Origin of the sequence: Stutzerimonas sp. VN223-3, from assembly GCF_045999685.1 — a bacterium.
In the GTDB taxonomy this organism is placed as follows: Bacteria; Pseudomonadota; Gammaproteobacteria; order Pseudomonadales; family Pseudomonadaceae; genus Stutzerimonas; species Stutzerimonas stutzeri_AR.
Map to the genome: position 1 here is coordinate 794,837 of NZ_RBEC01000001.1, position 113,165 is coordinate 908,001.

The 113,165-nt window shown below is 57.6% G+C and carries 108 protein-coding genes, 3 tRNA genes, 1 other RNA gene and 1 pseudogene (2 of these 113 running past the window's edge); 88 read left to right on the top strand and 25 right to left on the bottom strand.

Annotated elements, in window-relative coordinates; all coding sequences use genetic code 11:
* The 9 genes from D7241_RS03670 to flhB all read left to right on the top strand — a co-directional run.
* Positions 1-624 carry the 3' end of a flagellar hook-length control protein FliK gene (locus D7241_RS03670; RefSeq protein ID WP_408100353.1) on the top strand. Its footprint begins 624 nt before the window's first position, so 624 of the gene's 1,248 nt are visible here — the last part of the coding sequence; its start codon lies off the left edge, out of view; its stop codon occupies positions 622-624.
* Between the two features lie 197 nt (positions 625-821).
* A complete protein-coding gene (gene fliL, locus D7241_RS03675) occupies positions 822-1,355 on the top strand; it encodes a flagellar basal body-associated protein FliL (RefSeq protein WP_408100354.1) in 534 nt (177 codons plus the stop codon).
* Positions 1,356-1,367: 12 nt separating this feature from the next.
* On the top strand, positions 1,368-2,339 hold the full coding sequence (gene fliM, locus D7241_RS03680) for a flagellar motor switch protein FliM (RefSeq protein WP_255980394.1): 972 nt from the start codon (positions 1,368-1,370) through the stop codon (positions 2,337-2,339).
* A gap of 40 nt (positions 2,340-2,379) precedes the next feature.
* The gene (gene fliN / locus D7241_RS03685; RefSeq protein WP_408100355.1) at positions 2,380-2,850 is read left to right on the top strand and encodes a flagellar motor switch protein FliN; all 471 of its coding nucleotides are present in this window, start codon (positions 2,380-2,382) and stop codon (positions 2,848-2,850) included.
* A gap of 1 nt (position 2,851) precedes the next feature.
* Entirely contained in the window at positions 2,852-3,271 is a 420-nt protein-coding gene (gene fliO, locus D7241_RS03690) for a flagellar biosynthetic protein FliO (RefSeq protein ID WP_255980390.1), read from the top strand.
* The gene (gene fliP, locus D7241_RS03695; RefSeq protein ID WP_408100356.1) at positions 3,271-4,047 is read left to right on the top strand and encodes a flagellar type III secretion system pore protein FliP; all 777 of its coding nucleotides are present in this window, start codon (positions 3,271-3,273) and stop codon (positions 4,045-4,047) included. The genes fliO and fliP overlap by 1 nt, the downstream gene beginning before the upstream one ends.
* A gap of 18 nt (positions 4,048-4,065) precedes the next feature.
* Positions 4,066-4,335, top strand: coding sequence for a flagellar biosynthesis protein FliQ (gene fliQ / locus D7241_RS03700; protein ID WP_408100357.1), 270 nt, complete (start codon positions 4,066-4,068; stop codon positions 4,333-4,335).
* Complete coding sequence (gene fliR, locus D7241_RS03705; protein WP_255980384.1) at positions 4,335-5,114, top strand: flagellar biosynthetic protein FliR; 780 nt, start codon at positions 4,335-4,337, stop codon at positions 5,112-5,114. The genes fliQ and fliR overlap by 1 nt, the downstream gene beginning before the upstream one ends.
* Before the next feature lie 42 nt (positions 5,115-5,156).
* The gene (gene flhB / locus D7241_RS03710) at positions 5,157-6,293 is read left to right on the top strand and encodes a flagellar biosynthesis protein FlhB (protein ID WP_408100358.1); all 1,137 of its coding nucleotides are present in this window, start codon (positions 5,157-5,159) and stop codon (positions 6,291-6,293) included.
* 243 nt (positions 6,294-6,536) lie between these two features.
* On the opposite strand, the gene sodC is transcribed toward flhB, so the two are convergent.
* On the bottom strand, positions 6,537-7,058 hold the full coding sequence (sodC, locus tag D7241_RS03715) for a superoxide dismutase [Cu-Zn] SodC (protein ID WP_255980380.1): 522 nt from the start codon (positions 7,056-7,058) through the stop codon (positions 6,537-6,539).
* 269 nt (positions 7,059-7,327) lie between these two features.
* Between sodC and flhA the strand changes: the two genes are divergently transcribed.
* The 15 genes from flhA (at position 7,328) to D7241_RS03790 (ending at position 22,141) form a co-directional block, all read left to right on the top strand.
* Positions 7,328-9,448: a flagellar biosynthesis protein FlhA gene (flhA, locus tag D7241_RS03720; RefSeq protein WP_408100359.1), complete on the top strand. Its 2,121-nt coding sequence runs from the start codon at positions 7,328-7,330 to the stop codon at positions 9,446-9,448.
* 15 nt (positions 9,449-9,463) lie between these two features.
* The gene (flhF, locus tag D7241_RS03725) at positions 9,464-10,750 is read left to right on the top strand and encodes a flagellar biosynthesis protein FlhF (protein WP_408100360.1); all 1,287 of its coding nucleotides are present in this window, start codon (positions 9,464-9,466) and stop codon (positions 10,748-10,750) included.
* A 91-nt stretch (positions 10,751-10,841) separates the two neighbouring features.
* Positions 10,842-11,669: a flagellar synthesis regulator FleN gene (gene fleN / locus D7241_RS03730; protein WP_255980374.1), complete on the top strand. Its 828-nt coding sequence runs from the start codon at positions 10,842-10,844 to the stop codon at positions 11,667-11,669.
* Positions 11,670-11,686: 17 nt separating this feature from the next.
* Complete coding sequence (fliA, locus tag D7241_RS03735) at positions 11,687-12,412, top strand: RNA polymerase sigma factor FliA (RefSeq protein WP_408100361.1); 726 nt, start codon at positions 11,687-11,689, stop codon at positions 12,410-12,412.
* Between the two features lie 118 nt (positions 12,413-12,530).
* Positions 12,531-12,905, top strand: coding sequence for a chemotaxis response regulator CheY (locus tag D7241_RS03740; RefSeq protein ID WP_243604701.1), 375 nt, complete (start codon positions 12,531-12,533; stop codon positions 12,903-12,905).
* Between the two features lie 20 nt (positions 12,906-12,925).
* Entirely contained in the window at positions 12,926-13,720 is a 795-nt protein-coding gene (locus tag D7241_RS03745) for a protein phosphatase CheZ (RefSeq protein WP_408100362.1), read from the top strand.
* A gap of 12 nt (positions 13,721-13,732) precedes the next feature.
* Entirely contained in the window at positions 13,733-15,898 is a 2,166-nt protein-coding gene (locus D7241_RS03750) for a chemotaxis protein CheA (protein WP_408100363.1), read from the top strand.
* A gap of 48 nt (positions 15,899-15,946) precedes the next feature.
* Positions 15,947-17,047 carry a chemotaxis response regulator protein-glutamate methylesterase gene (locus D7241_RS03755; protein ID WP_255980364.1) on the top strand — a complete coding sequence of 367 codons (1,101 nt, stop codon included), beginning with the start codon at positions 15,947-15,949 and terminating at the stop codon, positions 17,045-17,047.
* Positions 17,047-17,787, top strand: coding sequence for a flagellar motor protein (locus D7241_RS03760; protein ID WP_255981045.1), 741 nt, complete (start codon positions 17,047-17,049; stop codon positions 17,785-17,787). Before D7241_RS03755 ends, D7241_RS03760 begins: the two co-directional genes overlap by 1 nt.
* Positions 17,788-17,938: 151 nt before the next feature.
* On the top strand, positions 17,939-18,745 hold the full coding sequence (gene motD, locus D7241_RS03765; RefSeq protein WP_408100364.1) for a flagellar motor protein MotD: 807 nt from the start codon (positions 17,939-17,941) through the stop codon (positions 18,743-18,745).
* A 112-nt stretch (positions 18,746-18,857) separates the two neighbouring features.
* Entirely contained in the window at positions 18,858-19,646 is a 789-nt protein-coding gene (locus D7241_RS03770) for a ParA family protein (RefSeq protein ID WP_255980360.1), read from the top strand.
* An 86-nt stretch (positions 19,647-19,732) separates the two neighbouring features.
* Positions 19,733-20,560, top strand: a complete 828-nt coding sequence (locus tag D7241_RS03775; RefSeq protein ID WP_408100365.1) for a CheW domain-containing protein — start codon at positions 19,733-19,735, stop codon at positions 20,558-20,560.
* Between the two features lie 85 nt (positions 20,561-20,645).
* Positions 20,646-21,125 (top strand): chemotaxis protein CheW, encoded by a 480-nt coding sequence (locus D7241_RS03780; protein WP_255980356.1) that lies wholly within the window; start codon positions 20,646-20,648, stop codon positions 21,123-21,125.
* A gap of 3 nt (positions 21,126-21,128) precedes the next feature.
* Positions 21,129-21,542, top strand: coding sequence for a DUF2802 domain-containing protein (locus D7241_RS03785; protein WP_408100366.1), 414 nt, complete (start codon positions 21,129-21,131; stop codon positions 21,540-21,542).
* A gap of 158 nt (positions 21,543-21,700) precedes the next feature.
* Positions 21,701-22,141 carry a rhodanese-like domain-containing protein gene (locus D7241_RS03790; RefSeq protein ID WP_255980352.1) on the top strand — a complete coding sequence of 147 codons (441 nt, stop codon included), beginning with the start codon at positions 21,701-21,703 and terminating at the stop codon, positions 22,139-22,141.
* On the opposite strand, the gene D7241_RS03795 is transcribed toward D7241_RS03790, so the two are convergent.
* The gene (locus D7241_RS03795; protein ID WP_255980350.1) at positions 22,113-22,445 is read right to left on the bottom strand and encodes an EscU/YscU/HrcU family type III secretion system export apparatus switch protein; all 333 of its coding nucleotides are present in this window, start codon (positions 22,443-22,445) and stop codon (positions 22,113-22,115) included. The two genes, D7241_RS03790 and D7241_RS03795, sit on opposite strands and share 29 nt — an antisense overlap.
* Entirely contained in the window at positions 22,442-23,962 is a 1,521-nt protein-coding gene (locus D7241_RS03800; RefSeq protein WP_408100367.1) for a flagellar hook-length control protein FliK, read from the bottom strand. The genes D7241_RS03795 and D7241_RS03800 overlap by 4 nt, the downstream gene beginning before the upstream one ends.
* A gap of 132 nt (positions 23,963-24,094) precedes the next feature.
* Between D7241_RS03800 and ccmA the strand changes: the two genes are divergently transcribed.
* The 15 genes from ccmA (at position 24,095) to D7241_RS03875 (ending at position 37,344) form a co-directional block, all read left to right on the top strand.
* The gene (gene ccmA, locus D7241_RS03805; protein ID WP_408100368.1) at positions 24,095-24,730 is read left to right on the top strand and encodes a cytochrome c biogenesis heme-transporting ATPase CcmA; all 636 of its coding nucleotides are present in this window, start codon (positions 24,095-24,097) and stop codon (positions 24,728-24,730) included.
* The gene (gene ccmB, locus D7241_RS03810; RefSeq protein WP_408100369.1) at positions 24,727-25,398 is read left to right on the top strand and encodes a heme exporter protein CcmB; all 672 of its coding nucleotides are present in this window, start codon (positions 24,727-24,729) and stop codon (positions 25,396-25,398) included. Before ccmA ends, ccmB begins: the two co-directional genes overlap by 4 nt.
* A 61-nt stretch (positions 25,399-25,459) precedes the next feature.
* Positions 25,460-26,215 (top strand): heme ABC transporter permease, encoded by a 756-nt coding sequence (locus D7241_RS03815; protein ID WP_255980344.1) that lies wholly within the window; start codon positions 25,460-25,462, stop codon positions 26,213-26,215.
* Positions 26,212-26,388: a heme exporter protein CcmD gene (gene ccmD, locus D7241_RS03820; protein WP_255980342.1), complete on the top strand. Its 177-nt coding sequence runs from the start codon at positions 26,212-26,214 to the stop codon at positions 26,386-26,388. Before D7241_RS03815 ends, ccmD begins: the two co-directional genes overlap by 4 nt.
* Complete coding sequence (gene ccmE, locus D7241_RS03825; RefSeq protein ID WP_408100370.1) at positions 26,385-26,852, top strand: cytochrome c maturation protein CcmE; 468 nt, start codon at positions 26,385-26,387, stop codon at positions 26,850-26,852. Before ccmD ends, ccmE begins: the two co-directional genes overlap by 4 nt.
* Positions 26,849-28,822 (top strand): heme lyase CcmF/NrfE family subunit, encoded by a 1,974-nt coding sequence (locus D7241_RS03830; protein ID WP_408100371.1) that lies wholly within the window; start codon positions 26,849-26,851, stop codon positions 28,820-28,822. Before ccmE ends, D7241_RS03830 begins: the two co-directional genes overlap by 4 nt.
* Before the next feature lies 1 nt (position 28,823).
* Positions 28,824-29,354, top strand: a complete 531-nt coding sequence (locus D7241_RS03835) for a DsbE family thiol:disulfide interchange protein (RefSeq protein ID WP_408100372.1) — start codon at positions 28,824-28,826, stop codon at positions 29,352-29,354.
* Positions 29,351-29,824, top strand: coding sequence for a cytochrome c-type biogenesis protein (locus D7241_RS03840; RefSeq protein WP_408100373.1), 474 nt, complete (start codon positions 29,351-29,353; stop codon positions 29,822-29,824). Before D7241_RS03835 ends, D7241_RS03840 begins: the two co-directional genes overlap by 4 nt.
* Complete coding sequence (gene ccmI / locus D7241_RS03845; RefSeq protein WP_408100374.1) at positions 29,821-31,035, top strand: c-type cytochrome biogenesis protein CcmI; 1,215 nt, start codon at positions 29,821-29,823, stop codon at positions 31,033-31,035. The genes D7241_RS03840 and ccmI overlap by 4 nt, the downstream gene beginning before the upstream one ends.
* A 32-nt stretch (positions 31,036-31,067) precedes the next feature.
* Positions 31,068-31,493, top strand: a complete 426-nt coding sequence (locus tag D7241_RS03850; protein ID WP_408101183.1) for a hypothetical protein — start codon at positions 31,068-31,070, stop codon at positions 31,491-31,493.
* A gap of 134 nt (positions 31,494-31,627) precedes the next feature.
* Complete coding sequence (gene fliT / locus D7241_RS03855; protein WP_255980330.1) at positions 31,628-31,924, top strand: flagellar protein FliT; 297 nt, start codon at positions 31,628-31,630, stop codon at positions 31,922-31,924.
* 467 nt (positions 31,925-32,391) lie between these two features.
* Positions 32,392-33,861 (top strand): sigma-54 dependent transcriptional regulator, encoded by a 1,470-nt coding sequence (locus tag D7241_RS03860; RefSeq protein ID WP_255980328.1) that lies wholly within the window; start codon positions 32,392-32,394, stop codon positions 33,859-33,861.
* A gap of 226 nt (positions 33,862-34,087) precedes the next feature.
* A complete protein-coding gene (locus tag D7241_RS03865) occupies positions 34,088-35,194 on the top strand; it encodes a sensor histidine kinase (RefSeq protein WP_408100375.1) in 1,107 nt (368 codons plus the stop codon).
* A gap of 5 nt (positions 35,195-35,199) precedes the next feature.
* Complete coding sequence (locus D7241_RS03870; protein ID WP_255980324.1) at positions 35,200-36,603, top strand: sigma-54 dependent transcriptional regulator; 1,404 nt, start codon at positions 35,200-35,202, stop codon at positions 36,601-36,603.
* Positions 36,604-36,684: 81 nt separating this feature from the next.
* Positions 36,685-37,344 carry a thiopurine S-methyltransferase gene (locus tag D7241_RS03875; RefSeq protein ID WP_408100376.1) on the top strand — a complete coding sequence of 220 codons (660 nt, stop codon included), beginning with the start codon at positions 36,685-36,687 and terminating at the stop codon, positions 37,342-37,344.
* Between the two features lie 172 nt (positions 37,345-37,516).
* Here the strand turns inward: D7241_RS03875 and htpX are convergent, their stop codons facing one another.
* The 3 genes from htpX to D7241_RS03890 all read right to left on the bottom strand — a co-directional run bounded on the left by htpX (position 37,517) and on the right by D7241_RS03890 (position 40,165).
* Positions 37,517-38,389, bottom strand: a complete 873-nt coding sequence (gene htpX, locus D7241_RS03880; RefSeq protein WP_255980320.1) for a protease HtpX — start codon at positions 38,387-38,389, stop codon at positions 37,517-37,519.
* Between the two features lie 83 nt (positions 38,390-38,472).
* Positions 38,473-38,946 (bottom strand): hypothetical protein, encoded by a 474-nt coding sequence (locus D7241_RS03885; protein ID WP_408100377.1) that lies wholly within the window; start codon positions 38,944-38,946, stop codon positions 38,473-38,475.
* A gap of 7 nt (positions 38,947-38,953) precedes the next feature.
* On the bottom strand, positions 38,954-40,165 hold the full coding sequence (locus tag D7241_RS03890) for a pyridoxal phosphate-dependent aminotransferase (RefSeq protein WP_408100378.1): 1,212 nt from the start codon (positions 40,163-40,165) through the stop codon (positions 38,954-38,956).
* 191 nt (positions 40,166-40,356) lie between these two features.
* Between D7241_RS03890 and msrB the strand changes: the two genes are divergently transcribed.
* The 3 genes from msrB to D7241_RS03905 are packed head-to-tail and all read left to right on the top strand — an operon-like array spanning position 40,357 to position 42,204.
* Positions 40,357-40,755: a peptide-methionine (R)-S-oxide reductase MsrB gene (gene msrB, locus D7241_RS03895; RefSeq protein WP_408100379.1), complete on the top strand. Its 399-nt coding sequence runs from the start codon at positions 40,357-40,359 to the stop codon at positions 40,753-40,755.
* A gap of 35 nt (positions 40,756-40,790) precedes the next feature.
* Entirely contained in the window at positions 40,791-41,273 is a 483-nt protein-coding gene (locus D7241_RS03900) for a glutathione peroxidase (RefSeq protein WP_255980312.1), read from the top strand.
* A gap of 52 nt (positions 41,274-41,325) precedes the next feature.
* Positions 41,326-42,204, top strand: coding sequence for an ATP-binding protein (locus D7241_RS03905; protein WP_255980310.1), 879 nt, complete (start codon positions 41,326-41,328; stop codon positions 42,202-42,204).
* 46 nt (positions 42,205-42,250) lie between these two features.
* Here the strand turns inward: D7241_RS03905 and D7241_RS03910 are convergent, their stop codons facing one another.
* Together D7241_RS03910 and D7241_RS03915 are read right to left on the bottom strand one after the other, a co-directional pair.
* A complete protein-coding gene (locus D7241_RS03910; protein WP_255980308.1) occupies positions 42,251-42,934 on the bottom strand; it encodes a glutathione S-transferase family protein in 684 nt (227 codons plus the stop codon).
* Between the two features lie 114 nt (positions 42,935-43,048).
* The gene (locus D7241_RS03915; protein ID WP_408100380.1) at positions 43,049-43,816 is read right to left on the bottom strand and encodes a hypothetical protein; all 768 of its coding nucleotides are present in this window, start codon (positions 43,814-43,816) and stop codon (positions 43,049-43,051) included.
* A 213-nt stretch (positions 43,817-44,029) separates the two neighbouring features.
* On the opposite strand from D7241_RS03915, the gene D7241_RS03920 reads away from it, so the two are divergent.
* The 3 genes from D7241_RS03920 (at position 44,030) to D7241_RS03930 (ending at position 45,453) form a co-directional block, all read left to right on the top strand.
* Positions 44,030-44,105 (top strand) — tRNA-Glu (locus tag D7241_RS03920).
* A gap of 14 nt (positions 44,106-44,119) precedes the next feature.
* Positions 44,120-44,195, top strand: a tRNA-Gly gene (locus D7241_RS03925).
* A gap of 328 nt (positions 44,196-44,523) precedes the next feature.
* Positions 44,524-45,453, top strand: coding sequence for a ZIP family metal transporter (locus D7241_RS03930; protein ID WP_408100381.1), 930 nt, complete (start codon positions 44,524-44,526; stop codon positions 45,451-45,453).
* 51 nt (positions 45,454-45,504) lie between these two features.
* On the opposite strand, the gene D7241_RS03935 is transcribed toward D7241_RS03930, so the two are convergent.
* Positions 45,505-46,491 carry an NAD(P)/FAD-dependent oxidoreductase gene (locus tag D7241_RS03935; RefSeq protein ID WP_408100382.1) on the bottom strand — a complete coding sequence of 329 codons (987 nt, stop codon included), beginning with the start codon at positions 46,489-46,491 and terminating at the stop codon, positions 45,505-45,507.
* 355 nt (positions 46,492-46,846) lie between these two features.
* Between D7241_RS03935 and ffs the strand changes: the two genes are divergently transcribed.
* The 3 genes from ffs (at position 46,847) to efp (ending at position 48,999) form a co-directional block, all read left to right on the top strand.
* Positions 46,847-46,943, top strand: an RNA gene (gene ffs / locus D7241_RS03940) — signal recognition particle sRNA small type.
* Positions 46,944-47,249: 306 nt separating this feature from the next.
* Positions 47,250-48,389 (top strand): elongation factor P maturation arginine rhamnosyltransferase EarP, encoded by a 1,140-nt coding sequence (earP, locus tag D7241_RS03945; RefSeq protein ID WP_408100383.1) that lies wholly within the window; start codon positions 47,250-47,252, stop codon positions 48,387-48,389.
* 43 nt (positions 48,390-48,432) lie between these two features.
* Positions 48,433-48,999 carry an elongation factor P gene (efp, locus tag D7241_RS03950; RefSeq protein WP_255980298.1) on the top strand — a complete coding sequence of 189 codons (567 nt, stop codon included), beginning with the start codon at positions 48,433-48,435 and terminating at the stop codon, positions 48,997-48,999.
* Positions 49,000-49,216: 217 nt separating this feature from the next.
* Here efp and D7241_RS03955 read toward each other — a convergent pair whose 3' ends face one another.
* Positions 49,217-50,665, bottom strand: coding sequence for an SLC13 family permease (locus tag D7241_RS03955; RefSeq protein WP_408100384.1), 1,449 nt, complete (start codon positions 50,663-50,665; stop codon positions 49,217-49,219).
* 323 nt (positions 50,666-50,988) lie between these two features.
* Entirely contained in the window at positions 50,989-52,338 is a 1,350-nt protein-coding gene (locus D7241_RS03960) for a class II 3-deoxy-7-phosphoheptulonate synthase (protein ID WP_408100385.1), read from the bottom strand.
* Positions 52,339-52,455: 117 nt separating this feature from the next.
* Here D7241_RS03960 and D7241_RS03965 point away from each other — a divergent pair, with 117 nt between their 5' ends.
* The 25 genes from D7241_RS03965 (at position 52,456) to D7241_RS04085 (ending at position 83,129) form a co-directional block, all read left to right on the top strand.
* The gene (locus D7241_RS03965) at positions 52,456-53,205 is read left to right on the top strand and encodes a spermidine synthase (protein WP_255980292.1); all 750 of its coding nucleotides are present in this window, start codon (positions 52,456-52,458) and stop codon (positions 53,203-53,205) included.
* A 435-nt stretch (positions 53,206-53,640) separates the two neighbouring features.
* Positions 53,641-55,302 carry a DEAD/DEAH box helicase gene (locus tag D7241_RS03970; protein WP_408100386.1) on the top strand — a complete coding sequence of 554 codons (1,662 nt, stop codon included), beginning with the start codon at positions 53,641-53,643 and terminating at the stop codon, positions 55,300-55,302.
* 434 nt (positions 55,303-55,736) lie between these two features.
* Positions 55,737-56,021 carry an integration host factor subunit beta gene (ihfB, locus tag D7241_RS03975; RefSeq protein ID WP_408100387.1) on the top strand — a complete coding sequence of 95 codons (285 nt, stop codon included), beginning with the start codon at positions 55,737-55,739 and terminating at the stop codon, positions 56,019-56,021.
* 187 nt (positions 56,022-56,208) lie between these two features.
* Positions 56,209-57,678, top strand: a complete 1,470-nt coding sequence (locus D7241_RS03980) for an MBL fold metallo-hydrolase RNA specificity domain-containing protein (RefSeq protein ID WP_408100388.1) — start codon at positions 56,209-56,211, stop codon at positions 57,676-57,678.
* 36 nt (positions 57,679-57,714) lie between these two features.
* Positions 57,715-58,848, top strand: a complete 1,134-nt coding sequence (gene wecB / locus D7241_RS03985) for a non-hydrolyzing UDP-N-acetylglucosamine 2-epimerase (RefSeq protein ID WP_408100389.1) — start codon at positions 57,715-57,717, stop codon at positions 58,846-58,848.
* On the top strand, positions 58,849-60,117 hold the full coding sequence (gene wecC / locus D7241_RS03990) for a UDP-N-acetyl-D-mannosamine dehydrogenase (RefSeq protein ID WP_408100390.1): 1,269 nt from the start codon (positions 58,849-58,851) through the stop codon (positions 60,115-60,117).
* Between the two features lie 43 nt (positions 60,118-60,160).
* Positions 60,161-61,465, top strand: coding sequence for a nucleotide sugar dehydrogenase (locus D7241_RS03995; RefSeq protein ID WP_408100391.1), 1,305 nt, complete (start codon positions 60,161-60,163; stop codon positions 61,463-61,465).
* A 13-nt stretch (positions 61,466-61,478) separates the two neighbouring features.
* Positions 61,479-62,477, top strand: coding sequence for a UDP-N-acetylglucosamine 4,6-dehydratase (inverting) (gene pseB, locus D7241_RS04000; RefSeq protein ID WP_408101184.1), 999 nt, complete (start codon positions 61,479-61,481; stop codon positions 62,475-62,477).
* Between the two features lie 3 nt (positions 62,478-62,480).
* Positions 62,481-63,641, top strand: coding sequence for a UDP-4-amino-4,6-dideoxy-N-acetyl-beta-L-altrosamine transaminase (pseC, locus tag D7241_RS04005; RefSeq protein WP_408100392.1), 1,161 nt, complete (start codon positions 62,481-62,483; stop codon positions 63,639-63,641).
* Complete coding sequence (pseF, locus tag D7241_RS04010) at positions 63,638-64,333, top strand: pseudaminic acid cytidylyltransferase (RefSeq protein ID WP_408100393.1); 696 nt, start codon at positions 63,638-63,640, stop codon at positions 64,331-64,333. Before pseC ends, pseF begins: the two co-directional genes overlap by 4 nt.
* Complete coding sequence (gene pseG / locus D7241_RS04015) at positions 64,334-65,422, top strand: UDP-2,4-diacetamido-2,4,6-trideoxy-beta-L-altropyranose hydrolase (RefSeq protein ID WP_408100394.1); 1,089 nt, start codon at positions 64,334-64,336, stop codon at positions 65,420-65,422.
* Positions 65,419-65,928: a UDP-4-amino-4,6-dideoxy-N-acetyl-beta-L-altrosamine N-acetyltransferase gene (gene pseH / locus D7241_RS04020; protein ID WP_408100395.1), complete on the top strand. Its 510-nt coding sequence runs from the start codon at positions 65,419-65,421 to the stop codon at positions 65,926-65,928. Before pseG ends, pseH begins: the two co-directional genes overlap by 4 nt.
* Positions 65,929-65,952: 24 nt before the next feature.
* Positions 65,953-66,636, top strand: coding sequence for a hypothetical protein (locus D7241_RS04025; RefSeq protein ID WP_408100396.1), 684 nt, complete (start codon positions 65,953-65,955; stop codon positions 66,634-66,636).
* 6 nt (positions 66,637-66,642) lie between these two features.
* Positions 66,643-67,689 carry a pseudaminic acid synthase gene (gene pseI, locus D7241_RS04030; protein WP_408100397.1) on the top strand — a complete coding sequence of 349 codons (1,047 nt, stop codon included), beginning with the start codon at positions 66,643-66,645 and terminating at the stop codon, positions 67,687-67,689.
* Entirely contained in the window at positions 67,682-68,353 is a 672-nt protein-coding gene (locus tag D7241_RS04035) for a PIG-L deacetylase family protein (protein WP_408100398.1), read from the top strand. The genes pseI and D7241_RS04035 overlap by 8 nt, the downstream gene beginning before the upstream one ends.
* A gap of 172 nt (positions 68,354-68,525) precedes the next feature.
* Positions 68,526-70,445 carry an acyltransferase family protein gene (locus tag D7241_RS04040; RefSeq protein WP_408100399.1) on the top strand — a complete coding sequence of 640 codons (1,920 nt, stop codon included), beginning with the start codon at positions 68,526-68,528 and terminating at the stop codon, positions 70,443-70,445.
* A 41-nt stretch (positions 70,446-70,486) separates the two neighbouring features.
* The gene (locus tag D7241_RS04045) at positions 70,487-72,046 is read left to right on the top strand and encodes a hypothetical protein (RefSeq protein ID WP_408100400.1); all 1,560 of its coding nucleotides are present in this window, start codon (positions 70,487-70,489) and stop codon (positions 72,044-72,046) included.
* Positions 72,047-72,054: 8 nt separating this feature from the next.
* Positions 72,055-73,335, top strand: coding sequence for a hypothetical protein (locus D7241_RS04050; RefSeq protein ID WP_408100401.1), 1,281 nt, complete (start codon positions 72,055-72,057; stop codon positions 73,333-73,335).
* Complete coding sequence (locus D7241_RS04055) at positions 73,332-74,447, top strand: glycosyltransferase (protein ID WP_408100402.1); 1,116 nt, start codon at positions 73,332-73,334, stop codon at positions 74,445-74,447. Before D7241_RS04050 ends, D7241_RS04055 begins: the two co-directional genes overlap by 4 nt.
* 30 nt (positions 74,448-74,477) lie before the next feature.
* Entirely contained in the window at positions 74,478-76,196 is a 1,719-nt protein-coding gene (locus D7241_RS04060) for a hypothetical protein (protein ID WP_408100403.1), read from the top strand.
* Positions 76,197-76,301: 105 nt separating this feature from the next.
* Complete coding sequence (locus tag D7241_RS04065; protein ID WP_408101185.1) at positions 76,302-77,498, top strand: glycosyltransferase family 4 protein; 1,197 nt, start codon at positions 76,302-76,304, stop codon at positions 77,496-77,498.
* 13 nt (positions 77,499-77,511) lie between these two features.
* Positions 77,512-78,714, top strand: coding sequence for a glycosyltransferase family 4 protein (locus tag D7241_RS04070; RefSeq protein ID WP_408100404.1), 1,203 nt, complete (start codon positions 77,512-77,514; stop codon positions 78,712-78,714).
* Positions 78,714-79,715 (top strand): UDP-glucose 4-epimerase family protein, encoded by a 1,002-nt coding sequence (locus tag D7241_RS04075; RefSeq protein ID WP_408100405.1) that lies wholly within the window; start codon positions 78,714-78,716, stop codon positions 79,713-79,715. The genes D7241_RS04070 and D7241_RS04075 overlap by 1 nt, the downstream gene beginning before the upstream one ends.
* Before the next feature lie 299 nt (positions 79,716-80,014).
* Positions 80,015-81,049, top strand: a complete 1,035-nt coding sequence (locus D7241_RS04080; RefSeq protein WP_408100406.1) for an MraY family glycosyltransferase — start codon at positions 80,015-80,017, stop codon at positions 81,047-81,049.
* 67 nt (positions 81,050-81,116) lie between these two features.
* A complete protein-coding gene (locus tag D7241_RS04085; RefSeq protein WP_408100407.1) occupies positions 81,117-83,129 on the top strand; it encodes a polysaccharide biosynthesis protein in 2,013 nt (670 codons plus the stop codon).
* A 202-nt stretch (positions 83,130-83,331) separates the two neighbouring features.
* Here the strand turns inward: D7241_RS04085 and D7241_RS04090 are convergent, their stop codons facing one another.
* The 4 genes and pseudogenes from D7241_RS04090 to D7241_RS04105 all read right to left on the bottom strand — a co-directional run bounded on the left by D7241_RS04090 (position 83,332) and on the right by D7241_RS04105 (position 86,496).
* The gene (locus D7241_RS04090) at positions 83,332-83,559 is read right to left on the bottom strand and encodes a nucleotidyltransferase domain-containing protein (RefSeq protein WP_408100408.1); all 228 of its coding nucleotides are present in this window, start codon (positions 83,557-83,559) and stop codon (positions 83,332-83,334) included.
* Positions 83,556-83,902: pseudogene (locus tag D7241_RS04095) on the bottom strand (nucleotidyltransferase substrate binding protein). Before D7241_RS04095 ends, D7241_RS04090 begins: the two are co-directional and overlap by 4 nt.
* Positions 83,903-84,016: 114 nt before the next feature.
* Complete coding sequence (locus D7241_RS04100; protein WP_408100409.1) at positions 84,017-84,973, bottom strand: hydroxymethylglutaryl-CoA lyase; 957 nt, start codon at positions 84,971-84,973, stop codon at positions 84,017-84,019.
* A gap of 320 nt (positions 84,974-85,293) precedes the next feature.
* Positions 85,294-86,496, bottom strand: a complete 1,203-nt coding sequence (locus D7241_RS04105) for a CaiB/BaiF CoA transferase family protein (RefSeq protein WP_408100410.1) — start codon at positions 86,494-86,496, stop codon at positions 85,294-85,296.
* 174 nt (positions 86,497-86,670) lie between these two features.
* Here D7241_RS04105 and D7241_RS04110 point away from each other — a divergent pair, with 174 nt between their 5' ends.
* Both D7241_RS04110 and D7241_RS04115 read left to right on the top strand, forming a co-directional pair.
* Complete coding sequence (locus D7241_RS04110; RefSeq protein WP_408100411.1) at positions 86,671-87,570, top strand: LysR family transcriptional regulator; 900 nt, start codon at positions 86,671-86,673, stop codon at positions 87,568-87,570.
* Positions 87,571-87,716: 146 nt separating this feature from the next.
* A complete protein-coding gene (locus tag D7241_RS04115) occupies positions 87,717-88,730 on the top strand; it encodes a TRAP transporter substrate-binding protein (protein WP_408100412.1) in 1,014 nt (337 codons plus the stop codon).
* An 89-nt stretch (positions 88,731-88,819) separates the two neighbouring features.
* Here the strand turns inward: D7241_RS04115 and D7241_RS04120 are convergent, their stop codons facing one another.
* Complete coding sequence (locus D7241_RS04120) at positions 88,820-89,938, bottom strand: DUF2254 domain-containing protein (RefSeq protein ID WP_408100413.1); 1,119 nt, start codon at positions 89,936-89,938, stop codon at positions 88,820-88,822.
* Between the two features lie 23 nt (positions 89,939-89,961).
* Positions 89,962-90,171 carry a hypothetical protein gene (locus D7241_RS04125; protein WP_408100414.1) on the bottom strand — a complete coding sequence of 70 codons (210 nt, stop codon included), beginning with the start codon at positions 90,169-90,171 and terminating at the stop codon, positions 89,962-89,964.
* A gap of 249 nt (positions 90,172-90,420) precedes the next feature.
* Between D7241_RS04125 and acs the strand changes: the two genes are divergently transcribed.
* Positions 90,421-92,376 carry an acetate--CoA ligase gene (gene acs, locus D7241_RS04130; RefSeq protein ID WP_408100415.1) on the top strand — a complete coding sequence of 652 codons (1,956 nt, stop codon included), beginning with the start codon at positions 90,421-90,423 and terminating at the stop codon, positions 92,374-92,376.
* 49 nt (positions 92,377-92,425) lie between these two features.
* Here the strand turns inward: acs and D7241_RS04135 are convergent, their stop codons facing one another.
* Both D7241_RS04135 and D7241_RS04140 read right to left on the bottom strand, forming a co-directional pair.
* Positions 92,426-93,547: a mechanosensitive ion channel family protein gene (locus D7241_RS04135; RefSeq protein WP_408100416.1), complete on the bottom strand. Its 1,122-nt coding sequence runs from the start codon at positions 93,545-93,547 to the stop codon at positions 92,426-92,428.
* Between the two features lie 142 nt (positions 93,548-93,689).
* Complete coding sequence (locus D7241_RS04140) at positions 93,690-94,043, bottom strand: rhodanese-like domain-containing protein (protein ID WP_408100417.1); 354 nt, start codon at positions 94,041-94,043, stop codon at positions 93,690-93,692.
* Positions 94,044-94,517: 474 nt separating this feature from the next.
* On the opposite strand from D7241_RS04140, the gene D7241_RS04145 reads away from it, so the two are divergent.
* Positions 94,518-95,066: a hypothetical protein gene (locus D7241_RS04145; protein ID WP_408100418.1), complete on the top strand. Its 549-nt coding sequence runs from the start codon at positions 94,518-94,520 to the stop codon at positions 95,064-95,066.
* A gap of 170 nt (positions 95,067-95,236) precedes the next feature.
* Here D7241_RS04145 and D7241_RS04150 read toward each other — a convergent pair.
* A tRNA-Ser gene (locus D7241_RS04150) sits at positions 95,237-95,326 on the bottom strand.
* 231 nt (positions 95,327-95,557) lie between these two features.
* On the opposite strand from D7241_RS04150, the gene D7241_RS04155 reads away from it, so the two are divergent.
* The 5 genes from D7241_RS04155 to D7241_RS04175 all read left to right on the top strand — a co-directional run bounded on the left by D7241_RS04155 (position 95,558) and on the right by D7241_RS04175 (position 100,380).
* Positions 95,558-96,862, top strand: coding sequence for an HD-GYP domain-containing protein (locus D7241_RS04155; RefSeq protein ID WP_408100419.1), 1,305 nt, complete (start codon positions 95,558-95,560; stop codon positions 96,860-96,862).
* A 130-nt stretch (positions 96,863-96,992) separates the two neighbouring features.
* A complete protein-coding gene (locus D7241_RS04160) occupies positions 96,993-97,688 on the top strand; it encodes a crotonase/enoyl-CoA hydratase family protein (protein WP_408100420.1) in 696 nt (231 codons plus the stop codon).
* A 117-nt stretch (positions 97,689-97,805) separates the two neighbouring features.
* Positions 97,806-99,026, top strand: coding sequence for an aspartate aminotransferase family protein (locus D7241_RS04165; protein ID WP_408100421.1), 1,221 nt, complete (start codon positions 97,806-97,808; stop codon positions 99,024-99,026).
* 69 nt (positions 99,027-99,095) lie between these two features.
* Positions 99,096-99,383: a topoisomerase II gene (locus D7241_RS04170; protein WP_019340650.1), complete on the top strand. Its 288-nt coding sequence runs from the start codon at positions 99,096-99,098 to the stop codon at positions 99,381-99,383.
* A 10-nt stretch (positions 99,384-99,393) separates the two neighbouring features.
* On the top strand, positions 99,394-100,380 hold the full coding sequence (locus D7241_RS04175) for a succinylglutamate desuccinylase (RefSeq protein ID WP_408101186.1): 987 nt from the start codon (positions 99,394-99,396) through the stop codon (positions 100,378-100,380).
* Positions 100,381-100,536: 156 nt separating this feature from the next.
* Here the strand turns inward: D7241_RS04175 and D7241_RS04180 are convergent, their stop codons facing one another.
* Both D7241_RS04180 and D7241_RS04185 read right to left on the bottom strand, forming a co-directional pair.
* Entirely contained in the window at positions 100,537-100,899 is a 363-nt protein-coding gene (locus D7241_RS04180; RefSeq protein WP_408100422.1) for a YgaP-like transmembrane domain, read from the bottom strand.
* A 128-nt stretch (positions 100,900-101,027) separates the two neighbouring features.
* Complete coding sequence (locus D7241_RS04185; protein WP_408100423.1) at positions 101,028-103,061, bottom strand: S9 family peptidase; 2,034 nt, start codon at positions 103,059-103,061, stop codon at positions 101,028-101,030.
* Positions 103,062-103,517: 456 nt separating this feature from the next.
* On the opposite strand from D7241_RS04185, the gene fadB reads away from it, so the two are divergent.
* The 5 genes from fadB to D7241_RS04210 all read left to right on the top strand — a co-directional run bounded on the left by fadB (position 103,518) and on the right by D7241_RS04210 (position 110,742).
* Positions 103,518-105,665 (top strand): fatty acid oxidation complex subunit alpha FadB, encoded by a 2,148-nt coding sequence (gene fadB / locus D7241_RS04190; RefSeq protein WP_408100424.1) that lies wholly within the window; start codon positions 103,518-103,520, stop codon positions 105,663-105,665.
* Between the two features lie 17 nt (positions 105,666-105,682).
* The gene (gene fadA / locus D7241_RS04195; protein ID WP_408100425.1) at positions 105,683-106,858 is read left to right on the top strand and encodes an acetyl-CoA C-acyltransferase FadA; all 1,176 of its coding nucleotides are present in this window, start codon (positions 105,683-105,685) and stop codon (positions 106,856-106,858) included.
* Between the two features lie 79 nt (positions 106,859-106,937).
* Positions 106,938-107,165: a DUF1653 domain-containing protein gene (locus D7241_RS04200; RefSeq protein ID WP_408100426.1), complete on the top strand. Its 228-nt coding sequence runs from the start codon at positions 106,938-106,940 to the stop codon at positions 107,163-107,165.
* A 311-nt stretch (positions 107,166-107,476) separates the two neighbouring features.
* Positions 107,477-110,086 carry a type I DNA topoisomerase gene (topA, locus tag D7241_RS04205; RefSeq protein WP_408100427.1) on the top strand — a complete coding sequence of 870 codons (2,610 nt, stop codon included), beginning with the start codon at positions 107,477-107,479 and terminating at the stop codon, positions 110,084-110,086.
* A 140-nt stretch (positions 110,087-110,226) separates the two neighbouring features.
* Complete coding sequence (locus D7241_RS04210) at positions 110,227-110,742, top strand: DUF6586 family protein (protein WP_408100428.1); 516 nt, start codon at positions 110,227-110,229, stop codon at positions 110,740-110,742.
* Between the two features lie 24 nt (positions 110,743-110,766).
* Here D7241_RS04210 and D7241_RS04215 read toward each other — a convergent pair whose 3' ends face one another.
* Entirely contained in the window at positions 110,767-111,621 is an 855-nt protein-coding gene (locus tag D7241_RS04215; RefSeq protein ID WP_408100429.1) for a DMT family transporter, read from the bottom strand.
* A 179-nt stretch (positions 111,622-111,800) separates the two neighbouring features.
* Here D7241_RS04215 and D7241_RS04220 point away from each other — a divergent pair, with 179 nt between their 5' ends.
* A complete protein-coding gene (locus D7241_RS04220) occupies positions 111,801-112,034 on the top strand; it encodes a hypothetical protein (protein ID WP_255982084.1) in 234 nt (77 codons plus the stop codon).
* A 74-nt stretch (positions 112,035-112,108) separates the two neighbouring features.
* Here D7241_RS04220 and sulA read toward each other — a convergent pair whose 3' ends face one another.
* Together sulA and lexA are read right to left on the bottom strand one after the other, a co-directional pair.
* Entirely contained in the window at positions 112,109-112,591 is a 483-nt protein-coding gene (gene sulA, locus D7241_RS04225; RefSeq protein WP_408100430.1) for an SOS-induced cell division inhibitor SulA, read from the bottom strand.
* A gap of 10 nt (positions 112,592-112,601) precedes the next feature.
* Positions 112,602-113,165 carry the 3' portion of a transcriptional repressor LexA gene (lexA, locus tag D7241_RS04230; protein WP_408100431.1) on the bottom strand. Its footprint extends 45 nt past the window's final position, so the window shows 564 of its 609 coding nt (coding positions 46-609); its start codon lies beyond the right edge, outside the window; it ends in the stop codon at positions 112,602-112,604.

A 113,165-nucleotide genomic window follows, 5' to 3' on the forward strand; every position in this document is an offset into this window, starting at 1 on the left:
GAAGATCTCGACAAGCTCTCGCTGGAAGAGGGTTTCGGTGAGTTGCTCGACAAGCTGGACGCGCCGAAGGAGAGCCGCACAAGCGCAGCCGATGCCGCAGCCAACCGGCTCAATCCGCTGACCCAGGCGATCACCCAGCAGAACCAGGCCCAGCAGGCACAGCGGTCGACGCTCGTACCCGGACAGCCAGTGCAAATTCAGCAATCGGGCTGGACCGAGGCGGTGGTCGATCGGGTGATGTGGTTGTCGAGTCAGAACCTCAAATCCGCCGAGATACAGCTCGACCCGGCCGAATTGGGCCGCATGGAAGTTCGCATCGACATGAACAAGGACCAGACCCAGGTGACTTTCCTCAGCCCTCATGCGGGTGTCCGCGATGCGCTGGAAGGACAGATGCAGCGATTGCGCGACATGTTCGCGCAACAGGGAATGACCATGGACGTGAACGTTTCGGACCAGTCCCTCTCGCGCGGTTGGCAGGGTGAAGGGGGCGGCGAGTCGCGCGGCAAGAGTGCTGCGACCGGCGGGCTGGCTGGCGGGGACGATGAATTCACTCACGGCACCATGGAGATCAGCAGCAGCCGTATCAGCGGTGATCGCGGGCTCGTGGATTACTACGCCTGACAATCGTTTTTGCCGACAACCGAAAACCGGGCTAGACGCCCGGTTTTCTTGTTTTCGTCGACTGACTATTCGTCAGAAATCAGCCGGGGCGTCCGGCAATCGTTTACGGCGCCCCTTGCCTGGTCGATACTTTGGCACAGCAGTTGCTCGTAACGCTTTGATGCGAGTGAAATCACGCGTGATGACGGATATTTGGCATGGCTAAGAAACAGGGACCTCCAGATGTAGCGAATCCTGGCGCTGCAGCTCCGGATGGCAAAGGCAAGCTCAAGCTGATTATCCTGATCGTGCTTGGCCTGTTGCTGGCGGTCGGGGTGTCGGTGGGCAGTACCATTTACTTCATGAGCCGGGGCGACACTGAACAACAATCGGACGAGTCCGCTGATACTCAGGCGGCACCACAGCACCAGGCGGCGATCTATGAAGTATTGGCGCCGGCGTTCATCGTCAACTTCAGTAATACCGGTGGCCGGCAGCGTTACATGCAGGTCAGCGTGGCGCTGATGTCCCGCGATCAGGCGGCGCTCGATGCGCTGAAGGAACACATGCCGCTGTTGCGCAATCAACTGGTCATGCTGTTTTCCAGTCAGGAGTTCGCCACCCTGGCCACGCCGGTAGGACAGGAGATGCTGCGGCAGAAGGCCACTGCCAGCGTTCAGGAGCTGGCGCAGAAGGAAATCGGCAAGCTTGCCATCGAGCAAGTGCTGTTCACCAACTTCGTATTGCAATAGGGGTCGCTGTAGATGGCTGTTCAAGACCTGCTCTCGCAAGACGAGATCGATGCGCTTTTGCACGGTGTGGACGATGGTCTGGTCGATACCGAGAGCGATGCCGAACCGGGCAGCATCAAAAGTTACGACCTGACCAGCCAGGACCGCATCGTCCGTGGGCGCATGCCTACGCTGGAAATGGTCAATGAGCGTTTCGCCCGTTACACCCGCATCAGCATGTTCAATCTGCTACGTCGCTCGGCAGATGTGTCGGTGGGTGGCGTGCAGGTAATGAAATTCGGCGAGTACGTGCATTCGCTGTATGTGCCGACCAGCCTCAATCTGGTGAAAATCAAGCCACTGCGCGGAACGTCGCTGTTTATCCTCGACGCCAAGCTGGTGTTCAAGCTCGTTGACAACTTCTTCGGTGGCGACGGTCGGCACGCCAAGATCGAGGGGCGCGAGTTCACGCCGACCGAACTGCGCGTCGTGCGTATGGTGCTGGACCAGGCCTTCGTCGATCTGAAGGAAGCCTGGCACGCGGTGCTCGACGTCAACTTCGAGTACGTGCACTCGGAAGTGAATCCGGCATTGGCCAACATCGTCAGCCCCAGCGAAGTGGTGGTGGTTTCGACCTTCCATATCGAACTCGACAGTGGCGGTGGCGACTTTCACGTGACCATGCCGTACTCGATGATCGAGCCGATCCGCGAAATGCTCGACGCCGGGTTCCAATCGGATGTCAGCGACCAGGACGAACGCTGGGTCAACGCCCTGCGCGAGGACATCCTCGACGTGAATGTGCCGCTCAGTGCGACGGTTGTGCGGCGCCAACTCAAATTGCGCGACATTCTCAACATGCAACCGGGCGACGTGATACCGGTGGAAATGCCCGAAGACATGATCATGCGCGCCAACGGCATGCCGTCCTTCAAGGTCAAGCTAGGTGCGCACAAGGGCAACCTGGCCCTGCAGGTGCTGGAATCCGTATTGCGACCACGTTGATCCAGCCCCAATTCAATTACCAGCCGATCGAGGACTAGCGATGGCAGACGAACACGAAAACACTTCCGCCGAAGAGCAGGCGCTTGCCGATGAATGGGCTTCGGCGTTGGCAGAGGCGGGAGACGCCAACCAGGACGATATCGACGCGCTGTTGAATCAGGGGCCGGCAGCGGCGCCGGCACCGCCGCGCGCTCCGCTGGAAGAATTCGGCAGCAGCCCGAAGCCGGCGGCCGTACCGGCCGGGCTTGAGGGTCCGAACCTGGATGTGATACTCGATATTCCGGTGTCGATATCCATGGAGGTCGGCAGCACCGAAATCAGCATTCGCAACCTGCTGCAGCTCAACCAGGGCTCGGTCGTAGAACTCGACCGGCTGGCAGGCGAGCCGCTGGATGTCCTGGTCAACGGCACCTTGATTGCTCACGGCGAAGTGGTGGTGGTAAACGAGAAGTTCGGCATCCGTCTCACCGACGTGATCAGCCCGAGCGAACGCATCAAGAAGTTGCGCTGACATGCGAATCCTGGCCTTCCTTCCGCTATTGCTGACCTTGCCGGCGATGGCAGCCGAGCCATCGGCGAGCATGAACAGCAGCGGCATGGGCACGCAGATGACCAAGCTGCTGTTCGGGCTGCTGTTGGTGATCGGATTGATTTTTCTGCTTGCCTGGCTCCTGCGTCGAATGCAACAGCTCAATCCGCGCGGCAACCAGGCCATCAAGCTGATTTCCAGCCATGCGCTGGGCCCGCGTGAGCGGCTGGTGCTGGTGCAGGTCGGCAGCGAACAGGTTTTGCTCGGCCTGAGTGCTGGCCGCATCACGCCTCTGCATGTGCTTGAAGAACCCGTCCATTTGCCGGACGCCGAGCCGGCCAACCCGGAGTTTGCCCAGCGCCTCATGGAGCTGCTTGGCAGGGATCAGAAGGACAAGCCCTGATGTTTCGATTGTTGTTGGCGGTCCTGCTGGTGCTGGCCGCTCCGCTCGCCTTGGGTCAGGATGCCGGAGGCTTGATCGCCCAGGGCGATAATCCATTGTCGATCCCAGCGATTACCTTGAGCACCGATGCTGAAGGCCAGCAGGAATATTCGGTCAGCCTGCAAATTCTGCTGATCATGACGGCGCTGAGTTTCATTCCGGCGTTCGTCATGCTGATGACCAGCTTCACCCGGATCATTATCGTCTTCTCCATCCTGCGCCAAGCCCTGGGCCTGCAACAGACGCCTTCGAATCAGATCCTCGTCGGCCTGACGATTTTCCTCACGCTGTTCATCATGGCGCCGGTGTTCGAGCGGATAAATAACGAAGCGGTGCAGCCTTATTTGAATGAGCAGCTGTCGGCTCCCGACGCGATCGCCCGTGCTGAAGTCCCGCTCAAGAACTTCATGCTGGCGCAGACCCGTGAGAGTGATTTGGAACTGTTCGTGCGGCTGTCCAGGCGTACCGATATCCAGACGCCGGACGCGGCTCCCTTGACCATACTCGTACCGGCATTCGTGACGTCAGAGCTGAAGACGGCCTTCCAGATCGGCTTCATGATTTTTATCCCGTTTCTGATCATCGACATGGTGGTAGCCAGCGTGCTGATGGCGATGGGCATGATGATGCTTTCGCCACTGATCATTTCGTTACCGTTCAAGATCATGCTGTTCGTGCTGGTCGATGGTTGGGGCCTGATCATCGGCACGCTCGCCAGCAGTTTCGGCACGTTATAAGCCCATCGGAGTTTCGTCATGACACCCGAAGTCGCGGTTGACCTGTTTCGTGAAGCACTGTGGATGACCGCCATGCTCGTCGGTGTGCTGGTGGTCCCGAGCCTGCTGGTCGGTCTGGTGGTGGCGATGTTTCAGGCAGCCACGCAGATCAACGAACAAACCCTGAGCTTCCTGCCGCGCCTGCTGGTCATGCTGTTGACGCTGATCTGGGCAGGACCTTGGCTGGTCCGTGAGTTGATGGAATACACCCAGGGCCTTATCCAGAACATCCCGCTGATAATCGGCTGATGCTGGAGCTGAGCGACGCGCAGATCGGCGCGTGGGTGGGGCAGTTTCTGCTGCCGCTGTTTCGCATCGCGGCGCTGCTGATGAGCATGCCGATCATCGGAACCCAGTTGGTGCCGATGCGCATACGGCTGTATCTGGCGGTCGCCATCGCCGTCGTGCTGGTACCGGGGTTGCCGCCAGTGCCAGTGGTCGAGGCGCTGAGTGCACAGGCAATGATGTTGATTGCCGAGCAGATTCTAATCGGCGTGATGCTCGGGTTCGTGCTGCAGTTGTTCTTTCAGGTATTCATCGTGTCCGGGCAGTTGCTTGCCATGCAGATGGGTTTGGGCTTCGCGTCGATGGTCGATCCAGCCAACGGTGTCTCGGTGCCGGTGATCGGCCAGTTCTTCAATATGCTGGTGATCCTGCTATTCCTGACCATGAACGGTCACTTGGTGGTGCTGGAAATCCTCACCGAAAGCTTCACTACTTTGCCGATCGGCGGTTGGTTGGTCGGCACCAATCACTTATGGGAAGTGGCCGGAAAGCTCGGCTGGGTCTTGGGCGCGGGGTTGCTGTTGGTCTTGCCGGCGATCACCGCGCTGTTGGTGGTCAACCTGGCCTTCGGCCTGATGACGCGTGCGGCGCCGCAGCTGAACATCTTCTCGATCGGCTTCCCGCTGACACTGGTGCTCGGTCTGGTCATCGTCTGGATCGGTATGGCCGACATCCTGGCGCAATACCAGACCTTCGTCAGCGAGGCGCTGGGCATGCTTCGTGAACTGATCGGGCTGCGCTAATGCACTCGCCTTTGCCTTCTTTACAGCTTCGGGAGGCCTCGCATGGCTGAGAGCGAAAGCGGTGCCGATAAAAGCGAAGAACCCACGGAGAAACGTCTTCGTGAGTCTCGCGAGAAAGGTCAGCTTGCCCGTTCCCGCGAGCTGAATACCGTAGCGGTCACCCTGGGTGGGATCGGCGCTCTGCTGGCCTCCGGCGGCAGCCTGGCGGGCAGCCTGATGGCAATGATGCAGGGCAGTTTCGAACTCAGCCGGGAAACGCTGCTGGACGAAAATGCCATGGTGCGGCTGCTCATGAGCAGCGGCATGATCGCGCTCGAGGCCATCATGCCCTTGCTGATCGCGCTGCTGATCGTGTCCATCATCGGTCCGATTTCGCTCGGCGGCTGGCTGTTTTCGGGCAAGTCAATGGCGCCCAAGTTCAGCCGGATGAACCCCGGTTCCGGGTTGAAGCGGATGTTTTCTACCCATGCGCTGGTCGAGCTGCTGAAGGCGTTGGCCAAATTCATAGTGGTACTGCTGGTGGCGCTGGCGGTGCTGGGCGCTTATGAGGACGATTTGCTGTCGATCGCTAAGCAACCGCTGGATTTGGCGATCATGCACAGCGCTGAGGTCGTGGGCTGGTGCGCATTGTGGATGGCCTGCGGGCTTATTCTGATCGCGGCGGTGGATGTGCCGTTCCAGCTTTGGGACAACAAGCAGAAGCTGATGATGACCAAGCAGGAAGTGCGCGACGAATACAAGGACAGCGAGGGCAAACCCGAGGTTAAATCGCGGATTCGCCAGATGCAGCGCGAAATGGCCGAGCGCCGGATGATGCAGGCCGTGCCGGATGCCGATGTGGTCATTACCAACCCGACGCACTTTGCTGTGGCGCTGAAGTATGACGGTGACAAGGGTGGGGCGCCAATGCTGGTGGCCAAGGGTGGCGACTTCCTCGCGTTGAAGATTCGCGAGATCGCGCAGGAGCATCAGGTGACGGTTCTCGAATCACCTGCGCTGGCGCGGGCGGTTTACTACTCCACCGAGCTCGAGCAGGAAATTCCGGCGGGTCTTTACCTCGCGGTGGCGCAGGTACTGGCATATGTCTACCAGCTACGCCAGTACCGTTCTGGCAAGGGCAAGCGGCCTGATCCGCTGAGCAATCTGCCTATTCCGCCGGACTTGCGCCGGGATGAATAGCGAAAAACCGACAAAAAAAGTAGTAGCGTGGGCCGCGCGGCACTCCGCTTCAACCGCCGTGGCGGTATGCGAGCGTGATTTGGTGGGCTAAAGCCCACCCTACGTGGTCCGGAGCATGCCGCGAAACCGCCGCCGCGGCACGCCCTATAGTGTGGATTGGGCGGCGCTCCGCTGCTTTTTTGTAGGGTGGGCCTCGGCCCACCGTGGCCTGGACTATAGCCCTCGTCCAGCCTCCAGCCGCTCTTATTCGATGACCCCACACGCAACCCTTGCGCCTCCACCACCGAGCGGCTGTGGATGGTCGGAATGGTTGTCGCCGCCCTTGTGGACCATCAATGCCAGGCCCTTGATGTCGCCAAGACTTTTCAGGCGGGGCGCGAGGACCGGTTGGTTGGCCTTGCCTTCGTCGTCGACCATCAGTGCTGGGAGATCGCCCATATGGCCTTCGCCCCAGGGCTCGCCGTGTTTGCCGGTGTTCTTCGGGTCCCAGTGGCCTCCGGCGGCGCCCGCTGCGACGGCTTCGCCGTCTTTGTCTGCCGGTTCACAACTGCCTTTGGCATGAATGTGGAAACCATGAGCGCCGGAGTCCAGGCCGGACAGCGCGGGTCGGAATACCAGCCCGTACTGGCTGCTTTCGATCTTGACAGTGCCGACGGACTCGCCGATGCCTTGAGCTGTCACGGCCTTGACCGGCACGCTGAGGGTTTCGGCTTGTAAGCCCATGGCCGTGCAGCTGGCGAGTGCCGCAATGATCCACTGTTTCATGGCAAAACTCCTGTGAAGTGAAAAGAAGCGGAAATGCCGCTGGTAGCTGGCGCCGTCTCGGCCTCTGTGACCTCGGGCGGCGCTGCTAGGGGTGAGACTGTTCAGTCCCCGGTCGGTTCGAATACCGCTGGCCAGTGCAGCATCCATCTGGGCGGCAGGCGCTATCCAAGCCCCTCGCAGCAGTCTGGAACAAGTTGGACTCCTTCTTGCTATAGCCCCGGCAGGGCGCGCTTTGCGTCAATTCTTTGTTCTGCTTGCCGGGGTCTCCATTGGATCGCACGCAACTCATCAATATCCGCAATGGTCTGGCGGGCGCTGGCCGCGGCAATCTCGGCGTGCCGCTGCTGCTGCTCGTAATGCTGGGCATGATGATGCTGCCCGTGCCGGCATTCCTGCTGGACGTGCTGTTCACCTTCAACATCGCGTTGTCCATTGTCGTTCTGCTGGTTAGCGTTTACGCGTTGCGCCCGCTCGACTTCGCAGTGTTCCCGACGATTCTGCTCGTTGCGACGCTGATGCGTCTGGCGCTGAACGTTGCGTCCACTCGTGTGGTGCTGATTCATGGCCATGAAGGAGGTTCGGCAGCCGGTCATGTGATCGAAGCGTTCGGCAACGTAGTGATCGGCGGTAACTATGTAGTCGGCGTGGTGGTCTTTGCGATCTTGATGATCATCAACTTTGTGGTGGTCACCAAGGGTGCTGGGCGAATTTCCGAGGTCAGCGCCCGCTTCACCTTGGATGCCATGCCTGGCAAGCAGATGGCCATCGACGCCGATCTCAACGCTGGCTTGATCGACCAGAACGAAGCTAAAAAGCGTCGCGTCGAAGTTGCCTCTGAGGCTGATTTCTACGGTTCTATGGACGGTGCCAGCAAGTTCGTGCGTGGCGACGCCATCGCCGGTCTGCTGATTCTGTTCATCAATCTGCTCGGTGGTATGGGCATCGGTATGGCACAGCACGGCCTGAGCTTTGCCGAGGCAGCAGAGATCTACGCGTTGTTGACCATCGGTGACGGCTTGGTGGCTCAGATCCCCTCGCTGCTGCTGTCTACCGCGGCGGCGATCATGGTTACCCGTGTTACCAGCTCCGAGGACATGGGCCAGCAGGTCAACCGGCAGATGTTCGCCTCGCCCAAGGCGCTGGCCGTGTCAGCCGCAATCATGATCGCCATGGGCCTGGTGCCTGGCATGCCGCATATGTCGTTTCTCGGCCTGGGTGCGGTCGCTGCGGGCGGCGCCTACTGGATCTGGCATCGGCAGAAACAGGTCAAGCAACAGGCCGAGCAGGAAGTTCAAAAACAACAGGAAATGCTGCCAGCGCAGCGTGCGACAGAAACCAAGGAGCTTGGCTGGGATGATGTGACCCCGGTAGATATGGTCGGGCTTGAGGTGGGCTATCGGCTGATTCCACTGGTCGATCGCAACCAGGGTGGTCAGTTGCTGGCGCGGATCAAGGGCGTGCGCAAGAAGCTCTCGCAGGATCTTGGTTTCCTGATGCCCTCAGTGCATATCCGCGACAACCTCGACCTGCTGCCTAACGCCTACCGCTTGACGCTGATGGGTGTGAGTCTGGCCGAAGCCGAGGTCTATCCGGATCGCGAGTTGGCGATCAATCCGGGCCAGGTATTCGGCCCGCTCAACGGAATCGCCGCCAAGGACCCGGCATTCGGGCTGGAAGCGGTGTGGATCGAGGCCAGCCAGCGCGATCAGGCACAGTCGCTCGGCTACACCGTCGTCGATGCCAGTACTGTAGTCGCGACTCACCTGAACCAGGTGCTGCACAAACATGCTCACGAGTTGCTGGGGCATGAAGAGGTCCAGCAACTTATGCAACTGCTGGCCAAGAGTTCGCCGAAGCTTGCCGAAGAGCTGGTGCCTGGAATGATTTCGTTGTCGACGCTACTCAAGGTGTTGCAGGCGTTGCTGCAGGAACAGGTTCCGGTTCGCGATATCCGCACCATCGCCGAGGCTATCGCTAACGTCGCCGCAAAGAGTCAAGATCCCGCCATGATGGTGGCTGCGGTGCGGGTCGCGCTCTCGCGTGCAATCGTGCAAAACGTTGTGGGGCTTGAGCCGCAGCTACCTGTCATCACGCTTGAGCCAAGGTTGGAACAGATATTGCTCAATAGTCTACAGAAGGCTGGTCAAGGTTCCGAAGATGGCATTCTTCTGGAGCCGGGAATGGCCGAAAAGTTGCAACGTTCCCTGGTAGAGGCGGCACAGCGTCAAGAAATGTTGGGTAAGCCGGCGATTCTGCTGGTGGCAGGTCCGGTCCGCGCGATGCTGTCGCGGTTCGCCCGGCTGGCAGTACCGAACATTCACGTCCTGGCCTATCAGGAAATACCGGACAACAAGCAAGTCACCATCGTTTCAACGGTGGGTCAGAATTAACCGAGGGTACAGGCCATGCAGGTCAAACGTTTCTTCGCAGCCGACATGCGTATCGCCATGAAGATGATTCGTGACGAGCTGGGCGCTGATGCCGTGATCACGGGTAATCGTCGTGTCGCTGGCGGCGTCGAGTTGACCGCTGTGCTTGATTACCCGATGGAGTCGGCAGCGCCCAAGCAGCCGAATCCGGCGCTCGAGGCGGAACTGCGCAAAACGCAGGCGCGCATCGCCAATGCTCACGCTGAGCTGAGCTCGCCTTCACGCACTCAGGCGGGTAAAGACCGTCAACTGCTTGACGAGAAGCCAGAGGCTGCCGTTCAGCCGGCACCGATTTCCAGCGCCGCGGCTGCGTCGTTAGATTCGCGTGCGGTCGAAGCCATGCATTCGGAGCTGCAAGGTCTGCGTGAACTGATCGAAGTGCAGCTTGGCTCGATTGCCTGGGGACATGAGCAGAGTCGCCGTCCGCAACAGGCCAGTCTCTGGCGCCGCCTGCAACGGATCGGCCTGCCGGCCGAACTGTCGCGCGCGTTGCTGGAGAAGGTTGCTACCGTGTCCGAGCCACGCCAGGCCTGGCGCATGTTGCTGGCGTACCTGGCGCAGGCGATCAAGGTCAGCAAGGTCGAGCCGCTGGAAGAGGGCGGCATCATCGCGCTGGTTGGCCCGGCTGGCGCCGGCAAGACCACCACGCTGGCAAAGCTCGCCGCGCGCTACGTGCTCAAACACGGCGCGCAGAGCATTGCCCTGGCGAGCATGGACAACTACCGCATCGGTGCACAGGAGCAGTTGAAGACCCTTGGTCGCATCCTCGATGTACCGGTCATTCAGATAGACCCCAGCCAGCCGCTGAGCAAGACGCTGGAGCCGTTGGCCCGCAAGCGCCTGATTCTCGTCGATACCGCCGGTTTGCCTGCGGGCGACCCGATGATGCGTATGCAGCTCGAAGCGCTGGCTGATCGTGGTATCAAATCGAAGAATTATCTGGTGCTGCCGGCAACCAGTCAGAGCCAGGTGCTCAAAGCGACATGGCATAACTATCGCCGCTGTGGGCTGGCTGGCTGCATTCTGACTAAACTGGATGAGGCGGGAAGCCTGGGTGATGTGCTTGGTCTCACGATCAGCCAGCATTTGCCCATCGCGTACCTCGCCGATGGGCCGCGCATCCCAGATGATCTGCATCTGCCGCGCAGCCATCAGCTGGTCAGCCGTGCGGTAAGCCTGCAGTCCGAAGAGACTCCCAGCGAAGAGACCATGGCCGATATGTTCTCCGGGCTGTACAACGGTTCTTCACGGAAGGTCGGATGAACGCTTTGCTCCGTGACACAGACAAAGAAGACGCGTTCGGGCTGAACGCATCGATGGCCTCAGGGCCCCAGCAAGATATAGGCGTTTGAAAATGGGTATTCATCCCGTACAGGTTATTGCCGTGACTGGCGGCAAGGGTGGCGTCGGCAAGACCAATGTGTCGGTCAATCTGGCGCTGGCGCTGGCCGACCTCGGTCGCCGGGTGGTGTTGCTTGATGCCGACCTTGGGCTGGCCAATGTCGACGTGCTGCTAGGGTTGGCTACCAAGCGCACGTTGGCCGACGTCATTGCTGGCGAATGCGATCTGCGTGATGTGCTGATTCAGGGGCCGGGCGGCATTCGCATAGTGCCCGCGGCTTCGGGAACCCAGAGCATGGTGCAGCTATCCACGTTGCAGCACTCCGGGCTGATACAGGCGTTTAGCGACATTGGTCACGATATCGACGTGCTGATTATCGACACCGCAGCGGGTATTGGCGATGGCGTCGTGAGTTTCGTTCGCGCCGCGCAGGAAGTGCTGCTAGTCGTGACTGACGAGCCGACGTCCATTACCGATGCCTATGCGTTGATCAAGCTGCTCAATCGCGACTACGGCATCAGTCGCTTTCGTGTGCTGGCTAACATGGCACACGCTCCGCAGGAAGGCCGGAACCTGTTCGCCAAGCTGACCAAAGTGACCGAGCGGTTCCTCGACGTGGCGCTGCAGTACGTCGGCGCGATTCCTTACGACGAGGCGGTGCGCAAGGCAGTACAGAAACAACGTGCCGTCTACGAGGCCTATCCGCGAGCTAAGTGTTCGCTGGCGTTCAAGGCCATCGCGCAGAAGATCGATACCTGGCCGCTGCCGGCAACGCCGCGGGGCCATCTGGAGTTCTTTGTGGAGCGCCTTGTCAGGCCCGCCACAGAGCCTAACGACTGACAGTGGCTGGACTCGGTATGTATTACAACAAAGCTCAGGCAAAAGACTCGCAGTATCAGCTCATCGATCAATACGCACCGTTAGTCAAACGCATCGCTTATCACCTCCTGGCGCGTTTGCCGGCGAGTGTGCAGGTGGATGACCTGATGCAGGCGGGCATGATCGGTCTACTGGAGGCGTCAAAAAAATACGATTCCGGCAAAGGCGCGAGCTTCGAGACTTACGCTGGAATTCGCATTCGTGGCGCGATGCTCGACGAGGTCCGTAAGGGCGACTGGGCACCGCGTTCGGTTCACCGTAACTCGCGCATGGTCAGCGAAGCGATTCGGGCAATTGAAGCCAAAACAGGCCGCGACGCTAAAGATCAAGAAGTTGCGGCCGAACTTAAATTGAGTCTCGATGAGTACTACGGCATTCTGGGCGACACCTTGGGTAGTCGCTTGTTCAGCTTCGATGATTTACTTCAGGAAGGCGAACATGGGGAATTTGGGGAGGATGCCGCCAGTGCGCATCCGGAGCCGTCCCGGGATCTTGAAGACGAGCGTTTTCAACAGGCGCTGGCCGAGGCCATCGGAAACCTGCCCGAACGTGAAAAGCTGGTGCTTTCGTTGTATTACGACGAAGAGTTGAATCTGAAGGAGATCGGCCAGGTGTTGGGCGTCAGCGAATCACGGGTGAGCCAGTTGCATAGTCAGTGCGCGGCGCGCCTGCGTGCTCGCCTTGGTGAGTGGCGCGCCCGTTAACGGCCGGTTCGCAAAAAAAGCATTAGAGGCCCTTACGAGCTTCATTCATGAGGCCCGCAACAGACCGTGAGCAGGTTCTGGGGATTTCGGGATTACGGAGGTGTACTTGGACAAGAACATGAAAATTCTCATCGTCGATGACTTCTCGACCATGAGACGGATCATTAAGAATCTGCTGCGCGATCTGGGCTTCACCAATACCGCTGAGGCGGATGACGGCACGACCGCGCTGCCCATGTTAAAGAGCGGGAGTTTCGACTTCCTCGTCACCGATTGGAACATGCCCGGGATGAGCGGCATCGATCTGCTTCGAGCTGTGCGCGCCGACGATCGCCTGAAGCACCTTCCGGTGTTGATGGTCACCGCCGAAGCGAAGCGCGACCAGATTATCGAGGCCGCGCAGGCAGGCGTAAACGGTTATGTGGTCAAGCCATTCACGGCTCAAGTGCTCAAAGAAAAGATTGAAAAAATCTTCGAGCGCGTCAACGGCTGAAGTAACGCCGCGAGGGCACTATGACGCAAGCAGAACAAAGCCTGGCAGAGTTCGAAGCGACTCTGAGGGCTCATGCACCTCAGCTGATCGAAAGTCTGCAGCAGGGCCGCTTCGATGAAGCGGCGCAGATGTTCAATGAGCTCAACCAGGCCCGTAGTCACGGGCTCTATCAGGAAGTCGGCAAGCTCACCCGCGAGCTGCATAACGCCATCGTAAAGCTGGAGATGGATACGTGCGCCACTGGCGGTGACCCGTCACCGATCACTGACGCTACCGACCGGCTTTCGTATGTCGTGGAAATGACCGAGAAAGCGGCCAATCGCACTATGGATCTGGTCGAAGAGTCAGCGCCTTTAGTGAACTACGTAAGCTATGAAGCCCAGAGCCTGACCGCTGATTGGCAGCGCTTCATGCGCCGTGACATGAATGCCGAGCAGTTCCGCGATCTGGTCAAGCGCATCGATCAATTCCTCCAGCGCACCATGAACGATGGCAGTCAGCTGTCGCAAAATCTCAGCGAAATAATGCTGGCCCAGGATTTTCAGGACCTGACAGGCCAGGTGATCAAGCGGGTAACCCGTCTGATCAGTGAACTCGAAAGCAGCCTGCTCAATCTCGTGCTGATGGCTGGCCAGGTTGATCGTGTGGCCGGCATTCAACATGACCGCGAAGCCATGCGTGCCGAGCAAGAAAAGAAAAAACAAGAAAAAGAGCCTTCCAACGGTGAAGGTCCGCAGATGCATGCCGATATACGTGAGGATGTCGTATCCGGGCAGGACGATGTCGACGATCTGCTTTCGAGCCTGGGCTTTTAGGGGAAGGTGAATATGAGCTTCGACGCCGATGAAGAAATCCTCCAGGACTTCCTGGTAGAGGCCGGCGAGATTCTCGAACTATTGTCAGAGCAGTTGGTGGAGCTGGAAAGCAGCCCCGATGACACCGCGCTGCTCAATGCGATTTTTCGCGGTTTCCATACGGTAAAAGGTGGTGCGGGCTTCCTCCAACTGCATGAGCTGGTTGAGTGCTGCCACATTGCCGAAAACGTCTTCGACATCCTGCGCAAGGGTGAGCGTCGCGTCGACTCGGAATTGATGGACGTCGTGCTGCAGGCACTGGACGCCGTCAACGAAATGTTTACCCAAGTGCGTGAGCGCACCGAGGTCACGCCAGCCACCCCCGAGCTGCTCGCCGCGCTGTCGCGTCTGGCTGAACCTGCCGGAGCGGAAGTTCCGGTTGCCGAGCCCGCTGCGGTTGAACCGGAGCCGGAAACCTCGACGGCAGATAACGAATTCGAGCAATTTCTCGGCGCTCTGGATGATTCCACTGGCGCTCTGCCCGCGAGTGCCGGTGACGAAATCACTGACGAAGAATTCGAATCGCTGCTGGATCAGCTTCATGGTGTCGGCCAGTTCGCAGCAGAGCCCAGTGCCGTACCGGCCGCTCAGACGCCTGTCGCACCCGCCAGTGACGAGATTACCGACGACGAATTTGAAGCGTTGCTGGATCAGTTACACGGCAAGGGTCAGTTCGTCGAGCCGGCTGCAGCAGCGCCTGTCGCTGATGCCTCGCCTGCCACGGTGGGTGGCAATGAAATTACCGATGATGAATTCGAAGCGCTGCTGGATCAGCTTCACGGTAAAGGCAAGTTCGAGCCGGAAGCGGCGACTTCAGCCGTAGCAGCAGCGCCTGTTGCCACGCCGGTCGCCAAGAAAGATGCTCCAGCAAAGCCGGCGGCGGCACCCGCGCCGAGCAAGATCGCTGCGGCACCAGCGAAGACGGAGGTTGCGCCAAAAGCCGCCGCTGTGTCCGAGAAGCCGGCGAGCGAAGCTGAAACAACCGTGCGGGTCGATACTGCGCGGCTCGATGAAATCATGAACATGGTCGGCGAGCTGGTGCTGGTGCGTAACCGTCTGGTGCGCCTGGGCTCCAATAGCGGCGACGAAGCGATGGCCAAAGCCGTATCCAACCTGGATGTGGTGACGGCCGATCTGCAGAGCGCCGTAATGAAGACGCGCATGCAGCCAATCAAGAAGGTCTTCGGCCGTTTCCCGCGGTTGGTTCGCGATTTGGCGCGTAGCCTGAAGAAAGAGATCAATCTTGAGCTGGTCGGCGAAGAAACCGATCTGGACAAGAATCTCGTGGAAGCGCTGGCCGACCCGCTGGTGCACTTGGTGCGCAACGCCGTCGATCACGGTATCGAGACGCCGGAAGAACGCGAAGCAGCAGGCAAGCCTCGGACGGGCCGCGTGGTGTTGTCGGCTGAGCAGGAGGGTGACCATATCCTCTTGATGATCACCGACGACGGCAAGGGTATGGACGCGGAAATTTTGCGTGCCAAGGCGGTAGAAAAGGGTCTGCTGGACAAGGATGCTGCCGATCGCTTGAGCGATCTGGAAAGCTACAACCTTATTTTCGCGCCGGGTTTCTCCACCAAATCGGAGATTTCCGATGTGTCCGGCCGCGGCGTCGGCATGGACGTGGTCAAGACCAAGATTTCCCAGCTCAACGGCACGGTCAATGTATTCTCGAACAAAGGCCAGGGCTCGCGAGTAGTGATCAAGGTACCGCTGACGCTGGCGATCATGCCGACTCTGATGGTGATGCTCGGCAACCAGGCGTTCGCTTTCCCGCTGGTGAGCGTCAACGAAATATTCCACCTCGACTTGTCCCGCACCAACGTGGTCGATGGTCAGGAAGTAGTGATCGTGCGCGACAAGGCGCTGCCGTTGTTCTATCTCAAGCGCTGGCTGGTGCGAGGCGCGGAACACGAAGAACAGCGCGAGGGGCACGTGGTGATTCTGAGCGTTGGCAACCAGAGCATCGGCTTCGTCGTCGATCAACTGGTGGGACAGGAGGAGGTGGTGATCAAGCCGCTGGGCAAGATGCTGCAGGGCACTCCCGGCATGTCTGGCGCGACAATCACTGGCGATGGTCGTATCGCCCTGATCCTCGATGTTCCGAGCATGCTCAAGCGTTACGCGCGCCGGATCTGATCCGCTGGCAGTGGTCCTGATCGGACCGCTGCTGCTAGGAGTTGTTTTATGGCAGTCAAGGTCTTGGTGGTGGACGATTCCGGCTTTTTCCGCCGCCGAGTATCGGAAATCCTCTCTTCAGATCCGAACATCCAGGTGATCGGCACTGCCACCAATGGGCGTGAGGCGATCGATCAGGCGCTGGCGTTGAAGCCCGACGTCATTACCATGGATTACGAGATGCCGATGATGGACGGCATCACCGCCGTACGGCAGATCATGCAGCGTTGCCCAACTCCCGTTCTGATGTTTTCTTCGCTTACCCACGAAGGCGCGCGAGTGACGCTCGATGCGTTGGATGCCGGGGCTGTGGACTTTCTGCCGAAGAACTTCGAGGATATTTCTCGCAATCCGAACAAGGTCAAACAACTGCTATGCGAGAAGATCAACACGATTTCGCGTAGCAATCGTCGTTTCAGTGCTTATTCCAGCGTTCCGGCTGCCGTAGCTCCAGCAGCTCGTCAAGCAGCCGCTCCGGCGGGGTTGGCATCAACGGCGCCACGCGCTGCGGTGCCGACGCCAACACACGCATCACCGCCGCGCCGCAAATCGTATCGGCTGGTTGCTATCGGCACATCCACGGGAGGTCCGGTGGCGCTTCAGCGCGTGCTGACCCAACTTCCCGCCAGCTTTTCGACACCTATCGTTCTGATTCAGCACATGCCTGCAGCGTTCACCAAGGCGTTCGCCGAGCGGCTGGACAAGCTCTGCAATATCCGCGTCAAGGAAGCCGAAGATGGCGACCTGCTGCGCCCTGGTCTTGCGTTGTTGGCGCCCGGCGGCAAGCAGATGATGATCGACGGGCGCGGCGCGGTGCGCATTCTGCCAGGTGACGAGCGACTCAATTACCGGCCTTGTGTGGACGTCACGTTCGGCTCCGCTGCCAAGGCATTCAATGACAAGGTACTGGCGGTCGTGCTGACCGGCATGGGTGCCGATGGCCGCGAAGGCGCGCGCATGCTCAAGCAATGCGGCAGTCAGGTATGGGCGCAGGATGAGGCCAGCTGTGTCATCTACGGCATGCCGATGGCGGTGGTGAAGGCCAACCTCAGCGACGCGATCTATGGCCTTGACGAGATCGGTCATCACCTGAGCGAGGCGTGCATCTGATGGATGTGCTCAGCCTCATCGGGCTGGTTCTCGCGTTCGTCGCTATCGTCGGGGGTAATTTTCTCGAGGGCGGTCACGTCTCGGCGTTGGTTAACGGGCCAGCCGCCTTGATCGTGCTAGGCGGTACGCTCGGCGCCGTGTTGTTGCAGACGCCGATGCCGGTGTTCATGCGTGCAATGTCGATCATCGGCTGGATCTTTTTTCCGCCGCGCGTGGATATGGCCCGTGGCATCAGCCTGGTCACTGGCTGGAGCGCCACGGCGCGCAAGGAGGGACTGCTGGGTCTCGAGCCGATCGCTGAAGCCGAGCCTGATCCCTACGCTCGCAAAGGCTTGCAGCTGCTGGTCGATGGTGCTGAGCCAGAGGTGATCCGCAGTATTCTCGAGGTGGATCTGTATACCCAGGAAACCCGCGATATCCGTGCGGCAAAAGTGTTCGAAAGCATGGGTGGCTACTCGCCTACGGTGGGCATCATCGGTGCTGTGATGGGGTTGATTCACGTGATGGGCAACCTTGCCGATCCCAGCCAGCTGGGCAATGGCATCGCCGTTGCGTTCGTCGCGACCATTTACGGCGTGGCCTTCGCCAACCTGCTGGTATTGCCGATCGGCAACAAACTCAAGAGCGTGGTGCAGAAGCAGACCGCCTACCGCGAGATGCTGCTCGAAGGCGTCCTGTCGATAGCCGAAGGGGAAAACCCCCGTTCGATCGAAATGAAGCTGCAAGGCTTCATGGATTGAGAGGCCGAAGGCCGACAGCGAATCCTTGCGCTGCGGACACGGGAAACGAACATGGCATCCACTGAAATAATCATCATCCGCCAAAACGTCGCCGCCTCGCGTGGGTGTCATGTGGTGACTGATCGCTCGCTCGCGCCGGGAGTTATCTAATATGCCTCGGCGCAGATCCCATGAAGAGCCCGAGAACCACGAACGCTGGCTGGTTTCCTACGCAGATTTCATCACGCTGCTGTTCGCTTTCTTCGTCGTGATGTATTCGATCTCCTCGCTCAACGAGGGCAAGTACAAGATTCTTTCCGATTCGCTGGTGGGCGTCTTCAATCAACCAGATCGCGCGGTCAAGCCAATCCCCATCGGTGAAGAGCGGCCGCATACAACGCAACCGGACGTATCTCAGATCGACGAGCCGTTGCAGTCGTCGCAGAACTCGGTCGATCCGCTGGAAAGCATCATGCAAAGCATGCGTGAGGCCTTTGCCGATTTGATCGACTCGAACCAACTCACCGTACGGGGCAACGAGCTCTGGGTCGAGATCGAGTTGAACTCGAGTCTGCTGTTTCCAAGTGGTGATGCCTTGCCCAACGATCGCGCGTTCGATTTGCTGGAAAAGGTCGCCAGGATTCTGGCACCGTTCGGTAACCCGATTCATGTGGAAGGCTTTACTGACAACCTGCCGATCAGCACGGACAAATTCCCGACCAACTGGGAGCTTTCCGCTGCCCGTGCCGGCAGTGTCGTGCGGATGCTGGCTGCCGGTGGGGTGGATCCGTCGCGATTGGCCGCGGTCGGTTACGGTGAGTTTCAGCCTATCGCGGACAACTCGACCGCAGAGGGCCGGGCGCGCAACCGCCGGGTTATTCTGGTCATCTCGCGTAATCTGGATGTGCGCCGTAGCGTAAGCGGTGTTGGAAGCGGCAATGCTCGCGCTGCTGAAGTCGCGCCACAGTCTGGCACATAAAGTGCAATCGCTTCCGATCGTTAGGTGCCGTTAGCGGTGTCGTCAATTCCCCGTCGTCGGCCGAGCTGACGCGGCAGTTCCCGGTCTGGTTCGATCCGGATGGATGAGAGTTATGAGAGTCTGGGCTGTAGCCAATCAAAAAGGCGGAGTGGGTAAGACCACCACCTCCATCGCGCTTGCCGGACTGCTGGCCGATTCTGGCAAGCGGGTTGTGACACTGGATCTCGATCCCCATGGGTCGATGACAAGCTATTTCGGTCATGATCCGGATAACCTCGATCGCAGCGTCTTCGACCTATTCCAACATCAGGGATCCGTTCCTGAGGGCTTGCCCTGGCAACTGTTGCTGCCAACGAGCCACGAGCGTATTTCGCTGCTGCCGTCGAGCACCGTGCTGGCAACTCTGGAGCGCCAGTCGCCTGGGCAGAACGGCCTCGGCCTGGTAATCGCCAAGAGCCTGTCGCAACTGTGGCAGGATTTCGATTACGCCATTATCGACAGCCCGCCGCTGCTGGGTGTGCTCATGGTCAACGCGCTGGCGGCCAGTCAGCAGTTGGTCATTCCGGTCCAAACCGAATTTCTGGCTTTGAAAGGGCTGGAACGAATGGTCAGCACGCTTGGCATGATCAACCGGTCGCGCAGGCAGGCATTGCCTTACACCATTGTGCCGACCATGTTCGACAGGCGCACCCAGGCATCGATGAATACCTTGAAGGTTCTGCGTAACGGGTATCAGGCGAATCTCTGGCAGGCCTTCATTCCCATCGACACGCGCTTGCGCGATGCCAGTCTCGCCGGCGTCACGCCTTCGCAGCATGACCCAAACAGCCGCGCGGTACTTGCCTATCGCGCGCTGCTCAAGGCGCTACTGGCTGCACAAACATCCCCACAGGTCGCCTGAATGTCGACATACGGGCTCGATTGCGGTTCAAGTTCACCGCGGTTGCGGCCGATAGCCTATCCAGTTGGTTCGCACGAGTTGGTTTCATGAGCCGTACCGTTCTTAAAGAAAGCCGATCGCAACAAACGCTGCAGTCCTATCTCGACGCGCTCTTGCAGGATGCGGTCATGGAGTTGACCGAATCGGTAAGTCACGACGAATTCCAGGCGGCGGTGCTCGAAGAGCAACAGCGGGACGTCCAGCGGGTGGTTCCGCTGCGGCAGGTCAAGCCAGAGCCTGAAACCTTGAGGGTAGTGGTGCCGCTGGCTGCCGAGCCGGAAATGTTGCTCGAATTGGAGCCCGAATTTCCCGCACCGATGGCCCCGGTATTGGTCGAGCCAGTCGCGAATTTGGAGCAACAGGTTCAGCTGCCCGGTGGGCCGTCGAAGCCTCAGAGCGGTCAGCCTCAATGGGGCGAGGAACCGTTCGAATGTCTGTTATTCGATGTCGCCGGCCTGACCCTGGCGGTGCCGTTGGTCAGCCTTGGCTCGATCTATCCGCTTGCCGGGCAGGATCTGACGCCGCTGTTCGGCCAGCCCGATTGGTTTCTCGGCATATTGCCGAGCCAGGCCGGGAACCTGAAGGTGCTGGATACGGCGCGCTGGGTAATGGCTGATCGATATCGCGAAGATTTTCGCGAGGGACTGCAATACGTGATATCGGTGCAGGGCTATGAATGGGGGCTGGCGGTGCATCAGGTCAGCCGCTCGATTCGCCTGGATCCGCGGGAAGTCAAATGGCGCTCGCAGCGCATCCAGCGGCCTTGGCTGGCCGGGACGGTGATCGATCATATGTGTGCGTTGGTGGACGTGGCTGCACTTGCCGAGCTGATCGCCAGTGGGGCGACCCGCCATCTCAAGGGCGTCCCGTCGTAAATGAACTACAAACCAAGGGTGCGCGCAAGCGGCCCGAGTAATCGATAGAATCGACCGCCACAGCGGTATTTGAAGAGGTGGGGCTATGAAAATGACTTCCGCACAGGGCTCCGAAGATCCGGTCCTGCAATGGGTAACCTTCCGTCTGGATAATGAGACCTACGGCATCAATGTGATGCAGGTTCAGGAAGTGTTGCGCTATACCGAAATTGCACCGGTGCCGGGCGCGCCGAGCTATGTACTCGGCATCATCAACCTGCGCGGCAATGTGGTCACCGTGATCGATACGCGCCAGCGCTTCGGTCTTGAAGCGGCGCCGGTGTCGGACAACACGCGGATCGTGATCATCGAGGCGGATCGCCAGGTGATCGGGATTCTGGTCGACAGCGTCGCGGAGGTGGTCTACCTGCGCCAGTCGGAGATCGAAACCGCGCCCAATGTTGGTAACGACGAGTCGGCGAAGTTTATCCAGGGCGTTTGCAACAAGAACAATGAGCTGCTGATTCTGGTCGAACTGGACAAGATGATGAGCGAAGAAGAATGGGCGGAACTTGAGAGCATCTGATACATGATCGCGTCGCTGGTTGCGGCGGTCGTCGCGCTTGCCTTGTGCTGCCTGGCATTGCTGGGCTGTTGCATCTGGCTATTCCGGCGTCAGCGGCGCCAGGCCGAGTTGCAAGCGCACCAGGATGAAATCCGTGACAAGCGGATCAAGGAACTAGGTGCCCGTCTGGACACCTACCTTGAAGGCAGCGTGCGGATGGGCAAGAACTTGCACGAGCTGTCACGCATCGTTGCCCCGCTGCCAGAAAAGCTCAGTCAGCTTGAACAGCGAGATCCGAACAACTTCTCCTTCTCCCAAGCCGCCAAGCTGGTCGGAATGGGTGCCAGTATCGATGATCTGACGCAGTCCTGCGGTCTTTCCCAGTCTGAAGCCGAATTGATGAGCAAACTGCATCAGGCACGGCGCAACCCTGGTTAGTTGCGCGTTTGTTTCATCACCTCTAGTCGAATTTGTGACGCATGCCTGGCCGGTTGGCTGCGCCATGGAACGTTGTAATCATTGCTCCCTCCAATGCGTACAAGGCTTCGCCCGAGTCCGGTGCAGGCCTGTGCCCGGCTTCGGGCGAGGAGGGAGTAATGCTGCGCATTCTGACGTTGCTTCTGCTGGCGAGCCCGGCATGGCTTTATGCGGCCGAAGCGCCGACTGAAGTCGAAGGTGCAATGACTGTTAACGTTTACCAGGCTAAACAGCTCCATGATCTCGGCGCGGTTTTCGTTGATGTGCGCCCTCGTCGAGAGTGGGGCTGGGGCCACGTTGACGGTGCGGTGCATCTGGATCTGGCGCGGGAGTTTTTCGGGTTGTCGCACCTCGACTGGCCGAGAACGGTGCCGTTGGTGGTCTATTGCGATAGCGAAGTCTGTCCTGCCAGCGCAGAGGCGGTTCGCCTTGCCGTCGCCTGGGGCTATGAGCAGGTCTTCTATTTTCGACAGGGCTACTTCGCCTGGATGTTGCAAGACTTTCCACAGGAAAAGGGCAGGTTCAGTGGTGTCACGACCCTGAACGCTCAGGCCCACTGAGTCGGGGAAGTGGCGACGAGGCCTGTTGCTCGGTGAATCCTTGCGGGCATTTCCCCTTCAGATACCACGCAAAGGCGATGATTTCGGCGATCGTGCGATAAAGCGCCTCGGGTATCGCATCGCCGAGTTCCAGTCGCGCCAGCAGTTTTACCAGTTCGGCATTTTCATAGATCGGCACTTCATGTTCGCGGGCGATCGCCAATATCGCTTCGGCCAACTCATCGTCGCCCTTGGCTGAGAGGGTCGGGGTGCTTACTCCGTCGTAAGTGAGCGCGATGGCCTGACGTGGTGTGTTGACGGTCATGCGGTTTCATCCACGAAACGTTGATCCAGAGCGGTGCGAGGCCCCTGCGGTGGCATTCCCTGGCGGCAGGCGAGTTCTCCGACGTTCAATCCGGCCGTGACCAGTCGCTGGCGCAAATGGTCGAGTTCCGCCGAGATCAGGTTGGCGGTGCCGCTGTTCTCTGCCCATATCTGACTCGACAGGCTGCCGTGCGCCAGCTGTGCCTGTACCTGCAGCGGGCCCAGGGGTGCGACGTCAAATGCGAGTTCGACTTTCCAGAGGGTTTCTGGTTTTTCCTTGCGATTATGCTGAGATTCTTCTTCGCGTTGCAGTTTCACCTGCAGTGGGACGATGTCGTGCTGATCACGCATCGGCACCTCGATCTGCCAGGTCGTGACCTGAGTCCCGTCCGGGCTGGTCTGGGTTTGTGCGAGGCTGGACAGCTGGTGCGTCTGCAATCGTGAAACAGCCGCAGCCGCAAGTTTCAGCAACATCTCCAGGTCGGCTTCGCCGTCGGCATCCAGCGACAATCGGCTCGGTAGTGGAAAGCTTTGCGCCAGTTGGCGAGCGTTCGGTTGTCCCAGCGCACCCAGAGCGTTGCGGGCAAAGGCCGGCAGTGCCTGGCCCAGGGTCGCGCCCGCCTGGGCGGTAGTCAGCGGTCCACCGGGTAGTCCTGGCAATTGCGCGACCAGACGGAGCAGGGCTGCTTTCATATCTGCCGTCAGGTTGCCCGTCTGACCGCTCAGCAGGCTCCCTTCGAGAAAGACACCGCTCCGGGCCAATGCCTGTGCCAGTGTCTTGGCATCACCCAACTGTTGCATGTCCGGGACCAAACCGAGTAATCGCTCGGCCGCGCCGCGCAACTGCTCGGGTAATGTGGCGCTGGATGTAAGTGCGCCAAGCAACCCTTCGATCGAGCCTTGACGATTACTTTGTGCAGTCAGTTGCTGGCCCAGCACCAACTGATCGAGACGACCGCTCAGCGGCATGAACGCCAGCGATTGATCGCCTTGGACGCGGGCCGTGATCAGGCTGCCCGGCGCGAGCGGTACGGCTGATTCGATGTTCAGCTTCTGGCCGACAAGCGGCGAGTTGAGCAGACTGATCACTGCTTTGAATACGGTTTGTCCAGCCTGCTGGATCTGTTGGCTGGCCGTCACCTTGCCCTGTATCACCGTGCCGACCGGTAGCTGGTCGAGATCGATGCTGCTTTGGGGCTGTCGGTTGCCTGGCTGTAGCGTGGCTAAAAGACGAGTGTCGGAAACCGCGGTGACGAGCATGGCCGCTCCAGGCGCGGCTGCTTTGGGGCTGCCGGCCTCAACCGTGGCTTGCCGCCCGTTGTTCAGAGTCAGGCGCAGCGTCATTTGAAAGGTCTGCAACGCTTCCTTGATGCTAATGACCTCGGCCTCGGCGCTTTCCCCTGCGGCTAGCAACCCCTGCATTGGCTGCAGCAGTTTCAACGCCACGTCGGCCGCCGTGGTAATCGGCCGGGACGGGCCGGAAGCGGGGATCGCCTGGGTGCTTTTGATCTCGGTCATTTTACTTAAATGCTCTTACAACCTTTCGCCTTTGTGGCCTTTGGTGCCGAGGCTCGCCATGTATAATTCCGGCCGCCCGGCTTGCCGTCCAGTGTAGCGGCCGCGCTCCTTTCATCTTGAGGTATCCATAGCGTGTCCAGTCCCTTTCTAGAAGCTGTGGCGCTTTCCTGCGAGCGGGATTGGCGCCTCTTGTTCGAGAGGTTAGACCTGCGGATTACCAAAGGGGAAATGTTGCAGATCGCCGGGCCCAACGGTAGCGGGAAAACCAGCCTGCTGCGGTTGCTCTCAGGTCTGATGCAACCGACCGCGGGTGAGGTGCTGCTTAACGGCCATGGCCTCGAAACCCAGCGCGGGGAATTGGCCCGCAATCTATTGTGGATTGGCCATGCAGCGGGTATCAAAGGGCTGCTGACTGCCGAGGAAAACCTCACATGGTTATGCGCGCTGCATCAGCCTGCGGCCCGTGACGCCATCTGGCAAGCGCTCGACGCGGTGGGGCTACGTGGCTTCGAAGATGTTCCCTGTCATACGCTTTCCGCTGGCCAGCAACGCCGTGTCGGTCTGGCCCGTCTGTATCTGTCGCCGCCGCCCTTGTGGATTCTCGATGAGCCTTTCACCGCGCTGGACAAGCATGGCGTGGCTCAACTCGAACGCCATCTGGCGGCCCACTGCGAGCAGGGCGGTATGGTTGTGCTGACTACACATCACTCGCTTACCTGTAAACCGGTGGGCTTCCGCGAGATCGAACTGGGGCAGCGGGCCGCATGAGTAATGTCTTCACCCTGTTGTTGGTCCGCGAAGGTCGTCTTCTATTTCGCCGCCCGGCCGAACTGGCAAACCCGCTGGTGTTCTTCGCCATTGTCATCGCCTTGTTTCCTTTGGCGGTCGGCCCGGAGTCGCAGTTATTACAGACGATTTCGCCAGGGCTGGTCTGGGTGGCCGCCCTGTTGGCCGTGTTGCTTTCGCTGGATGGGCTGTTCCGTAGCGATTTCGAAGACGGCTCGCTCGAGCAGTGGGTCGTTTCGCCGCACCCCTTGGCACTTCTGGTGCTTGCCAAGGTACTGGCACACTGGGCTTTTTCAGGCTTGGCGCTGGTGCTGCTGGCGCCACTGCTGGGACTCATGCTGGGAATGCCGTTGAGTGCGCTGCCGGTGCTGCTGATGTCGCTGCTGCTGGGCACTCCGGTGCTCAGTCTGCTGGGCGCGGTTGGTGCGGCATTGACCGTTGGTCTCAAGCGTGGCGGCTTATTGCTGGCGCTGCTCATCCTTCCTCTCTACATCCCCGTGCTGATTCTGGGCAGCGGGGCGTTGCAGGCAGCGTTGCAGGGCCTGCCTGCTGCCGGTCACCTATTATGGCTTTCCAGCCTGACTGCTCTGGCGGTTACCCTGACACCCTTTGCGATAGCGGCCGGCCTGAAGATTAGTGTCGGCGAATGATGGAATGCACGATGGCTCTACCCGATAGCGGAACGCGCGTTGCCACTGCGAGGCAAGCTCTATGAACTGGACATGGTTCCACAAGCTGGGTTCGCCCAAATGGTTCTACGAAATCAGCAGCCGCTGGATGCCTTGGCTGGCCTGGGCGTCGCTCGTACTAATCAGTGTGGGGGTGGTCTGGGGGCTGGCGTTTGCGCCGCAGGATTACCAGCAGGGCAATAGCTTCCGCATCATCTATATCCACGTGCCTGCTGCATTTCTCGCTCAGTCGATCTACGTAATGCTGGCAGTTGCGGGTGTGGTCGGCCTGGTATGGAAAATGAAGCTGGCTGACGTCGCGTTGCAGCAAGCCGCACCCATCGGCGCGTGGATGACCTTTATCGCTTTGCTCACCGGTGCGGTATGGGGCAAGCCGACCTGGGGCGCCTGGTGGGTGTGGGATGCACGCCTGACATCGATGCTGATTCTCCTGTTCTTGTACTTCGGCATCATTGCGCTCGGTCAGGCTATCAGCAATCGCGACAGCGCGGCGAAGGCCTGCGCGGTGCTGTCCATCGTCGGGGTGGTGAATATCCCGATCATCAAATACTCGGTGGAGTGGTGGAACACCCTTCATCAGCCCGCCACGTTCACCGTCACGGAAAAACCCGCCATGCCTGCGGAGATGTGGTTGCCGCTGTTAGTGATGGTGTTGGGCTTCTACTGCTTCTTCACGTTGGTGCTGCTGATGCGCATGCGTCTCGAAGTGCTGCGCCGTGAATCCCGGAGCAACTGGGTGAAGGCTGAAGTGAAAGCGTTGGTGGGCAAAGCCGCATGAATTTCTCATCGTTTTCCGAGTTCATCGCCATGGGTAACCATGGCCTGTATGTCTGGACGGCCTACGGCATTAGTCTGGCCGTCCTGATTCTGAACGTTGCGCTGCCGATGATGGCGCGTCGGCGTTACCTGCAAGACGAGGCGCGTCGTTTGCGCCGGGAGGAAATGAAGTGAATCCTGTGCGCAAGAAGCGTCTGTTTATCGTGCTGGCCATCCTGGCCGGCGTGGGTATTGCCGTGACGCTGGCATTGTCTGCTTTGCAAGAGAACATCAACCTCTTCTATACCCCAACTCAGATTGCTGCGGGCGAAGCACCGGAAGGCACACGCATCCGTGCCGGCGGCATGGTCGAAGAGGGCTCGGTACAACGCAGCAACGATTCGTTGACGGTGTCCTTTCGTGTCACCGACTACGCCGAAGCAGTCACCATCCAATACCAGGGGATTCTTCCTGACCTGTTCCGTGAAGGGCAGGGGATTGTCGCGCTGGGGCGAGTGAATTCGGACGGGGTGCTGGTCGCTGATGAAGTGCTGGCCAAGCATGACGAAAATTACATGCCACCTGAAGTCACCGCAGCGCTGGAGAAAAGCGGTAAGAGCAAACCCTACGGCGGCAGCGAGCAGGAGTACGCGAAATGATTCCGGAGCTCGGCCATCTGGCGATGATTCTGGCGCTGTGCCTGGCAATTGTGCAGGGCACGCTTCCGCTGATCGGTGCCTGGCGCGGTGATCGCCAATGGATGGGCTTGGCTCAGCCCGCGGCGTGGGGGCAGTTTTCCTTCCTGGCGTTTTCCTTCGCGTGCCTCACGTACGCGTTCATGGTGGATGATTTCTCTGTCGCTTATGTCGCGCAGAACTCCAACAGCGCTTTGCCCTGGTATTACAAATTCAGCGCCGTATGGGGCGCGCATGAAGGGTCGCTGTTGCTCTGGGCCTTCATTCTTGCGGGCTGGACTTTTGCGGTATCGATTTTTTCCCGCCAACTGCCGGAAGACATGTTGGCCCGGGTACTGGGTGTGATGGGCTTGATCAGCATCGGGTTCCTGCTGTTTCTGATCCTCACCTCCAATCCCTTCGAGCGACTGCTGCCGCAAGCGCCGATGGATGGGCGTGATCTCAATCCGCTACTTCAGGACTTCGGCTTGATCGTACACCCGCCGATGCTCTACATGGGCTATGTCGGTTTCTCGGTGGCCTTTGCGTTCGCCATCGCCGCGCTGCTTGGCGGTCGTCTGGATGCCGCCTGGGCACGTTGGTCGCGTCCCTGGACGCTGATCGCCTGGGCGTTTCTCGGCACTGGTATTGCGCTGGGCTCCTGGTGGGCCTATTACGAGTTGGGCTGGGGCGGCTGGTGGTTCTGGGACCCGGTGGAGAATGCGTCCTTCATGCCCTGGCTGGTGGGCACGGCGCTAATTCATTCGTTGGCAGTGACGGAAAAACGTGGCGTCTTCAAGAGCTGGACGGTGCTGCTGGCGATTGCGGCATTCTCGCTCAGCCTGCTGGGTACCTTCCTGGTTCGCTCCGGCGTGCTGACCTCGGTTCACGCCTTTGCCACCGATCCGGAGCGCGGTGTCTTCATCCTGGCGTTTCTGCTGTTGGTGGTAGGCGGTTCGCTGACCCTGTTCGCCTTGCGCGCACCGGTAGTCAAGAGCCAGATCGGCTTTGGCCTGTGGTCGCGGGAAACGCTGCTGCTGGTCAACAACCTGCTGCTGGTGGTTGCAACCGCAATGATTCTGCTGGGCACGTTGTATCCGCTGTTGCTCGATGCTTTGTCCGACACGAAACTCTCGGTCGGGCCGCCATATTTCAATGCCATGTTCCTGCCGCTCGTTGGTGCGCTGATGCTCGCGCTCGGCGTGGGGATTCTGGTGCGCTGGAAAGACACTCCAGTGAAGTGGCTGATTGGCATGCTGACCCCGGTACTGATTACCAGCGCTGTCCTTGGCGGGCTGGGTTCGATGGTCTTCGGCGACTTCCATTGGGCTGTGCTGGCTGTCTGCCTGCTTGCGGCCTGGGTGGTAACAGCGGGGATTCGCGACATACTCGACAAGACGCGCCACAAAGGTCTGGTGAAAGGCATTCGTAGCCTGGCGCCGAGCTACTGGGGCATGCAGCTGGCGCATTTCGGGCTGGTGGTGTGTGCGCTGGGCGTGGTGCTGACAAGCCAGCAGAGCGACGAGCGTGATCTGCGCCTGGCACCGGGGGAGTCGTTGCAGTTGGGCGGCTACAGCTTCGTCTTTGATGGCGCCAAGCATTTCGAGGGGCCCAACTTTACCTCCGACAAAGGCACGATTCGCGTCTTCGATGGCGATGAGCAGGTCGCGACACTGCATCCGGAAAAACGCCTCTACACCGTGCAGCAGATGCCGCTGACCGAAGCAGGCATTGATGCCGGTTTCACCCGTGACCTCTATGTGGCGTTGGGCGAGCCTCTAGAAGACGGCGCCTGGGCGGTGCGGGTGCATATCAAGCCGTTTGTGCGCTGGATCTGGCTGGGCGCGTTGCTGATGTCGCTGGGCGGTGTTCTCTCGGTGAGCGACAAACGCTACCGGGTCAAAGTCAGGACCCGCGTCCGCGAGACACTGGGTCTGGCCCAGCAAGGAGCCTGAGATGAAAAGATTGTTGATGTTGCTGCCGCTGGCACTCTTTCTAATCGTCGCCGTGTTTCTTTATCGCGGCTTGTTCCTGGACCCGACGGAGCTTCCGTCGGCGCTGATCGGCAAGCCGCTTCCTTCGTTCTCTCTGCCCTCGGTCGAGGATCCGCAACGGCTGATAAGCGCTCAGGACATCAAAGGCAAACCGGCGCTCGTCAACGTCTGGGCGACTTGGTGCGTGGCCTGCAAGGTCGAACATCCGGTGCTCAACAAGCTTGCAGCGCAGGGCGTGAATATTTATGGAGTCAACTACAAGGACGACAACGCCGCTGCCCAGAAATGGCTCCGGGATTTCCATGATCCCTATCAGCTGAACATTCGCGACGAGCAAGGCAGCCTTGGGCTGGATCTGGGTGTGTACGGCGCTCCGGAAACCTTCATCGTCGACAAGCAGGGCATCATTCGTCACAAGTACGTCGGCGTGATCGACGAGCGCGTCTGGCGCGAGAAGCTTGCCGCGCTTTATCAGGAACTGGTGGACGAATGAGACAGTTGATCCGGGGCGTACTGCTGGCGCTGTGTCTGGTCGGCAGCGCGCACGCGGCGATCGATACGTACGAGTTCAAGAGCGGCGCTGAACGAGAGCGCTACCGCACATTGGTCGAAGAACTGCGTTGCCCTAAATGCCAGAACCAGAACATTGCCGATTCCAACGCGCCCATTGCCATGGACTTGCGGCGTGAAATCTACCGCATGTTGGAAGAAGGGCAGAGCAACGAGCAAATAGTCGATTATCTCGTCGCGCGCTATGGCGACTTCGTGCGCTACAAGCCACCTGTCAACGCCAAGACAGTCCTGCTTTGGTACGGCCCGATAGCCTTGCTGGTGCTTGGCTTTGGCGTACTGGCGTTCATCCTGATACGCCGCCGTCGTGGGGCAGGCATCAACGCGTCGAACACACTTTCCGAGGCCGATCGAGCGCGCCTCGCCACGTTGCTGGATAAAAAACAACCATGATCGATTTCTGGATAGGTGCCGGCCTGCTGTTGTTGGCTGCCCTGGCGTTCCTGCTGCTTCCCTTGCTGCGGGGGCGTCGAATGCAGGCGGAGGAGGACAGGACTGCCCTGAACGTCGCGCTGTATGGAGAGCGGCTTGATGAACTGGCCGTACAGCAGTCAGCTGGAATCCTTACGCCGGAGCAGTTCGAGGCAGGCCGCGCCGATGCGGCGCGCGAACTGCTCGACGACACCGAGGGCGGCGATACGCGGCGCAGTAGCAGTCTGGGTCGTGCCATTCCGCTGATCGCCGCGATTCTGGTGCCGCTGCTTGGCTATGGTCTGTACATGCACTGGGGTGCGAGCGACAAGCTGGAGCTGGCACGCGAGTTTGCTGTGCAACCTAAAACCATGGAAGAAGCGACTGCAAGGCTGGAACGCGCGGTGAAGGCGCAACCCGAATCCACCGAAGCGTGGTATTTCCTTGCCCGGACGTATATGAGTCAGGGGCGTGCCGCCGATGCCGCCGCAGCCTATGCGCAGCTCATCGAGCTGGCAGGTCGTCAGCCGGAACTGCTCGGGCAGTGGGCTCAGGCGTTGTATTTTGCTGAGGATCGTCAGTGGTCGGAGCAAATGCAGCAACTCACCAACGAGGCGCTGAGGAACGACCCCCATGAGGTTACCAGCCTGGGCTTGCTGGGCATCGCTGCGTTTGAAAATGAACGCTTCGAGGAAGCCATAGGTTTTTGGGAGCGTTTGGTTGCCATATTGCCGGCACAAGACCCTTCGCGTCAGGCTATTGAGTCCGGTATCGCGCGGGCTCGCAAGCAACTCGGCGAACCTGCTTCCGACGGTGCGGAACCTGCTGGTGAGACAGCCGCGGTGGCCAGCTCCAGCCTGACAGTCGATGTTCGCCTGGACGCTACTCTGGCGGATGACGTGCAGCCCACCGATACGGTGTTCGTGTTCGCTCGTGCGGTTTCCGGGCCGCCGATGCCGTTGGCGGTGAAACGTCTCACTGTCGCTGATCTGCCTGCTACGGTCAGTTTGAGCGATGCCGATGCAATGACTCCGCAGCTCCGGTTGTCCAACTTCGAACAGGTCAGGCTGTTTGCCCGCATTTCTCGCAGCGGTGATGCCACTCGAGGCGAGTGGAAAGGCAGCAGTACGCCGCTGGCGTTGGGCAACAACGGCACGGTCAAGCTGACAATCGACCAACCTGAAATGCCCTGACCGCAGGCAGGGCGGCTACGAGGCGACTGATGATGACAATGGTTTCCACACGGCATGCATGGCGTTTGCTCAGGGCTTCTGGCGTGATGGCACTGGCGCTGTTGCTCGGCGCATGCGCGGGTAACCCGTATCAGGCATCAAAGCCGACTCCCACGCCTACTCCGCCTGTGTCAGAGCCCCAGGAGCCGGTCGCAAGCCCACCGCCAGTGCGCACGCCGCCGGCGCCACGTCCACCGGCTACACAAAAGAGCCATCCGCGCTACGCGCCGCCGCCTCATGCCGCTGCGCATTGGGACAACCGTCTGGGCGTGTATGTCGTGGAAGGCCGGAACATGTTCTATCGTGAACGGCTTTATTACCGCTGGGATGGCGACTGGTATTGCGCCGGCCGTCCAGATGGTCCATGGGAACCGGTCGCGCTCCCGAGCGTCCCAACGGGTCTTCGCAGTTTGCACTGATCACCAATGGCATTCGGTCCTCTTCCCGTGGCGCACTAAAGCCGAATCGAAAAGTGCCGATAAGGAGTCAGGTCCAGCAATATATTGCCGGGCAGCGGGCTCAGCCTTGTAACCCAGTTCATCCGGAGCAGATCATGAGTGCATCAGTCAAACGTCTTGAAGAAACCGGCAGCGCGCTACGCGATGCGATGGTGCAACAGGACTGGACAGCGATTAGCGTCCTTGATCTGCAGTGCCGTCAGGTCGTCGAAGCTGCAATGAATGAGCCTCGTCAGGATGAGCCTGCGATTCGCCAGCGCCTGCAGGAGCTGGTCAATCTTTATCGTGAACTGGTGACTACGTGCCAAGCGGAGCAACGGCGTGTAGCTGATGAATTGATTCAGCTCAACCAGTCCCAGCAGGGCGCGAAGCTTTACAAGTTGTTCGGCTGATTCTTCGAAGCGTTTTCGTGCTCCGCCACCTACCATTCGTCACCTTAATTTCTGACGTTAAGTACGGTCGGGATTGCTGGCCAGGCTCTCTATATCGCGAGACCGCAGCGACATGGTCGGTATGATTTCGTGGCTGGCTTGTATCCGCGTTCCGCCTGCATGTTCAGCTGAATCACCAGCTAACGTCGTCGAAAAATGCCGCGCATCGTAAATTTCAGATAGTCCCGCTAGATAGGCGTCACCTACCTGACGAAGGCATTTGAACGCGATTGTTGTGGTTATCCTCTTTCTCCTAGCGTCAACAAACCGGATGCTTTCTTAGCATCTTCCGTGTCTAATTCACGTCATAAATTTGACTCGAATCGTTTTTTTTAATTAACTGGTGGCTATCTGCCGGCGGGCGCAATCGTGTTGTTCCAGATACGAGCGCAGGCCTTCTTTTCCAGCCTCTAGAGCCTATAAACAAGATGTGGCGTGAAACCAAGATTTTGTTGATAGACGACGACAAGGATCGTCGCCGCGATTTGGCGGTCATCCTCAACTTTCTGAGTGAAGATCATCTGGCCTGTTCCAGTAGCGACTGGCGCAATGAGGTCGACTCGCTCGAATCTAGCCGCAGTGTGCTCGGCGTTTTGCTCGGCGACGTTTCAGCTAAAGGCGGTGCGGTAGAACTGCTCAAGCAACTCAGTAAATGGGACGAGAATCTGCCTTTGATGCTGATTGGCGAGCCCGTTCCGGCGGACTGGCCGGATGAGATCCGCCGCCGTGTGCTGGCCAGCCTCGAAATGCCCCCGAGCTACAACAAACTGCTCGATTCGCTTCACCGCGCTCAGGTCTACCGTGAGATGTACGACCAAGCCAAGGCGCGCGGGCGTCAGCGCGAACCTAACCTGTTTCGCAGCCTGGTTGGCACCAGCCGTGCCGTACAGCATGTGCGGCAGATGATGCAGCAAGTAGCCGACACCGAGGCGAGCGTGCTTATCCTCGGCGAGTCCGGAACTGGCAAGGAAGTCGTCGCGCGTAACTTGCACTACCATTCCAAGCGCCGCGGCGGGCCTTTCGTTCCAGTCAACTGCGGCGCGATTCCAGCCGAGCTGCTGGAAAGCGAGCTGTTCGGTCACGAGAAGGGCGCCTTTACCGGCGCGATCAGCTCGCGTGCCGGCCGTTTCGAACTGGCCGAAGGCGGGACGCTGTTTCTCGACGAAATCGGTGATATGCCGTTGCCGATGCAGGTCAAATTGCTGCGAGTCCTACAGGAACGCACCTTCGAACGCGTGGGTAGCAACCGTACGCAGAACGCCGATGTACGAATAATCGCGGCGACCCACAAAGATCTGGAGAAGATGATCGTAGACGGCAGCTTCCGTGAGGATCTGTATTACCGTCTCAATGTTTTCCCCATCGAAATGGCTCCGCTACGCGAGCGTATCGAGGACATTCCGCTGCTGATGAACGAGCTCATCTCGCGCATGGAGCATGAGAAGCGCGGCTCGATTCGCTTCAACTCCGCTGCGATCATGTCGTTATGCCGTCACGATTGGCCGGGCAACGTGCGCGAACTGGCGAACCTCGTCGAGCGAATGGCAATCATGCATCCGTACGGCGTAATCGGGGTGATGGAGCTGCCGAAGAAGTTCCGCCATGTCGATGATGACGACGAGCAATATGCAGCCAATATGCATGACGAGATGGAGGAGAGGGCCGCGATCAACGCGCCCATCGTCGTATCCGACGCGCACGCAATGCTTCCCCTTGAAGGCCTCGATCTGAAAGACTACCTGGGCAATCTGGAGCAGGGGCTTATTCAGCAGGCCCTCGAAGATGCCGGCGGCGTCGTTGCCCGCGCTGCTGAACGTCTTCGTATTCGTCGAACGACCCTCGTCGAGAAGATGCGCAAATACGGCATGAATCGTCGCGACGACGATCTCGACGAGTGAGTACCCGCCACGCCGCTGGCCCGGCGGCGTGGCTTCCTTTATCTCATCTCTATACGCACGCCCATGCGCTAGGCATGATCCTTGCTGCCTGACATTCGACCGACCATCTTTTTGACGGATACGAGTGCCAGTGACTTCAGCGTTCTCTTCATTAGCTGTTACCCAGCATTCTGCCAAGGCAGCAGCAAACGCCGAGCTTGAACAATCACTCGAGTTGTTCACTCGCATGTCCGGTCGGTTAGGCGAATCCCAGCAGCTGTTACAGGTCCACGTAGCCGAGCTGAAAGATCAACTCGCCGAAACCAGCGCACTGCGTCTGCGTGAATTCGACGAGAAGGAGCGCCTGGCCAATCGCCTGCAGAGTCTGTTGGACCTCTTGCCTGGCGGTGTCATCGTCATAGACGGCCAAGGTGTAGTCCGCGAAGCCAATCCGGTTGCTCTGGAGCTTCTGGGCGAGCCGCTCGAAGGCCAGCTCTGGCGTGAGGTGATCGCGCGCAGCTTTGCCCCCCGCAAGGACGATGGTCATGAGGTTTCTTTGAGGGACGGACGCCGTGTCTCGATCGCCACCCGCTCGCTGAATGGCGAACCCGGGCAGCTCGTATTGCTTACCGATCTGACCGAGACGCGAAGATTGCAGGAGCAATTGGCGCGTCATGAGCGTTTGTCGTCGCTGGGTCGGATGGTCGCTTCGCTGGCCCATCAGATTCGCACACCGTTATCGACAGCATTGTTGTACGCCAGTCACTTGGAGCAAGGTGGGCTGTCCGACGAGCATCAGCAACGTTTTGCCGGTCGACTGAAGGACCGTTTGAACGAGCTGGAACACCAAGTCCGCGACATGCTGCTCTTCGCTCGCGGCGATCTGCCGCTGGAGGATCAGCTGGCGCCCGCCGAGCTGCTGACGGCGTTGCGCTCTGCGGCCGAAGCGCGCGTGCAGGGCATCGCCATTCGTTGGCAATGCGACGTGCGGAACGGTGGCTTGCGATGCAACCGTGACACACTGGTGGGTGCGTTGCTCAATCTGATCGAGAACGCGCTTCAGGCCGTCAGCAACCATCCGCGGCTTAAGGTGCATCTCTACATTCGAGGTTCGGTATTGCGGATCAGCATCAGCGACAACGGTGCGGGAATCGATGCCGCGACTCTGGCGCGGCTCGGCGAGCCGTTTTTCACCACCAAGGCGACAGGAACCGGGCTGGGTCTGGCCGTGGTCAAGTCGGTTGCGCGTGCCCATTCAGGTGCGCTTGAGTTGCGCTCTCGGCCGGGTCGAGGGACCTGCGCCATTTTGCAGCTGCCGCTGCTTCCGGTGTGCGCGCCGGCAATTTCGGAGTGAAGACGATGGCTGCCAAAATTCTCTTGGTCGAGGACGACCGCGCACTGCGAGAGGCGCTGAGCGATACCCTGGTCCTCGGTGGTTATTCGCACCGGGCGGTTGATTGCGCCGAGGCCGCGTTGCTTGCTCTGCAAGAGGAAGGCTTCGGCCTGGTGGTCAGCGATGTGAACATGCCCGGCATGGATGGTCATGCGTTGCAGGTACTCGTGCGCCAGCGGTATCCGCAGGTGCCGGTATTGCTAATGACCGCTTACGGCGCCGTCGAGCGAGCCGTCGAGGCGATGCGTCAGGGTGCCGTGGACTACCTAGTCAAGCCGTTTGAACCGAAGGTCTTACTCGGTCTTGTCGCTCGACATGCCTGCGGCCAAATTGGCGAGGCCGATCCACAAGGGCCAGTCGCGGTCGAGCCTGCGAGTCAGCAACTGCTGGCATTGGCGGCCCGCGTCGCGCAGAGCGATTCGACCGTGCTTGTCTCCGGCGAGTCCGGTACCGGCAAAGAAGTGTTGGCCCGCTACATCCATCAGCAGTCACAGCGCGCAGGCAAACCTTTCATCGCGATCAACTGCGCTGCGATACCGGACAACATGCTCGAGGCGACGCTGTTCGGTCACGAGAAGGGCGCCTTCACTGGCGCAATCGCGACTCAGCCGGGCAAATTCGAGCTGGCCGAAGGCGGCACGCTACTGCTCGACGAAATCTCTGAGATGCCGTTGGCGCTGCAAGCCAAGTTGCTACGCGTATTGCAGGAGCGCGAGGTCGAGCGCGTCGGCGCCCGCAAACCGATAGCGCTGGATATCCGAGTCGTCGCCACGACCAACCGTGATTTGGCGGAGGAAGTCCGAAGCGGGCGCTTCCGTGAAGATCTGTTTTATCGGCTTTCGGTATTCCCGCTCGCCTGGCCCGCCTTGCGTGACCGACCTGCGGATATCGTTCCGCTTGCCGAGCGCCTGCTGACAAGTCATGCGCTGAAGATGCGCCAGCCTACCGCCAAGCTCACGTCCGAGGCGCGCCAGTGCCTGCTCGGCCATCCCTGGCCCGGCAATGTCCGCGAGCTGGATAACGCCATCCAGCGCGCTCTGATACTGCAACAAGGCGGTTTGATCCGCCCGGAGGATCTCTGCCTGACCGTGACGGCTGGTTTCGCTTCGCTAGCGCGAGGAGCAGCTGACACTACGCCATTGGACCCAGTACGCGCCGTTCCACCCGCCTCGGCAGAAGCGGGCAACGCGTTGGGCGAAGACCTGCGGCGTCGTGAATTCGAGTTGATCCTCGACACCCTGCGAGCCGAGCGTGGCCGACGCAAGGAGACCGCCGACCGGTTGGGCATCAGTGCGCGCACGCTGCGCTACAAGCTTGCGCAGATGCGTGACGCCGGTATGGATCCGGAAGCCGCCTTGTACGCCAGCTAAACGTGAACCTGAAAGGTCCCTCGAGGATCGGCGCGGGCGGCTCTGATAAGCTTCGTCGATCATGACTACGAGGGTCTGAAGGTGGACGAAGCATTCTGGCAACGGCGCTGGGCGCGCAATGAAATCGGCTTTCACCTGAGCGAGGTCAACCCTTATTTGCTCCGCCACTGGCCGAGTTTGCGATTAGCCAGAGGGTCCAGGGTCCTGGTGCCGCTGTGCGGAAAAAGCCTCGATATGGCATGGCTGGCCGAGCAGGGCTTCGCCGTGCTCGGCGTGGAGCTGAGCGAACGCGCAGTCGAAGACTTCTTTGCTGGCCAGGGGGTGGCCGCGGATGTGAGCCGCCAGGGCGTGTTCAAGGTCTACCGTGCAGGTTCGCTGGAAATCCGATGTGGCGATTTCTTCGCCCTGAGCCGCAGCGACGTCGCGGATTGCCAGGGACTCTACGATCGAGCCGCGCTAATCGCACTGCCTGCGGCGATGCGTCAGCGTTACGTCGGGCATCTAACGAGCGTTCTCGCGCCGGGCTGTCAGGGCTTGCTGGTGTCCCTGAACTACGAGCAAGAGCAGATGCCCGGACCGCCATTTTCCGTCAGTGATGCCGAAGTTCGGCAATCGCTGAGCGCCCATTGGGACATCGAGTTGCTGGAGCAGGCGGATGTGCTGGAAGGCAACTGGAAGTTCCTCCAACGCGGGCTGACGCGCCTGGAAGAAAACTGCTATCGGCTCAGAAGGATGGAATAGGCGTTTGCTCCCATTGCGGAGCGATGATGCAACAAGGGTCGCGACTAGGTGTTTGAGGATTACACCCAAGCTGCGATTGCGAACGTTCGATGGAAGGCAGCGCGTTGCGCGCCGCCAACCAGTTCGCTGAAACCATCTGCATCATTTATTGCGGGAGCTGATGTCCGTTCGTTCAGCCGCGCTGACGCAGCGCTTCGATACGATCTTCCAAAGACGGGTGCGTCATCAACAGTCCGGCCAGGCCATTACGCAAGGCGCCGTTGATGCTGAAGGCTTTGAGGCTGTCCGGCATATCCACCGGTACGCCCTGTTCGGTACGTAGCCGCTGTAGCGCGCCGATCATCGCGGTGGTGCCAGCCAACTGCGCCCCTGCTTCATCAGCGCGAAACTCGCGTTTACGCGAGAACCACATGACCACGATGCTGGCGAGAATGCCCAGCACCAGCTCAGCGAAGATTGTCGCGACGAAGTAGCCGATGCCATGACCGTCTTCGTTCTTCAGGATCACCCGATCGACGAAGCTGCCGAAGATCCGCGCGAAGAACATGACAAAGGTATTCACCACCCCCTGAATCAGGGCAAGGGTCACCATATCGCCGTTCGCGACGTGGCCGATCTCGTGAGCCAATACAGCTTTGACTTCATCTGGAGAAAAGCGCTCGAGCAGGCCCTGGCTGACAGCGACCAGCGCGTCGTTCTTGTTCCAGCCGGTTGCGAAGGCGTTGGCTTCGTAGGCGGGGAAAATACCCACTTCCGGCATCTTGATACCAGCTTCGCGAGAGAGCTGCTCGACGGTCTGCAGCAGCCATTGTTCGTGACGAGTACGAGGCTGGCTGATGATTTCGGTACGGGTGCTCATTTTCGCCATCCACTTGGAGATGAACAGCGAAACCAGTGCACCGGCGAAGCCGAAGACGGCGCAGAAAATCAGCAGACTGCCGTAGTTCTGACCCGTGTAGCGATCCACCCCAAGCAGCTTCAGGGTGATGCTGGCAACGACCAGTACAGCCAGGTTGGTGGCCAGGAACAAGAAAATGCGCATCATGTTGCGGCAGACTCCAAGGGGAACAGTAAAGAACGATAGGCTATATAAGGTGCGGCTCGGCGCTATTCAACCGGGCGACTATTTCAAGCTATGTCGCCCGTGGCGCGGGCGCGCTCGGTGTTGGCTGTTGGCGTGCTGCCTAACAGTTGACGGGTCAGCTGCGCAAGCTGTTCGCTGTGGCCGTCGCGTAGCGCCTGACGAAGTTGATGGGCGAGGCTGGAATGAACCCGACGCACGCTCGGAGGTAGCGATTCGTTACTGGTCACTGCTTCAGGCACGCTGCTCGATAAGCGCAGAAATGCCTTCTCGGTGAGAACGGTCTGGTCGATTGCTTGATGTTGGATAATGCTCTCGAATCGCAGATAACCTTCATCGGCCAGCCACAGGAGCGCTCCCAGACAGCTCTGATGCCGCTTGCTGGGCAGGCCGAACTCGTCTGGTTCTTCCAGACCGATCAGGTCTTCGACGTATAGCGTGACTTTCCGAGGGAACGCCTGATAGAGCAACAGCAGACCGGCGGCGGCGTCCCGGTAGAAATCGTCGATCTGCAAATCCATGGAGTCGCTACTGGCTGTAGGTCTTGAGGAAGTTACCGATGCGGCCGATTGCCTGTTCGAGATCGTCCACCCGCGGCAGCGTGACCACACGGAAGTGATCCGGCCATGGCCAGTTGAACGCGGTGCCCTGAACGATCAGCAGCTTTTCGGACAGCAACAGGTCGAGTACGAACTTCTCGTCGTTATGGATTGGGCATATCTTCGGATCGATTCGGGGGAAGGCGTAGAGCGCGCCCATCGGCTTGACGCAACTGATGCCGGGAATGTCATTGAGCAGTTCCCAAGTGCGGTTGCGCTGCTCCAGCAGACGGCCTGGCGGCAGGACCAGATCGTTGATGCTCTGATACCCGCCGAGTGCGGTCTGAATCGCGTGTTGTGACGGCACGTTGGCACACAGGCGCATATTGGCCAGTATGTCGATGCCCTCGATATAGCTCTGCGCCTTGTGCTTGGGTCCCGAAATCACCACCCAGCCGGAGCGAAAGCCGGCGACCCGATAGGATTTGGACAGGCCGTTGAAGGTCAGGCAAAGGACGTCCGGCGCCAGCGATGCGGTGCAGGTATGCACCGCGTCGTCATAGAGAATCTTGTCGTAGATTTCGTCGGAAAACAGTACCAGTTTGTGCTGACGCGCCAGCTCGACCATGCCTTCCAGCACTTCGCGCGGGTAAACCGCACCGGTCGGGTTGTTCGGATTGATCAGCACCAGCGCCTTGGTATTGGGTGTGATCTTGGCCTTGATATCAGCTAGATCCGGCCACCAGTTGGCCTGCTCATCACAGAGGTAGTGCACCGGCTTGCCGCCTGCCAAACTCACTGCGGCAGTCCACAATGGATAATCTGGGGCGGGGATCAGTACCTCGTCGCCGTTGTTGAGCAACGCCTGCATGGACATCACGATCAGCTCGGATACACCGTTGCCGAGGTAGATATCCTCGATGGTCACGCCTTCTACCTGCTTCTGCTGGTAGTACTGCATGATGGCCTTGCGCGCGCTGAAGAGGCCTTTGGAATCGCTATAGCCTTGCGCGGTCGGCAGGTTGCGGATCACGTCCTGAAGGATTTCTTCAGGGGCTTCGAAACCGAACGGCGCCGGATTGCCAATGTTCAGCTTGAGGATGCGATGACCTTCCTCTTCCAGGCGTTTGGCGTGCTTGAGCACTGGCCCGCGGATGTCGTAGCAGACATTGGCGAGCTTGTTCGATTTGCTTACCTGCATGATCCTGAGTGTCCCGAAGTGGAGACGTGCCATGCGCTTGAAAGGCTGGCAACGTTTGGCATGAACCCGGGCGCCTTGGCAGTCGGAAACCCCGCTGCCAGACTAGGCGTCTAAGAGCAACGCATCATACGTGCGGCCCGACTACCGGAAAAGGTACAGATCGGCCTTTTTTCAGATGACGAGGTGTACCGATGGAAAAGCTAGAAAAACCGCTCGACACCTGGCGTGAAGAGCTTTCCGACGAGCAGTTTCAGGTTTGTCGCCTGGGTGCGACCGAGCGTCCGTTTAGCGGCAAGTACAATGACGCGAAAACCCCCGGTATCTATCATTGCGCCTGCTGCGACGCACCGTTGTTCGACTCGGATGCCAAGTTCGACTCCGGTTGTGGCTGGCCCAGCTACTTCCAGCCCGTCAGCGATACGGCTATCTCAAGCGTCGACGACTTTAGCCACGGTATGCATCGTATCGAGGTCAAATGCTCGCGCTGCGATGCGCATCTCGGCCATGTCTTTCCGGACGGCCCGGCTCCGACCGGCCTGCGCTATTGCATCAATTCAGCGTCTCTCAACCACAAGCCGCGTGAAGCCTGATCGGCATCCGAAACGCAGCCATCGGGACACCAATCATGCGCGATCCGCTGTTAGAAATTCCCTGCATTTCCATTGATGGTCAGGCGAAAACTCTGGCCGATTTTGGCGGTAAGGTGCTGCTGGTGGTCAATACAGCCAGCCAGTGTGGTTTCACACCGCAGTACAAGGGGTTGGAAGCGCTATGGAGGCGCTATGCGGAGCAGGGGTTGGTGGTGCTCGGGTTTCCCTGCGATCAGTTCGGCCGGCAGGAGCCGGGCGACGAGGAACAGATCGCCACATTCTGCGAGCGCAACTTCGGTGTCAGCTTCCCGTTGTTCGCCAAGGTCCAGGTCAATGGCGGCGATGCACATCCATTATTCGTCCAACTGAAAAAGCGTGCGCCGGGTCTGCTTGGCAGCAAGGCGATCAAGTGGAATTTCACCAAGTTCCTGATTGCCGATGAGGGGCGCTCCATTGAGCGCTTCTCGTCGCGGACGCCGCCGGAGGCGTTGGTAACCCATATCGAATCTCGCCTTTAAGCTTGCGGTGAAAACCTGGTGGCGCGGGCCACATTTATTTTGGAGTCGTTGAATGGATGCCGAGCTGAAAGCCTTCTTGCAGCGCGCCGATGCGCTGATCACGCGCCTGGAGCCCTTGTTGCCGTCGCCGCGCGCATCGATAGACTGGGCCAGCAGCCTGGCCGCACGTTGGCACCGCGAGGGGCAGGGCGGCTATCTACAGCCGTTGAGCGTATCGCTCGATCTGAATCTGGCTGACCTGATCGGCATTGACCGGCAGCGCGAGTTGCTGTCGAACAATACCCGCCAGTTCGTGGCTGGCCTACCAGCCAACCACGTGCTGCTCTGGGGCTCGCGGGGAACTGGCAAGTCTTCGCTGATTCGAGCGCTACTGGCCGAGCATGCGCCAGCGGGTCTGCGCCTGATCGAGATCGAGCGCGATCATCTGGCTGATCTGCCGAAAGTGGTCGAGCAGCTTGCCGGGCAGTCGCAACATTTCGTGGTGTTCTGCGACGACCTGTCATTCGAGGCGGGTGAAGGCGATTACCGTGTGTTGAAAAGCGTGTTGGACGGCTCCCTGGAGCGAGCGCCGGAAAATGTACTGCTGTACGCCACGTCCAATCGTCGGCATCTGGTGCCGGAACGCCAGAGCGATAACGAGAACTGGCAGATGATCGACGGTGAGCTGCATCCCAATGAAGCGGTTGAAGACAAGATTGCGCTGTCTGACCGCTTCGGCCTCTGGCTTTCGTTCTATCCTTTCAGTCAGGAACATTACCTGAATGTAGTGCGGCACTGGATCGGGTCGCTGGCCGAGCAGGCCGGGCTCAGCTGGAGCTGGGATGAAGCGCTGGAGAAGGACGCGATTCGCTGGGCTACCGCACGGGGCAATCGCAACGGCCGTTGCGCCTACCAGTTCGCGCGGCAGTGGGTGGGAATTCGTTTGCTCTGAGGCGCTGGACAGGTGCCCGATAACTCGTGAGCGCCGTTGCAGTGAGTCAGCTGGGCTGCTTCGCGCTCTTGCCCATTTCGATGAGCTTGGCGGTCATGCGCTGTTCGCCTGGCAGTAGGTTTTGCACTGAAACGAGCGCCTTCATTCGCGCAAAGTGAGCTGCAAGCGCTGGCCAGCGCCCCGCATCGACCACTTCGCCGCCGTGTTCCATGTTGATCAACTGGCAAGCGAAAGCGATATCGGCCATCGAGAGCTGACTGCCGATGAAGTAATCGTTTTCGCCCAGTTGCCGCTCAAGGTAATCAAAGTGCGGCGGCAGCTTTTCGTTCAGTGCTGCCTGGACGCTTTCTTCGTTGCACGGGTGGCCCGAGCTCGGCTTCAGTATCCGATTGCGAAATACGCCGAAAGTCGTCAGCGGAGCAAGTTCATAGTCGGCGTATTTTTCCAGCCAGCGTACCTGTGCGCGTTGTGCTGCGTTGTTTCCGTACAGCCGCGCGGTGTTTTCGTAGGCTTCTTCGAGGTATTGGCAGATCACGCTGGAATCAGCGAGACAGAGCTCACCGTCCTTGAAGGCTGGGATACGTCCGAGGGGATTGAGCTGTAAATACCATTCTGGTGGCGTGAACGGCATAACCATTTCGAGCTGATAGTCCAGGCCCCGCTCTAGTAGGCACAGACGGACTTTGCGAACGAATGGCGACAGCGGGGCGCCAAATACAGTCAAGGACATAGAGATTCTCCAAGGCATTGCTGGGTATAGGGTGGCAGCCGGCAAGGGAGAATGCACCCGCATCCCGAGTTGGCGCGTTGTCTGGGTTGCCTCGCCTACATTTTCAACGACCTGCTAGTAGATATTGTTCTTCTTCCAGTCGTCTTCATTTTCGAAGTTCTTCAGACCTTCTGCCAGCTCATTGGGTTCGTCAAGCTTCGGTTGGTGTTGCGTCTGCTCGAGTTGATTCGCGTGGGTGTAGCTCGCTTCTAGCTGTTGCAGCTGGGTCTGGTAATCCGCCTGGTTGGATTGCTTGCGGATGTATTGAATGCCGCGCTCGAAGGCGAGGCGTGCCTTGTGCGCGCTTCCCTGCCGCAGGGCCTGCTGTCCGATGTTGGTGAAATACTCTATGTGTAACATCACCATCATCCGCTGGATCTGGTGCAACCAGCGTTTGGCCGCGTTCGTATCGAGCTGACCCTGCTTGTTGGCCCAGATCACTTGTGCGTGTAGATCTTCCAACAGCAGGCGAGCCTCTTTGGCCTGAGCCTCGGTGAGAATTTTCACCGGGGTGTTCTGTACCGGAATTTCGTCGCCCTTGGCAACGGCGTTGCGCAGCAGTTCGACGCGGGCCGTAATGGCGGAGTTCTTCTTCTCCAATGGCAGTAGCCGTTCGCCCAGGTGCAGCTCGAGCCTCGCCAGCATCAGCTTGAGTGCAGGGCTCATCATCTGCCCTGGAATGCTGTCGGAAAGATTGGCGCAGCGACGTATTCGGTCGTTGAGCTCAGCTCGCATGCGAGCCTTTTCCAGATTGTTCTTTTCGACGATCTGGTTGATGAAGCCAATCGCTATCAATATGAACAGGCCAGCAATGACCAATCCTGCAATCAGAACCGGGGACACGGGACGCACCTCTCTATCGGGCGGTTTTTTGTCGAGTGTAGAGCGTTAGATGGCAAGCTGATAGCTCGACGCGGCTTCGGAATCCTTCGTTTAAAAAAATCTCGAATGGCGCTTGACGACTATTCATGTCCTCCATAGAATGCGCGCCACTTGCAGCGTGAAGCACATCGCAGACGCTGGAAGCCGGAATGAAAGCTGTAGTTTCCGGGCTGCGTCCCCTTCGTCTAGTGGCCTAGGACACCGCCCTTTCACGGCGGTAACAGGGGTTCGAGTCCCCTAGGGGACGCCACTTTTTGTTTTAGCGCGGGAATAGCTCAGTTGGTAGAGCACGACCTTGCCAAGGTCGGGGTCGCGAGTTCGAGTCTCGTTTCCCGCTCCAAATTCGCTTGCGAAAGGCCTTTAAGCCAATCGAAAGCATAAAGAAAGCGACCTAGAGTCGCTTTTTTTGTGCCTGTAATTCCGGAATCGCTGTCGCGACCCGACACCGCGCGGAACTTCATTCCCCATTTCAATATTCGCGAAGCTGCTGGCGCCTTGCCAGGGTCTGCGTTGTCTCATTCTTCAAAACTCAGCGAGCCGGTTACGGTCATATGGATTAGATGTTCGCGTCGTATGCGCTGGGTGTGCTGCAGGCAGGTTGATCTACCGCTCGGCAGGTCCTGGGTCCGCTACGGACGGCGACAAACTTACACATCGGGGCCGTCATCATGGCAAGTACTCAAAGCGCTGCAGCGACGTTGCGCTCGGCATGGATCGCCCACGCACAGGCAAATCCCATTATTGCGGTGGGGCTCGTCGGCACTTTCTTGGTTGTGTTGCTGCTGCTTGGGGCGAGTGGCTACAACGCGTTCCAGAATGGCGACGAAAGCAACATTCGCTACGGGTTACTCGGCGGTACGGCAGGCTTTGCTGCGACAGCGCTGGGAGCGCTGATGGCGATTGCGCTGGGTAATATTTCTACTCGCACCCAGGACAGCATGCTTGGCTTCGCGGCCGGGATGATGCTCGCGGCCAGTTCGTTTTCGCTGATCCTTCCAGGTCTTGCCGCTGCCAGGGATCTTTTTGGCAGCGGCCCTGCTGCAGCATTGACTGTAGTGGTAGGGCTCGGGTTTGGCGTACTGCTGATGCTCGGGCTGGACTATTTCACGCCGCATGAGCATGAAAGCGCGGGTGCCTTTGGCCCGGATCATCAGCGCATGAGTCGGGTCTGGTTGTTCGTCTTTGCGATCATCCTGCATAACGTTCCGGAGGGCATGGCGATCGGCGTGAGCTTCGCCAAAGGCGATATGGAAGTTGGCCTGCCGCTTACAACGGCAATTGCCATTCAGGATATTCCCGAGGGGTTGGCCGTTGCGTTGGCGTTGCGGACCACCGGTCTCTCCGCCTGGCGTGCGATTCTGGTCGCCGCCGCATCGGGCTTAATGGAGCCACTCGGGGCTCTGGTAGGTTTGGGCATATCCAGTGGTTTGGCTATCGCCTATCCGGTCAGCCTCGGATTGGCCGCTGGCGCCATGATCTTCGTGGTCTCGCATGAGGTGATCCCCGAAACCCACCGTAATGGCCATCAGACGCCCGCTACGGTCGGTTTGATGGGCGGTTTTGCGGTGATGATGTTCCTTGATACGGCGCTGGGCTAACCGAGTCGCGGCAACGCAGTGTTGCCAACGCAGGTAGTTTTGGGCGGCTGGCTAGAACTGCTCCAGTAATCGCCGTGCCGCCTCCTGGCCGCTGAGCCAGGCGCCTTCGACACGGCCGGACAAGCACCAGTCGCCGCAGGCGTACAAGCCGAGGTGAGCATCGGCCAAGGCGCCCCATTCGTGGGACTGGCTCGGGCGCGCATAGAGCCAGCGATGGGCGAGGGTAAATTCAGGGGCAGGCACAACGCAGTCGATCAGTTCGGCAAATGCGCCGTGCAATTGTTCGATCACTGATTCCTTGGACATATCGAGATGCTGACGGCTCCAGGCGCTGGTCGCATGCAATACCCAGGTATCGAGATGGTCGTCGCGCCCGGGTTTGCTGTGGTGGCGGGCTAGCCAATCCAGGGCGTCGTCCTGAACGAAACAGGCATCGAGCTTGGTGTCCAGCGGTTTGGCGAAGCCTAGGGCGACGGACCAGGTTGGCTCCATCGCGACGCTGGCGGCGACAGCGGCCAGCTTCGGTGCAGAGGCGAGCAACGTGCTGGCCTGTGGCGCGGGAATGGCGATGATGACCTGGCTGAACGGGCCGTGGTTGGTGCCTTCGGCGTCAACCAGCGTCCAGTACTCCTCGCCGCGGAACACGTCAGTGATGCGGCAGGCGAATGTGGCCGGCAACTCGCCAAGCAGGCCGACGACAATCGAGCTCATGCGCGGCACGCCGACCCAACGAAGCTGCTCGTCTGTGGAGGGTGACAGCTGCCCGCTGCGGGACTGGTAAAGATTGGGTGACCATTCTGCAACCCAGCCTTGAGTCTGCCATTGGTGCACGGTCTCGGTGAAGCGCCGGTCCCGAGCGGTGAAATACTGGGTCCCGAGATCGAGATGTCCCGCGTCGCTGCGCTTGCTGGCCAGGCGTCCGCCAAGGCCGCGACTCTTGTCGAAAAGTTGGACAGGCTGTCCGGCCGCATGCAGTGCCTGCGCGGCTGAAAGCCCTGCAATGCCGGTGCCGACAATGGCAATGGGAGCGTTGCTCATGCTTACCTCTTTCGATAGCGCCACCAGTCTCTGCTGCGTGACAACTGCGCTGGTTCGTTCGGTCCTGTTGCCGTTTCGAGAGCAAAACGGCAACGGCTGACGCGCTTCCTATCCTCAAGCAGACTGTTCCTTTTGCCTAGGGGTTCGGGCCGATGGAAGGCACATATAGTGTTTTTTTACGTGCGGGCTGACAGGCGGTGGGATGCGACTGATTCGATCTGGCGGACGTGTTTCGGTGCAGTCCTTATGCCTGACGAGTCAATGCGTTAGCGCTTGCATGGATTGGTTGTAAGTTGGGAATAAGCCGGTACAATGGCGCCGCTCGCCGCCAGGCGGGTTTTGTTATGGTGGGCCCTGCCGGTCCCCCCGCAACGATCAGCCGTGAACCCGGTCAGGCCCGGAAGGGAGCAGCCGAAGCGGTGACATTGTGTGCCGGGGTGTGGCTGGTAGGGTTCACCTCCATAACGACGATTCTCTCCCTCCTTTATATCCGTGCATTGACTCCTCCTGCGAGTCGAACGAATCCTCACGCCTTCTTGACCGCACAGCGAACGGCGGCTGCAGCACTTGCAGTGCTTGAAAAATATAAAGTTTTGCCTGAGGTTGGGCCTCTACGAAAACAGCCGACTTGCGCTGAGCATTGTTACGAGGCGTGCCCCGCGGCGATTGCAGGCCATAGCCCTGCCGTAATTTGTATTCGTGTGAGGATTTTGGGCGGGTACGCAACAGCCTGGGGTTCTCATTCAAGGAGTGTTGGTTTGTCTGTCAAAGCGAGCTGGGACATTTTCTGCGTCGTTGTCGACAACTATGGCGACATTGGCGTGACCTGGCGCCTCGCGCGGCAACTGGTCGCCGAGCATGGTCAGCGCGTGCGTCTTTGGGTCGATGATCTGAATACCTTTGCGCGGCTCTGCCCAGGTACCAGCGCCACGGCCAGTCAACAATGGCATGAAGGCGTCGACGTGCGGCACTGGGCATCCGAGTGGCCGGGTGCCGAGCCGGCTGACGTGGTGATCGAGGCTTTCGCCTGCCAACTGCCCGCTGCCTATATAGAAGCGATGGCCGAAAGCGAGCGTCGTATCCTCTGGCTGAATCTGGAGTATCTGAGCGCCGAAGATTGGGTCGTGGGCTGCCATGCGCTGCCTTCGATGCAGCCGCATGGCTTGCAAAAGTACTTTTTCTTTCCAGGATTCGAACAAGGTACTGGAGGGCTGATTCGTGAGGGCGATTTGCTGGCTCGCCGGGAGGCATTCCAGAGCGATCCAGTGCTTCGCGCAGCATTTCTGCAAAGTTTCGACCTGACAGTGCAGTCCGGCGCTCGATTGATCTCGCTGTTCGCCTACGAAAATCCCGCCGTCGCAGAATGGCTCGGTGCATTGGCCGCCGATGCGCGCCCGTCGCAGTTGCTGGTGCCGGAGGGGCGAGTGCTGGGTGACGTGGCTCACTGGCTGGGGCTGGACCAGTTGCGCGCCGGCGACCGTCATGCCCGTGGCGCGCTGCAAATCGCGGTGTTGCCGTTCATGACGCAAAACCAGTACGACATGCTCCTGTGGTGCTGCGATTTTAATGCGGTGCGAGGAGAGGAATCCTTCATTCGCGCGCAATGGGCCGGGCGTCCGCTGGTCTGGCACATCTACCCGCAGGAAGAAGACGCGCATTGGGACAAGCTCAACGCGTTCCTGGAACTCTATATGCGCGACCTGGCGCCAGCACCCACGGCCGCGCTGCGTGACTTCTGGCGTGCCTGGAACGATGGCGAGGGCAGCGGTGGTGCCTGGTCCGCGATGCTCCAATACGAGGCCGAGCTGAACGCCCATGCCGAGCGCTGGACACACAGGCAGGTCGCTAACGGCGATCTGGCCGGAAAGCTGGTGTTTTTTTACACAGATTGGCTATGATACGCGGCCTGTTTTTTGTCTCTAATCCCATTCGGATATTCGTATGAAAACCGCACAAGAGTTCCGTGCTGGCCAAGTGGCCGTTATCAACGGCGCACCCTGGATTATCCAGAAAGCCGAATTCAACAAGTCCGGCCGCAACAGTGCCGTAGTCAAGATGAAACTGAAGAACCTGCTCAATGGTTCGGCTACCGAGACTGTCTACAAGGCTGACGACAAGCTGGAGCCGGTCATTCTCGAGCGCAAGGAAGTGACCTATTCCTACTTCGCTGACCCGCTGTACGTCTTCATGGACGAAGAGTTCAATCAATACGAAATCGAGAAAGACGACCTCGAAGGCGTGATGACCTTTATCGAAGACGGCATGACCGACGTTTGCGAAGCCGTGTTCTACAACGACAAGGTGATCTCGGTTGAATTGCCGACTTCCATCGTTCGCGAAATCGTCTACACCGAGCCGTCCGTACGTGGCGACACCTCCGGCAAGGTCATGAAGACCGCTCGCCTGAAGAACGGTGCAGAGCTGCAGGTTTCTGCCTTCTGCGAAATCGGTGACTCGATCGAGATCGACACCCGCACCGGCGAGTACAAGTCCCGCGTCAAGGGTTGATTGCCGCTCGCAGAGATCGAAAAGCCCGGCTAAATGCCGGGTTTTTTTCTGAATTTCCGCTTACTGGCAGGCTCGGAGTGCATTGGCTGTTTCTCACATCTGATCGCAGTCCTCGCGGATGCATGAGAAGCCCGGCCTTGCGCCGGGCTTCTTCGTTTCAGCATCGAAAGGATATCGCCTCACGATAAGCCACCTGAAGAATGCCAAATGAATTGGATCAGCTTGCCCAGAGCCAGCCGATCATTACGTAGCAGAGCAGCGTAATCAGCACGACACCGAAGATATTTAGGGCGAACCCTGCCTTGATCATCGATTGGATTCGCATCTCGCCGGTACCGAAAACGATGGCATTCGGCGGCGTGGCCACTGGCATCATGAATGCGCAGCTCGCGGCAAGGGCGGCGGGAATCGCCAGCATTTCCGGCGGTAGGCCCTGTGCCACGGCAAGCGCGCCCAGCAATGGCAAGAAGGCGGCTGCGGTCGCGGTATTGGATGTGATTTCGGTCAAGAAGGTGATCACCAGCGCCACCAGGCCAATCATCAGAATCAGCGGCAACATGCCGAAAACACCGAGGCTCTGTGCAATCCATTGCGCAAGTCCGGAGGCGCCAATAACGCCAGCCAGCGACAGACCACCGCCAAACAGCAAGAGCACGCCCCAGGGCAGCTTGTTGGCTGTTTCCCAGTCCATGAGGAAGGTCCGCTCGCGCAGATTGGCAGGAATCAGAAACAGGGCCAGCGCGGCGGCGATGGCGATGCTGGTGTCGTTCACGCCATCGACGTAGTTGGCTAGCAGTGGCTGGAAAATCCATGCCAGCGCAGCAAGCAGGAACACCGCGGCGACCAGTTTTTCCGGATGCGACATGGGGCCGAGATCGGCCAACTCCTTCTCCAGCATCGTCCGACTGTCGCGGCCTGACAGGTTGAAGCCGCCGCGCGTTAGCCACCGCCAGGTAAAGATGAGCATGCCGAGACTCACCGGAACGCCCAGCAACATCCATTGGCCGAAGCCGATGTGCACGTCGTAGCTCTCGCGCAAGAAAGCGGCCAGTAATGCGTTGGGCGGCGTGCCGATTAGTGTGGCGATACCGCCTATGCTGGCGGCATAAGCAATGCCGAGCAGCAAGGCAGTGGCGAAGCGTTCACGTTCATGCGCGCCGCTGCCTTCGACCAGCAGACCGATCACCGAGAGCCCGATGGGCAACATCATAATGCTGGTGGCGGTGTTGCTTACCCACATACTGATGAACGCAGTAGCGATCATGAACCCAGCGATCTGTCGGCTCGGCGCATTGCCGACCGCCAGCAGCGTGGCCAGAGCGATACGCTTGTGGAGGTTCCAGCGCTGCATGGCCAGCCCGAGCAGAAAACCGCCAAGGAAAAGAAAAATCGTCGCGTTGGCATAAGGCGCTGTGGCTTTTTCCAGGGTATCGATACCCAGTACGGGAATCAGCAGGATCGGCAGCAGCGAGGTCGCCGGAATCGGAATGGCTTCGGTGGACCACCAGACAGCCATCAGCGCCGCCATGCCGACGGTCAGCCAAGCGGTCTCGGAGAGCTCAGCCGGCGGGTCGGTGAGGATGCACAGCAACAAGAGCAGTGGGCCGAGAAAAAGGCCGATGGAGGCCGCCAGGGCCGCTCCTTTATTCTCTGATGAATCGGTCATGAAAGATTTCCTCTGGTCGATGACCCGGCTGCGAGAGGGCGTAGGAGATCCAGGTCAAATGCGGCGCGAATTATAACAGCTTTAATTAGCTTGCGAATTAATAGCTTGCTATGCATGTTCGATTGGCCGCTTGACGACGATCGCAGCGATATCGATGCGGCATAAAGTGTTAGACAGAACTGCGTGTTGCAGTGCCGGCCTCTCGTCGTGCCGCGCAGGCAGGCGCGCGGGGCGGACCCCGGTGGGCTGAAGCCCACCCTACGAAGTCGCAGCTCTGCGGCCGGGCGCAGGGGCGGCTAGCGATGCTGGTTAGAGCTGTCTTGTCAGCTCGGCCGCACCTGCTTCAGGGTCTCGGCGATCATAAATGCCATTTCCAGTGACTGATCGGCGTTTAGCCGCGGATCGCAGTGAGTGTGGTAGCGGTCGGAGAGCCCGTCCTCAGTGATCGGGCGCGAACCGCCGATGCATTCGGTGACGTTCTGCCCAGTCATTTCGATATGAATGCCACCTGGATAGCTGCCTTCGGCACGGTGCACATCGAAGAACTGGCGCACCTCGGCGAGCACGCGTGCGAAATCGCGGGTCTTGTAGCCACTGGACGCCTTCATGGTGTTGCCGTGCATCGGGTCGGAGCTCCAAAGCACCTGACGGCCTTCGGTCTGCACGGTCTGAATCAGCCGCGGCAAGCCTGCTTCGACCTTGTCCGCACCCATGCGCACGATCAGGTTCAAACGACCCGGGTCATTGTCCGGATTGAGGATATCGATCAGGCGGATCAACTCCTCGCTGTCCATGCTCGGTCCGACCTTGACGCCAATCGGATTGCCCACGCCTCGCAGGAATTCAACATGCGCGCCGTCCAGCTGCCGCGTGCGGTCACCGATCCACAGCATGTGCGCGGAGCAGTCGTACCAGCCGCCGCTCAGGCTGTCCTGACGCACGAACGCCTGCTCGTAATTGAGTAACAGGGCTTCGTGAGCGGTAAAGAAGTTGGTCTCGCGCAATTGCGGCGCGTTGTCCATCCCACAGGCGCGCATAAACCTCAGCGCTTGGTCGATCCGTTCACTCAGTTGGTGATACTTTTCGGCCATCTGCGAATTGGCGATGAAATCCAGGTTCCACTGGTGCACCTGATGCAGATCGGCGAAACCGCCCTGGGCGAAGGCGCGCAACAGGTTCAGGCTGGACGTGGATTGGTGATAAGCCTGGAGCAGGCGGTCCGGGTCCGGTACGCGGCTTTTCTCGTCGAAATCGATACCGTTGACGATATCGCCGCGGTAGGCGGGCAGGGTGACGCCATCGATGGTCTCGTTGCCGGATGAGCGCGGCTTGGCGAATTGCCCGGCCATGCGCCCGACCTTGATCACCGGGCAGCCCGCGGCGAAGGTCATGACTACAGCCATTTGTAGCAACACTTTAAAGGTGTCGCGGATCTTCGGTGCGGAAAACTCGGCGAAGCTTTCCGCGCAGTCCCCGCCCTGCAAAAGGAAGGCGCGCCCCTGGGTCACTTCTGCGAACTGTCGGCGCAACTCCCGTGCCTCGCCGGCAAACACCAGCGGAGGCAAGCTCGCGAGAGTGCTTTCGACGCGCTTGAGATGCTCGACGTCAGGGTACTCGGGCTGCTGCTGAATGGATTTGTTTCTCCAGCTAGTAGGACTCCAGGCCTGGCTCATCGAAGTTGCTTCCGTCTACGAAAAAGTGCACAGATTTTACCTGATGCACTGCGTCGCCGCTGATAGTCGTCATTAATCTGGCTGTTAAGATGCGCCGACCGGTTTGGAGTGCGCGCAATGGACAAGCAGGAAGTGTTGCTGGCCGAAGTAAACGATGCCTTTGGCCTGATCCGTGTGCTGGAAGTGGGTGATTACCGGTTTCTCGAATTCGGCGCGGCGGTCGAGCAAAGCTGCGTATTCACGCGCGATCCAAGCTGGCTGGAGTATGACTACACCCGCGCCATGCTGATGGGCGGGCTGCTTAATCCAGCGCCGGAGACCGCGCTCTTTCTCGGCCTGGGCGCCGGCACGCTGACCCAGGCGTGCCTCGAATTTCTGCCGCTGGAAGACGTCGAGGCCATTGAGTTGCGCCCGGATGTGCCGGAGTTGGCGATGCGTTATTTGGGCCTGCAGAACGATCCGCGGCTCTACATTCGTGTTGGCGACGCGGTGGAGCTGCTCGACTCGGCCGAAACCGCCGATCTGATATTCGTCGATCTCTACACCGATGTGGGCCCGGCCGCGGCGCATCTGGCATGGCGCTTTCTCGAGCGCTGTCAGCAGAAGCTGAACCCAGACGGTTGGCTGATCATCAACCAGTGGGGCACTGACGAAGACAAACCGCTCGGTGCCGCCCTGCTGCGCGGCTTGTTCCACCGTCATTATTGGGAGTGCCCGGTGAAGGAGGGCAATGTCGTCCTGTTCGTTCCCGCCGATCTGGAACAGATGCTCGATATAGCCGCCTTGCGCGAGCGCGCCGCGACCCTGGCACCGCGTCTTGGTTATTCACTGGATTCACTAATCGATGCGCTACGACCAGCCAGTTAAAGATAGGGTATTGCAGCCTCACGCCGCCTCGCTTGCCTCCCACAAAAGCAAAGGTAGCTGTTGTCAATTGGCTCAGGGAAGGCTTTCCACCCTACGGCCTTTGCACCAACCCCAACACTTAACGCAGCCATAGCAAAGCAAAACGCAGTCTCCCGCCGAGTCGCCACAAACTTAACCCGCAAGACAAAATGCGCGCACAGCTTCACAGAATTCCGGTATAGTACGCGCCGGCTGAAACTCAGCTTGCGTTCAGGTACTGCAATACACGAAGCGCTGCTTCGGCTGCTGTCCGCTTCTCGCGGCTGTCCTTGACGATTCATCATTCATTACGTTTTCGCAAACCCCGCCGACCAGGCTGCCAGGGTGACCTTCGGGTTTTGCATGGCATGCGCAGCTTCGGAACATGGGTCTTTGCGGAGCATCAGGAAAAGACCCATGACCCAGGAAATCGGCGGCTTTGCCGCACTCGGTATTCATCCATCCGTACTCGCTGCTGTCACCGCAGTGGGCTACGAAGAGCCGTCGGCGATCCAGAGCCAGGCTATCCCGGTAATTCTCGGCGGCCACGACATGATCGGCCAGGCCCAGACCGGCACCGGCAAGACCGCAGCTTTCGCACTGCCCATTCTCTCCAAGATCGATCCGTCCAAGCGCGAGCCGCAAGCGCTGATCCTCGCGCCAACCCGCGAACTCGCCCTGCAGGTCGCCACCGCGTTCGAAACCTATTCCAAGCAGATGCCCGGCGTCGGCGTTGTCGCCGTCTACGGTGGCGCGCCCATGGGTCCGCAGCTCAAAGCCATCCGCCAAGGCGCGCAGATCATCGTCGCCACTCCAGGCCGTCTGGTCGACCACCTGAGCCGCAACAGCGCGCTGTTGTCGACCATTCAGTACTTGGTCCTCGACGAAGCCGACGAAATGCTCAAACTGGGCTTTATGGACGACCTCGAAGTCATCTTCGAAGCCATGCCGGAGAGCCGCCAGAGCGTTCTGTTCTCCGCGACTCTGCCGCATTCCATCCGTGCCATCGCTGAAAAACACCTGCGCGAGCCGCAGCACATCAAGATCGCCGCCAAGACCCAGACCGTCGCTCGCATCGAGCAGGCGCACCTGATGGTTCATGCCGACCAGAAGATTGGCGCCGTGCTGCGCCTGCTTGAAGTTGAAGACTTCGACGCACTTATCGCTTTCGTGCGCACCAAGCAAGCCACTCTTGATCTCGCCGCTGCGCTGGAAGCCAAGGGCTACAAAGCCGCTGCGCTGAACGGTGACATCGCCCAGAACCAGCGCGAGCGTGTAATCGAGTCGCTCAAGGATGGTCGCCTGGATATCGTTGTCGCCACCGACGTCGCCGCCCGCGGTCTCGACGTAGCGCGTATCACCCACGTGTTCAACGTCGACATGCCCTATGATCCGGAATCCTACGTACACCGTATCGGCCGTACCGGTCGTGCCGGTCGTGAAGGTCGCGCACTGCTTCTGGTTACCCCGCGTGAGCGTCGGATGCTGCAGGTCATCGAGCGCGTCACCAATCAAAAGGTTGCCGAAGCCCGTTTGCCTAACGCTCAACAAGTGCTGGATGCACGCATCAAAAAGCTCACCAGCAGCCTTTCGCCGCTGGTAGCCGATGCAGAAGCCAGCCATGGCGACCTGCTCGACAAGCTGGTTGCCGATATCGGCTGCAGCCCCCGCGCGCTTGCCGCTGCGCTGCTGCGCAAAGCTACCAATGGCCAGTCGTTGACTCTGGCAGAAGTGGAAAAAGAGCAGCCATTGGTCCCGAGCAGTGGTCCGCGTGAGCGCTCCGATCGTCCCGAGCGAAGCGGTGACCGAGAGCGTCGTGCACCGATCCCGTTGGCAGAAGGCCGCGCCCGCTGCCGCACTCCGTTGGGCGCTCGCGATGGCATCGCCGCGCGTAACCTGCTCGGCGCGATCCTGAACGAAGGCGGTCTGGTCCGCGAAGCCATCGGTCGCATTCAGGTGCGCGATAGCTTCAGCCTGGTCGAATTGCCGGAAGACGGCCTCGATCATCTGCTCGGCAAGCTCAAGGACACCCGCGTTGGCGGCAAGCAGCTCAAGCTGCGTCGCTATCGCGAGGATTGATGCTTTAACCGCAGCGGTGCGATGAGGCAAAGCCTCGTCAGTTATAGAAAGGGTGGACTTCGGTCCACCCTTTTTTGTATCTGCTATCTGCCAGAACGGTAGGGTGGATCACGCTTCACCGATCCACCAAGCAAGTCGACACCGCCGCTGCGGCTTATGGTGGATGAAAAAGCGTCATCCACTCTACGGTAGTTGCCTGCTTATGCGGTTGGTTGGGCCACGCAAATGAAACCCATCGTCCTCGGAGCCGTACGCACCGCTGACGGAACGGTAGGGGAATCGCGCTTCACCGATCCACCAGCCCAAAGCAAGGTCCGGACCTGCACTAAATCCAAAAACCTGACCCAAACGTTCAGGCTGTTCAAACTCTGAACAACATGCTACAAACGACCGCAACCCAAATGATCTAGCCGCTTGAAAACGAAGGGAAAACAATGACCAAGTCGGAGTTGATCGAGCGTATCGTCACCCAACAGGGGCTGCTTTCGTCCAAGGATGTGGAGCTGGCAATCAAAACCATGCTCGAGCAAATGGCCCAGGCACTGGCGACCGGAGACCGCATAGAGATCCGCGGCTTCGGCAGTTTCTCCCTTCACTACCGCGCCCCGCGCATTGGCCGTAATCCAAAAACCGGGCAATCCGTCCCGCTCGATGGCAAATTCGTTCCGCATTTCAAGCCGGGGAAAGAGTTGCGTGATCGCGTGAACGAGGACGAATAGCCCCGTCTCGTTGTTAAGAGCTAATCGCTTCAGATTCTTTGGCAATGCGGCTGCGCGGTAGCTCGTTGAAATTCCCATAACGCCTGTTATTTTTTTAAGCCGCGCTTGGTGTGTGGGATACGTGCGTGGCAGAATGCCGCCCTTTTTTGCGACGCCTCCCGCATCGCCAGGTTAAAGGAACTAACCGATGACATTCCCCCAGGTTAGCCATCACGGTGCGGTCAATGGCGTGACCGGCTCGTGCCATGAATTGCATGCCGATGCCGTCAACAGCTACCTGATCGACTGCGGCCTGTTTCAGGGTGCCGATACTTCCAATGGTGGAAGAACAGGGCAGGGCAGCCTGGAAATCGAATTCCCGCTAGATGCCGTGCAGGCTCTGATCGCAACGCATGTTCACATCGATCATGTCGGCCGAATTCCATATTTGCTCGCCGCGGGATTCGAGGGCCCTATCCTTTGCAGCGAGCCCTCAGCCAAACTCCTGCCGATAGTGCTGGAGGATGCCTTCAAGCTGGGCGTTAGCCGCGATCAGAAAAAAGTAGAGCGCTACATCAAATTGATCGAAACACGCATCATCGCGCTCCCTTACAAAATTTGGTTCACCCTGCAGGATTCTCCCGAATTAATATGTCGCGTTCGTCTGCAGCGGGCCGGACATATTCTCGGTTCTGCCTACGTTGAGTTCGACCTGCAATATCCACCAACGGGTGAGAAAAAACGCGTCGTCTTCTCGGGCGACCTCGGCGCGCCCCACGCGCCGTTGCTACCTGCACCAAAGCCACCGCACCGTGCCGACATCTTGGTTATTGAAAGCACCTACGGTGACCGCAATCATGAAAATCGCCGCACCCGCCGACAGCGCCTGGAAAAAGTCATTGAGCAAGCATTGCTAGATAAAGGCACCGTGCTGATCCCAGCCTTCAGCATAGGCCGAACCCAAGAATTGCTATATGAACTCGAAGAGATCATTCATCGCGCACAAACCAAATCCTTTCTCCCCTCGGGGGAGACGGGAGGCGACGGTAATGCTCAGAAGTTCAATCTAGAAACCAACTGGCCCGAGCTCCCCATCATCCTCGATTCGCCCCTGGCCAGCCGCTTCACTGCAGCTTATCGAGAACTACAGCCCTTCTGGAATCAGGAAGCGCTCAAGCGTGTACAATCCGGCCGCCGTCCATTGGGCTTCGAGCAGCTGGTAACTGTCGATAGCCACGGCGATCACCTGCGTATGGTGCAGCACCTCGCGCGTACCGCTCGTCCGGCCATCGTGATTGCCGGCAATGGCATGTGCTCAAGCGGAAGGATGGTTAACTATCTGAAGGCTATGCTGGGCGATTCGAGGCACAACGTGCTGTTCGTGGGCTACCAGGCGGCAGGAACGCCTGGTCGGGCCATTCAGTCCTATGGGCCGGCGGGTGGTTATGTCGATCTCGAAGGCGAGCGGCTCGACATTAAGGTCGGCGTTGCGAGTATTGGCGGCTACTCGGCTCATGCCGATCAAGATGGATTAGTTAAATTTGTAACCGGGATGCGTCGACCACCATCCCATATACGCATCGTTCACGGCGAACAAAAGGCGAAACAGGCATTGGCCGATAGGCTTGGTGCTCTCTATCAAGGCAAGCAGCAAGCGTTGCAGCTAACAATCCCGTAATAAGGCACATGTGTCGACTCAAGCTATGGATACGGTATGACAGTCAAAACCCTTTGTGTGTTCGGCACGCGACCGGAGGCGATAAAAATGGCCCCATTGGCTCTTGCGCTGAATGCTGATCCGCGTTTTGACTCGAAAGTATGCGTAACCGGCCAGCATAGACAAATGCTCGATCAGGTACTTGAGTTGTTCGAGTTAAAGCCGGATTTCGACCTGAACATCATGAAGCCCGGGCAGGATCTCACAGATCTAACCAGCGCGATCCTGCTGGGCATGAAGCAAGTATTCGCAGTGTTCAAACCCGACGTAGTACTCGTCCATGGCGATACCGCGACTACCTTTGCCACCACAATCGCGGCGTACTACCAGCAGATTCCTGTAGCGCATATCGAGGCGGGATTGCGTACCGGCAATCTTTACTCACCTTGGCCGGAAGAGGGCAACCGAAAGCTGACCGGTGTGCTCGCCGCTATCCACTTCGCGCCTACTGAAACGTCTCGCCAGAACCTGCTACGCGAAGGCATAACCAGTGATGTTGAAGTAACTGGCAATACGGTCATCGACGCGCTATTGCAAGTCGTTCGGAAGCTGAATAACGACGACAAGTTGCAGCAGAGCTTTAAAGAGCAGTTCGCCTTTTTGCGCTCTGATAGCCGGCTCGTGCTTGTGACGGGCCACCGCCGCGAAAGTTTCGGGGGCGGTTTCGAGCGAATTTGCCAAGCGCTGGCCAATACTGCGAAAGCATTCCCAGACGTCGAGATTGTTTACCCAGTACATCTGAATCCGAACGTGCTCGAGCCAGTGAATCGCCTTTTGTCTGGCATTAGCAATGTTCATCTAATAGAGCCGCTGGATTATTTGCCGTTTGTTTATTTAATGAATCGCTCCTACCTGATCCTCACTGACTCAGGTGGCATACAAGAAGAAGCTCCCTCGCTGGGCAAGCCTGTGTTGGTCATGCGTGACAGAACTGAACGACCCGAAGCGGTCGAAGCCGGTACCGTGAAGCTCGTAGGCACTGAAGTTGATGCGATCGTTGGCGGATTACGCACCTTGCTGACTGATAACGACGCATACAGATCCATGGCCTACGCTCATAACCCTTATGGGGATGGTAATGCATGCCCGCGGATTATCGGCACACTACATACTGTGATTAAGAGACAATAAATGACTTTTGGCACCATTGCCGTGGTTGGACTGGGTTATATCGGCCTACCTACCGCAGCTGTATTCGCATCCAGAAAGCAAAAAGTGATCGGCGTTGAGGTCAACACTTATGCGGTAGAGACGATAAATCGAGGGGAGGTACATATTGTCGAGCCTGATCTCGACATGCTTGTGCACGCCGCTGTTACCGAGGGATATCTGCGCGCCACGTCGGTGGCGGAGCCGGCGGATGCATTTCTAATTGCCGTACCGACACCATTCAAGGCCAATCACGAGCCCGATTTATCCTTCATTGAATCTGCCAGCAAGGCGATCGCCTCGGTATTAAAACCAGGCGACCTGGTAGTTCTGGAGTCTACTTCTCCAGTAGGGGCCACCGAACAGATGGCGACTTGGCTCGCCCAAGCCCGACCGGATCTGACCTTTCCGCAAGCAGCCGGAGAAGCCTCGGATATCCGAATCGCTCATTGTCCGGAGCGTGTGTTGCCTGGGCATGTTCTGAGCGAACTGGTGCATAACGACCGGGTGATTGGCGGGATGACGCCGCGCTGTTCGGAAGTGGCTACCAGTCTGTACAAGATATTCGTCGAAGGCGAATGCGTGATCACCAATGCGCGCACTGCCGAAATGTGCAAGCTGACCGAGAACAGCTTTCGGGACGTTAACATCGCTTTCGCCAACGAACTGTCGATGGTTTGCGACAAGCTGGATGTGGATGTCTGGGAGCTCATCCGCCTGGCGAACCGGCATCCTCGCGTAAACATACTGCAGCCGGGACCAGGGGTCGGTGGGCACTGCATCGCAGTTGATCCGTGGTTTATCGTCAGCCAGGCGCCGGAGCAATCCCGCCTGATCCGCACGGCTCGAGAGGTAAACGACAGTAAGCCAGCCTGGGTGCTCGCCAAGGTGAGAAGCCTCATCGACGATCTGACTACCAGTACAGGGAAAAGCCGCCGCTCGGTGCGTATTGCCTGCCTGGGTCTGGCGTTCAAGGCGAATATCGATGATCTGCGTGAAAGTCCGGCGTTAACAATTACTGGAGCAATAGCCCGGGAGTTTCCCGGACAGGTGATGGCTGTCGAGCCTCATATCGATGTTGTCCCTGCAGATTTGCGCCAGGCTGATGTCCCGCTAGTTGGTATGACGGAAGCACTTTTGGCGGATGTCCTGGTGCTATTGGTTGATCACAGGGACTTAACCGCGCAGCCGTTATGTCTGCGCGAGAACCAGCGCCTGCTGGACACCCGAGGCGCTTTGCAGCTTCGCTAACTCTCTCGCTTGGGCAATCGCTCGAATTGATTATAGGTGGTTCATGAAGCAACAACTTCTACAGCGGCTGAACGACAAGACCGCCGTTATCGGCGTGGTAGGTCTTGGTTATGTTGGGCTGCCTCTGGTCCTGCGCTACACCGAAGTGGGCTACAAAGTGGTGGGTCTGGACATTGACCAGGTGAAGGTTGATCTGCTTCAGCAAGGTAAGAGTTATATCGAGCATATTTCAGAGGCCGCGATCCAGTCGGCTGTCGATCGGGGATTTGAGGCTACGACGGACTTCACGCGTGCCCAATATGTTGACGCCTTGATATTGTGCGTGCCGACCCCGCTGAACAAGTACCGCGAACCAGATCTAAGTTATGTACTCGATACGACGAATTCACTGATCCCTCACCTGCGTCCGGGGCAGGTAATGTCTCTTGAGAGTACTACCTACCCAGGCACAACCGATGAGGAACTGTTGCCTCGTATCGAGTCCCGCGGCTTAAAAGTTGGGGATGATGTTTTTCTTGTGTATTCGCCGGAGCGTGAAGATCCAGGCAACCCGAACTTCACGACGCGCACTATCCCCAAGGTCTGCGGAGGTCACACGCAGGCGTGCCAGGAAGTTGGCGTGGCACTCTACGGGCAAGTCATCGACCGCGTTGTGCCAGTTTCCAGCACTCGCGCTGCTGAAATGACCAAGTTGCTGGAAAACATTCACCGTGCAGTCAATATCGGCTTGGTCAACGAGATGAAAATCGTTGCGGATAAGATGGGCATCGATATTCACGAAGTTATTCGCGCGGCGGCGACCAAACCATTCGGCTTCGTACCCTACTATCCAGGTCCTGGCCTCGGTGGCCACTGCATTCCAATCGACCCCTTCTACCTCACTTGGAAAGCACGCGAGTACGGATTGCACACTCGCTTTATCGAGCTCGCGGGCGAAGTAAACTCCGCGATGCCGGATTACGTAATCGGCAAGGTAGCTTCCGCGCTCAACCAGCGAATGAAGTCCGTAAACGGCAGCAGGATTCTGGTACTCGGAATTGCCTATAAGAAAAATGTCGACGACATGCGTGAGTCGCCTTCAGTCTTCATGATGGAAAAGCTTCGCGATCTGGGTGCCGATGTGCAGTACTGCGATCCGCACGTCCCGGTGTTCCCCAAGATGCGTGAACACCATTTCGATCTGAAAAGTGTCGAGTTGAATGCGTCGGCTATATCCGAATTCGATTGCGTTTTGCTTGCTACCGATCACGATAAATTTGATTTTTCACTAATTGAACAAAATGCCCAGTTGATAGTTGATGCTCGCGGTAAATACCTCATGCGTGCTGATCATATCGTCAAGGCTTAATTGGAGAGCTATTATGTTGACTGGTCAAACTATATTGGTAACGGGTGGCACCGGCTCCTTTGGTAATACTTTTGTGCCAATGACCCTGGCGAAATACAACCCGAAAAAAATTATCATTTTTTCTCGCGACGAAATGAAGCAGTGGGACATGGCCAAGAAGTTCGATGGTGATCCCCGCGTTCGTTTTTTTATCGGTGATGTCCGCGACAAGGATCGGCTGTACCGCGCCCTCGACGGCGTCGACTACGTGGTTCACGCCGCGGCAACCAAGATCGTTCCAACCGCCGAATACAATCCCTTCGAATGCATCAAGACCAACGTCGATGGCGCAATGAACCTTATCGACGCCTGTATCGATAAAGGCGTCAAGCGAGTCGTTGCGTTATCTACTGATAAGGCGAGCAGCCCCATCAATCTTTACGGCGCTACGAAGCTGGCCTCCGACAAGCTGTTCGTTGCCAGCAACTCCTACGCCGGTGGGCATGACACCCGTTTCGCTGTGGTCCGCTATGGCAACGTGATGGGTTCGCGTGGTTCAGTCATCCCGTTCTTCATGTCCATCAAGGACAAGGGCGTACTGCCTATTACCGACGAGCGCATGACGCGCTTCATGATTTCGCTGGAAGAGGGCGTTGAGCTCGTTTGGCACGCCTTCGATGACATGGAGGGCGGTGAAATCTATGTGAAGAAAATTCCTTCCATGAAGGTTACTGATCTGGCCCGGGTGGTAGCGCCTGATGCGAAGCAGGAGGTCATTGGCATACGTCCGGGAGAAAAGCTCCATGAGCAGATGATCAGTGCGGAAGATGCTTACTACACATACGAGTATCCGGAGCATTTCAAGATTCTGCCGACCATTAATAACTGGGCTACGTGCTCTAAGCGCATCAAGGACGGCAAGAAAGTGCCGGAAGGCTTCGTCTACGCAAGCGACAACAATACCGAATGGATGAGCGACGACGCGCTGCAAGCCTGGATCGACGCCAACCGCGAAAAGATCGGGAGCATCTAAACCATGATTCCCTACGGGCGTCAGGACATCACCCAGGCGGATATCGACGCGGTTGTGGCTGTACTGGAATCCGACTTTCTGACACAGGGGCCTGTCGTGCCACGCTTCGAACAGCATGTGGCACAGCATGTCGGAGCCCGGCATGCCCTGGCGGTGAACAGCGCTACCTCCGCGTTGCACATCGCCTGTCTGGCGTTGGGGCTAGGGAAGGGTGACTGGCTGTGGACAACGCCAATCACCTTTGTTGCGTCAGCGAACTGTGGGCTCTATTGCGGCGCGCAGGTAGATTTCGTAGATATCGATCCGCGTACCTACAACCTCTGCCCGCAGTCCCTTGCGCACAAGCTCGAGCGTGCCGAGCGTGAAGCCAAGCTGCCCAAAGTTGTGGTCGCAGTGCATCTATGTGGCCAGCCCTGTGATATGCAAGCGATCCATGAGCTGGCCCAGCGTTATGGCTTCAAGGTCATCGAAGACGCCTCCCACGCGATCGGAGGCAAGTACAAAGGTGAGTTCATCGGTAGTGGTCGCTTCAGTGACATTACGGTATTCAGCTTTCACCCGGTGAAGATCATCACTACCGCCGAAGGTGGCATGGTGCTCACTAACAGCACCGAACTGGCCGACAAAATGTCCCTGTTGCGCAGCCATGGCATCACGCGCGACCCGGCTCAGATGACGAACGAAGCTGACGGCCCCTGGTACTACCAGCAAATCGATCTAGGCTTCAACTACCGGATGACCGAGATGCAAGCGGCGCTGGGCGTTACTCAAATGGAGCGCCTCGACAAGTACGTAGCGCGACGCCACCAGTTGGCGCAGCGCTATGATGATTTGTTGCGCGACCTGCCTGTCACCACACCGTGGCAACATCCGGACAGCTACTCCGGCCTGCATCTGTATGTGGTCCGCTTGCAACTGGACAAGATTGCCAGAACCCACCGTCAGGTGTTCGATGCGTTGCGTGAGCTCGGCATCGGCGTCAATCTGCACTACATCCCTGTGCATACGCAGCCTTACTATCAGCGCATGGGTTTCGCAGCAGGCGACTTCCCCGAGGCTCAACACTATTACGCCGAAGCTATCAGCCTGCCAATGTTCCAGACCATGACCGAAGCCCAGCAGGACGAGGTCGTCGCTGCGGTGCGCAAGGCGATAGCGGTATGAAACTGGCGATCATCCCAGCTCGCGGCGGTAGCAAGCGCATTCCGCGCAAGAACATCAAGCCGTTCTGCGGCAAGCCGATGATCGCTTGGTCCATCGAAGCCGCCTTGGAAAGTGGCTGTTTCGACCGCGTCGTCGTCTCGACGGACGATGCGGAGATTGCCGAGGTGGCTCGCCAGCAAGGCGCCGAAGTTCCGTTCATGCGGCCGGCAGAATTTTCCGATGACCATACCGGGACCATACCGGTGATTCGGCATGCCATCGAGACGATGAACAGCCAGGGCCGTCTCGTGGAGCAGGCCTGCTGCCTGTATGCCACCGCGCCCTTCATTCGCGCTGAAGACCTGCGGCAGGGACTGGACATCCTTCAGGGGAGCGACGTTGATTACGCGTTCTCGATGACCAGCTATGCCTTCCCCATCCAGCGTGCCCTTCGCCTCACCCGCGAAGGGAGAGTCGAAATGTTCAATCCTGAACACTTCACCACCCGCTCGCAGGACCTGGAGGAGGCCTATCACGATGCCGGCCAGTTCTATTGGGGCCGTGCCGATGCCTGGCTGCAGGGCAAGATGATCTTCAGTCCGACGTCGCTGCCGGTGATGCTGCCCCGTCATCGGGTCCAGGACATCGACACGCCGGAAGACTGGGTGCGAGCCGAATGGTTGTTCAAGGCCATGCAGGCGCAGCTGGGCTGAATGATGAAAGTCGTACTGCGTACTGACGCCTCCCTCGAGATTGGTGCCGGGCATGTTTATCGTTGCCTGACTCTTGCCGATACCTTGCGCAGTCAAGGTGCCGAATGCCATTTCATCTGTCGCGAGCATCCTGGCAGTCTGCTGGCGTTCATACGCCAGCGTGGCTATCCGGCATATTCCCTCGACCTGCCAGTGGCTGATGAGGCTGTTGCCGGAGCATTGACGCACGCCCACTGGCTGGGAGTTAGCCAAGAGCAGGATGCCTTGGACTGCGCGCCTCTTCTGCAGCGGCTGCGTCCTGAATGGCTGGTGGTGGATCACTATGGGCTGGATGCCTGTTGGGAGTCGGCGCTACGGGCACACTACAGCAGGCTCCTGGTGATTGATGACCTTGCCGATAGAGCTCATCAATGCGACTTGCTCCTGGACCAGAACCTTGGCCGTACGGCCCAGGCATACCTGGGGCAGGTCCCAGACCGGTGTACGGTTCTGGCTGGCCCTCAGTTCGCCCTGCTGCGCCCGGAGTTCGCCCAATTGCGTGGCTATAGCTTGCAGCGTCGTGAGCGGCTTGGGAGTGTCCAGCAGATTCTTGTCAGCATGGGAGGGGTCGACCGTCCGAATGCTACGGCAGCAATACTGAGGACCCTGAGCGACTGCTCTCTGCCTGAAGGGTGTCAGGTTAAGGTGGTTATGGGGGCGACTGCCCCATGGGTGGATCGGGTGAGGGCACTGCTGCAGGAGCTCCCTTTCACGGCGGAAGTGCTGGTCAATGTGTCAGACATGGCACGGCTAATGGCCGACAGTGACCTGGCCGTTGGAGCTGCCGGAGGGTCGTCCTGGGAGCGGTGCTGCCTTGGGCTACCCACGTTGCTGGCGACCCTCGCCGACAATCAGCTGTCCGGCGCCAGGGCTCTGGACCAGGCGGGCGCCGCGCGCTGGGTGGGCGATGCTGCAGATATTCCCCGGAAACTTGCGCCGGCATTCGCCGATGTCTCGGCGGCGCTTACTTCCTATAGTCAGGGTGCCGCCGCCATCTGTGACGGAGTCGGTGCGGAGCGGGTAGCCGCCTATATGTTGGAGTCTGCATGAACACAGTTCCTGAAGTACATCTGAGAGCTATGGAAGAACGGGATCTACAGCCTGTTCTTTCCTGGCGCAATCACCCGGAAGTCCGTCGCTACATGTTCAATCCGGGTGAAATTTTCTGGAATGAGCATGTGGCATGGTTCGCCGCCGCCTCCAAGAATCCGCGCAAGCACCTGTTGGTATTTGAGCAGTCAGGTGAGCCCCGAGGGTATGCATGCTTGAATGAGCTTGCTATAGGCGTGGCAGACTGGAGTTTTCACGCAGCTCCCTGTGCGCCAAGAGGGACCGGAGCGCGGATGCTGAGAGCTGTCTTGGACTATGCATTCAATCAGCAGCGTCTGCATAAGATCTATGCAGAAGTACTCCAGGAAAATACTCGATCGTTAGCCTTGCACCGTCGCCTCGGATTCAAGGAAGAAGGTTGCTTGCGTGAACAGCATCCTACTGTGGCGGGTTACCAATCGATCTATTGCTTTGGCCTGCTTCGTGCTGAATGGGCAGAGCATTGAAATGAGCAAAAGGAAGCAGGATGTATGAACGCTGCTTATGTCGTCGCCAGCTGTAAATCGTGGCACAAGGAACGCTATGACCGAATGCTCGAAGAGCATGGCGGCGAATGGTATTGGGTGTCTTCTCCCAATGAGTTGATGGACTGTATTCGGCACGCACGACCGAGATATGTGTTCTTCTTACATTGGAACTGGATTGTGCCAGTTGAGATTTGGACCAAATACGAGTGTGTATGTTTTCACATGACCGACGTGCCATACGGGCGGGGTGGTTCACCTCTGCAGAACTTAATTCTAGCTGGCCACTCGCAGACGAAACTAACCGCATTGAAGATGGTTGGTGAGGTGGATGCTGGTCCCATATACACGAAAAAGCCTCTTTCTTTGGATGGCTCGGCAGAAGAAATTTATTTAAGAGCTGGTGAGCTCAGTTTTGAAGTTATCCGGTGGATTGTTGATGCTGAGCCCGAGCCGCAGGAGCAACAAGGGGAGCCTACTTTTTTTAAGCGGCGAAAGCCTGACCAAAGTCTCCTTCCGGAAAAGTGCAGCTTTAAGGAAGTCTACGATTTTATCCGAATGCTTGATGCTGAGGGTTACCCTCGTGCGTTTATCAAGTACGGGGACATGAGAATTGAGTTTTCTGCTGCAAAGTTGAATGCCGATGGGGTGTCTGCCTCGGTGAATATATTTTTTGAGAGTGAAGAGTGATCGCACATGATCTGTGAAATAAATGGTAGGAAGATTGGAAAGGGTTTTCCTCCGTACATCATCGCCGAGCTTTCTGCGAACCATAACGGCTCTCTTGAGCGTGCGCTGGAAACCATCAGGTCGGCATACGAAAGTGGTGCGCATGCCATCAAGATGCAGACCTATACAGCTGACACCATGACCATCGATTGTGATCGCGAGGAATTCATGGTTCGCGGTGGGTTATGGGATGGTTACAAACTCTACGATCTCTACAAGTGGGCGGAGACACCCTACGAGTGGCATAAGCAGATATTCGACTATGCCAGGCAGCTGGGTATCACTATCTTCTCTACCCCGTTTGATGAAAGCGCTGTCGATTTGCTGGAAGAACTAGGGGCGCCTGCCTACAAGATCGCCTCGTTCGAGGCGACCGACCTTCCCTTGATCCGGTACGTGGCGAGTACCGGCAAGCCGATGATCATGTCCACGGGCATGTGTTCCGAAGAAGAGATTGCGGAAGCCGTGGCCACTGCAAAAGAAGCTGGTTGCCAGCAGCTAGTGCTGCTGCACTGCATCAGTAGCTATCCGGCGCCGGTCGACCAAGCCAATCTTCGGCAGATGCCGGTATTGGCCGAGCGCTTCGGCACCATACCCGGGCTTTCGGACCATACACTGGGGACCACCGTTTCGGTGGCGGCGGTTGCGCTAGGCGCCTGTGTTATCGAAAAGCACTTCACCATCAGTCGCGAAGACAAGGGGCCGGATAGCGAGTTTTCTCTGGAGCCTCACGAGCTGAAGCGGCTCTGCCGAGATACTCACGATGCTTGGTCTGCTCTCGGTAAACCTGGTTTTGAGCGACAGCAAGCTGAGATCGGCAATAAGCAGTTTCGCAGGTCTGTCTATTTTGTGCGTGATCTCAAAGCGGGAGATGTCATTACCGTGCATGACATCAGGCGCATCCGGCCGGGGCTTGGTCTGGAGCCTAAGTACTTTGAGCGGTTAATTGGTAAGAGCGTTAAATTTGATGTTAAGTGTGGAACACCAACTAGTTGGGATTTAATTAATGTCTAAAAGTGTATTGGTTGTCGCCGCTCATGCCGATGATGAAGCTCTTGGCTGCGGCGGTACAATAGCAAGGCATGTGGCTGAGGGAGACATAGTGCATGGCATTTTTATTGCCGATGGAGTTGGTTCGCGGAAAGACGCCAGCTACGAAGCATTAAAAACGCGTGAAGCTGCCGCACAGAAAGCGCACAGTTTGTTGGGGTTTTCTAGTGTAAGCTATTTGGGATTTCCAGATAATCGGTTGGATGGAATAAACCTACTAGACATAGTTCAATCCGTAGAGGGATCACTGCAAACCATAATGCCAGATGTGGTTTACACTCATCATTACGGTGACTTGAATATTGACCATCGAGTCGCTCACCAAGCTGTAATGACTGCTTGTCGCCCGATTCCTGGTAGTTCGGTAACAGAGATATATACATTTGAAATTATGTCCAGCACAGAGTGGTCCTCCCCAGGTCTTAGTCCTTTTCTGCCAACATGCTATGTAGATATCAGTGAGTATTTAGAACTAAAGTTGGATGCGCTTAAGGCTTATGAGTTGGAGATGCGCGATATGCCACACTCTCGAAGTATTGAACACTTAGAGGCTCTTGCGCGACATCGGGGGCATTCGGTTGGTGTGAGCGCCGCTGAGGCCTTTATGGTAATGCGCAATATTCGATGAGTTTATGGGGAAGGTCTTAGATAAGTGATTTTGTGAATGTAATCAGTATTAGGCGGAAGGTCGCTCATCAGTTAAATGTGATGAGGGCCAACCTTTTGTACGGAGCAAACATGGCCTTGAAACATGCTATGCGGAAGTATCTTCAGTTTAAAGGGCTAAACGGGCTGGTAAGTTGAAATATCGTAGCGAAATTGATGGTCTTCGAGCTCTGGCTGTGGTGCCGGTCATATTATTTCACGCAGGGTATGAATCATTTAGTGGCGGTTTTGTTGGCGTAGATGTATTTTTTGTTATCAGTGGTTATCTCATTACATCTATAATACTTGAGGACCTACGAAAAGAAAAATTTTCAACTTTAAACTTTTACGAGCGCCGCGCACGCAGAATACTCCCCGCTTTGTGTTTTGTAGTGGCTGCGAGCTTAGCGGTAGCTTGGGTGATTCTGCCGTATCACCAGTTAATTGATTTTTCTGAAAGTATAATAAGCGTATTTACATTCTCTTCAAACTTTTTATTTTGGATGGAGGCTGGGTATTTTGACACGGCTTCCGAGTTAAAACCCCTGCTGCACACTTGGAGTTTATCTGTAGAGGAACAATATTACATAGCTGTTCCTTTGCTGATGTCTCTAGTGTGGAAATACCGTGAGCGCGGCTTGGTTGTTCTGCTTAGCGCACTGGCGATAATTAGTTTTTGTCTCGCGCAATACAGTTCAACAAGATATGCCGATGCCGGTTTTTTTCTACTACATACCCGAGCATGGGAGCTACTGGTTGGAGGGCTAGTGGCAGTAAAAACCAATAACTATACGAATGAAGATGGTAACGAAATCTTCAGTTTAGTTGGGGTGCTGGCAATATTGTTAGCGATCTTTTTCTTCGATGCACATGTGCCGTTCCCCAGTCTTTACACCTTGCTACCAATTATTGGGGCATTACTTATAATAATTTACGCACGGCAAGGTACCGCTGTGCACCGGATATTGAGTTTTGCTCCAATTGTCTATGTTGGGCTTATAAGTTATAGCGCGTATCTTTGGCATCAACCTATTTTCGCATATGCAAGAGCCATCAGTATTAGCGAGCCGTCGAAGTGGATGATGGGTTTTTTGTCGGTTCTTTCGATGCTGCTCGCATACGTGACTTGGAAACTAATTGAAAATCCGTTTCGTGATTCTCGAAAGTTTAGTCGAAAAAAAATATTTGGACTATCTATATTAGGCATAACAATCTTTATTTGCTTGGGGCTGTGGCTAAAGTTCTCAGACGCGCCAAAGCACAGAAAAACCCTATCTGGTGAGAACTTTCTGGAGCTTAGCAGAAAGACGGCTACCAATTACGGGCTAAACAAGAAATGCGTGCAATTTCTGGTTGATCCACTTTGCCAAGAAGGTGAAAAGCCGTTGGCGTTATTGTGGGGTGATAGCTATGCAATGCATCTAGCGCTTGCATTAAAGAATAGTCCATCGGAACTACCATTTGTGCAGATGACGATGTCCAACTGTGCGCCAATCCTAGGGGCTGCGGCTTACGGAGGTAGATATACCCCTGCTTGGGGGGAGAAATGTATAGAAAATAATCAAAAAGTTTTCGATTGGCTTAAGACGCAGTCCGAAATAAAGTACGTAATATTAGCATCCCCATTTCGCCAGTTATCCGATATTGCGTCTCTCACATTGACTGGTGGTAAGCTGATAAAAGAGAACAAGGGGCTGGGTTCAAAGCTGTTTTTGGCGACTATAAAGAAAATAACAAGTATGGGTAAGGATGTTGTTATTGTGTCCCCTACACCGACACCTGGGTATGATATGGGTAAATGTTATATTCGAAGCCACGTACTTAGGCAGCATAGCTCATCCTGCGACTTTCCACTTTCGAGAAATAATAGGATCGAAACATATAAGATACTTGAAGCGCTTTCACGCCAAGCTCAGGCTCGAATTATTTGGTTAAGTGAAATTATATGCCCTAACGGTATGTGTCGTGTGAGTGTGGGCGAGACGTTAATCTACCGTGATAGCGGACATCTCTCACGTGAAGGTGCTGCCTATTTAGGAAGTGAGTATGATATCTCCAAAATGGTAAAGGACTAAAACGCGGTCTATAGAACCAGATTCATAGTGGCGGATAAAGCATGACGACCCTTGCGCTGAAACTGAAAATAGTAATTAAGAAGACGTTAGTTTTCCTTATATCAAAAACTATGCCGGGAGTGGCTCATGCACTTGCGAAAAAGAAAAAAAAGGGGAGTGACGCGGAGTTAATGCGGTGCGCTTTATCGTTCTCTCGCGATCCGGTATTAGCTGCCAACTACATGTTATTAAATATCTCATCCCCAGAGCGCGATTTGTGGGGTGCTATAACTAGCCTCGATGAGCGTCGTGATCCTGCATATGATTTTATAATTAAAAACAGGGTCCTTATTGATAATGCAGAGCTACGCTTTAAATGTGATATAAAGCAGTTGTTGTCTAAGTCGGAAAATATTCCGTTAGAGATTTTCTGTTCATTAGTGGAAGAATATGAGCGACTGAACACCACGAAAGTGGGGCGAAAGCAGTTAGCGGGAATGTTAGTGGATTTGTGTACGTCCAAGCTGGAGGTCTGTGACGTCCTTAATGCGCTGCAAAGATTGGGGGTGGGACGAGACTCTCTTAAAGAGTCTCAAAAAGTAAAGTTGTTATCACGCTTCACTTGGGGGGGGAATATAGAGCTATTTAAAGCGCTCTATAGTTGCTTTTACCCTGCGCTTAGCGAGCTAGGAAAGCTAAAAATTGATTTAGTGCATAGTAGCCTGATCTACGAGAATGGCAAGCCAGCCAGTTATTACGAAAAGAGATTCGTAGACTTGCCTTACCAGATTTCGGCGCATTATTTATCTAATATAGCGCCTCTATTCAAAGAGATAGATGCGTCTAATGATTATAGGGATATCCGATTCGAAAAGGATCGTTTGCGTGAATTGCGGTGCTATATACTCGACTTCATAGTGAAAGGTAAGCCTTGCGCTTATATCCGTTTAGGGGACGGTGAATGCTATGGGTTTGTAGATAATAATTATGTTGATTCTCAAGGAGTAGCCCGTCAAGAATTACATTGGTGGGGCGAATTATTGACTCCGGCGCATAGAGAGCAGTTGCGATCTGAATTCTTGAGTGCACTTTGTAGTGCTAATATTTTAGGGGTGCCGACGGTTTTTAGGCTGATTAAGGACTCCAAACTTCACTATCCCGATGACTATCCAGTTAATGGTTTGATTTCACGGTTATGTTGCGTCATGAGCGGTGCTGCGCCATTTCTGTCCGATAAAAAGATAGTTGAAGACCAAAGTAATCTTTTTCTATTTAATGCGGATTTTTTGGTAGGTTTGTTTGATGCTGCCGAACGTATATGCGTTATTTCGGGTTTAAAGTCTGAGCTTGTCACGCAATGGGCGCCTGAGCCAAAAAAGCTAAAATGTATTGAGATACCCACGCACCGATTATTGCGAAATGAGCATGCCGGTGCCATCTCGGAAACGATATTGCCCTATGTATATAAGGAATATGTCAATGAGATAAAGTCCATTGCAGGCCCAGGGATGGTTTTCCTTGTGTCGGCTGGATTTATTGGAAAAATATTTGTTTCTGCTGCTGCTGAGCGGGGGGCAGTTGCCCTTGATGTAGGGCAGTATTTAGTAACTGCGGTGCGTTAGAGGTGGCTATGAACTTGATCGCTCTTGTGCGGACCTTTTACAAAGGCCTTGATCGAATGTTTAAAATTATTAATTATGGTGACGTGCCTTTTATTTATAATAATCCTGTTTACATGGAGAAGTACGCTTTCGCACGTTGCAGTTTAATCGGTTATTGGAAAAGTGTTGCCGAGCTAGGGCGAGAAATGTTGCGTCCTACGCTTAAAATATACAGTATTCCTACAGGACCCCTTATCTTCTGTGGGGGGTCAAGCAATAATGAGCGGGAGTTTCATTTTTTTTCATCTCTGTTCGCAGGGCGTCAATGCCTAGATTATTCTAGAGAATCTAATTTGTCTTTTGTTCCGGCTCGCCAATTAAAGAAAACAATAGTTGAGTATTTTATTTCATTGTTGTTCATTGTGCTTGGATGTTTTTACCTGTTTAGAATTAAGCTTGGTCCGATATCTTTAAAGTACCTGGTTTTTTATACAAAAATTTATTTTTTCTTGTATGCTAGTTTGATGAGGTCAAAAGAGAAGCCTCGATTGCTTGTTGTAGCTAATGATCACACGGATTTTCCTGTCATTGCATCAATGCTCATGCAATATTTCGATGTTCCGGTTGTATATGTCCAGCATGCTGAAATATCTGAGCGATTTCCAGCGTTGGACTTTAATGTTTCCATTTTGAGGAATGAAATTTCTAGAGAGAAATATCAGGCGATTGGCCCTATTCAAGGTGATGTTTTTGTTGTGCCTCGCTCTCCTAAAAGTGATATGTTTGAGCGGATACTTAGAGCGAGGGTCGTTGTTACTCCGGTAGTTGTATATATTAGTTCTGTTTATTCGGAGAGTGGCCTTGCTCGGTGTTTATCCCAGCTGGCATCGAACGCCTCGGTGACCAGTGTTTCAGTGAAGCCGCATCCCAGAACTGATATTTCCTCTTTGAATGTCGGTCCGAACGTTGCTTTACTTTCAAGTGTTCCCACGTTTGATCATGTAGCGGTTGTGCCAAACTCTTCGGTTGTCGTTGAGCTTCTTGAGCAGGGAGTGCCGGTCTATCAACTATTTGACTTGGATGATATAGGGCATGATTACTATTCATTTGTGGAGAAAGGGGTTGCGCCTGCAATCTCATTTGATGATTTAACCGGTAAATTTTGGGGGGGTGGAGGTTTTTATAACGAAGCATGGGTTGAGCGGTTTTCAAAGTTTAGCCCATCTATTGATTCGGCTTGGGAAGCAGAGTTGCCGGTGCTCCTAGATAAAATTGGTCTTTACTTAAGTGTTTCAGGAGATCATTGTTGAAATTTTTTATTAAGTATATGTGGGTCAGGCTTCTCTCTTTGAAGGCTATATATTACAGGCCGAAAAAAAATACATACTTATTCCTTCCTATTAACGGAGCGGGCCTAGGGCATCTAACCCGTTCACTTGCCATAGCTAGACGGCTTCAGGGGCTGGACCCATTCGCGGAAATTATATTCCTTACTACTAGTATCGGCGTTACGCTCGTTCATCGGGCGGGTTTTGCGTGCCATCACGTTACCCCGGCAGCCTTGGTGAAAACAGGTTCAGTGGAATGGAATACGCTTTTTTTTGCGACGATTGAAAATATATTGCGTCTACACAAGCCCGCGACCTTAATATTCGATGGCACCATTCCATACCTGGGTCTTCAGCGAGTAATGCACAACTACAAAAATATTAAATATGTCTGGGTGAAGCGCGGGCTTTATAAAACGGATGTAGACCATCGAAAGCTTGATGCTTATGTAGGAAAGTTCGATATTGTGATTTCTCCTGGTGAGCTGATTTCTGCTGAAATGGCTGTTCAGTCACAAGCTGGCAAGCTGAATATGGTAGAGCCCATTTCGTTGCTTGATAAAGATGAGCTTTTGGAACCCGAGGTTGCCCGGCGTATGCTCCGGCTAGATATTCATCGCCCCTGTGCGTATGTCCAGCTTGGCGCAGGCAATATAAACGGTATATCAGACATACTAGATCGTGTGATCTCATTATTGAAAAGGCAAGGTGTTCAGGTGGTGCTTGGGCAGTCACCCATTGCGCTTCGAGCTGAACCGAATATGAGCGCAGACAGTGTCGTGGTTGATTACCCTAACAGTAGATATTTCGCGGCGTTTGATTTTGCGGTATTGGCCGGTGGGTATAATTCTGTCTGCGAAGCGGTATCTTTGGGGCTGCCCGCTATTTTTTTACCTAACACCGCAACAGGGGCGGACGACCAGGTAGAGCGAGTACGTCAGGCTAGTCAGTTTGGTTCGTATGAGTATCTAGTTGATTTTGATGAGGATGCTTTTGCGCACGCGGTGGGGAGGTTTCTGTCTCGTAAAGCCGTTGCTGTTCGGGATCAAAAAAATGGAGCAGTTACCGCAGCTGAACTTATTCTGCATGCGTAGCGTGCTACGCGTTTCTCACTTGGCTTTATTATGAAGCTTAACGTTTTATACGGTGTTGCGCGGGCAGTTCGCTGGTCGGTATCTCTCGGCGGTAAGCTGTTTAGAGTGGTGCCTGGCTTTACTTTGGGCTCCATCGCCGCAACTGTTTTAGCTCAGTTATTTCTTCTTGTCGGTTTTTTATTACCACTCAAGGTGGTGCTGTTGCTGGGGAGCGATCACGTACCAGGCTATTTCCCTGCTTTTCTGCGGGAGTGGGGGCGGGATTGGCTTATAGTTACTTTAAGTGCAGCGTCTGTGCTTTTCTATTTACTGCACCTACTTTCCGGAAAGCTGGTTGAAATCAGCGCAGTAGCAGCGAGCAAGCGCTTGCTTTTGAAAAGCAAGAAGATGGCTCTATTTGACAACCAAGACGAGATTGCCTCCAAGGGATATCAACGGTATACGCAGAGCCTCGCCGGTGTTTGCTTTGTGTCTATCTGCCTTGTAGGGATGTTGTTTTTCTATTTCAAGCTGGCTGTGGTTATTGTTTTATATATGACGCTTGGTTTTGTATCGGTCGTCGTTTTTTTATCGATTTTCTCGTCTTTAGCAGAGAGATTTGCTCGCTCATTGGGCACACTGCCCAAGGTAATTGGCAGTGTTGGTTTTCTGGTCGCATTCGGCTTTATCGTATTCGATCATCTGTTTGGCGCAGCGCCTGGATTATTGACATCCGTTGTGTCGCTTATTTTAGCTAGGCAGCTGTACGGGCGAGCGTCCGGGGTGATAGGAGATATTCATGGTCTGTACAGTCAAAAAGCGCAGTTGTCCGCGTTGTTTTTCCACGGCCAAGTATTTCATCCGCCGATAAAGAGCGAACAGAAAGGCATGTGGAGCCTGTTGGAGCCAAACGCTCGACAAGCTTGGCTACGGGAGTTGCTTCAGGAAGTTGCAGGCCACCCGGTTCAGAATATTTGTATGGAGTGGTGCGATATCGGAGTGCCCGATGTGTACTGTTTTCTGGTTTCCGGGCAGGCCGAACGTTTCGAAAAGGCATTTCTAATCAAGCTGTTCAACGCTAACAGAAATGCGTGGGCCAAGCATGAAGCGACGCTGCTCACAGGGGAGCACAGGCTACCGACTCTTCCACTTATGTCTGTAACGGTTGTTGAAGAATTGCAATGCCACGTTTTCGACGCGACTGGTTATTCCCCATGCGGAAAAGCGGAGACATCCAGGGTACTACCTGATTTTCGTGCCAGCTTGTCGGAATGCATGCCATCTGAGGGCTTGTCTGCTGCTTACATCAGGACTCGTCCACTTGTTTGGCAGCGTTTGGATGACAGCATGATTCTGCGTGTCCAGTACCTGCTGGACGCCAAGGTGGATGGGGCGTTGGTTGAGCGCTTGATAGATGCTCTTCCGGTCATCGAGAAGGAGTTGAAAGCTCTCCCATTGGCCCTGAGTCTTCCTGATATACGGCCGGGGATGCTCTGGAAGGGGCCGGACGGGCGGTATTTTTTGTCCCACTGGTCACGCTGGGATCTCGAGCCGCTTGGTTCGCGATGGCCTTACGCAGACGATAGGGAGCCGGATGTTGAAGACCTGTTGGGTCGAGTGCAGCTTAAGCGGCCAGATTGTAAATCTGTGACTGTTTCTCAAGTTCAATTGTCTGCACTGTTCACTGAGCTAGAAGTGCGTATCCAAAGGGGACGCTACGGCGACGCTTACCTGCTGATGTCGCCTATATTATTTCGGCTGCAAGCGTGAATTCCGGCTTTTATCTCATTCGTTGTGCGGCGCCTGGGGTACCCTTTCGCGCTGGCTGTTCTATTTACGTTGCGGAAGATTGGAGGCGATGTGGCTGATATAGCCATGGTGGTATGGAATGACTTCCGGAACGATGCACGGGTTCTGAAAGAGGCGGAGAGCCTTACAGCGGCGGGGCATTTCGTCGCCGTTTTCGCTGTGCATAGTCCTGGTTTAACCCCATTACGGGAGCGGGTTTCCAACGGTGTTGCAGTTATCCGTGTACCTCGGCACCCGCTCTGGCGGATTCACGCATCAGGAGGAGGTACAGCCAAGGTGATCGCGCCGGCGCAGCGGGGCGCGATCGGCTTGGCCATGCTGGTTTTGAGCCGCGTTTGGGCTCACCTGACGTTGCTCTGGATGATTGCCAAACAGCGTGCGGATGTTGTCCATGCTCATGATGTTAATACCCTGCCCACGGCTTGGCTCGCTGCGAAGCTGTCGGGCGCTCAGGTGGTGTACGACGCCCACGAAATAAGCACCAGCCGCGAGGGATATTCCAGGGTACGCAAGCTGGTGGGTTGGATCGAGCGTACCTTGATGCCGCGTGTGCAAGGCACCATTACTACTACCGAGGCACGGGCCAAGTATTTCGCGCGCGCTTATGGCGTCTCGCGGCCGGTAGTGCTGCAGAATCGGCCGAGGGAGCAGCAGGCGATACGGTCCGATCGGATTCGTACGGAACTTGAGCTAGAGCAGCGCTGGCCAATCATTCTCTATCAGGGTGGTGTGCAGCAGGGTAGAGGTCTGGAGCGTCTTGCTCGCGTCGCCGCGGATGTTCCGGATGCATACTTTGTGTTCATTGGCGGCGGGAGGCTCGATGGCAGTTTGCGCCGCATTGTTGAAGAGCTGCAGTTGGAGCAGCGGGTTCGGTTCATCCCGACTGTGGCTTTAGCCGAGTTACCAAGCTATACGGCTTCGGCAGACATCGGCGTTCAGCCCATCGAGAACACCTGCCTCAATCACTACACGACCGACTCCAACAAACTGTTCGAGTACGTTCAGGCGGGCCTGCCGGTCGTTGCGTCCGATCTGCCTGAGATACGGCGTGTTGTAAGAGAGCACGACCTGGGTGTGCTCGTGCCTGAAGGCGATAGCGTGGCGCTGGCTGCGGCCTTACGCGACCTGGTGGATGATGAGGGCAAGCGCCAGTACTACGCGGCCCAGTCGCGGAAAGCGGCAAGCGTTCTTAACTGGGAAAGCCAGGAGCATGAACTGCTCGCATTGTACGAGCGGGTGTTGTCCAATCGCGCCTCGACCTGATCTGTGCTCCTTGATGCGTAAACGAATCCTGCTGCTTAGCTTTTTCTATCCTCCTGATCTCTCCGCTGGCTCTTTTCGCGCCAAGGCATTGGTTGATGCGCTTTGTGAGCAGGCCGCCGGTGAGGTAGATATTGACGTGCTGACCACGCAACCCAACCGCTACCACGCCCACGCCCACGCCCACGTCAGCGAAGCGCTAGCGGTCGAGGAACAAGGTTGCGTACGCATCCGACGCGTCCAGTTGCCGGTGCATAAGAGCGGTTTTGTGGATCAGGCAAAGGCGTTCGCTTCGTTCACCTATCAGGCCTCGCGCTTTGCCGGTGAGGGGCGCTATGACGTGGTGGTAGCAACCTCATCACGGTTGATGACAGCGGTACTGGGTGCGTGGATCGCTTACCGGCAGCGGGGCCGGTTATATCTCGATATCCGCGACATATTCGTCGAAAACTTGGGCGAGTTGTTCTCGCCGCTCGTTTCCAATCCGTTAATGGTGGCATTTGGTGTGCTTGAGCGCTGGGCGATTCGCCGTGCGGATAAAGTGAATCTGGTGACGGCTGGATTCTTGGGTTATTTCCAGCCGAGGTACGCCAAGCAGCAGTTTTCGCTGCATTCAAATGGGGTGGACAAGGATTTTATCGACTTCCCGCTAAGCGGCTATGAGCATGTTAGTGGTGATCAGCCGCTGCGAGTTTTATACGCTGGCAATGTTGGTGACGGACAAGGCCTGCATCTCATCATTCCAGCGCTTGCCCGGCGCCTCAGGGGCCGGGTGCAGTTTCGTATCGTGGGTGCCGGTGGGCGTCTGGAAGCTCTGCGAGAGGCCGTTGCGTCCGGTGCGTTGGATAACGTGGAATTAATAGCACCGGTTGCCCGAGAACAGCTGCTGGCGATGTATCACCAGGCTGATGTTCTGTTTCTTCACCTGAATGACTTCAACGCATTTCGCAGGGTGTTACCATCCAAGCTGTTCGAATACGCGGCAACCGGCAAGCCTATATGGGCCGGGGTGAGGGGCTACGCTGCTGGATTTATAAAAAGCGAGATTTCCAACGCGACGCTGTTTAGCCCTTGCGATATCGATGACGCGGTTGAAGCTTTGGAGCGATTGCGTCTTGAGCAGGTGCCGCGCCCTGAGTTTGTCGAGCGTTATGCTCGAAGCCGGATTATGCGATCCATGGCTGAGGATGTGTTGGCGCTCGTCGAGGACGTTAGTTGATGCGTGTACTCGTTACAGGCGCAGGCGGCTTTGTAGGACGGGCGCTAGTGCAACAGCTGGCATCGCAGACAGGATATTTCACTGTTGCGGCAGTTAGAAGGCTTCCGCTCCCGGTAGCCGGAACATTTGGTGCGCTGCCTGATGGTGTCACACAATGGGTCGAGCTTGGGGATCTGGCAGATGCCGAACCACCGCCAAGGTTGTTCGAAGGTGTGGACGTGGTGGTTCACTGCGCCGCGCGGGTTCATGTGATGCATGAGACCACTGCTGATCCGATAGCTGCCTTCCGAGCCGTCAATCTCGATGGCACGCTGAAACTGGCCCGCGCTGCAGTTCGATCTGGCGTCAGACGCTTTGTATTCCTCAGTTCGATAAAAGTGCATGGCGAGGCGACGCCTTGCGGTAATCCATTTACTGCAGATACTCCGCTTTCCCCGGCTGACCCTTATGCAATATCCAAAATGGAAGCCGAGAGGGCGTTAATGGCACTCGCGACGGAGACCGGATTGGAGGTGGTCATCGTTCGGCCGCCCCTCGTGTACGGGCCAGGTGTCAAAGCGAATTTCAACAGCATGATGAAATGGTTGAGTCGAGGCATTCCGCTTCCGCTTGGAGCCATACGGAACCGTCGCAGCCTCGTCTCGCTGGATAATCTGGTTGATTTTCTAATGGTCTGCTTGGACCACCCCAACGCTGCTGGGCAGGCATTTTTGGTCAATGATGGAGAGGATCTGTCGACTACCGAACTACTGCACCGCTTAGCGGAGGCGCTTGGCAAGCCGGCGCGGTTGGTCCCGGTCCGTTCTTCTCTTCTGGTCGGAGCTGGGGCTCTGCTGGGCAAGCGTGCTGTGATGCAGCGTATATGTGGTTCGCTGCAGGTGGATATTGAAAAGTCCAGACTGCTGCTGGGGTGGGTGCCGCCGGTAAGCGTAGGCAGTGCACTTGCTTCGACGGCTGCTGCGTTTGTGGCGGAGCATTCCGCTAGGGCCTATCGGGCGTGAGGCTGGAGCTGGTTTTGATTTTAAGGCGGCGCCGGGGCGATGCGGTTTTGCCTCGGAGTTGGCCCAGTTCGCCGCGGGGCGCGCCTCCCACCGAAGCGATCCGGTGCGGGGGCTTCACTTTTGCTTTGTAGAAGCCAGCCCACGGGCGATCCCTAACCGCAGAATAGTTGCTGTTCGCCAGCAAGCTGGCTCCTGCAAAAACGAAAACGCCGAACTGCTCGCGGTGAACATAGAATCCCCATACGAGCGACGTGCAGGCCTATCACTCGCGTGGGGCGCTGAAAGGCTAGGAGTTGATAATGGATGCGGTGTTCTGGTTGTTGCCGCTGTTGTTCAGCGCGTCGTTTCTGTTGACTTGGGTGCTGAGGCGCTATGCGTTGCATCGTGACCTCATCGATATACCCAATTTCCGTAGTTCTCACACGATGCCGACACCGCGTGGCGGCGGAGTGGCGATAGTCACTAGTGTCTTGGCCGCTTTGCCGGTTCTCGCTTGGTTGGCGCTGATTCCTTGGGCTGTGATGTGGGGCTTATGGGGTGCCGGCTGTGGTGTCGCGGTGATCGGGTTCCTTGATGACCACGGTCATATTCCGGCGCGGTGGCGGCTGCTCGGACATTTCATGGCGGCAGTTTGGGTGTTGTTCTGGTTAGGTGGGCTCCCGCCGTTGGAGTTGTTCGGGTTGGCTCTGGATCTGGGCTGGTCGGGACATGCGCTTGCGGCGATCTGGCTCGTCTGGCAACTCAATCTTTACAACTTCATGGATGGAGTAGACGGCATAGCGAGTATCGAGGCGCTGACCGTATGTCTGGGTGCAGCGGCGATATATGCTTTTCTGGGCTATTCAGTCGATATGCTTGTGCCTGTTTTACTGGCTGCGGCGGTTGCGGGCTTTCTAATGTGGAATTTACCTCCGGCCCGAATATTCATGGGGGATGCAGGTAGTGGATTTCTCGGTGTCACGATAGGCGCGCTTTCGATCCAGGCTGGCTGGTTAGCACCGCAACTGCTGTGGTGCTGGTTGATCCTACTCGGAGTCTTTATCGTGGATGCGACCTGGACGCTGATCCGGCGTTTGTTACGTGGTGTCAAAGTATATGAGGCGCATCGCAGCCACGCCTATCAGATCGCTTCACGGCGCTTGGGCGCACACTTGCCGGTTACCCTTGGTGTTCTGGCTGTGAATGTTCTTTGGTTGTTTCCCATCGCACTGGCAGTAGGGTTGAATTGGCTGGATGGGACGGTGGGGCTGGCGATCGCCTATGCTCCGCTGGTTTGGGCTGTTGTAAGACTCAAAGCCGGTCAGCCTGAAAATCTGCTGTCCAACGCTGGCTGATAGAGCTTTAAATAGCTCTGCTTCTTGTGGGTCGCGTTTTGCAGATAATAAAAATTGAGGTGATGCTGTGTTGAGATTGGCCGAGGAGCTGCGTGGGCGCCTCGTGAGGTTGCCCCGACGATATAAAAGGCTTATCCAGGTTTCGACGGATGTCGTGCTGGTGTGGGCTGCTCTGTGGCTAGCGTTCGTGGTCCGCTTGGGTGACGCGAAGACTATCGATCCATTCGGCGTGCATGCTTGGCTGTTCGCTGTCGCCCCGGTGATTGCAATTCCGTTATTCATTCGTATCGGTATGTATCGGGCGGTAATGCGCTATTTCGGCAATGATGCGCTGATCGCAATTGCCAAGGCAGTAACGCTCTCGGCCTTGATGCTTTCGCTGATCGTGTATTGGTATCAGGGCGCACCCAAGGTCATTCCTCGTTCCCTGGTCTTGAACTATTGGTGGCTGAGCCTTCTACTGATTGGCGGGCTGCGACTGGTCATGCGGCAATATTTTATGGGGCACTGGTTTGCGGCAGGACAAACCCTAAGTTTCAAACGACCGGACGCTGGTCTGACCCGGGTGGCTATCTACGGGGCAGGCGCGGCAGGCAATCAACTGGTTGCGGCTTTGCGAATGGGCCGGACTATGCGCCCGGTTGCGTTCATCGATGATGATCCGAACATCGCAAACCGAACCATTTCGGGACTTCGAGTCTATAAGCCAAGGCACATTCAGCAACTGATCAACGAGACAGCTGCTCAGCAAATTCTCCTGGCGATTCCCTCTGCGTCTCGTGCTAGAAGGCGTGAGGTGTTGGAAAGCTTGGAACCGTATCCGCTCCACGTTCGAAGCGTGCCGGCTGTCATGGATTTGGCGAGTGGTCGAGTGAAGGTCGAAGATATCCAGGAAGTCGATATCGCGGACTTGCTCGGGCGTGATGCGGTGCCTGCGCGCCAGGAGCTATTCGAGCGCTGCATTCGCGATCAGGTTGTTATGGTAACTGGCGCTGGGGGCTCGATCGGCAGTGAGCTATGTCGTCAGATCATTACCACCAAACCAAGAACGTTGCTGCTTTTCGAACACTGCGAGTTCAATCTATACCGTATTCATAGTGAGCTGGAGAATAGGGTCGAGCGTGAATCCCTACCGGTGCGGCTGGTACCAATTCTCGGCTCGATCCGAAACTGCGTTCGCATGGTTGATGTCATGCGCACATGGAGGGTTGATTCCGTTTACCACGCTGCTGCTTATAAACATGTCCCGATGGTCGAGCACAACATTGCGGAAGGGGTGCTGAACAATACGTTTGGAACGACATATACGGCGCAGGCGGCGATTCAGACTGGCGTCTCGAACTTCGTGCTTATTTCGACTGATAAGGCGGTTCGGCCCACCAACGTAATGGGCAGTACTAAGCGTGTGGCCGAAATGATCTTACAGGCACTGAGTCGTGAGACCGCACCGGTTCTTTTCGCTGGTGAAGAAGGGATACACCACGTCAACAAGACCCGTTTCACTATGGTTCGCTTTGGTAATGTCCTGGGCTCGTCTGGTTCGGTAATCCCGAGGTTTTACGAGCAGATCCGTGCTGGTGGCCCTGTAACGGTTACCCATCCCAAGATTACACGCTACTTCATGACGATACCGGAAGCCGCTCAACTGGTGATCCAGGCGGGTTCCATGGGGCAGGGTGGGGATGTGTTCGTGCTGGACATGGGGCAGCCGGTGCTGATTGCTCAGCTGGCTGAGAAGCTGATCCGCCTATCGGGCTTGAGCATCCGATCGGAGAAATGCCCCCACGGTGATATCGAGATCGAGTTCACCGGATTGCGCCCAGGTGAAAAGCTCTACGAAGAGCTGCTGATCGGCGATAACGTGAGCCCTACTGAACATCCAATGATCATGCGGGCCGATGAGGAATACTTCACTTGGGATGTTCTTCGCGGTGTGTTGGCGAAGCTGCTTAAGGCAGTTGAGCAGGACGATTACCCACAAGTCCGGGTACTGCTGCGGGAAGTAGTGAGCGGGTATGTACCGGAAGGGGAGATTGTCGATCTGATCTATCAGCAGCGAAGGGTTGGGCCGGCTGAGTAAGGGGGCTGGTTGGGATTCGGTGTTGGTGCTGTTCGCCGGGGCGCGCGCTTCCCACGAAAGTGGTCGGTGTGAGGCTTTGGCATGTACTCAGCTTTTGCTTTTGAAGGGTTCTTTTCAGTTCTCTGCTTTGTACAGCGATTTTCCGACTCGGGCGATGTGATCGATCAGCTGCGGATTGTCGAGCTGGTGATGTAGGGATAGATCAATTGTAGGGTAGAAGCAGGTCATCCAATGCCAGCTCGATGTCGAGCAGCTCCTGGTATGAGAGCTCATCGCCTATCAGGGTCAAGTCTATGTCTGAACCGGGCCGGTAGCTTCCTTTGGCGCGGGAGCCGTAGAGGATTGCTTCGCTAATTTTGGGAAAATGGCGAAGCGTTCTCCTGATCGATTGAACATCCCCGTTGGATAGTCCCGAGTGCTCCAGCATCATAGGGTTGACTCTACCCGGCTGGTCATCGTTTGCTCTAACGCCTTTAGTAGCGGTTGGTGTTGCAACTCGATATTCCTCAAAATCGCCTCGGCCGTTTCCTCGTTGTATGTATGACATGTACGGTTGCGGTCTGTGAGCATTTGCATCCAGGCATGACCGTCAGTGATCAGCCCTTGCTGAACACTTCTCGAATGGTATCGCGTGAGCCAACGATGCCATCGATTCCTTGCCAGACAAGAAAGTCCTTCAGTGTGTTCCAGCCCAGCTCATAGCAGTATTCGAAGCCTTGGATAGCGCCTTGTTTTTCCAGTTTCGATAGTTCTCGTTGCTGCATGAGTTCCATCGCTTCATCGAGCTGCAGCAGAGCCTTGCGGAAGTTGGCTAGGCGTTACTGCCAGCGCATGTCAATGTTGTCCATTCGTGGAGCCCTAGGTTCGTTTGGGCCTATGCTACAACGTCATTGTCGGCAGGGCCTATTGGGGGCAGCTGCTTGCTGCATCCACTCTGGCTTCGGATAACGGCGGTCCGCTTTGCCAGCTTTGAGCATGGCTCCTGGCACATCATGGCCGACCAGCTCTGGCAGGCTGGCAGCGCACTGCAGCAGTTTGTCCAGATCGACACCGGTGTCCATACCCATGCGCTGAAACATGTGTACCAAGTCCTCGGTGCAGATGTTGCCGCTGGCGCCGGGGGCGTAGGGGCAGCCTCCAAGGCCGCCGAGCGAGGCGTCGAAGCGGTCGATGCCCGCATTCAGCGCGGCCAGCGCGTTTGCCAAGCCCATTCCGCGAGTGTTGTGGAAGTGCGCGGTGAACACTGCTTCGGGCCAGTTGCTCAAGACTTTGCGACAGATGCGCTCGACCTGTGCTGGGTCGGCCATACCGGTGGTGTCGCAGAGGGTGATGCCCTGCACACCGATATCCAGCAGGCGTTGCATCAGCTCGTACACGCGGGGCTCGGGGATCTCGCCTTCGAACGGGCAACCGAAGGTGGTGGACAGCGATGCATTGATGAAAACGCCGCTGCCCCGGGTGACTTCAATGATTTCTTGGAACTGTACTAGCGATTGCTCCGGTGTCATCCGCAGGTTGGCCATGCCGTGCGTGTCGCTGGCGGACATGACCAGATTGATCTCATCCACCTCGCATGCGACGGCGCGTTCACAGCCTTTCACGTTGGGTACCAGTACGGTGTATTCGACGCCCGGCACTCGGCGGATACCGCGCATTACCTCTTCGGCGTCGCGCAGGTTGGGGATGGCTTTAGGCGAGGTGAAGGAGGTGACTTCGATCTTCGCCAGCCCGGTTTCGGAGAGGCGATCGATCAGGGCGATTTTGTCTTCGGTTGGGATGAAGTTCGGCTCGATCTGAAAGCCATCGCGGGTCGCGACGTCCTGGATGTAGAGGCGTTTTGTCATGATGTCTCCGTTGGTGGCGAGCGATTTCTTTGATGGTCCCCCACGCAGAGCGTCGGAAACATCGATAAGCGCGGAGCAGCGAGTTTGTTCGCGAATCTTTGCGGTCCCATTCGCCAGCAAGCTGGCTCCTACAGGTCGTTCATGGCTTTGATCGTTCCGATTCGTCGCGTGGGGACAATAAAGTGCCCGCTGGGCAACGCACGGATGGTGGGCTAAAGCCCACCCTACAATTAGTGGGGACGGTTTCGAAGCAAGCTCGCTCCTACAGCAGGGCGGGTGCGTTGCTCCCGTAGGAGCGAGCTTGCTCGCGAACAGCTACATCAGACGATCCCGCGCTCACGCAGCCCCTGGACCTGCTCGTCGGTCAGGCCGAGCCCGGCCAGTACATCTTCGGTGTGCTCGCCCAGTTGTGGGCCGCCGGTTCCGATGCGGCCCGGTGTGCGGCTGAGTTTGGGTAGCACGCCTGGTACTTTGAGCGGCCCGGCGAAGGTCTGGACTTGCTCGATCATCTGCCGCGCCAGGTAATGCGGGTCCTTGACGATATCGGCGGCGGTGTAGGGATAGCCGGCCGGGACGCGTGCGCCTTTGAGCGCCTCGATAACTTCGTCGCGACTATGCTGCGCGGTCCACTCACCAATGGCGGCATCGATCAGTTCGGCATGCTGGGCGCGACCGTCGTTGTGGGCAAAGCGCGGGTCGTCGGCTAGATCCGGACGGCCCATCAGTGTCATCAGGCGCTTGTAGATGCTGTCGCCATTACCGGCGATCAGTACGTACGCGCCGTCGTTGCACAGGTAGGAATTGGAGGGCGTGATGCCGGGCAGGGCGCTGCCGGCTGGCTCGCGGATATAGCCGAAGGCGTCGTACTCGGGCACCAGGCTTTCCATCATGGCGAATACCGATTCGTACAGTGCAACATCGATTTCCTGGCCCTTACCGCTGCGGTTGCGCTCCTGCAGGGCGAGCAGCACACCGATTACGCCGTAGAGCGAGGACAGCGAGTCGCCGATGCTCACGCCCACACGTACCGGCGGCTGACCGGGATAGCCGGACAGGTGTCGTAGCCCGCCCATGGCCTCGCCGATCACGCCGAAGCCGGGCAGGTCGCGGTAGGGGCCGGTTTGACCGTAGCCGGAGATGCGCAGCATGATCAGCCGCGGATTGAGTTTGGCCAGTTCGTCCCAGCCAAGGCCCCAGCCTTCGAGCGTGCCGGGTCGAAAGTTTTCGACCAACACGTCCGCTTCAGCGACCAGCTGGCGAACGATTTCCTGACCTTCGGCGGCCTTCAGGTCGAGAGTCACCGACTGCTTATTACGCGACTGCACATGCCACCAGAGCGAGGTGCCGTCCTTGAGCTTGCGCCACTTGCGCAGTGGATCGCCAACAACAGGCGGCTCGATCTTGATCACCTCGGCGCCGAACTCACCGAGCATTTTGCTGGCGAACGGGCCTGCGATCAGCTGGCCCATCTCGATGACCTTGAGGCCCTGCAGCGGCAAGCTGTTTACATTCGTGTCGTTCATCCCACACCTGTGCCGGGTCGATTCATGGACGAAGAATGACTGAGAGCCGGTCGGCGGACAATTGCCGAATAGCCAAGGATGGTTTCGTGGAATGCGAAGGCTGTTAACGGATGCCTTTCTGAACGGGCCGGTTTATCGTTGGCGCTTCGTCACTTGCGAATACGAGAACCAACCATGCGGCGTGTCGATTTCGTTACCTTGCGCCTTTTTGTAGCCATCGCCGACGAGCGCAGCCTTACCCGAGCCGCCGAACGCGAGCACCTGGCGCTCGCGGCTGTCAGCAAGCGCATCAGCGACATAGAGGGCCAGCTCGGCGTGAGCCTGTTATATCGCCAACCCAAGGGCGTGGAACTGACGCCCGCCGGCCACGCATTGCTGCACCATGCGCGCAACCTGCTCGACGGATTGCAACAGATGGATGCTGATCTCAGTGAATTCAGCCAGGGCGTGAAAGGGCATGTTCGGATCCATGCCAACACCTCGGCGGTGATCGAATTCCTGCCCGAGGATTTGAGTGCCTTCGCTCGTTTGCATCCCGAAGTAAAAATCGATCTGGAAGAGCGCGTCAGCAATGACACCTTGCGTGCCCTACGCGAAGGACTGACGGATATCGGCATCTTCGCTGGCCACATGCCGGTCGAAGATCTTCAGGTGTTCGGCTACCGCGAGGACCGGCTGGTACTGGTTACGCCGCGCAAGCATCCCTTGGCGACGCTGGAAGGCATCGCTCTGCGCGATGCAGCCGGTTTCGATTTCATCGGCCTGCAGCAGGATGCTTCGCTGCATGCGCTACTGCAGCAGTCAGCCCAGCAGATGGGCATGCCGTTGCGGCTGCGCATTCAGGTGCGCAGCTTCGAGGCGATCTGCCGGATGATTCACACCGGTATGGGCATCGGTGTGCTGCCCGAACAGGTGGTGCGCAATTATTTGCCGGCGCTGGATGTGGCGATCATTCCGCTGACCGATCCCTGGGCACGACGCGAATTGAAGATTGGTGTGCGTAGCGTTGAAAGCCTTTCGATCACGGCGCGGCAGTTGCTGGAGCACCTCACGACTCGCGAAGGCAATCGCTGAAAACAGGCTGTATACGGCGTGGTTTCGTCCCGGCCTTCGCGAGCAGCGAAGCCTCGCTTGCTCAAATATGAATGTCAGTGGGAAACGACGCCGGCTAGAGTCCAGTCAGCTGCATGGCTCACACAACTACAAAACGGAGCTTCCCCATGACACGACTCACCCGTGGTATCACCCGTCTGCTCGCCGTTTCGGCACTAGTCACCGTATTCAGTGCTCAGGCCGAATCGGAGACAAGCGCACCTATCCTGATCAAGTTCTCTCACATCACCGCGGACAGCACGCCCAAGGGGCAGGGAGCGTTGATGTTTCAAAAGCTCGTCGAGGAGCGCCTGCCGGATCAGGTCAAGGTCGAGGTTTACGCCAACTCGTCGCTGTATGGCGATGGCAAGGAAATGGAGGCTCTGCTGCTGAATCAGGTACAGATGCTCGCCCCGGCGCCATCGAAACTCGAGCAATACACCAAGCAGTTACAGCTGTTCGATCTGATGTTCCTCTTCGATGACGTGGCCGCCGCGCAGCGCTTCCAGCAATCGGACAAAGGCAAGGCCATGCTCAAGTCTATGGAGGACAAGGGCATCACTGGCCTGGCCTACTGGCTCAACGGCATGCGCCAGTTCACCGCCAACAAGCCGTTGCGCGAGCCGGCCGACGCTCGTGGGCTCAAGTTCCGTGTGCAGCCGTCGGATCTACAGGCCGCTCAGTACACCGCGTTGCGCGCCGTGCCGCGCAAGATGGCTTTCGCCGAGATCTACCAGGGTTTGCAGACCGGCGTAGTCAATGCTCAGGACAACCCCTGGTCGAACATATATAGCCAGAAGTACTACGAAGTGCAGCCGTACATGACCGAGTCCAACCACGGCATCGGCAACTACCTGCTGATCACCAACACCCAGTTCTGGAACGGCCTGCCGGCTCCGGTGCGGACGGAGCTCGAAGACATCATCGAGGAGGTTACCGCCGAGGTGAATCGCCAGGCCGAAGCACTGAATGAAAAAGCCAAGCAGAACATCGTCGACACCGGCAAGAGCGAAATCCTGGTGCTGACCGAAGAACAGCGCAACGCCTGGCGCGACGCGGTTCGTCCGGCCTGGAAGAAGTACGAAAATGAAATCGGCGCCGATCTGATCCAAGCCGCCGAAGCGGCGAATCAGGGGCAGTAATCCCATCCTACGGAGCGGCCGGGCAGGCATAGGGATGGGTCGGGCCGCGCAGGTGAAACCCATCGCTGCCTGATAGCACCTGTCACTGGCTAGGTCACGCTCAGCTCCGGATGTGGTTGGCGTTCTCTGTCGATTGGTAGAAGCGCTACCACGGGATTTTCGCCGTGGAGTTTATTCAGCCGCTCGAGCACACCATTCACTGCGTGCCGATCGCGCAGGTTCTCGACTTTCGCATCGGCTTCATCTCGCAAGGCATGGATTTCATCGTGAAGCGCCGCCAGCTGCTCCGCGTTCGGGTGGTCGTGCAGGGCATTCTTCAAGCACTGCAATAGCGTGATCAGCACCTGCGGATCATGGCTACCGTAGACGCGGATCGGGGCTATTACGGCTTGGAGCATGCGCTGCATGCCCAGCTGCGGGTAAAAGAGGCGCGGCCGGCCATTGTCGAAACAGCCGATGTCGTAAGGCAGCACGCCGCTGAGCCGCTTCAGTAGTACGCCTATTAGATTAACCGCACGCATCGCCGTGCCTGGGTCGTTGATCGCCGGGCTTATCGCCTTGACCGCAATCTCCGCGATCTGCCGCATGCCGTAGGAGACGTTGGCGCCGGCAAACTCGTTGTTGTGAAAGTTGAAGCAGTCCAGCACTTCGGTTGCTTCCTCGTCGCTGAGTGGCTCGTTGAATGTGATCAGCGGATGGCCTACGACAAGAAAGAAACCCGGCTCCACCTGGATCATGGCGACCAAGTCGCGTTTGCTCAGTATTTTGCCCAGGCGCCGTTCGTTTACTTCGCGTAAATAGCCGGGTTGGCGTGCGGGCAGGCACCACCAACCCGTGGTATCGGGAATCTCGACGATGTCGGCGAGGCGTCGTTTACGCTTTTCCAGATTGGCCAATGCGTCGCAGTAAAGCTGACTGACGATCCAATCGACCTGAATCGATTGCGAAACCGAGCGGATAAACACCACGAACAGCGCCATGCAGGCCATGCCGAACATCAATGCAAGTGGCAGTCCGAGCGTGGGAATGCTGGCCGGATCGTTCTTGTCCAGGGTACCGATCATCAGCAGGAAATAGAGCGTGCTGCCCAGATAGATGCCAAGAATCACTTGATTGCGCCTATCGCTGATCAGCCCCGGCAGTACACGCGGTGACAGGCGCGCGGCGGCGCCGTTGAGCACAACCATCACCATCGAAAAGCTGAACACGGTGAGCGAGATGATGCCGGTGATCAGCGTCCCGAGGATTTCGCGCTGTTGTCGGCATCGATCAGGCCAGGCGGCAGGTCGTCGCGTAGCGTTTCGGCAATCCGGGTCGACTCGAATGCAAGTACCAGAGCCGCTACCAGAACATAAGCGCTGGCGATAAGGACCGGATACAAGGCGATGCTTTCGCTGAGGCGTTTGACGATACGAAAGAACACGTTGGCTGGATTTGTCATCTCGAATCCCTGGCGCGGAGGGCGTTGGCCCTGACGCTCGTATGACCACGTCGGGCTGCGAAGTGCGTCCTGGCCGAAGCGTCTATGCTCTACCGAGAAAAGCGTTTGCCGGAGGTTCGCAAGCCAACGGAACGCTTAGACCCCACGTAGCTCGAACGTGAGGTTTGCAGGCGCCTGGTTTGATTCGTATGGTTCGCCTGTGAGACAGGATTCGAAACGATAACAAGACCGACGAGTGAGGTATTGCCCATGAGCGCTACGTCCCTGTACCCCGTGAAACCGGAAGTCGCGGCTCGGTCGCTGACCGACGAGGCCGCCTACAAATCGATGTATCAACAGTCGGTGGTCAATCCTGACGGCTTCTGGCGCGAGCAGGCGCAGCGCTTGGACTGGATCAAGCCTTTCTCGCGCGTCAAGCAGACGTCCTTCGACGACCATCACGTGGATATCAAGTGGTTCGCCGATGGCACCCTGAACGTTTCGGCGAATTGCCTCGATCGCCATCTCGAAACGCGTGGCGACGAGATCGCGATCATCTGGGAAGGGGATGATCCGTCCGAGCATCGATCGATCACCTATCGCGAGCTGCATCACGAGGTCAGCAAGTTCGCCAACGCGTTACGCGGGCAGGATGTGCACCGGGGCGATGTAGTGACCATCTACATGCCGATGATTCCCGAGGTGGCGGTTGCGATGTTGGCATGCGCGCGCATCGGCGCGATTCATTCGGTGGTGTTCGGTGGTTTCTCGCCGGAAGCCTTGGCCGGGCGGATCATCGACGGCAGTTCCAAGGTAGTTATTACGGCCGATGAGGGGCTGCGCGGCGGCAAGAAAATACCGCTGAAGTCCAACGTCGACGAGGCGTTAACCAACCCACAAACCCGTTGTGTGCAAAAGATCATCGTCGTGCGCCGCACTGGTGGCGAGATCAAATGGAACCAGCATCGCGACATTTGGTACGACGATCTCATGCGCGTGGCAGGCGATGTATGCGCGCCGAAGGAGATGGGTGCAGAGGAGCCGCTGTTCATCCTGTATACCTCCGGCTCCACCGGCAAGCCCAAGGGCGTGATGCACACTACGGGCGGCTATTTGCTCTACGCCGCGCTCACTCATGAGCGGGTCTTCGATTACCGGCCCGGTGAGGTCTACTGGTGTACCGCCGATGTCGGCTGGATTACCGGCCACAGCTATATCCTTTACGGGCCGCTGGCCAATGGTGCGACCACGCTGATGTTCGAGGGCGTGCCGAACTATCCCGATGTAACGCGGATCGGCAAGATCATCGATAAGCACAAGGTCAATATCCTTTATACCGCGCCCACGGCGATCCGCTCGATGATGGCCGAAGGCAACGCAGCGATGGAAGGTGCCGATGGTTCGAGCCTGCGGTTGCTTGGCTCGGTGGGCGAGCCGATCAACCCCGAAGCCTGGCACTGGTATTACGAGACGGTGGGCAAGTCGCGTTGCCCAATCGTCGACACCTGGTGGCAGACCGAAACCGGCGGTGTCCTCATCAGCCCATTGCCTGGTGCTACCGCATTGAAGCCGGGCTCCGCGACACGGCCGTTCTTTGGTGTGGTGCCGGGGCTGGTGGACAATCTCGGCAACCTGCTCGAAGGCGCCACCGAGGGCAATCTGGTGATTCTCGATTCATGGCCGGGACAGATGCGTAGCATCTATCGGGACCACGACCGCTTCGTCGATACCTACTTCAAGACGTTCCGCGGCATGTATTTCACCGGTGACGGTGCGCGCCGTGACGAGGACGGCTATTACTGGATCACCGGTCGGGTAGACGACGTGCTGAACGTTTCCGGCCATCGCATGGGTACGGCGGAAATCGAAAGCGCCATGGTGGCGCACCGCAAAGTGGCCGAAGCGGCGGCAGTCGGTGTACCGCATCCGCTCAAGGGGCAGGGCATCTATGTGTACGTGACGTTGGTGTCAGGCCAGGAGCCGTCCGATCAGCTGCGTCAGGAATTGCAGCATTGGGTACGTAAAGAGATCGGGCCGATCGCAGTGCCGGACGTTATCCAGTGGGCCCCGGGCTTACCCAAGACGCGCTCGGGCAAGATCATGCGACGCATCCTGCGCAAGATCGCCGCAGACGAATATGATGCCCTGGGTGATATCTCGACGCTGGCTGACCCAGGCGTGGTACCGCAACTGATAGAAACCCACAAGCAGATGCGCCCGCGCTGATCTGTTCCTCGCGGTGCCGGGCAGAAACGCCCGAGCACCGCGAACTCGGTCAGCCGTTAGGCAGCGCGGCGCGAGGCTCTTGATTGGCGGCGGGTTTGTCCTTCGGCATACCGGCCACGGTGAGTTCCGGAAAGCTCCCGCCGATAAATTCGACGCTTCGAGTCGGAAAGGCGAACTGCACCTCCATTTCCCGGATACCGTCCATGAGCTGCAGATTGATCTCCTGCTGGGTGTCCATGTACTGGTTGTAATCCGCTGTCTGCATGATGTAGACGATTTCGAAGGTGAGCTGACTGTCATCGAATGCCAAGAAGTGCGCCCGGTCGAACTTGGCATTTTCAACGCCATCGATGATCCGCTTCACCAGCGCGGAAACTTCTCGCACCTTTTCCGACGGCGTGCTGTAGGTGATTCCGAACTTGAACACGATCCGTCGTGTGTTCATGCGCTTGTAGTTATGCAGGATCTGCTTGAGCAGGTCGGCGTTGGCGCAGACGATCTGCTCGCCGCTGAGCGCCCGGATACGCGTGGTTTTCAAGCCGATGTGCTCGATATTCCCGGCAACATCGCCAAATACGACGAAGTCGCCGATCTCGAAGGGTTTGTCCACGCCGATGGACAGGGAGGCGAAGATGTCGCTGAGCAGCGTCTGCACCGCCAGTGCGATCGCAATACCGCCAACGCCGAGGCTCGCGACCATAGCGGTGATGTCGACGCCCAGATTGGCCAGGATCGAAAGGAGCATCATGGTCCAGATAACGATGCGGATCATGATGCCGATGATGGTGGTGGTGACAGGGTTTCGCGCCTTGCCGTCACGGGTTAGGCTTTCCATCCATAGGCGAACGGCTGTATCCATCCAAAGCGCGATCTGGAACGCCAGCGCTATGAACCAGCCGTGCGACATTGCTGATTCCCAGCGATCGGGCAACTGGACGATTTTCAGGCTGATCAGCAGCGAGAGGGCAATCAGCAGCAGATGGCTAGTGCGGCTGAGCATCTCCGCGGCAATAGCCGGGAAGCCACTCGGCGAGCCTTTAGCCATCTTTCGCAAGCGATTGGTGATGACCCGCAAAATGGTTTGCAGCACCAGATAGCTGACAAGAGTAACGCCAACGATTATGGCGATGTTGATCCACAGCGTTTCGTTCAACATCACGTCCCAATTCATCAGTTCGAGTCCTCCGAGGGTTGGCGCGACCAGGCGCTGAAGCAATGGCTACTTTTTCAGTAGCCGCTGCCACGCATTAGTTCCCGCGTTGACCGAGGAGGAGAGGCGAAACTATGAGGCTGGAACGAGTATTGCCGCGCAGTCAGCGCGGCGGAACGGCCTGCTTCAGATCGTCATAACCGCCGGCATTGATGACTTGGCTGTATCCCAGCTGTTGAAGTAAATCCTGCGCAGCGGAGGAACGGCGGCCGGTGCGACAGTAGAGAATGACCGGAGCGTGTTTGTCGGGTGCGACATCGGCGATGCGCTCGGCAAGGTCTTGGGTCTCGATACGCGTTGAGCCGGGCAGGGCACCCTCGGAGTGCTCCTTCGCTGTTCTAACATCGATCAATATGCTGTCGGGACGCTGCAGTGCCGCCAGCGCGGCTGAGTTGTCGATATCGCCAGCGATTGCCGTGGTGGTCGATATCATCAAGAGCAGAAGCAATCGGAACATACGTTCCCTCTTGGCCGCCTTGTTTCGGGCGGTCAGCTGATCAGACGGGTCAGATTCGGCAGAATCAGAATGACCGCCGTGGCGAACAGGATCAGTGTCGCCTGCCTGAATTTCTTGTGTTTGAACATGATTAGCGGCCTTCACTGTGTTCTGGCGCGAAGTCCCGGTTGGCCGGATTATCCCGTCACCCCTTGCCGAAAGAATTGCGTACCCGATGATTTGGGATGCGCTGCACGAGATTGATCAACGCGGCACTGGTCTGGTCCGCCTTCCAGACGTACTGGCCTCATGATCGCTGTTTCCCCGAATTTGGAGTCTTCCTTTTAAACAAATCTCAAGCAATTTACAGACCAGTGCAGGCACGCGCGCTGGTATACGCATCCGACAATGGCTGAGTGGCATGCTTGTTCAAACGCGTGCAGCTACGCGGTTTCTGTTGTCTATTGATGTGAACGTTCTTTACTGGAGGCACATATGAACAGGCTTGGCTTTCCGGCATTGCTGCTTGCTCTGGCTGTTTCAGGCGTGGCGGATGCCGAAGAAGAGAACATGACCCTGCAACAGGAGCGTGACCAGATAGGCGCAGACATGGAGCAGAATCGCCAGCAGATTGGACGCGAGATCAATGCCGTCCGCGAGCCTGGCATATCCTCTGGGTCGACCATTGAGCCGGGCGCAGCAGGCTCGGCCCGTCCGAATAATTCGGTTGGCACCCGCGCAACGCGGCCTGGACAGGCCCCGGCTGGCAGCGCCAGTAATCCGGGCATCACGCAACCGGGCGATGACGACGGTCCGATCACGACCACTGGTCCGGGAAGTTCTACAGTCGAGCCTGGCAGGCCAACAACTACCGGCACGCCGATTGATCCCAGTCGTAATGGTGGTGCCAATGGAAACGCCAGGCCTGACGGCGGCGCAGCTACGGGTGAAATCGGAACATCCGGCGGTAACGGAGTCGGGGGCGCTGGTACCGGCGCAGCGGGTTCAGGAGGATCGGCTGCTAGCGGCGCGGCCGGCAACTGACTAGCCGGCGGACAGGCATTTGCTGCACGGGCCCTATAAAGGGCTATGCTTGATTGTATGATTGCCCGGTCAAAGGGCTGAGTGGGGGCTCGTAGTGCTCGGCGCTTCCGGACGGGGCTCCGGGCAGCAGCAACGAAAAAGCCCCGATAATCGGGGCTTTACGTTTGATTTGGCGGTGAGGGTGGGATTCGAACCCACGATACGATTTCTCGTATACACACTTTCCAGGCGTGCTCCTTCAACCGCTCGGACACCTCACCGGATCTCAACGGAGTTGATATCCGTCGAGGCGCGCTAATGTAGCCGAAGAGCTCTTAGATGGCAAAAAGTTTTTTAGTTTTTTCATGTGCTTAACGCACCGTTGGAATACTGGCAAAGTGGTGATCGTAATGAACCTATCGTTTCTCTAGGGTTCTCAGCTGCAATTGGCAAACGGATCGCACGTCACTGGGATCGAGCGTAGTGAATATGAAGAGCCAGGACAGGCTTTGATGAAGTTATTCAAGAACAAGCGCAAGCGGCCGGATGTAATAGAGGTCGCTACGAAGCGCCGCCTTCACGTCAGTCATCTCGAACTTGGCATGTATATCTGCGAGTTGGATCGGCCGTGGCGTCAGACGGATTTTCTGTTCCAGGGGTTTCCCCTGCTTAAAATCGAACATATCCAGGCGGTGCGTGAGCGTTGTGACTACGTTTTTGTCGACGACACTCGCCGGGTTCTGCTCGATCAGGGGCAGATGATCGTGCCTTCGGCAACGCCAATACGCGTCAATCGCACGATGAACCGTATTCCGCTATCGCTTGAAGTCCATGAAGCCCGCGAAGCCTATCGCAGTAGCGCGCTAGTGCTGGATCAGGTGCTGCTGGATGTCCAGCAAGGTCGAGCGATCGATACCAAGGCCTGTCAGACACTGGTTACACGCAACTTGGAAAGCATGTTGCGCAATGAGAGCGCCATGCTCTGGTTGACTCGGCTGAAGTCGCAGGATGTCTATACGAGTCTGCACTGCCTGTCCGTCTCCATTCTGGCGATGGGCTTTGGTACCCACCTCGGGCTGCCTGATGAAAAAATCGAGCTGTTGGGAATCGCCGGGTTGCTGCATGACGTGGGCAAGATGAAGATCGATCCCACCATCCTCAACAAGCCGGGCAAGCTCACCCAGGAAGAATTCGAACATATCAAGCTGCACCCGACTTTTGGATATCAGGCGCTACGCAGCCAGGAAGACATTCCCGCTGCTGCTGCCCAGGCGGCGTATGGACACCATGAGCGACTGGATGGCAAAGGTTATCCGCTAGGCCTGGATCAGTATCAGATCCCTTTCACTACGCGGATCATCACCATTGTCGATGCGTTCGACGCGATCACCAGTCATCGCACTTACGACGACGCGCGACCGATCCAGGCGGCGTATGACGTCCTGCGTAGCGGTGCTGGCAAGCAGTTCGACGAAACGCTGGTTCAGGAATTCATTCGCTGGCTAGGCGTGTTCCCGGTCGGTACGCTCGTCGAGCTGCACACTGGTGAGGTGGCGCTGGTGCTGGAGAAGCATCAGCAGCTGCATTTACGCCCCAAGGTGGTAGTCATGCGGGACGCCGAGAAGAAGCCTTGCGAGCCGCGTTATCTGGATCTTTCACAGCTAACCGTCGACGCTGACGGAACGCCTTACCGGATTCGCAGCGGTATCTCCGATGGATCCTACGGCCTGTTCATCGCCGATCCGCAGTTACAGACCATCTTGCATCCCGAACTACTGGCAATACTGGAGCTTGAGCCGGAGACGGCCGAAAGCTGAGCCAGCCCCTATGTGTGCGGCTTTTTAGGGATATGAATCTTTAAATCATGACTTGCCAGTCAGTCACGGCGCTTTACCTGGAGGGTTGTGCTGAGTAACGTCTGCCGACTTCTAACAAGGAATATTCGTCATGAGTGATCTGGTTTCCTACGAACTCGAAGACGGCATCGCCACCCTGGCCCTGAACAACGGCAAGGTCAATGCGCTGTCCCCAGCGGTATTCGACGCACTCAATGCAGCGTTCGATCGCGCCGAGCAGGACCGCGCCGTAGTGATTCTCACCGGGCAACCGGGAATATTGTCTGGAGGCTACGATCTGAAGGTGATGACGTCTGGCCCAGAAAACGCCATTGCGCTGGTGACGACCGGCTCGACCTTCACGCGACGGATGCTCGCTCATCCCTTCCCGATCATTGTCGCCTGCCCGGGTCACGCCATCGCCAAGGGTGCGTTTCTACTGCTTTCGGCCGACTACCGTATCGGCGTCGAAGGCGCTTTCAATATCGGCCTCAACGAAGTCCAGATTGGCATGACGATGCACCATTCGGGCATTGAGGTAGCGCGGGATCGGCTGACCAAGCCGGCGTTTCAGCGTTCGGTAATCAATGGCGAGATATTCAATCCGCAGGCGGCGCTCGAAGCCGGCTTCCTCGATAGGATCGTCCCGGCTGGTGAGCTGTTGGACGTCGCCAAAGCGACCGCGGCCCAATTGAAGAAGATCAACATGACGGCCCATAAGAACACCAAGCTCAAGGCCCGCAAGGCGCTGCTGGAAACGCTTGATCAAGCCATCGTGCTGGATCAGCAGCACTCGATCGTATCCTGAAGAGAATTTTCGACGGACCGCCCATTCCTGGCGGACCTGCGTTTAAACTGCGCTTGCAACGCCCCGCCATGGCGGGGCGTTTTTCATTCTTATTCGCCGCATCGCAGGAGAGTCCTGATGTCCGCCCCGCACACCCCGGTAGAACGCGCTGATTTCGACCAGGTCATTGTTCCCACTTTCGCTCCAGCCGCTTTCATTCCGGTGCGCGGCCAGGGTTCGCGAGTTTGGGATCAGAGCGGGCGAGAGCTGATCGACTTTACCGGCGGCATCGCCGTGAATGTGCTCGGCCATGCACACCCAGCGCTGGTAGCTGCGCTGACAGAGCAGGCGGGCAACCTCTGGCATATCTCCAATATCTTCACCAACGAGCCGGCGCTGCGCCTGGCGAAGAAGTTGGTGGCGGCGACCTTTGCCGACCGGGCATTTTTCTGCAACTCCGGCGCCGAGGCCAACGAGGCGGCGTTCAAGCTGGCTCGTCGCTATGCCCACGATAAACATGGGCCGGAAAAATTCGAAATCATCTCGGCGGTGAACAGCTTCCACGGCCGCACTCTGTTTACCGTGACCGTTGGTGGTCAGCCGAAATACTCTGACGGCTTCGGGCCGAAGATTCAGGGCATCAGCCATGTGCCGTACAACGACCTGGACGCGCTCGCCACCGCGATCTCGGATAAAACCTGCGCGGTGGTGCTGGAGCCAATTCAGGGCGAAAGCGGCGTTCTGCCTGCTGACCAGGCCTATCTGGAAGGCGCTCGCAAACTCTGCGACAAGCACAACGCGCTGCTGATTCTTGATGAGGTACAGACTGGTATGGGTCGTACCGGTGAGCTATTCGCCTACATGAATTACGGTGTCACGCCGGATATTCTGACCAACGCAAAGAGCCTTGGCGGCGGTTTCCCGATCGGCCTGATGCTGACCACCAATGAGATCGCCGCGCATTTCAGCGTCGGTACCCACGGCACCACTTACGGCGGTAATCCGCTGGCGTGTGCGGTGGCAGAGGCGGTGGTCGATATTGTCAACACTCCCGAGGTGCTGAACGGCGTTAAGGACCGGCACGAGCGCTTCAAGAGCGGGCTGCTTGAAATCGGCCAGCGTTACGGGCTGTTCAGTCAGGTGCGTGGCATGGGAATGCTGATCGGGTGTGTACTCAACGATGCATGGAAAGGCCGCGCAAGGGACATCTTCGATGCCGCCGAGAAGGAGGCTTTGATGATCTTGCAAGCCGGCCCCGATGTGATCCGCCTGGCCCCCAGCCTGATCATCGAAGAGGCCGACATCGCAGAAGGTCTTGCTCGTTTTGAGCGCGCCGCAGCGAAACTTACCCAAGCCTAACCTAGGCCTATGATTCCGGCAGGGCGGTTTTTCCGTCCTGTCTTCTTCACTTCATCGAGAACATTGACCATGAGCGATAGCCTGCAACTGATCTTGGAAGACGTAGACGGCACCCAGCTGGAGACCTCCTGCACCCGCTTCGCCGTCATGTGGCAGGGCCGTGAAGTCTGGATTCAGCAGGTCGGCAATAATCAGCTAATGATTGGCGTCGACGTCGAAGATGGCGACACCGAATATGCCAATCTGCTGCTGCGTCCGCTCGCGACTAACTTGGTCAGCCTCGAGCTCGAGATGGAACCGGTCGAGTCCGCCGACGATGATCACGTTCATGGTCCGGACTGCAACCACGATCACTGATCGCGTCGACATGCTCTCGCTCGGTGGGTTACTGGAGCTGACTCTGGCCGGGCGCGAGCCCCTTGAGAAGGTCCAATGGACGACTGACGGAGCCAAGCTGCGATGGCTGGGCGAAGGTGCGCTTGAGGTAACGCCGGCTGCCGGCCGGGATGCTGGTTTGGATCTGGTGTTGTCTGCTGGTGTACACGGTTGTGAAATCATCCCGATTGAACTGCTTGACCGCCTGGTGCAGGCGATCGGGAGCGGCGAGATCTGTCCTCGTGTGCGCTTGCTTCTGCTGTTCTGCAATGTGCCAGCGATGCGTCAGGGCGTGCGTCTGATTGGCCGGGATCTGAATCGGCTCTTCTGCGGTGCACACGAGGATGATTCGAGCGAAGAGGCGCGGCGCGCTTCGCAGTTGGAAGCGCTGGTGGCGGGTTTCTTCCATGATCCGGATCGCCGACGCTGGCACTACGATCTACATTCGGCCATGCGCGCATCGAAGTTGCCGCAGTTCGCCGTGTGCCCATGGGTGGCTGGGCGCGAAGTTTCTGAGGAAAGCCTACAACGCCTTCAGCATGCAGCGGTTGATGCAGTGCTGCTACAGGAAAAGCCGTCCTCGACCTTCAGTGCTCATACGGCGATACGCCACGGCGCTGAGGCCTTTACCCTGGAAGTGGCAGAAGCGCCAGGCGGCGTCTGGCCTGATTGCCTCGGTGAGTTTCTACAAGCTGCACAATGCTGGATCGAGGCGACTGAGCCGTCACAGAAAAGACCGGTACGACCGTTGATGAAGTTCCGGTTGGCCAGGGAAATTATCAAGCGCAGCGAACAGTTCGTGCTGCGTCTGCCGGCTGGTATCGACAACTTCACGCCCGTATCGCCCGGTACCTTGCTGGCCGAGGATGGCGATGAAGTGCGCTGGGTGGTCGAAGAGCTGAGCGCGCGAATTCTGTTTCCGATGGCCAGTGTCGCTATCGGCGAGCGTGCCGGCTTGATCGTCGTGCCCCTCAACTGAATTATGCTGCCGCTTTACAAAAAGCGGCTCGGTTTCGAATTTGGCCGTTTTGATTCCTGAGGGGCCCGACTCTGGGGCGGAGCTTTTACCTTTGAGCGGGCGGCAAGAAGTTATCACCGTGGGGCGCGCTTCCCACTGAAGCGCGCCGGCTAGCGGTCAGACGCCGGTCGGTGGGTTGGTGAGCGAATCGTTACCAGTCACTGTTGCGGTTCCGGTGGCTGCCTGAGCATTTGCCTTCAGGCGTGCCTCGTCTGTTTCGCTGCGCTCCAGCGGCATACTACGGGAATTGCCTTCGGCCATTTTTGCCTGCTCGTTCACCTCGCAGAGGACCCGTTTGGCTTCGCAGTGGCCAGATACTCCTCGCGCGAGCGCCATGCCGCCCATGGCGAGTTGAAGCAGACCGCCCAGGCCGCCACGTCCGAGCCCTTTGCCAAGGAAATACAGCCCGCCAGCGATCGATGCTGCGCGTTCCCAACCGTGCACGTTTTGCGAAGCCTGATGTGACGATGTCCTGTTCATGGGTAATCACTCCGAAACAGTGGTGTGAATAAATGACCCCGGCGCCTAGAGCCCGTTCCCACCGCAAGTCGGCAATCTGCACCGCCATATAACTGCGGGGTGCGCCACGCAGGCCCACCCCGTCACCCTTAGCGCGCCGCCATTCCGAATACCTTAAGCACGAACGCATATTCCAGCGCGACATCCTTGAGTGCCTGATAGCGCCCACTCATGCCCCCGTGACCGGCGCCGAATTCCGTCTTGAGCAGAAGAAGGTTGTCGTCGGTCTTGCTAGCGCGCAGTTTGGCTACCCATTTCGCCGCTTCCCAGTACTGCACCCGGCTATCGTTGTAACCGGCGACGGCGAGCAGCGCTGGATAATCCTGGGTGCGGATATTTTCGTACGGCGCGTAAGCCTTGATGCGCGCATGCACATCCGGGAGGTTCGGGTCACCCCACTCGTCATACTCGGTAACGGTCAGCGGCAGGTCGGCGTTGAGCATGGTGTTCAGCACATCGACAAAAGGCACTTCGGCGATTGCCGCGCCGAACAGGTCCGGGCGCAGATTGAGCACGGCACCGATCAGCAGGCCGCCAGCACTGCCGCCGCTGATAGCCAGCTGTTGCGGTGATGTGTAGCCATCGGTGACCAGCTTTTCCGCGCAGGCAATGAAGTCGCTGAAGGTATTCGGTTTGTGCTCCAGCTTGCCGGCGCGATACCAGGCCTCGCCTAGATCGCCGCCGCCGCGTACATGGCCGATGGCGAAGACGAAGCCACGGTCGAGCAGCGATAGCCGTGCGTGGGAAAACCAGGGATCCAGGCTGTGGCCATAGGCGCCGTAGCCATAGAGATAAAGCGGGGCGGGTTTGCCGAAGGTTTCGCGACGGCCGACCAGGCTGATCGGCATCTGGGTTCCGTCTGCTGCGGTTACCCAGATTCGACGGCTTTCGTAGGCGTCGGCATCGAAGGGGCCTTCGACAGGGGTTTCCTTGAGTACCTTCTGTTCGCCATCGGCCAGATTCAACTGCCGAATCTGCGCGGGGCGATTGAGCGCCTCATAGCGCAGGCGGATGACGGCGCTGTCGAACTCAAGGGTGTTGTGCACGTGCAGGCTGTAAGCCGCATCCGGTAAATGCACGCGATAAGGTGCGCCGCCCTGCGGTCGCACTTCGACTATCGGCAGGCCGGACTCGCGCAGGCTGAGCGTGATGGCGCTGGCATTCAGGCTGACGTCTTCGAGCATCACCATTTCCCGGTGAGCGATCAGTTCTTTCCAATGCTCGCGCTGCGGTGTGCTCTCAGGCGCTTGATATAGCGCGAAGTTGATTCCGGTCTGGTTGCTGCGAACGAGCCAGCTCCACTGGCCGTCGAGCAGCCCGTGATCGGGGTAATACTCGTGATCTTCCTGGCGCGGTGCCAGGCAAACCCAGCGGCCGTCGGGCTCATCGGCCGAAAGCACCCAGGCTTCGCTGGTGGTTTTGCTGTTGGACAGAATTATTAGCTGACGCTCGGAGCTGGCCCGATAGCAGTGGACGAAGTAGCGGCCGTCGGGATCGTGATACACCTCTGTGCAGTCCGTTTCGCCAAGGCGATGACGGTAGATTTTGTGCGGGCGGTGGGTGTCGTCGAGTTCGCCAAAAAACAAGGTTTGATGGTCGTTGGCCCAGGTCATGCTGCCGTCGCAATCATCGAAGGGCAGGGCGGTGACTTCACCCGTGGCGAGATCCTTTACGAATAACCGGTAGATCTCGTCGCCCTGGGTGTCGAGGCTGTAAGCCAGCTTGCTGTGATCCTGGCTGACGCTGAATGCGCCGAGCGAGAGAAAGCCGCCTGCCGCCAGTTCGTTGGGGTCGAGCAACAATTGTTCGGCGTTCTCGTCCACGCTGAACGAGCCGTCCATCGGTCGTGGGCAGCGGTAATGGCGTGGATATTCATCACCTGCGGTAGTGCGCTGATAATAGAGCCAGGCCCCCCACGGCGAGGGTAGCGAAAGGTCGGTTTCACGAATGCGACCTTTGATCTCCTGAAACAGCGCCTCGCGTAACTCGGCCTGATCAACGAGCTGACTTTCCAGATAGGCGTTTTCAGCCTTCAGGTAATCGAGCACGTCGGGCGCGTCGCGATTTTCCAGCCACTTGTATGGGTCTTGGCCGTTATCGACTCGGGCAATGGGGGCGGACATTCAGAACTCCTGGAGCGCGGCGGCTTACAGCTGCGTGAGGATTGCGGGCGGCCAGTGTACAAGGCGCATCGTCAGTTTGTGACGGTGCTGACCGTCACGGGTTCACTGGCGTCACCGCTCAGATCATCTGCGTGAATGGGCATCGATGGGCCAAAACGATACATCACGCGCCGCACGAGCCGGGGTCTTGGCTAGTCTTACTGGTCTGATTCCTGGGCGGGCGCACTCGAACGGTATGTTGGCCGATTGACAACGGATCGCTTTTCCATGAAGGTGTGCTCACCCAAATCAAACGGGCGTATGAATCGAGCGTTTGCCACGCAAACGCCGTCAGCCCGGCTTATCGTGTCGGTGGGTGTCGTTTCACCGGGTGTCGCTACACCAGTATCGGTGACGGTCTTCGGACCGAAGACGTGCGACACGTAACGTTCAGCTTCCATACCTGGAGATCAGTTGATGATTTACGAAGGTAAAGCCATCACGGTTAAGGCTCTTGAGAGTGGCATCGTCGAATTGAATTTCGACCTCAAGGGTGAGTCCGTCAACAAGTTCAATCGCCTCACTCTCAATGACCTGCGCCAAGCCGTTGATGCCATCAAGGCCGACGCTTCGGTAAAAGGCGTGATCGTTACCAGCGGCAAGGATGTTTTCATCGTTGGCGCCGACATCACCGAGTTCGTTGACAACTTCAAGATGCCGGACGAAGAACTGGTAGCCGGCAACCTCGAAGCGAACAAGATTTTCAGCGATTTCGAAGACCTTGGCGTTCCGACTGTCGCTGCCATTAACGGTATCGCCCTGGGTGGCGGTTTCGAAATGTGCATGGCTGCTGACTATCGCGTCATGTCCACCGCAGCCAAGGTTGGTTTGCCTGAAGTCAAGCTGGGCATCTACCCAGGCTTCGGCGGTACCGTACGCCTGCCGCGTCTGATCGGTGTCGACAACGCGGTCGAGTGGATTGCTTCCGGTAAAGAAAATCGCGCTGAAGATGCGTTGAAAGTTCGCGCCGTCGATGCGGTCGTTGCCCCTGATCAGCTGCAAGCCGCTGCTCTGGATCTGGTCAAGCGCGCCATCTCCGGTGAGCTGGACTACAAGGCCAAGCGTCAGCCCAAGCTGGACAAGCTCAAGCTCAATGCCATCGAGCAGATGATGGCCTTCGAGACCTCCAAGGGTTTCGTCGCCGGTCAGGCTGGCCCGAACTATCCGGCCCCGGTCGAAGCGATCAAGACCATTCAGAAAGCCGCCAACTTCGGCCGTGACAAGGCCATCGAAGTCGAGGCCGCCGGCTTCGTCAAACTGGCCAAGACCTCGGTCGCACAGAGCCTGGTCGGCCTGTTCCTCAGCGATCAGGAGCTGAAGAAGAAAGCCAAGAACTACGACAAGCAGGCGCGCGAAGTGAAGCTGGCTGCTGTGCTTGGTGCTGGCATCATGGGTGGCGGTATCGCCTATCAGTCGGCTGTCAAAGGCACGCCGATCCTGATGAAGGACATCCGCGAAGAAGGCATCCAGATGGGCTTGAACGAGGCCTCCAAGCTGCTCGGCAAGCGCGTCGAGAAAGGACGTCTGACCCCGGCGAAGATGGCCGAAGCCCTCAATGCGATTCGCCCGACCACCTCCTATGGTGATTTCGGCAACGTCGACATCGTCGTCGAGGCCGTGGTCGAGAACCCGAAGATCAAGCAGTCGGTGCTGGCTGAAGTGGAAGGCCTGGTGCGTGAAGACGCGATCATCGCCTCGAACACCTCGACCATCTCCATCAGCCTGCTGGCTCAGGCGCTCAAGCGTCCGGAAAACTTCTGCGGCATGCACTTCTTCAACCCGGTACACATGATGCCGCTGGTGGAAGTCATTCGTGGTGAGAAGACCAGCGAAACCGCGATCGCCACCACCGTTGCCTACGCCAAGAAAATGGGCAAGAGTCCGGTCGTGGTCAACGATTGCCCGGGCTTCCTGGTCAACCGCGTGCTGTTCCCGTATTTCGGTGGCTTCGCCCGTCTGGTCAGCGCAGGCGTGGATTTCGTTCGCATCGACAAGGTGATGGAAAAGTTCGGCTGGCCGATGGGCCCGGCTTACCTAATGGATGTTGTAGGCATGGACACTGGCCACCATGGCCGTGACGTCATGGCCGAGGGTTTCCCGGATCGCATGAAGGATGATCGCCGCACTGCGGTTGATGCCTTGTACGACGCTAATCGCCTGGGCCAGAAGAACGGCAAGGGCTTCTACAGCTATGAAATGGACAAGCGCGGCAAGCCGGCCAAAGTGGTCGACCCGAGCGTCCAGGAAGTGCTGGCACCGATCGTCTACGAGCAGCGTGAAGTCACCGACGAGGACATCATCAATTTCATGATGATCCCGCTGTGTCTGGAAACGGTCCGTTGCCTGGAAGACAAGATCGTCGAAACTGCCGCCGAAGCCGACATGGGCTTGATCTACGGCATCGGCTTCCCACCCTTCCGCGGCGGTGCACTGCGCTATATCGATTCGATCGGTGTTGCCGAGTTCGTGACATTGGCCGACAAATACGCCGACCTGGGCCCGCTGTATCAGCCGACTGCCAAGCTGCGTGAAATGGCTGCCAACGGCCAGCGCTTCTACGGTTAATCGAGGAATAGAGAGATATGAGCCTTAATCCGAGAGACGTCGTCATTGTCGACTTCGGCCGTACCCCGATGGGTCGTTCCAAGGGCGGCATGCACCGCAACACCCGCGCTGAGAGCATGTCCGCGCACCTGATCGATGGAGTGCTGGCGCGCAATCCGAAAATCGATCCGGCGGAAGTGGAAGATGTGATCTGGGGCTGCGTCAACCAGACCCTGGAACAGGGCTGGAACATCGCCCGCATGGCGTCGCTGATGACCCGCATTCCGCACACCAGCGCCGCGCAGACCGTCAGCCGCCTGTGCGGTTCGTCGATGAGCGCGCTGCATACTGCCGCTCAGGCGATCATGACCGGTAACGGTGATGTGTTCGTTGTCGGTGGTGTTGAGCACATGGGCCACGTCGGCATGATGCACGGAGTCGACCCGAACCCGCAGCTGTCGCTGTACGCCGCCAAAGCGTCCGGCATGATGGGCCTGACCGCTGAAATGCTGGGCAAGATGCACGGCATCACCCGCGAGCAGCAGGACGCGTTCGGTGAGCGTTCTCACCGCCTGGCGCACAAGGCGACCGTCGAGGGCCTGTTCAAGGATGAAATCATCCCGATGCAGGGCTATGACGAGAACGGTTTCCTCAAGATTTTCGACTATGACGAGACCATTCGTCCGGAAACCACGCTGGAAAGCCTCGCGGCTCTGAAGCCTGCCTTCAATCCCAAGGGCGGCACTGTAACGGCGGGTACGTCCTCGCAGATCACCGATGGTGCGTCCTGCATGATCGTGATGTCGGCACAGCGGGCACAGGATCTGGGGATCCAGCCGATGGCCGTGATCCGCTCCATGGCGCTGGCCGGTGTCGATCCGGCGATCATGGGTTACGGCCCGGTGCCGGCCACCCAGAAGGCGCTCAAGCGTGCCGGTCTGACGATGGACGACATCGATTTCGTCGAGCTCAACGAGGCGTTCGCGGCTCAGGCGCTGCCTGTGTTGAAGGATCTTAAATTGCTCGACAAGATGGAGCAGAAGGTCAACCTGCACGGCGGTGCCATCGCGCTGGGCCATCCGTTCGGTTGCTCAGGCGCACGTATCTCCGGCACGCTGCTGAACGTGATGAAGCAGAACGGCGGTACCCTTGGCGTATCCACGATGTGCATCGGCCTGGGTCAAGGTATCACCACGGTGTTCGAACGCGTCTAAGCTGTTCGGGACAAGGAAGCCGGGGCCTCGTGCCCCGGTTTTCATTTTTATAGGTAGTTGTTTTTCCAGAGGCAGTGTCATGCAGGTTATGCCCGGTCGTTATCGTCACTATAAGGGACCCGAGTATCGGGTATATGCGGTCGCCAGACATTCCGAGACAGAAGAATCCGTGGTGTTCTATCAGGCGCTATACGGGGATTTCGGCCTTTGGGTACGCCCGCTTTCAATGTTCACCGAAACGGTAGAGGTCGACGGCGAAACGCTTCCCCGTTTCGCTCTGATTGAAGCCGAACCCAGCCGTTTTTAAGCGCTGTTTGGGCAAGCTGGCTTAACCCTTGCGCTTGACCTCAGCTCTACCGCCACTATATATAGCGGTGCTTTTCGGACAGAGTGAAAGCGACTCCATTCTGTTTCGGACGGTACAAAATCATCAGGCAGTGATGCTGCCAACGGATTTTGACCGTGGGTACGAAGGATTTTCCGGAGCATACGAGTGCTCTGTGCAGCTCTGGAACGTGCTGCTTCGCTTCTTTCTGGCAGCCTGCGCATCGCATACGACGTTACGCGCTGCCGATCAAATTTCTCAGTTCACCTCTCGATTCAGGAACTCTCCTCTCCATGGGTAAATCGCTGGTCATCGTGGAATCACCGGCCAAGGCCAAGACAATCAACAAGTATTTGGGCAACCAGTACGTGGTGAAGTCGAGTATCGGCCACATCCGCGACCTTCCTACCAGCGGTTCTGGTACTCGCGAGCCGGCCAAGCGTGGCAAGGCTGCGGCTGCCGAGGCACCTGCGCTCTCGCCCAAGGAAAAGGCCAAGCGCCAGTTGTTCACCCGTATGGGCGTCGATCCGGAACATGGCTGGAAAGCCAAGTATGAAATCCTGCCGGGCAAGGAAAAAGTGATCGACGAGCTGCGTCGACTGGCCAAGGAAGCCGACACCATCTATCTCGCGACCGACTTGGATAGAGAGGGGGAGGCGATCGCCTGGCACCTGCGCGAATCGATCGGCGGCGAAGACAGCCGCTACAAGCGCGTTGTGTTCAACGAGATCACCAAGAAAGCGATTCAGGAAGCGTTCTCCAAGCCGGGCGATCTCGATATCAATCGGGTCAACGCCCAACAGGCGCGGCGCTTTCTCGATCGCGTGGTGGGCTATATGGTCTCGCCATTGCTGTGGTCAAAGATCGCCCGCGGCCTTTCGGCCGGTCGGGTACAGTCGGTTGCCGTGAAACTGGTGGTCGAGCGCGAGCGTGAAATTCGTGCGTTCGTCCCGGAAGAGTATTGGGAAGTGCACGCCGATCTCGCCACGGCTGGCGATGCCAAGGTGCGATTCGAGGTTTCCCGCGAGAACGGCGAAGCCTTCAAGCCACTCAACGAAGCCCATGCCATGGCTGCGCTCGAGCAGCTCAAGGATTCGAGCTACAGCGTCACCAAGCGTGAAGACAAGCCAACCAGCAGCAAGCCTTCTGCACCGTTCATCACCTCGACCCTGCAGCAGGCGGCGAGCAACCGGCTCGGTTTCGGCGTGAAGAAGACCATGATGATGGCGCAGCGGCTTTACGAAGCGGGCTACATCACTTACATGCGTACCGACTCGACCAACCTATCGGCCGATGCGCTGGCCATGGTTCGCGGCTTCATCGAAGATGAGTTCGGCAATAAGTACCTGCCGGAGAAGCCTAACTTCTACTCCAGCAAGGAAGGCGCGCAGGAAGCGCACGAGGCGATTCGCCCTTCGGACGTCAACCTGCGCCCGACGCAGCTTTCCGGCATGGAGCGCGACGCAGAGCGTCTTTACGATCTGATCTGGCGCCAGTTCGTGGCCTGCCAGATGCCGCCGGCGCAGTACCTGTCCACCAGTGTGACCGTGACGGCAGGTAATTACGAGCTGCGTGCCAAGGGTCGCATTCTCAAGTTCGACGGTTACACCAAGGTCATGCCGCAGCAGAGCAAGAGCGGTGAAGACGACGTATTGCCGGATATGAACAAGGGCGACGGGATGAAGCTGATCAAGCTCGACCCAAGCCAGCATTTCACCAAGCCGCCGGCACGTTACTCCGAAGCAAGCCTGGTCAAGGAGATGGAAAAGCGCGGTATCGGTCGTCCGTCCACCTACGCGGCGATCATCTCGACGATCCAGGACCGTGGCTATGTTTCCCTGCATAACCGCCGGTTCTATTCGGAAAAGATGGGCGACATCGTTACCGAGCGCCTCTCGGAAAGCTTCAACAACCTGATGGACTATGGCTTCACCGCCGGGATGGAAGAGAATCTCGACGATGTCGCTCAGGGCGAGCGCGAGTGGAAGCACGTGCTCGACGAGTTCTATGGTGATTTTCGCAAGAAACTGGAAATCGCCGAATCCAGCGATACCGGCATGCGTGCCAACCAACCGACCCTGACCGATATTCCATGCAAGGTGTGTGGCCGGCCGATGATGATTCGTACGGCTTCCACCGGCGTGTTCCTTGGCTGCTCCGGTTACAGCCTACCGCCGAAAGAACGCTGCAAGTCGACGGTCAACCTGATACCGGGCGACGAGATTGCTGCCGACGATGAGGGCGAGTCCGAGTCACGTGTGTTGCTTGGCAAGCATCGCTGCCCGATCTGCAGCACGGCGATGGATGCCTATCTGCTGGACGAAACCCGCAAACTGCACATTTGCGGCAACAATCCCGACTGCACCGGTTACGAGATCGAGCAAGGCCAGTACCGCATCAAGGGCTACGAAGGCCCGAGTCTCGAGTGCGACAAGTGCGGCAGCGAGATGCAGCTCAAGACGGGCCGCTTCGGCAAGTTTTTTGGTTGCACCAATGCCGAGTGCAAGAACACACGCAAGTTGCTCAGAAGCGGCGAGGCGGCACCGCCGAAAATGGATGCGGTGAAGATGCCGGAACTCAAGTGCGAGAAGGTCGACGATACTTACGTGCTGCGCGACGGTGCATCGGGCCTGTTCCTGGCAGCCAGTCAGTTCCCAAAAAACCGCGAGACACGTGCGCCGCTGGTGCAGGAGCTCATTCCGCACAAGGATGAGATCGATCCGAAGTACTACTTCCTGCTCGATGCGCCAAAGAAAGATCCGGAAGGCCGCCCAGCCGTTATCCGCTTCAGCCGCAAGACCAAGGAGCAGTACGTGCAGACGGAGGTCAACGGTAAACCGACGGGCTGGAAGGCGTTCTTCGATGGCGGCAAGTGGAAGGTGGAAGACAAAAGCACCAAATAGGTTAAAAGCCGATAAGGGCGCTTGAGGCTGTGGGCTGGAAGGAAAGCAGCCGGCAGTCTCGATGTTCAGCTGGCGATTCCTGCACCTGCCACCATACTTTTGCTTTCCGGCTACCCGCTGATCTAATGGGAACGACCGCCATGGCTCACGAGCTGTACACCCGAACCAATCAGAAAATCTATTTTGCCGGGCTGGCGCTTGAGAACTGGCGACGGGCCGAGGAAAAAGGCGCGCTGAATGCCCCGGGACTGATCCAAGCCGAGCGCGAAGCCAGTCTGTTCCATCTGTACGGCGCGCTGCTGGGGCTATGCCACGAGATTGCCGGCTACTATCGCCTACTGGGTGCGAACGCGCCGCGCGCAGAATTACTGCTTTCGCGTTCGCAGAACTCATCGCCGAGTCCGGAACTGGCTGAGTTGATCGAGTTGGCCGAGCATTCCGAGACCTGGCTTGCGCGATTGCTGCAGGCCCATATGGCACTCTTCGAGCCACCTCGGGCGCCCGTCAAGGCGAAGACCGACCCAGCCATGCCGTTGATCGAGGCGGTCAGCGTGGGCGAGGAAGCGCCCGTACTGACACATGCCGAAGTGGAATCTTGGCGGCAGAACATGAAGGCCCTGGCGCTGCGTTTTCGGGAATCGCTTACCGAATGGTAAGCGCCTAAGCGAGAAAGCGTTTGGCTATTCGGTTCGGGCTGGAACCTTGTGCTTGACCCGCAGGACCAAGGCGATACCGCCCAGGATCGCGAGGCCGGCGATCAGTAGGCGTCCGGTCAGGGTTTCCCCCAAAAGCACACTACCAGCCAGCGCAGTGATAAGGGGCACGCTCAGTTGCACGCTCGCAGCCTGTATGGCTGCGAGGCCGGGCAACGCGGCGTACCAAATGGCATAGCCGATACCGGACATCAGCCCACCGGATAGGAGCGCATAGATCACACCGGCCGTATCCCACTCCAGCCAGGCCAACGCCAGCAGGCAAAGCACAGCCGCAATCGGTAGCGTGCGGATGAAGTTTCCAGCTGTCGCGGCCAACGGATCTGGTGTTCCTCTTCCCAAAAGCGAGTACGCGCCCCAGGCGATGCCCGACAGCACCATCAGCAACGAAGCCGATATAGGCGGTGTGCTCGTGCCGGGCAGAAGAAGCGCGACCAGTCCCCCTCCTGCCAAAAGCAGCCCAACCACTTGCAGGCGATGCAGCCGCTCCCCTCTGATTAGCCCCCAGGCAATCATGCTCAACTGCACTGCACCGAACAGTAGTAGCGCGCCGGCACCGGCATCGAGATGCAGGTAGGCGTACGAGAAGGCTGCCGCATAGACGAAGAGCGCCACGGCGCCGTACCAGCTGCCGGACTTCGCTGAAGATCCTTTACGCAGGAACAACAGCAGCCACAGCATCAGGGCTCCTGCCAGCAGGCGCAACGCGGTAAAGCTGGCAGGGTCGATCTGGCTGTCACGCAATGCAGCACGGCAAAGCAGTGAGTTGCCTGCGAAAGCAAGCATGGCCAATGCTGTCAGCAGCAACGTTCTGGCGGTCATTCGGCAGCTTCCTTGAAGCGAATGGCGCGGTCCCGATTGCTGTCCAGACCGCGATGAGACGCCATCCTACTGTGTAGTGGCGCTGTGGTGCATCTGCATACCGCCGCTCGTATCAAGCCAAGGGCTGTCTGCATTCTGGCCGGCTGGTACAATGCGCGCCTTTCACGGGGAGCAGACTCATGCCAACGTCTTTTCTGGAAATCGTCGAGCTACCCGATGGCAGCATTGTGCTGCGTCGCGCTGAGGACGAAGGTGTGCTGGCCACATTGGATTTCTCTGACGATGCCAAGGAGTTCCTGCAGGGGCAGCATGTCGAAATTGCCAAAGCAATGTTCAGCGTCGGTGTGCAGATGGCAGGGCGAGTATCGGAAGGGGAATTCGAGCGAGAAGAGGAGCCGCACGTGCTGCACTGATGCGAATCGCCTGGTTGCCATTGCGGCTGGGCGAGTTTTTTCGGCACTTCCATGTGCCGGATAGATCAGACGGTTCAGTTACCCATACGTACATTCAGGCTTTGCGCGTTGCCCTGATCGGCCGCAGCGCGCAGTTTCAGCCGGCTGGTCCTGTCGAGACGTCCCAACCAGGTAATCACTGTATGGCTGCAGCCTGACATCAGTGCCTTGCACGCCAATTCCAGTGCACCTTGGGTCTCGCGGGCCTGCAATAACAGGATACGGTCGCGGTTGAGCCCGGTTTCCCGTAGCCAGCTTTGCGACAACGATGCAGGCGGCGCGATCAGAGTCAGCCAGCGTGTGTCGGCCGCCTCACTGAGCTCGCGCAGGATCGGGGCGAGCAACAGACGGCAATGACCACCGCTGCCGCTCAAGGTCATTTCGCTCAGCCAATCGTCGGCGGGCTGCGGGGGGGCGCAGGCCATTTCTCCGAACGGCGTCAATCGATGGGCGATCAGCCCTTCGAATAAAGAAAGCTGCGGTGGTTTGCCTGCGGTGGGTTGGGGTTGATACTGCATGAACCTCTCCTTAGCGGCGAATCACGCCGACACTCAAGCCTTCGATAACCAATTCTTGTTGTTTGAGATCCACTTCGATGGGGGCAAACTCGGGGTTCTCAGCCAGCAGCCAGACCTTGTCGCCTTCGCGCTTGAAGCGCTTCACCGTTACCTCATCATCGATCCGAGCCACGACGACTTGGCCATTGCGTGCTTCACGCGTGGTATGTACGGCGAGCAAATCACCATCAAAAATGCCGATGTCCTTCATGCTCATACCACGCACACGCAACAGATAGTCGGCTTTGGGGTGGAAGAATGCTGGGTTGATCTGGCAGGACTCTTCGACGTTTTGCTGGGCAAGAATTGGCGCGCCGGCTGCTACTCGTCCAATGACGGGTAAACCGCTCTCTTCGGCGGCAGGTTCGAAGCCTGGAATACGTATCCCGCGCGAGGCGCCGGGCGTCATCTCGATAGCGCCTTTGTTGGCCAATGCCCTAAGGTGCTCCTCAGCTGCATTGGGCGATTTGAAACCCAGCTCCTGAGCGATCTCCGCACGCGTAGGCGGATAGCCGTTTTCTTCAAGGCATCGCTT

Excerpts from the sequence above, each read along its gene's own strand:
- fliL (WP_408100354.1), top strand. The coding sequence starts at position 822 with ATGGCTAAGAAACAGGGACCTCCAGATGTAGCGAATCCTGGCGCTGCA.
- fliM (WP_255980394.1), top strand. The coding sequence starts at position 1,368 with ATGGCTGTTCAAGACCTGCTCTCGCAAGACGAGATCGATGCGCTTTTG.
- fliN (WP_408100355.1), top strand. The coding sequence starts at position 2,380 with ATGGCAGACGAACACGAAAACACTTCCGCCGAAGAGCAGGCGCTTGCC.
- fliO (WP_255980390.1), top strand. The coding sequence starts at position 2,852 with ATGCGAATCCTGGCCTTCCTTCCGCTATTGCTGACCTTGCCGGCGATG.
- fliP (WP_408100356.1), top strand. The coding sequence starts at position 3,271 with ATGTTTCGATTGTTGTTGGCGGTCCTGCTGGTGCTGGCCGCTCCGCTC.
- fliQ (WP_408100357.1), top strand. The coding sequence starts at position 4,066 with ATGACACCCGAAGTCGCGGTTGACCTGTTTCGTGAAGCACTGTGGATG.
- fliR (WP_255980384.1), top strand. The coding sequence starts at position 4,335 with ATGCTGGAGCTGAGCGACGCGCAGATCGGCGCGTGGGTGGGGCAGTTT.
- flhB (WP_408100358.1), top strand. The coding sequence starts at position 5,157 with ATGGCTGAGAGCGAAAGCGGTGCCGATAAAAGCGAAGAACCCACGGAG.
- sodC (WP_255980380.1), bottom strand. The coding sequence starts at position 7,058 with ATGAAACAGTGGATCATTGCGGCACTCGCCAGCTGCACGGCCATGGGC.
- flhF (WP_408100360.1), top strand. The coding sequence starts at position 9,464 with ATGCAGGTCAAACGTTTCTTCGCAGCCGACATGCGTATCGCCATGAAG.
- fleN (WP_255980374.1), top strand. The coding sequence starts at position 10,842 with ATGGGTATTCATCCCGTACAGGTTATTGCCGTGACTGGCGGCAAGGGT.
- fliA (WP_408100361.1), top strand. The coding sequence starts at position 11,687 with ATGTATTACAACAAAGCTCAGGCAAAAGACTCGCAGTATCAGCTCATC.
- D7241_RS03740 (WP_243604701.1), top strand. The coding sequence starts at position 12,531 with ATGAAAATTCTCATCGTCGATGACTTCTCGACCATGAGACGGATCATT.
- D7241_RS03745 (WP_408100362.1), top strand. The coding sequence starts at position 12,926 with ATGACGCAAGCAGAACAAAGCCTGGCAGAGTTCGAAGCGACTCTGAGG.
- D7241_RS03750 (WP_408100363.1), top strand. The coding sequence starts at position 13,733 with ATGAGCTTCGACGCCGATGAAGAAATCCTCCAGGACTTCCTGGTAGAG.
- D7241_RS03755 (WP_255980364.1), top strand. The coding sequence starts at position 15,947 with ATGGCAGTCAAGGTCTTGGTGGTGGACGATTCCGGCTTTTTCCGCCGC.
- D7241_RS03760 (WP_255981045.1), top strand. The coding sequence starts at position 17,047 with ATGGATGTGCTCAGCCTCATCGGGCTGGTTCTCGCGTTCGTCGCTATC.
- motD (WP_408100364.1), top strand. The coding sequence starts at position 17,939 with ATGCCTCGGCGCAGATCCCATGAAGAGCCCGAGAACCACGAACGCTGG.
- D7241_RS03770 (WP_255980360.1), top strand. The coding sequence starts at position 18,858 with ATGAGAGTCTGGGCTGTAGCCAATCAAAAAGGCGGAGTGGGTAAGACC.
- D7241_RS03775 (WP_408100365.1), top strand. The coding sequence starts at position 19,733 with ATGAGCCGTACCGTTCTTAAAGAAAGCCGATCGCAACAAACGCTGCAG.
- D7241_RS03780 (WP_255980356.1), top strand. The coding sequence starts at position 20,646 with ATGAAAATGACTTCCGCACAGGGCTCCGAAGATCCGGTCCTGCAATGG.
- D7241_RS03785 (WP_408100366.1), top strand. The coding sequence starts at position 21,129 with ATGATCGCGTCGCTGGTTGCGGCGGTCGTCGCGCTTGCCTTGTGCTGC.
- D7241_RS03790 (WP_255980352.1), top strand. The coding sequence starts at position 21,701 with ATGCTGCGCATTCTGACGTTGCTTCTGCTGGCGAGCCCGGCATGGCTT.
- D7241_RS03795 (WP_255980350.1), bottom strand. The coding sequence starts at position 22,445 with ATGACCGTCAACACACCACGTCAGGCCATCGCGCTCACTTACGACGGA.
- D7241_RS03800 (WP_408100367.1), bottom strand. The coding sequence starts at position 23,962 with ATGACCGAGATCAAAAGCACCCAGGCGATCCCCGCTTCCGGCCCGTCC.
- ccmB (WP_408100369.1), top strand. The coding sequence starts at position 24,727 with ATGAGTAATGTCTTCACCCTGTTGTTGGTCCGCGAAGGTCGTCTTCTA.
- D7241_RS03815 (WP_255980344.1), top strand. The coding sequence starts at position 25,460 with ATGAACTGGACATGGTTCCACAAGCTGGGTTCGCCCAAATGGTTCTAC.
- ccmD (WP_255980342.1), top strand. The coding sequence starts at position 26,212 with ATGAATTTCTCATCGTTTTCCGAGTTCATCGCCATGGGTAACCATGGC.
- D7241_RS03830 (WP_408100371.1), top strand. The coding sequence starts at position 26,849 with ATGATTCCGGAGCTCGGCCATCTGGCGATGATTCTGGCGCTGTGCCTG.
- D7241_RS03835 (WP_408100372.1), top strand. The coding sequence starts at position 28,824 with ATGAAAAGATTGTTGATGTTGCTGCCGCTGGCACTCTTTCTAATCGTC.
- D7241_RS03840 (WP_408100373.1), top strand. The coding sequence starts at position 29,351 with ATGAGACAGTTGATCCGGGGCGTACTGCTGGCGCTGTGTCTGGTCGGC.
- ccmI (WP_408100374.1), top strand. The coding sequence starts at position 29,821 with ATGATCGATTTCTGGATAGGTGCCGGCCTGCTGTTGTTGGCTGCCCTG.
- D7241_RS03850 (WP_408101183.1), top strand. The coding sequence starts at position 31,068 with ATGACAATGGTTTCCACACGGCATGCATGGCGTTTGCTCAGGGCTTCT.
- fliT (WP_255980330.1), top strand. The coding sequence starts at position 31,628 with ATGAGTGCATCAGTCAAACGTCTTGAAGAAACCGGCAGCGCGCTACGC.
- D7241_RS03860 (WP_255980328.1), top strand. The coding sequence starts at position 32,392 with ATGTGGCGTGAAACCAAGATTTTGTTGATAGACGACGACAAGGATCGT.
- D7241_RS03865 (WP_408100375.1), top strand. The coding sequence starts at position 34,088 with ATGTCCGGTCGGTTAGGCGAATCCCAGCAGCTGTTACAGGTCCACGTA.
- D7241_RS03870 (WP_255980324.1), top strand. The coding sequence starts at position 35,200 with ATGGCTGCCAAAATTCTCTTGGTCGAGGACGACCGCGCACTGCGAGAG.
- htpX (WP_255980320.1), bottom strand. The coding sequence starts at position 38,389 with ATGATGCGCATTTTCTTGTTCCTGGCCACCAACCTGGCTGTACTGGTC.
- D7241_RS03885 (WP_408100377.1), bottom strand. The coding sequence starts at position 38,946 with ATGGATTTGCAGATCGACGATTTCTACCGGGACGCCGCCGCCGGTCTG.
- D7241_RS03890 (WP_408100378.1), bottom strand. The coding sequence starts at position 40,165 with ATGCAGGTAAGCAAATCGAACAAGCTCGCCAATGTCTGCTACGACATC.
- msrB (WP_408100379.1), top strand. The coding sequence starts at position 40,357 with ATGGAAAAGCTAGAAAAACCGCTCGACACCTGGCGTGAAGAGCTTTCC.
- D7241_RS03900 (WP_255980312.1), top strand. The coding sequence starts at position 40,791 with ATGCGCGATCCGCTGTTAGAAATTCCCTGCATTTCCATTGATGGTCAG.
- D7241_RS03905 (WP_255980310.1), top strand. The coding sequence starts at position 41,326 with ATGGATGCCGAGCTGAAAGCCTTCTTGCAGCGCGCCGATGCGCTGATC.
- D7241_RS03910 (WP_255980308.1), bottom strand. The coding sequence starts at position 42,934 with ATGTCCTTGACTGTATTTGGCGCCCCGCTGTCGCCATTCGTTCGCAAA.
- D7241_RS03930 (WP_408100381.1), top strand. The coding sequence starts at position 44,524 with ATGGCAAGTACTCAAAGCGCTGCAGCGACGTTGCGCTCGGCATGGATC.
- D7241_RS03935 (WP_408100382.1), bottom strand. The coding sequence starts at position 46,491 with ATGAGCAACGCTCCCATTGCCATTGTCGGCACCGGCATTGCAGGGCTT.
- efp (WP_255980298.1), top strand. The coding sequence starts at position 48,433 with ATGAAAACCGCACAAGAGTTCCGTGCTGGCCAAGTGGCCGTTATCAAC.
- D7241_RS03955 (WP_408100384.1), bottom strand. The coding sequence starts at position 50,665 with ATGACCGATTCATCAGAGAATAAAGGAGCGGCCCTGGCGGCCTCCATC.
- D7241_RS03960 (WP_408100385.1), bottom strand. The coding sequence starts at position 52,338 with ATGAGCCAGGCCTGGAGTCCTACTAGCTGGAGAAACAAATCCATTCAG.
- D7241_RS03965 (WP_255980292.1), top strand. The coding sequence starts at position 52,456 with ATGGACAAGCAGGAAGTGTTGCTGGCCGAAGTAAACGATGCCTTTGGC.
- D7241_RS03970 (WP_408100386.1), top strand. The coding sequence starts at position 53,641 with ATGACCCAGGAAATCGGCGGCTTTGCCGCACTCGGTATTCATCCATCC.
- ihfB (WP_408100387.1), top strand. The coding sequence starts at position 55,737 with ATGACCAAGTCGGAGTTGATCGAGCGTATCGTCACCCAACAGGGGCTG.
- D7241_RS03980 (WP_408100388.1), top strand. The coding sequence starts at position 56,209 with ATGACATTCCCCCAGGTTAGCCATCACGGTGCGGTCAATGGCGTGACC.
- wecB (WP_408100389.1), top strand. The coding sequence starts at position 57,715 with ATGACAGTCAAAACCCTTTGTGTGTTCGGCACGCGACCGGAGGCGATA.
- wecC (WP_408100390.1), top strand. The coding sequence starts at position 58,849 with ATGACTTTTGGCACCATTGCCGTGGTTGGACTGGGTTATATCGGCCTA.
- D7241_RS03995 (WP_408100391.1), top strand. The coding sequence starts at position 60,161 with ATGAAGCAACAACTTCTACAGCGGCTGAACGACAAGACCGCCGTTATC.
- pseB (WP_408101184.1), top strand. The coding sequence starts at position 61,479 with ATGTTGACTGGTCAAACTATATTGGTAACGGGTGGCACCGGCTCCTTT.
- pseC (WP_408100392.1), top strand. The coding sequence starts at position 62,481 with ATGATTCCCTACGGGCGTCAGGACATCACCCAGGCGGATATCGACGCG.
- pseF (WP_408100393.1), top strand. The coding sequence starts at position 63,638 with ATGAAACTGGCGATCATCCCAGCTCGCGGCGGTAGCAAGCGCATTCCG.
- pseG (WP_408100394.1), top strand. The coding sequence starts at position 64,334 with ATGATGAAAGTCGTACTGCGTACTGACGCCTCCCTCGAGATTGGTGCC.
- pseH (WP_408100395.1), top strand. The coding sequence starts at position 65,419 with ATGAACACAGTTCCTGAAGTACATCTGAGAGCTATGGAAGAACGGGAT.
- D7241_RS04025 (WP_408100396.1), top strand. The coding sequence starts at position 65,953 with ATGAACGCTGCTTATGTCGTCGCCAGCTGTAAATCGTGGCACAAGGAA.
- pseI (WP_408100397.1), top strand. The coding sequence starts at position 66,643 with ATGATCTGTGAAATAAATGGTAGGAAGATTGGAAAGGGTTTTCCTCCG.
- D7241_RS04035 (WP_408100398.1), top strand. The coding sequence starts at position 67,682 with ATGTCTAAAAGTGTATTGGTTGTCGCCGCTCATGCCGATGATGAAGCT.
- D7241_RS04045 (WP_408100400.1), top strand. The coding sequence starts at position 70,487 with ATGACGACCCTTGCGCTGAAACTGAAAATAGTAATTAAGAAGACGTTA.
- D7241_RS04050 (WP_408100401.1), top strand. The coding sequence starts at position 72,055 with ATGAACTTGATCGCTCTTGTGCGGACCTTTTACAAAGGCCTTGATCGA.
- D7241_RS04060 (WP_408100403.1), top strand. The coding sequence starts at position 74,478 with ATGAAGCTTAACGTTTTATACGGTGTTGCGCGGGCAGTTCGCTGGTCG.
- D7241_RS04065 (WP_408101185.1), top strand. The coding sequence starts at position 76,302 with ATGGTGGTATGGAATGACTTCCGGAACGATGCACGGGTTCTGAAAGAG.
- D7241_RS04070 (WP_408100404.1), top strand. The coding sequence starts at position 77,512 with ATGCGTAAACGAATCCTGCTGCTTAGCTTTTTCTATCCTCCTGATCTC.
- D7241_RS04075 (WP_408100405.1), top strand. The coding sequence starts at position 78,714 with ATGCGTGTACTCGTTACAGGCGCAGGCGGCTTTGTAGGACGGGCGCTA.
- D7241_RS04080 (WP_408100406.1), top strand. The coding sequence starts at position 80,015 with ATGGATGCGGTGTTCTGGTTGTTGCCGCTGTTGTTCAGCGCGTCGTTT.
- D7241_RS04090 (WP_408100408.1), bottom strand. The coding sequence starts at position 83,559 with ATGATGCTGGAGCACTCGGGACTATCCAACGGGGATGTTCAATCGATC.
- D7241_RS04100 (WP_408100409.1), bottom strand. The coding sequence starts at position 84,973 with ATGACAAAACGCCTCTACATCCAGGACGTCGCGACCCGCGATGGCTTT.
- D7241_RS04105 (WP_408100410.1), bottom strand. The coding sequence starts at position 86,496 with ATGAACGACACGAATGTAAACAGCTTGCCGCTGCAGGGCCTCAAGGTC.
- D7241_RS04110 (WP_408100411.1), top strand. The coding sequence starts at position 86,671 with ATGCGGCGTGTCGATTTCGTTACCTTGCGCCTTTTTGTAGCCATCGCC.
- D7241_RS04115 (WP_408100412.1), top strand. The coding sequence starts at position 87,717 with ATGACACGACTCACCCGTGGTATCACCCGTCTGCTCGCCGTTTCGGCA.
- D7241_RS04125 (WP_408100414.1), bottom strand. The coding sequence starts at position 90,171 with ATGACAAATCCAGCCAACGTGTTCTTTCGTATCGTCAAACGCCTCAGC.
- acs (WP_408100415.1), top strand. The coding sequence starts at position 90,421 with ATGAGCGCTACGTCCCTGTACCCCGTGAAACCGGAAGTCGCGGCTCGG.
- D7241_RS04135 (WP_408100416.1), bottom strand. The coding sequence starts at position 93,547 with ATGAATTGGGACGTGATGTTGAACGAAACGCTGTGGATCAACATCGCC.
- D7241_RS04140 (WP_408100417.1), bottom strand. The coding sequence starts at position 94,043 with ATGTTCCGATTGCTTCTGCTCTTGATGATATCGACCACCACGGCAATC.
- D7241_RS04145 (WP_408100418.1), top strand. The coding sequence starts at position 94,518 with ATGAACAGGCTTGGCTTTCCGGCATTGCTGCTTGCTCTGGCTGTTTCA.
- D7241_RS04155 (WP_408100419.1), top strand. The coding sequence starts at position 95,558 with ATGAAGTTATTCAAGAACAAGCGCAAGCGGCCGGATGTAATAGAGGTC.
- D7241_RS04160 (WP_408100420.1), top strand. The coding sequence starts at position 96,993 with ATGAGTGATCTGGTTTCCTACGAACTCGAAGACGGCATCGCCACCCTG.
- D7241_RS04165 (WP_408100421.1), top strand. The coding sequence starts at position 97,806 with ATGTCCGCCCCGCACACCCCGGTAGAACGCGCTGATTTCGACCAGGTC.
- D7241_RS04170 (WP_019340650.1), top strand. The coding sequence starts at position 99,096 with ATGAGCGATAGCCTGCAACTGATCTTGGAAGACGTAGACGGCACCCAG.
- D7241_RS04175 (WP_408101186.1), top strand. The coding sequence starts at position 99,394 with ATGCTCTCGCTCGGTGGGTTACTGGAGCTGACTCTGGCCGGGCGCGAG.
- D7241_RS04180 (WP_408100422.1), bottom strand. The coding sequence starts at position 100,899 with ATGAACAGGACATCGTCACATCAGGCTTCGCAAAACGTGCACGGTTGG.
- D7241_RS04185 (WP_408100423.1), bottom strand. The coding sequence starts at position 103,061 with ATGTCCGCCCCCATTGCCCGAGTCGATAACGGCCAAGACCCATACAAG.
- fadB (WP_408100424.1), top strand. The coding sequence starts at position 103,518 with ATGATTTACGAAGGTAAAGCCATCACGGTTAAGGCTCTTGAGAGTGGC.
- fadA (WP_408100425.1), top strand. The coding sequence starts at position 105,683 with ATGAGCCTTAATCCGAGAGACGTCGTCATTGTCGACTTCGGCCGTACC.
- D7241_RS04200 (WP_408100426.1), top strand. The coding sequence starts at position 106,938 with ATGCAGGTTATGCCCGGTCGTTATCGTCACTATAAGGGACCCGAGTAT.
- topA (WP_408100427.1), top strand. The coding sequence starts at position 107,477 with ATGGGTAAATCGCTGGTCATCGTGGAATCACCGGCCAAGGCCAAGACA.
- D7241_RS04210 (WP_408100428.1), top strand. The coding sequence starts at position 110,227 with ATGGCTCACGAGCTGTACACCCGAACCAATCAGAAAATCTATTTTGCC.
- D7241_RS04215 (WP_408100429.1), bottom strand. The coding sequence starts at position 111,621 with ATGACCGCCAGAACGTTGCTGCTGACAGCATTGGCCATGCTTGCTTTC.
- D7241_RS04220 (WP_255982084.1), top strand. The coding sequence starts at position 111,801 with ATGCCAACGTCTTTTCTGGAAATCGTCGAGCTACCCGATGGCAGCATT.
- sulA (WP_408100430.1), bottom strand. The coding sequence starts at position 112,591 with ATGCAGTATCAACCCCAACCCACCGCAGGCAAACCACCGCAGCTTTCT.